102 protein-coding genes and 12 tRNA genes (2 of these 114 cut by a window edge) are annotated in these 114583 nt (G+C 60.6%); 52 read left to right on the top strand and 62 right to left on the bottom strand.

Annotated elements, in window-relative coordinates:
* On the bottom strand, positions 1–11 hold the beginning of the coding sequence (locus tag IE061_RS00855; protein WP_193460704.1) for a D-hexose-6-phosphate mutarotase. The gene continues 859 nt to the left of window position 1, outside the view; 11 of the gene's 870 nt are visible here — the first part of the coding sequence; it begins with the start codon at positions 9–11; its stop codon lies beyond the left edge, outside the window.
* A 129-nt stretch (positions 12–140) separates the two neighbouring features.
* Here IE061_RS00855 and IE061_RS00850 point away from each other — a divergent pair, with 129 nt between their 5' ends.
* From IE061_RS00850 to IE061_RS00835, 4 genes are all read left to right on the top strand, one after another.
* On the top strand, positions 141–383 hold the full coding sequence (locus tag IE061_RS00850) for a GlsB/YeaQ/YmgE family stress response membrane protein (RefSeq protein WP_009098790.1): 243 nt from the start codon (positions 141–143) through the stop codon (positions 381–383).
* Between the two features lie 172 nt (positions 384–555).
* On the top strand, positions 556–3021 hold the full coding sequence (locus IE061_RS00845) for a DUF1266 domain-containing protein (RefSeq protein ID WP_193460703.1): 2466 nt from the start codon (positions 556–558) through the stop codon (positions 3019–3021).
* A gap of 211 nt (positions 3022–3232) precedes the next feature.
* Positions 3233–3775 (top strand): C40 family peptidase, encoded by a 543-nt coding sequence (locus IE061_RS00840; RefSeq protein ID WP_039176298.1) that lies wholly within the window; start codon positions 3233–3235, stop codon positions 3773–3775.
* A 54-nt stretch (positions 3776–3829) separates the two neighbouring features.
* A complete protein-coding gene (locus IE061_RS00835; protein ID WP_039176294.1) occupies positions 3830–5020 on the top strand; it encodes an MFS transporter in 1191 nt (396 codons plus the stop codon).
* Here IE061_RS00835 and IE061_RS00830 read toward each other — a convergent pair.
* From IE061_RS00830 to IE061_RS00810, 5 genes are read right to left on the bottom strand one after another with little or no spacing between them, the layout of a single operon-like run.
* Entirely contained in the window at positions 5017–5631 is a 615-nt protein-coding gene (locus IE061_RS00830) for an ATP-binding cassette domain-containing protein (RefSeq protein WP_193460702.1), read from the bottom strand. The two genes, IE061_RS00835 and IE061_RS00830, sit on opposite strands and share 4 nt — an antisense overlap.
* The gene (locus IE061_RS00825) at positions 5624–6445 is read right to left on the bottom strand and encodes an ATP-binding cassette domain-containing protein (RefSeq protein WP_193460701.1); all 822 of its coding nucleotides are present in this window, start codon (positions 6443–6445) and stop codon (positions 5624–5626) included. Before IE061_RS00825 ends, IE061_RS00830 begins: the two co-directional genes overlap by 8 nt.
* 33 nt (positions 6446–6478) lie before the next feature.
* Entirely contained in the window at positions 6479–7276 is a 798-nt protein-coding gene (locus IE061_RS00820; RefSeq protein WP_193460700.1) for an ABC transporter permease, read from the bottom strand.
* A complete protein-coding gene (locus IE061_RS00815) occupies positions 7273–8268 on the bottom strand; it encodes an ABC transporter permease (RefSeq protein ID WP_096922587.1) in 996 nt (331 codons plus the stop codon). The genes IE061_RS00820 and IE061_RS00815 overlap by 4 nt, the downstream gene beginning before the upstream one ends.
* On the bottom strand, positions 8247–9824 hold the full coding sequence (locus IE061_RS00810; protein ID WP_193460699.1) for an ABC transporter substrate-binding protein: 1578 nt from the start codon (positions 9822–9824) through the stop codon (positions 8247–8249). The genes IE061_RS00815 and IE061_RS00810 overlap by 22 nt, the downstream gene beginning before the upstream one ends.
* Before the next feature lie 106 nt (positions 9825–9930).
* On the opposite strand from IE061_RS00810, the gene nikR reads away from it, so the two are divergent.
* Positions 9931–10332: a nickel-responsive transcriptional regulator NikR gene (nikR, locus tag IE061_RS00805; protein WP_016914504.1), complete on the top strand. Its 402-nt coding sequence runs from the start codon at positions 9931–9933 to the stop codon at positions 10330–10332.
* 63 nt (positions 10333–10395) lie between these two features.
* Here the strand turns inward: nikR and IE061_RS00800 are convergent, their stop codons facing one another.
* A complete protein-coding gene (locus IE061_RS00800) occupies positions 10396–10878 on the bottom strand; it encodes an FKBP-type peptidyl-prolyl cis-trans isomerase (protein WP_081195595.1) in 483 nt (160 codons plus the stop codon).
* A gap of 178 nt (positions 10879–11056) precedes the next feature.
* Between IE061_RS00800 and IE061_RS00795 the strand changes: the two genes are divergently transcribed.
* Positions 11057–11338: a hypothetical protein gene (locus IE061_RS00795; RefSeq protein ID WP_039176271.1), complete on the top strand. Its 282-nt coding sequence runs from the start codon at positions 11057–11059 to the stop codon at positions 11336–11338.
* Between the two features lie 174 nt (positions 11339–11512).
* Here IE061_RS00795 and IE061_RS00790 read toward each other — a convergent pair whose 3' ends face one another.
* The 9 genes from IE061_RS00790 to IE061_RS00750 form a co-directional block, all read right to left on the bottom strand.
* A complete protein-coding gene (locus tag IE061_RS00790; RefSeq protein ID WP_039176269.1) occupies positions 11513–11980 on the bottom strand; it encodes an outer membrane lipoprotein in 468 nt (155 codons plus the stop codon).
* Positions 11981–12239: 259 nt separating this feature from the next.
* Complete coding sequence (locus IE061_RS00785; RefSeq protein WP_193460698.1) at positions 12240–13838, bottom strand: isocitrate lyase; 1599 nt, start codon at positions 13836–13838, stop codon at positions 12240–12242.
* Between the two features lie 381 nt (positions 13839–14219).
* Positions 14220–14645 carry a GNAT family N-acetyltransferase gene (locus IE061_RS00780; protein WP_193460697.1) on the bottom strand — a complete coding sequence of 142 codons (426 nt, stop codon included), beginning with the start codon at positions 14643–14645 and terminating at the stop codon, positions 14220–14222.
* A gap of 3 nt (positions 14646–14648) precedes the next feature.
* Positions 14649–15827, bottom strand: a complete 1179-nt coding sequence (locus IE061_RS00775) for a cupin domain-containing protein (protein ID WP_193460696.1) — start codon at positions 15825–15827, stop codon at positions 14649–14651.
* Between the two features lie 48 nt (positions 15828–15875).
* Entirely contained in the window at positions 15876–17261 is a 1386-nt protein-coding gene (purB, locus tag IE061_RS00770) for an adenylosuccinate lyase (RefSeq protein ID WP_016914497.1), read from the bottom strand.
* A gap of 94 nt (positions 17262–17355) precedes the next feature.
* Complete coding sequence (gene hflD / locus IE061_RS00765) at positions 17356–17994, bottom strand: high frequency lysogenization protein HflD (protein WP_193460695.1); 639 nt, start codon at positions 17992–17994, stop codon at positions 17356–17358.
* On the bottom strand, positions 17991–19148 hold the full coding sequence (mnmA, locus tag IE061_RS00760; protein ID WP_189463729.1) for a tRNA 2-thiouridine(34) synthase MnmA: 1158 nt from the start codon (positions 19146–19148) through the stop codon (positions 17991–17993). Before mnmA ends, hflD begins: the two co-directional genes overlap by 4 nt.
* A 73-nt stretch (positions 19149–19221) precedes the next feature.
* Positions 19222–19668, bottom strand: coding sequence for an NUDIX domain-containing protein (locus IE061_RS00755; protein ID WP_193460694.1), 447 nt, complete (start codon positions 19666–19668; stop codon positions 19222–19224).
* On the bottom strand, positions 19665–20267 hold the full coding sequence (locus tag IE061_RS00750; RefSeq protein WP_039176244.1) for a pseudouridine synthase: 603 nt from the start codon (positions 20265–20267) through the stop codon (positions 19665–19667). Before IE061_RS00750 ends, IE061_RS00755 begins: the two co-directional genes overlap by 4 nt.
* 239 nt (positions 20268–20506) lie before the next feature.
* Here IE061_RS00750 and IE061_RS00745 point away from each other — a divergent pair, with 239 nt between their 5' ends.
* The 3 genes from IE061_RS00745 (at position 20507) to clpA (ending at position 25778) form a co-directional block, all read left to right on the top strand.
* Complete coding sequence (locus IE061_RS00745) at positions 20507–22741, top strand: NADP-dependent isocitrate dehydrogenase (RefSeq protein ID WP_193460693.1); 2235 nt, start codon at positions 20507–20509, stop codon at positions 22739–22741.
* A 281-nt stretch (positions 22742–23022) separates the two neighbouring features.
* Positions 23023–23346, top strand: coding sequence for an ATP-dependent Clp protease adapter ClpS (gene clpS, locus IE061_RS00740; RefSeq protein WP_371317426.1), 324 nt, complete (start codon positions 23023–23025; stop codon positions 23344–23346).
* Between the two features lie 155 nt (positions 23347–23501).
* Positions 23502–25778: an ATP-dependent Clp protease ATP-binding subunit ClpA gene (gene clpA, locus IE061_RS00735; RefSeq protein ID WP_039176236.1), complete on the top strand. Its 2277-nt coding sequence runs from the start codon at positions 23502–23504 to the stop codon at positions 25776–25778.
* Positions 25779–25976: 198 nt separating this feature from the next.
* Here clpA and infA read toward each other — a convergent pair whose 3' ends face one another.
* The 3 genes from infA to aat form a co-directional block, all read right to left on the bottom strand.
* Positions 25977–26195, bottom strand: coding sequence for a translation initiation factor IF-1 (infA, locus tag IE061_RS00730; protein ID WP_007111068.1), 219 nt, complete (start codon positions 26193–26195; stop codon positions 25977–25979).
* Between the two features lie 136 nt (positions 26196–26331).
* On the bottom strand, positions 26332–27066 hold the full coding sequence (locus IE061_RS00725; protein WP_039176223.1) for an arginyltransferase: 735 nt from the start codon (positions 27064–27066) through the stop codon (positions 26332–26334).
* Positions 27067–27097: 31 nt separating this feature from the next.
* Positions 27098–27847: a leucyl/phenylalanyl-tRNA--protein transferase gene (aat, locus tag IE061_RS00720; protein WP_193460692.1), complete on the bottom strand. Its 750-nt coding sequence runs from the start codon at positions 27845–27847 to the stop codon at positions 27098–27100.
* Between the two features lie 118 nt (positions 27848–27965).
* Here aat and IE061_RS00715 point away from each other — a divergent pair, with 118 nt between their 5' ends.
* Both IE061_RS00715 and lolA read left to right on the top strand, forming a co-directional pair.
* Positions 27966–31256 (top strand): DNA translocase FtsK, encoded by a 3291-nt coding sequence (locus IE061_RS00715; RefSeq protein ID WP_193460691.1) that lies wholly within the window; start codon positions 27966–27968, stop codon positions 31254–31256.
* 149 nt (positions 31257–31405) lie between these two features.
* On the top strand, positions 31406–32059 hold the full coding sequence (lolA, locus tag IE061_RS00710) for an outer membrane lipoprotein chaperone LolA (protein ID WP_016914486.1): 654 nt from the start codon (positions 31406–31408) through the stop codon (positions 32057–32059).
* 62 nt (positions 32060–32121) lie between these two features.
* On the opposite strand, the gene IE061_RS00705 is transcribed toward lolA, so the two are convergent.
* Positions 32122–33456 carry a replication-associated recombination protein A gene (locus IE061_RS00705; protein ID WP_189463726.1) on the bottom strand — a complete coding sequence of 445 codons (1335 nt, stop codon included), beginning with the start codon at positions 33454–33456 and terminating at the stop codon, positions 32122–32124.
* A gap of 237 nt (positions 33457–33693) precedes the next feature.
* On the opposite strand from IE061_RS00705, the gene IE061_RS00700 reads away from it, so the two are divergent.
* The 5 genes from IE061_RS00700 to IE061_RS00680 all read left to right on the top strand — a co-directional run bounded on the left by IE061_RS00700 (position 33694) and on the right by IE061_RS00680 (position 42512).
* Positions 33694–34239: a hemerythrin domain-containing protein gene (locus IE061_RS00700; protein WP_039176212.1), complete on the top strand. Its 546-nt coding sequence runs from the start codon at positions 33694–33696 to the stop codon at positions 34237–34239.
* Between the two features lie 145 nt (positions 34240–34384).
* On the top strand, positions 34385–35182 hold the full coding sequence (murI, locus tag IE061_RS00695) for a glutamate racemase (protein ID WP_189463725.1): 798 nt from the start codon (positions 34385–34387) through the stop codon (positions 35180–35182).
* 49 nt (positions 35183–35231) lie between these two features.
* Complete coding sequence (trmA, locus tag IE061_RS00690; RefSeq protein ID WP_189463724.1) at positions 35232–36341, top strand: tRNA (uridine(54)-C5)-methyltransferase TrmA; 1110 nt, start codon at positions 35232–35234, stop codon at positions 36339–36341.
* 187 nt (positions 36342–36528) lie between these two features.
* Positions 36529–41352 carry an NAD-glutamate dehydrogenase gene (locus IE061_RS00685; protein WP_193460690.1) on the top strand — a complete coding sequence of 1608 codons (4824 nt, stop codon included), beginning with the start codon at positions 36529–36531 and terminating at the stop codon, positions 41350–41352.
* Between the two features lie 134 nt (positions 41353–41486).
* Complete coding sequence (locus IE061_RS00680; RefSeq protein ID WP_193460689.1) at positions 41487–42512, top strand: quinone-dependent dihydroorotate dehydrogenase; 1026 nt, start codon at positions 41487–41489, stop codon at positions 42510–42512.
* Positions 42513–42616: 104 nt separating this feature from the next.
* Here IE061_RS00680 and rmf read toward each other — a convergent pair whose 3' ends face one another.
* Positions 42617–42826: a ribosome modulation factor gene (gene rmf, locus IE061_RS00675; protein ID WP_016914479.1), complete on the bottom strand. Its 210-nt coding sequence runs from the start codon at positions 42824–42826 to the stop codon at positions 42617–42619.
* 410 nt (positions 42827–43236) lie between these two features.
* Between rmf and rlmKL the strand changes: the two genes are divergently transcribed.
* A complete protein-coding gene (gene rlmKL / locus IE061_RS00670) occupies positions 43237–45447 on the top strand; it encodes a bifunctional 23S rRNA (guanine(2069)-N(7))-methyltransferase RlmK/23S rRNA (guanine(2445)-N(2))-methyltransferase RlmL (RefSeq protein ID WP_193460688.1) in 2211 nt (736 codons plus the stop codon).
* Positions 45440–45775 carry a glutaredoxin family protein gene (locus IE061_RS00665; protein WP_193460687.1) on the top strand — a complete coding sequence of 112 codons (336 nt, stop codon included), beginning with the start codon at positions 45440–45442 and terminating at the stop codon, positions 45773–45775. The genes rlmKL and IE061_RS00665 overlap by 8 nt, the downstream gene beginning before the upstream one ends.
* Positions 45776–45781: 6 nt before the next feature.
* Here the strand turns inward: IE061_RS00665 and IE061_RS00660 are convergent, their stop codons facing one another.
* Positions 45782–46063, bottom strand: coding sequence for a hypothetical protein (locus IE061_RS00660; protein WP_039176935.1), 282 nt, complete (start codon positions 46061–46063; stop codon positions 45782–45784).
* Between the two features lie 84 nt (positions 46064–46147).
* Here IE061_RS00660 and pdxB point away from each other — a divergent pair, with 84 nt between their 5' ends.
* Positions 46148–47293: a 4-phosphoerythronate dehydrogenase PdxB gene (pdxB, locus tag IE061_RS00655; protein ID WP_193460686.1), complete on the top strand. Its 1146-nt coding sequence runs from the start codon at positions 46148–46150 to the stop codon at positions 47291–47293.
* A 77-nt stretch (positions 47294–47370) separates the two neighbouring features.
* On the opposite strand, the gene htpX is transcribed toward pdxB, so the two are convergent.
* The 8 genes from htpX to IE061_RS00615 form a co-directional block, all read right to left on the bottom strand.
* Positions 47371–48276 carry a protease HtpX gene (gene htpX / locus IE061_RS00650; RefSeq protein WP_039176182.1) on the bottom strand — a complete coding sequence of 302 codons (906 nt, stop codon included), beginning with the start codon at positions 48274–48276 and terminating at the stop codon, positions 47371–47373.
* 126 nt (positions 48277–48402) lie between these two features.
* Complete coding sequence (locus tag IE061_RS00645; protein ID WP_039176178.1) at positions 48403–49650, bottom strand: pyridoxal phosphate-dependent aminotransferase; 1248 nt, start codon at positions 49648–49650, stop codon at positions 48403–48405.
* Positions 49651–49705: 55 nt separating this feature from the next.
* Positions 49706–50665, bottom strand: a complete 960-nt coding sequence (ylqF, locus tag IE061_RS00640) for a ribosome biogenesis GTPase YlqF (RefSeq protein ID WP_193460685.1) — start codon at positions 50663–50665, stop codon at positions 49706–49708.
* A 94-nt stretch (positions 50666–50759) separates the two neighbouring features.
* On the bottom strand, positions 50760–51158 hold the full coding sequence (msrB, locus tag IE061_RS00635) for a peptide-methionine (R)-S-oxide reductase MsrB (protein ID WP_193460684.1): 399 nt from the start codon (positions 51156–51158) through the stop codon (positions 50760–50762).
* Between the two features lie 149 nt (positions 51159–51307).
* Positions 51308–52894, bottom strand: a complete 1587-nt coding sequence (locus IE061_RS00630; protein ID WP_193460683.1) for a gamma-glutamyltransferase family protein — start codon at positions 52892–52894, stop codon at positions 51308–51310.
* Between the two features lie 72 nt (positions 52895–52966).
* Positions 52967–54292, bottom strand: coding sequence for a TRAP transporter large permease (locus tag IE061_RS00625; RefSeq protein ID WP_039176169.1), 1326 nt, complete (start codon positions 54290–54292; stop codon positions 52967–52969).
* 3 nt (positions 54293–54295) lie between these two features.
* Complete coding sequence (locus tag IE061_RS00620; protein ID WP_026001778.1) at positions 54296–54805, bottom strand: TRAP transporter small permease subunit; 510 nt, start codon at positions 54803–54805, stop codon at positions 54296–54298.
* 1 nt (position 54806) lies between these two features.
* Positions 54807–55910 (bottom strand): TRAP transporter substrate-binding protein, encoded by a 1104-nt coding sequence (locus IE061_RS00615; protein WP_016914467.1) that lies wholly within the window; start codon positions 55908–55910, stop codon positions 54807–54809.
* Positions 55911–56218: 308 nt separating this feature from the next.
* On the opposite strand from IE061_RS00615, the gene IE061_RS00610 reads away from it, so the two are divergent.
* From IE061_RS00610 to IE061_RS00585, 6 genes are all read left to right on the top strand, one after another.
* Positions 56219–56294, top strand: a tRNA-Glu gene (locus IE061_RS00610).
* Between the two features lie 25 nt (positions 56295–56319).
* Positions 56320–56394: transfer RNA gene (locus tag IE061_RS00605), tRNA-Gly, on the top strand.
* Positions 56395–56428: 34 nt separating this feature from the next.
* Positions 56429–56504, top strand: a tRNA-Glu gene (locus IE061_RS00600).
* 22 nt (positions 56505–56526) lie between these two features.
* Positions 56527–56601, top strand: a tRNA-Gly gene (locus IE061_RS00595).
* A gap of 19 nt (positions 56602–56620) precedes the next feature.
* A tRNA-Glu gene (locus IE061_RS00590) sits at positions 56621–56696 on the top strand.
* Between the two features lie 87 nt (positions 56697–56783).
* Positions 56784–56858: transfer RNA gene (locus IE061_RS00585), tRNA-Gly, on the top strand.
* A gap of 187 nt (positions 56859–57045) precedes the next feature.
* On the opposite strand, the gene IE061_RS00580 is transcribed toward IE061_RS00585, so the two are convergent.
* Complete coding sequence (locus tag IE061_RS00580) at positions 57046–58674, bottom strand: methyl-accepting chemotaxis protein (RefSeq protein ID WP_193460682.1); 1629 nt, start codon at positions 58672–58674, stop codon at positions 57046–57048.
* Positions 58675–58944: 270 nt separating this feature from the next.
* Between IE061_RS00580 and IE061_RS00575 the strand changes: the two genes are divergently transcribed.
* From IE061_RS00575 to IE061_RS00550, 6 genes are all read left to right on the top strand, one after another.
* Positions 58945–59907, top strand: a complete 963-nt coding sequence (locus tag IE061_RS00575; RefSeq protein ID WP_016914466.1) for an ABC transporter ATP-binding protein — start codon at positions 58945–58947, stop codon at positions 59905–59907.
* On the top strand, positions 59904–60677 hold the full coding sequence (locus IE061_RS00570; protein ID WP_016914465.1) for an ABC transporter permease: 774 nt from the start codon (positions 59904–59906) through the stop codon (positions 60675–60677). The genes IE061_RS00575 and IE061_RS00570 overlap by 4 nt, the downstream gene beginning before the upstream one ends.
* Before the next feature lie 38 nt (positions 60678–60715).
* Complete coding sequence (gene queF / locus IE061_RS00565; protein ID WP_039181225.1) at positions 60716–61549, top strand: NADPH-dependent 7-cyano-7-deazaguanine reductase QueF; 834 nt, start codon at positions 60716–60718, stop codon at positions 61547–61549.
* A gap of 26 nt (positions 61550–61575) precedes the next feature.
* Positions 61576–62136 carry a nitroreductase family protein gene (locus tag IE061_RS00560; protein WP_039181222.1) on the top strand — a complete coding sequence of 187 codons (561 nt, stop codon included), beginning with the start codon at positions 61576–61578 and terminating at the stop codon, positions 62134–62136.
* A gap of 25 nt (positions 62137–62161) precedes the next feature.
* Entirely contained in the window at positions 62162–62668 is a 507-nt protein-coding gene (locus IE061_RS00555; RefSeq protein ID WP_016914462.1) for a YiiD C-terminal domain-containing protein, read from the top strand.
* A gap of 122 nt (positions 62669–62790) precedes the next feature.
* Positions 62791–62878: transfer RNA gene (locus IE061_RS00550), tRNA-Ser, on the top strand.
* 190 nt (positions 62879–63068) lie between these two features.
* Here IE061_RS00550 and IE061_RS00545 read toward each other — a convergent pair.
* Genes IE061_RS00545 through IE061_RS00535 form a run of 3 tightly spaced genes read right to left on the bottom strand, consistent with a single transcriptional unit; the run spans position 63069 to position 65792 of the window.
* On the bottom strand, positions 63069–64358 hold the full coding sequence (locus IE061_RS00545) for an ISL3-like element ISPpu12 family transposase (RefSeq protein WP_193460681.1): 1290 nt from the start codon (positions 64356–64358) through the stop codon (positions 63069–63071).
* 21 nt (positions 64359–64379) lie between these two features.
* Positions 64380–64892, bottom strand: coding sequence for a signal peptidase II (gene lspA / locus IE061_RS00540; RefSeq protein ID WP_004863699.1), 513 nt, complete (start codon positions 64890–64892; stop codon positions 64380–64382).
* Positions 64893–64895: 3 nt separating this feature from the next.
* On the bottom strand, positions 64896–65792 hold the full coding sequence (locus IE061_RS00535) for a cation transporter (protein ID WP_004574643.1): 897 nt from the start codon (positions 65790–65792) through the stop codon (positions 64896–64898).
* A 95-nt stretch (positions 65793–65887) separates the two neighbouring features.
* Here IE061_RS00535 and cadR point away from each other — a divergent pair, with 95 nt between their 5' ends.
* Both cadR and nadS read left to right on the top strand, forming a co-directional pair.
* Positions 65888–66295 carry a Cd(II)/Pb(II)-responsive transcriptional regulator gene (gene cadR, locus IE061_RS00530; RefSeq protein ID WP_004364961.1) on the top strand — a complete coding sequence of 136 codons (408 nt, stop codon included), beginning with the start codon at positions 65888–65890 and terminating at the stop codon, positions 66293–66295.
* Positions 66296–66602: 307 nt separating this feature from the next.
* A complete protein-coding gene (gene nadS, locus IE061_RS00525) occupies positions 66603–66887 on the top strand; it encodes a NadS family protein (protein ID WP_039181156.1) in 285 nt (94 codons plus the stop codon).
* A gap of 550 nt (positions 66888–67437) precedes the next feature.
* On the opposite strand, the gene cls is transcribed toward nadS, so the two are convergent.
* The 6 genes from cls to IE061_RS00495 all read right to left on the bottom strand — a co-directional run bounded on the left by cls (position 67438) and on the right by IE061_RS00495 (position 74237).
* The gene (gene cls / locus IE061_RS00520) at positions 67438–68916 is read right to left on the bottom strand and encodes a cardiolipin synthase (RefSeq protein ID WP_193460680.1); all 1479 of its coding nucleotides are present in this window, start codon (positions 68914–68916) and stop codon (positions 67438–67440) included.
* A complete protein-coding gene (locus IE061_RS00515) occupies positions 68913–69662 on the bottom strand; it encodes a ferric reductase-like transmembrane domain-containing protein (protein WP_081137392.1) in 750 nt (249 codons plus the stop codon). Before IE061_RS00515 ends, cls begins: the two co-directional genes overlap by 4 nt.
* A 132-nt stretch (positions 69663–69794) precedes the next feature.
* Positions 69795–70835: a L,D-transpeptidase family protein gene (locus IE061_RS00510; protein WP_081195058.1), complete on the bottom strand. Its 1041-nt coding sequence runs from the start codon at positions 70833–70835 to the stop codon at positions 69795–69797.
* On the bottom strand, positions 70832–71662 hold the full coding sequence (lgt, locus tag IE061_RS00505) for a prolipoprotein diacylglyceryl transferase (RefSeq protein WP_081195060.1): 831 nt from the start codon (positions 71660–71662) through the stop codon (positions 70832–70834). Before lgt ends, IE061_RS00510 begins: the two co-directional genes overlap by 4 nt.
* 18 nt (positions 71663–71680) lie before the next feature.
* Positions 71681–72541: a F510_1955 family glycosylhydrolase gene (locus tag IE061_RS00500; protein ID WP_039181150.1), complete on the bottom strand. Its 861-nt coding sequence runs from the start codon at positions 72539–72541 to the stop codon at positions 71681–71683.
* A gap of 91 nt (positions 72542–72632) precedes the next feature.
* The gene (locus IE061_RS00495) at positions 72633–74237 is read right to left on the bottom strand and encodes a multicopper oxidase family protein (protein WP_026001907.1); all 1605 of its coding nucleotides are present in this window, start codon (positions 74235–74237) and stop codon (positions 72633–72635) included.
* Between the two features lie 319 nt (positions 74238–74556).
* On the opposite strand from IE061_RS00495, the gene IE061_RS00490 reads away from it, so the two are divergent.
* The 5 genes from IE061_RS00490 (at position 74557) to IE061_RS00470 (ending at position 78885) form a co-directional block, all read left to right on the top strand.
* Positions 74557–74754 (top strand): hypothetical protein, encoded by a 198-nt coding sequence (locus tag IE061_RS00490; protein WP_144983648.1) that lies wholly within the window; start codon positions 74557–74559, stop codon positions 74752–74754.
* 165 nt (positions 74755–74919) lie between these two features.
* Positions 74920–75489, top strand: a complete 570-nt coding sequence (locus IE061_RS00485) for a Spy/CpxP family protein refolding chaperone (protein WP_096921764.1) — start codon at positions 74920–74922, stop codon at positions 75487–75489.
* A gap of 79 nt (positions 75490–75568) precedes the next feature.
* Positions 75569–77848 (top strand): heavy metal translocating P-type ATPase, encoded by a 2280-nt coding sequence (locus tag IE061_RS00480; protein WP_193460679.1) that lies wholly within the window; start codon positions 75569–75571, stop codon positions 77846–77848.
* The gene (locus IE061_RS00475) at positions 77845–78039 is read left to right on the top strand and encodes a DUF2933 domain-containing protein (protein ID WP_016915536.1); all 195 of its coding nucleotides are present in this window, start codon (positions 77845–77847) and stop codon (positions 78037–78039) included. Before IE061_RS00480 ends, IE061_RS00475 begins: the two co-directional genes overlap by 4 nt.
* Positions 78040–78603: 564 nt before the next feature.
* The gene (locus tag IE061_RS00470) at positions 78604–78885 is read left to right on the top strand and encodes an addiction module antidote protein (RefSeq protein ID WP_039181142.1); all 282 of its coding nucleotides are present in this window, start codon (positions 78604–78606) and stop codon (positions 78883–78885) included.
* 319 nt (positions 78886–79204) lie between these two features.
* Here IE061_RS00470 and IE061_RS00465 read toward each other — a convergent pair whose 3' ends face one another.
* From IE061_RS00465 to IE061_RS00440, 6 genes are all read right to left on the bottom strand, one after another.
* Positions 79205–79357 carry a metallothionein gene (locus tag IE061_RS00465; protein WP_081195643.1) on the bottom strand — a complete coding sequence of 51 codons (153 nt, stop codon included), beginning with the start codon at positions 79355–79357 and terminating at the stop codon, positions 79205–79207.
* A gap of 95 nt (positions 79358–79452) precedes the next feature.
* Complete coding sequence (locus IE061_RS00460; RefSeq protein WP_230478337.1) at positions 79453–80259, bottom strand: CLCA_X family protein; 807 nt, start codon at positions 80257–80259, stop codon at positions 79453–79455.
* Positions 80260–80646: 387 nt separating this feature from the next.
* Complete coding sequence (locus tag IE061_RS00455) at positions 80647–82299, bottom strand: alpha/beta hydrolase (protein ID WP_189463362.1); 1653 nt, start codon at positions 82297–82299, stop codon at positions 80647–80649.
* 64 nt (positions 82300–82363) lie between these two features.
* Positions 82364–83161, bottom strand: coding sequence for a MipA/OmpV family protein (locus IE061_RS00450; RefSeq protein WP_230478336.1), 798 nt, complete (start codon positions 83159–83161; stop codon positions 82364–82366).
* Positions 83162–83666: 505 nt separating this feature from the next.
* Entirely contained in the window at positions 83667–85118 is a 1452-nt protein-coding gene (locus IE061_RS00445; RefSeq protein WP_193460678.1) for an SLC13 family permease, read from the bottom strand.
* Between the two features lie 224 nt (positions 85119–85342).
* Positions 85343–86602: a M20/M25/M40 family metallo-hydrolase gene (locus tag IE061_RS00440; protein WP_193460677.1), complete on the bottom strand. Its 1260-nt coding sequence runs from the start codon at positions 86600–86602 to the stop codon at positions 85343–85345.
* Positions 86603–86793: 191 nt separating this feature from the next.
* Between IE061_RS00440 and IE061_RS00435 the strand changes: the two genes are divergently transcribed.
* Together IE061_RS00435 and IE061_RS00430 are read left to right on the top strand one after the other, a co-directional pair.
* A complete protein-coding gene (locus IE061_RS00435) occupies positions 86794–88020 on the top strand; it encodes a YbfB/YjiJ family MFS transporter (protein ID WP_193460676.1) in 1227 nt (408 codons plus the stop codon).
* A gap of 63 nt (positions 88021–88083) precedes the next feature.
* Complete coding sequence (locus IE061_RS00430; RefSeq protein WP_016914456.1) at positions 88084–89547, top strand: sodium-dependent transporter; 1464 nt, start codon at positions 88084–88086, stop codon at positions 89545–89547.
* 146 nt (positions 89548–89693) lie between these two features.
* On the opposite strand, the gene IE061_RS00425 is transcribed toward IE061_RS00430, so the two are convergent.
* Together IE061_RS00425 and IE061_RS00420 are read right to left on the bottom strand one after the other, a co-directional pair.
* Complete coding sequence (locus tag IE061_RS00425) at positions 89694–90992, bottom strand: Y-family DNA polymerase (RefSeq protein WP_016914454.1); 1299 nt, start codon at positions 90990–90992, stop codon at positions 89694–89696.
* On the bottom strand, positions 90989–91432 hold the full coding sequence (locus IE061_RS00420; protein WP_016914453.1) for a LexA family protein: 444 nt from the start codon (positions 91430–91432) through the stop codon (positions 90989–90991). The genes IE061_RS00425 and IE061_RS00420 overlap by 4 nt, the downstream gene beginning before the upstream one ends.
* A 343-nt stretch (positions 91433–91775) precedes the next feature.
* On the opposite strand from IE061_RS00420, the gene IE061_RS00415 reads away from it, so the two are divergent.
* Positions 91776–92660 (top strand): alpha/beta fold hydrolase, encoded by an 885-nt coding sequence (locus tag IE061_RS00415; RefSeq protein WP_016914451.1) that lies wholly within the window; start codon positions 91776–91778, stop codon positions 92658–92660.
* Positions 92661–92710: 50 nt separating this feature from the next.
* Positions 92711–93727: a patatin-like phospholipase family protein gene (locus IE061_RS00410; protein WP_016914450.1), complete on the top strand. Its 1017-nt coding sequence runs from the start codon at positions 92711–92713 to the stop codon at positions 93725–93727.
* A gap of 1 nt (position 93728) precedes the next feature.
* Here IE061_RS00410 and IE061_RS00405 read toward each other — a convergent pair whose 3' ends face one another.
* Positions 93729–94292: a Smr/MutS family protein gene (locus tag IE061_RS00405; RefSeq protein ID WP_016914449.1), complete on the bottom strand. Its 564-nt coding sequence runs from the start codon at positions 94290–94292 to the stop codon at positions 93729–93731.
* 124 nt (positions 94293–94416) lie between these two features.
* Here IE061_RS00405 and prmB point away from each other — a divergent pair, with 124 nt between their 5' ends.
* The 5 genes from prmB to phaC all read left to right on the top strand — a co-directional run bounded on the left by prmB (position 94417) and on the right by phaC (position 99416).
* Positions 94417–95394, top strand: a complete 978-nt coding sequence (gene prmB / locus IE061_RS00400) for a 50S ribosomal protein L3 N(5)-glutamine methyltransferase (RefSeq protein ID WP_176212910.1) — start codon at positions 94417–94419, stop codon at positions 95392–95394.
* A gap of 13 nt (positions 95395–95407) precedes the next feature.
* On the top strand, positions 95408–96499 hold the full coding sequence (aroC, locus tag IE061_RS00395; RefSeq protein WP_081137533.1) for a chorismate synthase: 1092 nt from the start codon (positions 95408–95410) through the stop codon (positions 96497–96499).
* A 60-nt stretch (positions 96500–96559) separates the two neighbouring features.
* Positions 96560–96931, top strand: a complete 372-nt coding sequence (locus IE061_RS00390) for a DUF6489 family protein (RefSeq protein WP_081137535.1) — start codon at positions 96560–96562, stop codon at positions 96929–96931.
* A 127-nt stretch (positions 96932–97058) separates the two neighbouring features.
* A complete protein-coding gene (locus tag IE061_RS00385) occupies positions 97059–97469 on the top strand; it encodes a phasin family protein (protein ID WP_081137536.1) in 411 nt (136 codons plus the stop codon).
* Positions 97470–97562: 93 nt separating this feature from the next.
* The gene (gene phaC, locus IE061_RS00380; protein WP_193460675.1) at positions 97563–99416 is read left to right on the top strand and encodes a class I poly(R)-hydroxyalkanoic acid synthase; all 1854 of its coding nucleotides are present in this window, start codon (positions 97563–97565) and stop codon (positions 99414–99416) included.
* Between the two features lie 73 nt (positions 99417–99489).
* On the opposite strand, the gene lnt is transcribed toward phaC, so the two are convergent.
* From lnt to miaB, 5 genes are all read right to left on the bottom strand, one after another.
* Positions 99490–100953 carry an apolipoprotein N-acyltransferase gene (lnt, locus tag IE061_RS00375; RefSeq protein WP_016914443.1) on the bottom strand — a complete coding sequence of 488 codons (1464 nt, stop codon included), beginning with the start codon at positions 100951–100953 and terminating at the stop codon, positions 99490–99492.
* Between the two features lie 49 nt (positions 100954–101002).
* Positions 101003–101884 carry an HlyC/CorC family transporter gene (locus tag IE061_RS00370; RefSeq protein WP_039181098.1) on the bottom strand — a complete coding sequence of 294 codons (882 nt, stop codon included), beginning with the start codon at positions 101882–101884 and terminating at the stop codon, positions 101003–101005.
* Positions 101885–102006: 122 nt separating this feature from the next.
* A complete protein-coding gene (ybeY, locus tag IE061_RS00365; RefSeq protein ID WP_193460674.1) occupies positions 102007–102468 on the bottom strand; it encodes an rRNA maturation RNase YbeY in 462 nt (153 codons plus the stop codon).
* A complete protein-coding gene (locus IE061_RS00360) occupies positions 102465–103556 on the bottom strand; it encodes a PhoH family protein (protein WP_081137552.1) in 1092 nt (363 codons plus the stop codon). The genes ybeY and IE061_RS00360 overlap by 4 nt, the downstream gene beginning before the upstream one ends.
* Positions 103557–103642: 86 nt before the next feature.
* Positions 103643–104986 (bottom strand): tRNA (N6-isopentenyl adenosine(37)-C2)-methylthiotransferase MiaB, encoded by a 1344-nt coding sequence (gene miaB, locus IE061_RS00355; RefSeq protein ID WP_081195650.1) that lies wholly within the window; start codon positions 104984–104986, stop codon positions 103643–103645.
* A 188-nt stretch (positions 104987–105174) separates the two neighbouring features.
* On the opposite strand from miaB, the gene IE061_RS00350 reads away from it, so the two are divergent.
* From IE061_RS00350 to IE061_RS00335, 4 genes are all read left to right on the top strand, one after another.
* Positions 105175–105250: transfer RNA gene (locus tag IE061_RS00350), tRNA-Asn, on the top strand.
* Between the two features lie 86 nt (positions 105251–105336).
* A tRNA-Asn gene (locus tag IE061_RS00345) sits at positions 105337–105412 on the top strand.
* 55 nt (positions 105413–105467) lie between these two features.
* A tRNA-Asn gene (locus tag IE061_RS00340) sits at positions 105468–105543 on the top strand.
* A 302-nt stretch (positions 105544–105845) separates the two neighbouring features.
* Entirely contained in the window at positions 105846–106142 is a 297-nt protein-coding gene (locus tag IE061_RS00335; RefSeq protein ID WP_229800785.1) for a metalloregulator ArsR/SmtB family transcription factor, read from the top strand.
* A gap of 143 nt (positions 106143–106285) precedes the next feature.
* On the opposite strand, the gene IE061_RS00330 is transcribed toward IE061_RS00335, so the two are convergent.
* Positions 106286–108367: a carboxy terminal-processing peptidase gene (locus tag IE061_RS00330; RefSeq protein WP_193460673.1), complete on the bottom strand. Its 2082-nt coding sequence runs from the start codon at positions 108365–108367 to the stop codon at positions 106286–106288.
* Between the two features lie 138 nt (positions 108368–108505).
* On the opposite strand from IE061_RS00330, the gene IE061_RS00325 reads away from it, so the two are divergent.
* A complete protein-coding gene (locus tag IE061_RS00325) occupies positions 108506–109810 on the top strand; it encodes a M18 family aminopeptidase (RefSeq protein ID WP_193460672.1) in 1305 nt (434 codons plus the stop codon).
* A gap of 81 nt (positions 109811–109891) precedes the next feature.
* Here IE061_RS00325 and IE061_RS00320 read toward each other — a convergent pair.
* From IE061_RS00320 to ispE, 7 genes are all read right to left on the bottom strand, one after another.
* A tRNA-Met gene (locus IE061_RS00320) sits at positions 109892–109968 on the bottom strand.
* 63 nt (positions 109969–110031) lie between these two features.
* The gene (ychF, locus tag IE061_RS00315) at positions 110032–111123 is read right to left on the bottom strand and encodes a redox-regulated ATPase YchF (protein WP_016914435.1); all 1092 of its coding nucleotides are present in this window, start codon (positions 111121–111123) and stop codon (positions 110032–110034) included.
* A gap of 95 nt (positions 111124–111218) precedes the next feature.
* Positions 111219–111800 (bottom strand): aminoacyl-tRNA hydrolase, encoded by a 582-nt coding sequence (gene pth, locus IE061_RS00310; RefSeq protein ID WP_016914434.1) that lies wholly within the window; start codon positions 111798–111800, stop codon positions 111219–111221.
* A gap of 146 nt (positions 111801–111946) precedes the next feature.
* Entirely contained in the window at positions 111947–112576 is a 630-nt protein-coding gene (locus IE061_RS00305) for a 50S ribosomal protein L25/general stress protein Ctc (protein ID WP_193460671.1), read from the bottom strand.
* Positions 112577–112673: 97 nt separating this feature from the next.
* A complete protein-coding gene (locus IE061_RS00300) occupies positions 112674–113615 on the bottom strand; it encodes a ribose-phosphate pyrophosphokinase (RefSeq protein ID WP_172416021.1) in 942 nt (313 codons plus the stop codon).
* A 59-nt stretch (positions 113616–113674) separates the two neighbouring features.
* Positions 113675–113749: transfer RNA gene (locus IE061_RS00295), tRNA-Gln, on the bottom strand.
* A 31-nt stretch (positions 113750–113780) separates the two neighbouring features.
* Positions 113781–114583, bottom strand: partial view of a 4-(cytidine 5'-diphospho)-2-C-methyl-D-erythritol kinase gene (ispE, locus tag IE061_RS00290; protein WP_193460670.1) — the 3' portion only. 58 nt of this gene lie beyond the right edge of the window; the window shows 803 of its 861 coding nt (coding positions 59–861); the start codon falls outside the window, past its right edge; it ends in the stop codon at positions 113781–113783.

Raw genomic sequence — 114583 nt, 5'->3', positions numbered from 1 at the left:
TCGGGAATCATGGGAAGTCCTTGTAAGAAGGCCTTGTGAGTAAAGGCAACAAATGGGCAGCACCCTGGCGCTGTATGCTATGGTAGAACAACCATAGGCGAAAGTTAAAACCCCAGGCTAGGTAAAACCAAGGAGGATGTATGGGCTTTATTGCGTGGTTGATCATTGGTGGTTTGGCTGGCTGGATTGCTGGCAACATCATGCGCGGCGGCGGTTTTGGCGTGCTGGGCAATATCGGGGTAGGTATCATTGGTGCCTTGGTCGGGGGCTTCTTGTTCAGTCTTCTGGGCCTTCAGGCGGGCGGTTTCATTGGTTCTCTGGTGACGGCGACCGTGGGGGCCGTGGTGTTGTTGTGGGTCATCAGTAAAGTCAAAAGCGCTTAGCGCTTCTCTCGGCTGTTCCCTACGCTGCCCGGCCCTTGTGCCGGGCAGCGTTGTTTTGTGCGCGGGCTATCGGTCTTGGCGTTAGTTTCCGTTACACTATGGCGCTTTTGGCAGCCCTGCCTCCGCGCGGTATTGCTTTCATGGATCGCTTTCTGTTTCTTCGAGGTGTCTTTTGGCCGATGCACTAAATGCCTGGTGGGCTCAACAGCTGGTGCTGTGTGATTGGGCTTTCACACCGCACCCCTTGGCGGTAGATGCAGTGGCGGCCGAACAGCGCCTGCTGCAGCTGGGCATCACGGACCGCGGGACGTTGGCGGATCAGCTGTTTTTTGCACTGGGCGCGCCTGCCGGACACGCAGACCGACTGCTGAGCGCCCTCGAGTGGGCCGCATTGGGTGGTGCCGCTGGCTGGCTGGTACCGGATCAGGCTCAGCGCTGGGCGCATCACGTGGCGCGGCGTATCACCACGGATTACAGCGACCTGCGCGGCTGGCTGGCCGACCTGCGCCGGGCCATGGGTGCCAAGGGCTGGGAAACCGGTGCCGATGACCGATTCATCGACGCCTGCCAGGCGCTGGCCGACCTTGAAAGCGACGGTGAGGGCATCACCTGGCCTGCGCTGGAGGCGGCTTTGGCTAAGTTGCCGCCGCCCGCCTCGCTGTGGCCCGATGCGCCGGAGGCGCGGCCCTGGCGGCTGGGAGCCCTGTTCCGGCCGGTGATGTGCTATCCCGCCAGCGCCGCCGACTGGCCCGAGGCCCGCGCCTGGATGGAGCGTGTCTGGCAGGTCTACGACCGCGAGCAACTGCTCGAAGTGATGCTATGGCTGAGCGCTCAGGGCGAGCGTCAGCGCTGGGACATCGAGGCCCGAGAGCTGTTGAGCATGGATCATGCCCAGCGTCAGGAGTGGCAGCGCGGTGTCGAGCAGGAGTCTGCCCATGCGCCCGTATTGACCACCTTCGTACATCAGGGGGAGCCCCTGGAGTGGGCGGCCTGGGACTGGCTTCGGCTGGTCGAACTGGCCTGGGCGGGCGTTTGCAGCGGCTGGCTGAGCCAAGCCGAAGCAGACGATCTGGCGGCCCATGCGGCTGACCTGATTGGCCGTCGTTACCATGACTGGCATGCCATGCTGAAGGCTTACCTGCGTGGTCTGAGCCTGTTCGAGGGTGTCGATCGCCGGGGCATGACGCCTTCGCTACGCCACAAGCTGTTGATGCACGCCCCGTTCAGCCCATGGAAACAGGCGCCCAGCGCCCTGCTGGACGATGCCACCCGCGACGCTTCACGTCAGCGCATCCGCAGCTGGCGCAATACCCCTCATCATTGGCTGCTGGCGCTGGCAGGGGTGCGTGAACCCGATGTAATGCTGCGCCAACTGAACCCTGCGGCACCGATCAGCGAGCAGCGCCGCACCGACGCAGCGGTGTATCTGCAAGAGTCGTTGGGGCTGCATGCCGACGAAGGGCATCAAGTGCTGGCGCGCTACTGGTTGCCCGCTCAGGCACACCACCTGAATCAGCTGGCGGCAGATGCCGTCCATGGGGTGATGCCGCCTTCGCAGACCCATTTCGGCCAGCCTACCCCCGACGAGCTGAAGCAGCGCAATGCGGTGAAAGGCGTCAGCCGCCACGCCGCCACCATTCACATGGCCGAGAAGTTCGCGTTCTATCTCCACATGGCGCTGGACAGTGGGCTGTTCGAGCGCGAACCGCTCATGGAGCATGCCAGTGCATTGCGCAGCTGCCTGTGCCGTTTCTATGCCTCGCCCAAGCGCTTGCTGGACGCATGGTTTGCCTGGGAAAGCTGCCTGCCGGAGCCCGAGCACGACTCCTTGATCAGTGAAATTGCCTGGCACCTGGAGGATCCCGGTAGCCTGTTTCACTGGCTGAACTGGCAGCCAGACGCCTGGTGCGAGCCGGGTGAGCGGCCTACGCTGAGCCACTTTACGGCGATGTCTCTGGTGGGGCCATTGAATAGCGCCGTATGGAGCGAGCCGCAGCTGGAGAGCCCGCGCGAGTGTGCGGATATTCGCGAGTGGGTCGAAAGCCACTACCACCTGACCAGCGCCGACGACATGCAAGAGTTCCTCAGCTTCATGCTGGAAGCCGGTGACCGTCAGGAGTACCAGATCAATTACGCGCCCTACACGTTGAACCCGGAGCGGCTGGCGGCAGAAATCGCCATTCTCGAATCGGGCGACTGCGGCGAAGAGGAGCGCCACCACCTGCTACGGTTGCGGCGAGTGAGTGCCAACGAGGACGGGTGTAACGACGTCGACATGGCCGCGTGGGATATTGCTCAGCTCGTGGATCTGGCCATCGCTGCCCGGCAGTTGGGCTGGCTGGACAAGCAGGCCTTTGCCGACGTGCTGGACCGCGCCTATCAGCTGGCCGCAGACCATTATGCCGGTTGGCAAGAGTATGCGGCGGGGATGTACGCCGGGTTCTCGTTCTTCATGGGGGAAACTCCCGAGCGTGAGAGCTTTCTGGCGGGCTTTCGGCAAGCGCTGGTGGCCTGGCTATGCGGCGCCCCCATTCTGGCGGGGCCTTGGGCCAGCCTGGATTTTCCGGGCAACAAACCGCGCCATTTTGCGCCGCTGCATATCGATACGTTGCCGGGAGATCAACGTATTTTGCATTGAGACTCGCCAAGCATAGGAGAACTGGCTTATAGTCCAGGCTTTGTGTAAATGAGTTTTCTCATGCTCGGCCCACTTTTTCTTATACATTTGTCACGAGGTTAATCGCATGGTTGCGTTGCCACACCCCGCTGTGACCGCTGTCCGTGTTGTAAGTGTTTGTGTTTTCGTAGCGTTGTTGGCTGGTTGTGCAGGCTCCGGCACACGGCAGAACATGGAGCCCCCCGAGGATTACTTCTCGATGGTGCTGCCAGGCATGGGCGGCGCCACGCCGCAAATGTCGCCAGCCGATCCGATCATGGCGCAATTGCGCAGCATGCAGACCCCACCACCTACGGTGATTCGCCAAGCCCTCCTCGAACAGCACCAGCGTTGGGCAGGCACTCCCTACCGAGTCGGGGGAACCACCGAAAGGGGTATCGACTGCTCCGCACTGGTTAGACATGTTTTCCGCGATACGTTCAATATGGAGCTTCCTCGCTCCACCCAAGATCAGGTGCATGAGGGACGCTCGATCGACCGCCAAGAGCTGCAGGCGGGCGATCTGGTCTTCTTCCGCCCCCCAGGACGCTACAACCATGTCGGGATCTACGTCGGTGACGGCTACTTCTTGCATGCTTCCACCTCGCAAGGGGTGATCATCTCGAGCCTGGATAACAGCTATTGGCAGCGCTACTACTGGCAGTCACGCCGAGCGCTGGAACCGACCAATCTTGCTCAGCTGAATGGTCGTTTCGAACAATCCTATCTTCCGTAGCCTTGGGCCCCTTGTATATCGGGGGCCGTCGCGCCAATTGACCATGGACATGGCATGATTGAAGCGAAAACGCGCGCCTGGTGGCGCGCGACGGCAGCACTCTGCCTCGGCTCTTTTCTGGTATTCATCAACCTGTATGCCCCGCAGCCGTTGCTGCCCGAGTTGAAAGAGGCATACGGCGTTTCTACCCTGGGCATCAGCCTGCTGATGTCGGCTTCCACCTTGTCGTTGGCACTGGCGCTGCTGGTCTTTGGGCCGCTTTCCGATGCCATTGGCCGTGAAGCGATCATGCGCTTCACGCTGCTGTTGGCGGGTGGCCTGTCCCTGGCGCTGGCCTTCGCGCCCACCTTTGAAAGTCTGCTGCTGTTGCGCTTGCTGCAGGGCTTCGTGCTGGGCGGGCTGCCCGCCGTGGCCATTGCCTGGATGGGCGATGAGTTCGACAAGCCCGCCCTGCTGAGCGCCGTGGGGCTCTATATCGGGGCCAATTCGCTGGGGGGGATCAGCGGCCGTATCGTTGGCGGGGGAGCGTCGGCAGTGGGTGGCCCAGGCGCTGCGTTTCTGGCCGTGGGCGCCATGACGATCATCGGCTGCGTGCTGTTCTGGCGGCTGCTGCCCAACAGCCGGGCCTTCCAGCCCAAGCGGTTCGAACTACGCCAGGCGCTGAGTGATCTGGCAGGCCACCTGCGTACGCCCGTACTGCTGGCGGCTTACTGTCTGGGCGGCATCAATTTTCTCATTTTTATCAATCAGTACAGCTACATCACTTTTCGCTTGGCAGAGGCGCCTTATCATTTGGCGGCCAGCGGGTTGGGGCTGATCTTCCTCACTTACCTGGGCGGCACCCTGGGTTCGACGGTCTCCGGCAAACTGGCCGGACGTTTTTCTCCCGCCAGCTGTATTGGCATGGGCATCGTCATCCTGATGCTGGGGACGGCCATTACCTTGGCGGAGTCGCTGGTGGGGATTCTGGTGGGATTGACCATCAATGCGTTTGGCTTCTTTCTGGCGCACTCGCTGGCTTCCAGCTGGGTGGGGCGCTACGCCCAGGGCGCCAGGGGCAGTGCGTCGGCGCTGTATCTGGTGTTTTACTACCTTGGAGCGAGTATCGGGGGCTTCTGGCTGGAGCCGTTCTGGCGTTGGGCGCAGTGGCAGGGGGTGGCCGTAGGGTCCTGGCTACTGCTGGCCGTGACCTTGATGATTGCGCTGGGTATGCGGCGCGTCGAGCGTCGTCTGGCCAGCGCTTAGCGGCTCCTTAGCTGCCCATCCGCCAGGTGCAGGTGCCGGGTACAAAGCCGGTTCAATAGCGCCGTGTCGTGGCTGATGACCAGCACGCCCAGCGCCTGGCGTTCGGCGTGGGCCTTCACGGCTTGCCACAGGCTGAGTTGGGTCAGTGGATCCAGCATCGTCGAAATCTCATCGGCGATCAGATAGCGCACACCCGGGGCCAGGGCGCGTAGCACGCACACCCGCTGCAGCTCGCCCCCGGACAGCTCGCCCGGAAAACGCTTCAGCCACGCGGGCTGAATACCGAACGCTTCCCTCAGCGCCTCTGGCGGTGTCCAGGCCTCTTCCAACAGTCGTGCCACCCGCCAGCGCGGATTGACCGCCCGTTCCGGCGATTGAGGCAGCCACTGCACGGGGCGCAGGCCTCGTGATGGCAAGGGCACTCCGTCGATGTGCAAAAAGCCGTGGCGTGGTGCCCAGTGGCCCGCCAGCACTCTGCCCAGCGTCGACTTGCCTGCCCCGGAAGCACCGCTCAAACCGACCCACTCGCCCCGTGCCAGCGCCATCGACAGTGCCTGGAACAGCGGTGGCTCGCGGCCAAACCCGAAGGTGAGCTGGTGGGCTTCAAGCAAGGCTGGGCTCCTGAACATGAGGCTGGATGGGTAAGGTGCCGAAGGTGTTGTCGGGCAGCGCTTGCCACAGTGCTTTGGCATAGGCGCTGTGCAACTGCTCCCCTTGGCCATGAAAGGCCCGGGCCGAGGTCGTTTCCACGGCGCGTCCCTGGCGCATGATGGTCACCCGGTGGGCAATGGGCAAGGCATGGCGCAGGTCATGGGTGATCAGCAGGACAGCTTTGCCCTCTTTGGCCAGTGCCTGCAGGGTAGCCAGCACGCGGTCTCGCTGGGCCGGGTCCAGCCCGACGCTGGGCTCGTCGGCAATCACCACGCGGGCATGGCCGGCCTGGGCCATGGCCACCAGCACCCGCCTGGCCATGCCGCCGGAAAGCTCATGGGGGTAGCGCCGCGCTGCATGGGCGAGCTGGTAGTGCTGCAACAGGTCGTGGCTGCGTGCTTGAGCGCTGACGCGGGAAAGGCCTGCGCGGCGAGCAGCCCAGCGTATCTGGTGCTGGCTGCGTGCCAAGGGGTCCAGGGCGTTCAGGGTCTGTGGAATCAGCGCCAGTTCACGGCCACGCAGCTGGTGCTGGCGCTCGGGCGTCAAGAGGTTGCCCTGGAAGGTCAGGGTGCCGTGCTGCCGTGCTGCGGGCGGCAGCAGCCCCAGCAGGGCGTGGGCCAGCAGGCTTTTGCCGGACCCGGACGCGCCGACCAGGGCGTGTACTTCACCCGCCTGAATGTTCAGCGAAAGCGACTCGATCACGGGTGACCACTCGCGCTTCCACCAGCGGGGGTAGTGGGGCAGGCTCAGGCTCCAGTCGGTGATCTCCAGCATGTTTGGCTCCCTTGATGGTTGAAAACGCTGGCCTTACAGGGCCTGGCGCAGCTGTGTGGCCAGCCGCTGGATGGCCAGCACCATCAGCAGCAGCCCTAGCCCGGGAAACACGCCCAGCCACCAATAGCCGCCGCTGAGATAGCGCATGGCGTCGGCCAGCAGTACGCCGATGGCGGGCTGGTTGGGGTCCAGACCGACGCCGAGAAAGGTCAGAGCCGCTTCGTGCAGAATGGCGTGGGGAAACAGCAGTAACGCACCCACCACGCAGTGGGGCCAGAGATGGGGCACGAAGTGGCGGGCGACGATGTACCCCGGCCCTTTGCCAAAGCCTTTCGAGAGCGCCACGTACTCGGCCTCGCGCAGGCTGAACAGCTCGGCGCGAAACACTCGCGCCAGGCTAGGCCAGTGGGTAATGGCCACGGCGATGATCACGGCTTGGGTGCCCCCGCCCAACGCAAAGGCAATGAGCAGCAGTAAAATGAGGTGGGGCACGCTGAGCAGCGTATCGATCAGCAGCGACACCAGCGCATCCAGGGTGTTCGATAGCGCCGCCAGGCTGGCCAGCAGCAGGGCGATGGCCGTGCCCAGCAGGGCCGCGCTCAAACCGACCCAAAAACTCAGCGCCAGCCCCGCCAGGGTTCGCGCCCATAGCTCACGGCCCAAGGCATCGGTGCCGAACCAGTGGAGCAGGCTGGGCGGCTGTAAACGTACCTCGAACTGCATCTGCTGGGGGCTGTCACCCAGCCACAAACGGCTGCTCAGCAGCAGCATCAGCAGGACACTGAAGAGCACCAGGTAAACGGCGGCGGCCAGGCGTGGCTGTGTGTTCATGGGCTGTGTGCCAGACGGATGCGCGGGTCGGTGACCCGTGCCAGGGCATCGGCGGTCAGGTTGCCGATACTCACGAACAGCGCGGTGAACAGGGCGATGGCCAGCAGCAGGGGAACATCGCTGCGCAGTCCCGCCGCCACGGTGGCCTGGCCCAGCCCCGGGTAGGCGAAGACCTGCTCCACGAGAATGGAGCCGCCAAACAGCTCGCCCAGCGAGGCAAAGGCCAGGGTGATGGCCGGGAGGCTGGCGTGGCGCAGCCCGTGCCGCCAGGCGATATCGGTGCGGCTAGCGCCCTGGGCAAAGGCGTGTAGCGCCGTGTCGGAGCGCATGAAGGCCACCATTCTGGCGCGGGTGTGCAGGGTGATGGTGGCCATGCTCAATAGCGCCAGGGTCGTCACCGGCAGCACCAGGTGGTGCAGACGAGTGGCGAACGTGACATCGCGGCTGACCACCCCCGTGGGGCCTGCGCAGCAGGTGGGGGTCCAGCCCAAGGTCACCGAAAACAGCAGCAGTGCCAGAATGGCCAGCCAGAAAGTGGGCGTCGAGGCGGTCACGAAGGCGTAACCGCTGATCAAGCGGTCGAGCAGCGAGCCTTCCCGGCTGCCTGCCACGATACCCAATGCCACGCCCAGCACCAGTGACAGCAGCCAGGCACTGAACAGCAGCCAGAACGAGCGCTGAAAGCGCAGGCTGATGACGTCACCTACTGGCTGTTGGTATACATGGCTCCAGCCCAGCTCGCCGCTGGCCAGTTGACGCAGCCACTGGCCGAACTGCACGGCTGCCGGTTCATCGAAGCCCCATTGTGCGGCGATCAGGGCACGCTGCTCGGGGCTTACCTGGGCCATCTGCGGGCCCAGGTAGGCGTCGATGGGGTCGATGGGCGAGAGCATCATCAGGCCGAAGGCGAGACCGGCCACGCACAGCATGACCAGCCCCAGCCGCAGGCTTCTCAATAGCAGCCAGCGGGCTAGTGGCACGTCCAGCGCCACTCGAGCAGGTTGGCGGTAATCGGCCAGCCGTGTCCATGGGGGGCCACGCCCAGCTCGCCAACGTCCAGACACGGGTCAGTGGCATAGACATGGGTCAGGTTGACCATCCAGGCCCAGCTGGCATCGCCCTGCAGGCCATAGCCGGTGCTGCCATCCCACTGGGCTGCTTGCCAGTGTGGGTTGGCTTCTTCGGCGCTGGCGGCGGCCTGGGCGGCCTCCAGGTGCTGGTCGACGCGCTCATTGGTGTAAAAGCCGCTGTTGTAGAAGCCAAACCCGGCGTGTTCGCTGTGGAAGAGATAGTAGATCTCTTGCGGGCTATGGCTGCCAAAGCCAAACACGATGGCATCCTGGTGCAGGGCTTCCCGCTGAATTTCATCCCAATGGCGGCCGGTGGGCTGCATCTCGATGCCCAGCGGGCGCACCATCTCCGTGCTGATTTGCGCGAGCTGCTGGCGAGTCGTATCACTGACCGGGTAGGTGAGCCGGAAGCGAGCAGGCTGCCCTTCCTTGTAGCGCAGGCCATCGTCTGCGCGCAGCCAGCCTGCTTCCTCCAGCAGCGCATTGGCCTGCTCCAGGTCGAAATCGATGGTTTCCTCGGGGTGCCCCCAGGGCAGGCCATCGGCAGGGCCATACGCCGGGCGGCCAAACCCGTTCAGGGCCACGTCCACCAGCGTGTCGCGAGATAGCGCCAGGTTGATGGCCTGGCGAATGGCCGGGTCGGACGTGACATCGTTGCCAATCGGGGCACCGTTGGCCGCGCGCTCCCCGCTGTCGGGCTGCATGGGAAACAGAATCCCGCGATTATCGACGCTCTCCATCAGCACCCGCTGCATCTGGCCCGGCATGGTGCTGGCCAGCGCCTGGGGAATGACGGCCAGGTCGAGCTGACCTGCCTGGGCAGCGCTTAGCGTGCCTGCCTCATCGGTAAACAGAAATACCAGGCGCTCGAAGGCCGGAGCGGGGCCGTAAAAATAGGGGTTACGCTCGACGATCAGCTGCTCACCTTCCTGCCACTCCACCATGCGGTAGGGGCCAGAACCCAGCGGCTGGCGGCCGTAACCCGCATGATGGCCATTTTCCCGCTCGGCATCAGGTACAATGCCCAGGGTCATCAGCTGGTCGATGAAGGTGATGCGAGGGGATTTCAGGGTAAGCGTGACGGTGTGGTCATTCACGGCGTCGGCATGTGCCAGCGCGCTGAGGTCGGCTCGGCCCCCCGCCGTGGCGGCGGCATTGAAGGTATATGCCACATCCCGAGCGGTGAGCGGCGTGTCATCGGCAAACCGCACGTCCTCGCGCAGATGCAGTGTCCAGGTCAACTGGTCGTCCGACAGGGACCATTCGGTGGCCAACCCCGCTTGAGGGGTAAAATCCTGGCCACGGGTGAGCAGCGTGGACTGAAACAGCGGGCTACCGTATTGCCCCCAGCCCAGCAGCGGGTCGAAGCCCTGGTCTGGCTCGCCGCCGATGGCAAGCACCAACTGCTCTTTGGCCAGCGCGGGAGCGCTGAGCGCCAGGCATGTGCTGGCAATGGTCAGTAGTATCGAACGACGCATGGAGCACCCTGTGATGAATGAGTATGATGTTTTTACAATAACATCATACTTATCCGGCGGGTAGTCAACAGGCCCATTCTACGCTCGGGTGAGCAAAGGAGAACGTATGCAACGTATTACCGTGACGCTGGATGAAGAGCTGCTGCGCGAGGTGGATGCCTTGATGCAGCAGCGTGGCTATCAGAACCGTTCCGAGGCCATTCGAGACCTGACCCGCAGCGGGTTGACTCAGGCCAAGGAAGAGGTCGCGCCGGATGCCCCGTGCATGGGGGCTTTGGTATATGTCTACGACCATGCGGCACGGGAGCTTTCCAAACGGCTGACCCGGCACTCCCACGACCACCACGACCTCACGCTGTCGACGCTGCATGTGCATATCAATCATGACAGCTGCCTGGAAGTGGCGCTGCTCAAAGGGCAGGGGAGTGCCCTGAAGCAGTTTGCCGACGAAGTGACCTCGTCACGCAGCGTACGCCATGGGCAGCTGGTACTGATTCCTGGCGAATAAGGGGCAGGGAAACGGCCACAAAAAAGGCGGCCCGCAGGCCGCCTGGATGACGATGGCTTACGCTCAGTGGTGAACGCCGCCTTCGCCGTGCACGTGTCCGTGCTGAACTTCTTCTTCGCTTGCTTCACGAACGGTAGCAATCTCAACGTCGAAGTTCAGGTGCTGACCTGCCAGCGGATGGTTGCCATCCACGACGACGGTGTCACCTTCCACTTTCGTGACGGTGACCATCAGCGGACCACCTTGGGTCTGGGCCTGGAACTGCATGCCCGGCTCGATGCTCTCGACGCCCTGGAAGGCATCGCGAGGAACTTCCTGCATCAGCTGCTCCTGAACTTCACCGTAACCCTCGGCAGGGGCTACCTTGACGTTCAGTTTGTCGCCTGCGGCGCGGCCTTCCAGCTCTTTTTCCAGGCCCGGGATGATGTTACCGGCACCGTGGAGGTAGGTAAGCGGCTCACGGCCTTCGGAACTGTCCAGCACTTCACCTGCATCGTTGGTCAGAGTGTAGTGAAACGCGACAACCGAGTTTTGCGCAATTTGCATTGAATAACCTTTCGGTGAGTGCATGTCCCAACATGGTAACGCGTGTGGGCTGGCTTGTCAGGGGGTAAGCCGGGTTTTTAACCCCCACGCCTTTGGCACTATTGCGCCCGGCAGTGACCAGCGATACCCTACCTTTACCCTTTTTCCATAAGCTAACGAAGTGTGATCGGAGCTTGATATGACTGTTTTCCTGATTTGGGTGGTAGCCTTCGTGCTGATCGCCTACTTTGCCAACAAGCGTTGGGACAATGGCTTTAGCCAAGGGCTGGACAAGCTGTTGCCCGGTGTCTTGAAGACCCATGGCGAGAATCGCCACTTGTGGGTAGCGGCCATTGCGATCCTGGGGGCCACCACACTGGTGCGTCCGGTCGATATTCTGCTGGTGGCTCTGCTGCTGGCGTTAATCGGATTCATCGTGTTCAAGCTGGCCAACTGGGCCAGCAACAAGGTGACTCACTAACCCTGCCCAATGGGTGGCATGTGCTGTACCTCGCCACCCGTTGTTCACGAATGGCCTGAAATGGCTTGAAGCAGACATGAAAAAGCCCGTCCACTCTGGTGGACGGGCTTTTTTTTCGAGACCGCACTTTTGCAGGCGCTGGTCAGCCATGACCCGCGCGGGTGCGAGGGGCGATCAGTAGGGGGCAACGCTCAGATTGGCGCCGCTACCAATCAGGCGCACACGCTGGCCAGCCTGGAACTGACGGTCGGCACGTTGAACGACGACCACATCGGTACCGTCGTCACGACGCACTTCCATTTCCAGTGCATTGACGCGGTTGACGCGGTCTTCTGCCGCCGTGCCTGCTACGGCACCGCCCAGCGCGCCTGCCACGGTGGCCAGTTGGCGACCTGTGCCACCGCCCACCTGGTTGCCCAGAATGCCGCCAATCACGGCGCCACCGCCACCGCCCAGCAGGTTGCCGGTACGGCTATCGGCTTGAATCTGTACCGGACGAACGGCCACGATGGTGCCATAGCTGACGCTCTGGCCCGTCTGCGCCTGGTTGCCGCGGTACACATCGCCCGAGTAGGTGGATGTGTTGGCACAGCCAGCCAGTGTCAGGATGCTCAACGCTGCAACGGGTAGTAAACGTTTCATTCAAACCTCCAGTAAGAATCAGCCCATATGGCTGTGAACGTCCGCAGATCAATGCGTGCGTATCATTATAGAACGGCGTTCGCTAAAAGATAACCAAAGCGTACGCTTTTGACCAGCCGTTTGGAAAAAAGGTCACAAAGTAGAGTGTAGACAGGCATTAAGAAAGCAGTGTGCAAAAAATCGACAGGCCATGAAGCACGCCGCAAAAAACACCACGGGGAGCCGTGGCTCCCCGTGGTGTGTTGCAGTGGCTGTGTGTTTAGCCAAACTGGTTCATGGTGTTGTCCTTGCCGCCAGCTTTCAGCGCAGCCTCACCATGGAAGAACTCCTTGTGATCGTCGCCGATGTTGGAGCCTGCCATGTCCTGGTGCTTGACCGTGGCGATCCCCTGGCGAATTTCCTGACGCTGAACGCCTGCCACGTAGGCCAGCATGCCTTCGTCGCCGAAGTAGCCCTTGGCCAGGTTGTCGGTAGACAGCGCCGCCGTGTGGTAGGTGGGCAGGGTGATCAGATGGTGGAAGATACCCGCTTCGCGCGCCCCGTCACGCTGGAAGTTGCGCGTCCACTCATCGGCCAGCTGCCCCAGCTCGGTGTTGTCGTATTCGACGCTCATCAGCTTGTCGCGCTGGTAGGCCGATACGTCCTTGCCCTCTTTCTCCCAGGAATCGAAGACCTGCTGGCGGAAGTTCAGCGTCCAGTTGAAGGAGGGCGAGTTGTTGTACACCAGCTTGGCGTCCGGCACGACTTCGCGGATGCGGTTCACCATGCTGGCGATCTGGCCCACATGGGGCTTCTCGGTTTCGATCCATAGCAGGTCGGCACCGTTTTGCAGGCTGGTGATACAATCCAGGATCACGCGGTCTTCGCCGGTGCCTGGCTTGAACTGGTAGAGGCCAGAAGCCAAACGCTTGGGCTTGACCAGCTTGCCGTTCTGCTTGATGACCACATCGCCGTTGTTGATGTCCGAGGCGTTCTCGATGACATCGCCATCCAGGAAGCTGTTGTACTGGTCGCCCAGGTCGCCTGGCTCATTGGTGACGGCGATCTTCTGGGTCAAACCAGCGCCCAGCGAGTCGGTACGAGCCACGATGACGCCATCTTCGACGCCCAGCTCCAGAAAGGCGTAACGTACGGCGTTGATCTTGGCCAGGAAGTCTTCATGGGGCACGGTGACCTTGCCATCTTGGTGACCGCACTGCTTCTCGTCGGATACCTGGTTTTCGAGCTGAATGCAGCAGGCGCCCGCCTGGATGAATTTCTTGGCCAGCAGGTACGTGGCTTCGGCGTTACCAAACCCGGCATCGATGTCGGCAATGATCGGCACGATATGGGTTTCGTAGTTGTCGATCTTGCTGATCAGCTCTTTTTCTTTGGCGTTGTCGCCTGCGGCCTTGGCGTCGTCCAGCGCACGGAACAGGTGGTTGAGTTCCCAGGCATCGGCCTGCTTGAGGAAGGTGTAGAGTTCCTCGATCAGGTTGGCCACCGAGGTTTTCTCATGCATGGACTGGTCGGGCAGTGGGCCAAACTCGGAGCGCAGGGCTGCCACCATCCAGCCTGAAAGGTACAGGTAGCGACGCTTGGTGGTGCCAAAATGCTTCTTGATGGAAATCAGCTTCTGCTGGCCGATGAAGCCGTGCCAGCAACCCAGCGATTGGGTGTACTGGGAGGTGTCGGCATCGTAGGCGGCCATGTCGTCACGCATGATCTTGGCGGTGTAACGAGCAATGTCCAGGCCGGTATGGAAGCGGTTCTGGGCACGCATGCGAGCGGCGTATTCAGGTTTGATCGCTGACCACTTGCCGCCTTGGGCTTCGCGCAGTTGGGCCATGGCTTTGATATCGTCGAGCAGTCCTGACATGAGCTGATTCCTCCAGGGTTATCGTCGTTCGCAGGCTAGCTTGTTGTTATGCTGCACCTGCGAGATAGCGTTCAGCATTGTGCAATTTTGCGGCGCTGTCTCTAGGCCAATCGTCTCTCAGTAAAACGTCGTGCCTCGGCGCTTGGCGTCACACAGCGACATGGCGTAAGAGCTGAGAGCCAATGTCGCTGCAGTGCAATAACTATCGGTCAGGCAGCTGCATTCAACAATTGTCACTTCGGGGCAGGGGGCGTTGTAGTCCGACGACATCGACTACGTCGAACGCCCTGTTTGTGTAGTCGTTTTTCGCCTGTTGGACGCAAAAAAAAGCGCCGCTGTCTCAGCGGCGCTATAACGCGTGTTCGATGGTCTGGTGGCGGGTTACAGCACCAGAGTCATCTCACGGTGGGGGATGCCGGCATCCATGAAGACCTCGCCATGGGCTACGAAACCTAAACGCTCATAGAAGGCGAGGGCATGTAGCTGGGCGCTGAGGGCCGCGTGGCGATGGCCTGCCTCGCGGGCAGCGGCGATGGCAGCCTCCATGAGTCGATAGCCAATGCCCGTGCCTCGTGCACTGCTCAACACCGCTACGCGACCAATATGGCCGTCGGGCAGCAGGCGCGCCGTACCGACCGGCTCGTCATTCAGCGTGGCCAGGAAGTGCAGGCATTCGCCATCCCGGCCATCCCACTCCTCTTCCTGAGGAACCTGCTGCTCATCGATGAAGACCACGCGGCGAATCAACGACGCCGCGTCGCCCAGCGCATGCCAGTCGCCTTGTTGCACGGTGGTGGTTGTGTTCACGCCTTACTCCTCGTCGTCTTCACCCATGAAGCCCAGGCTGCCGCTGTTGATCAGCTGCGTGAGCAGCGCTGCCGCACCGTCCAGTTCCAGCACCTCGTCGTACATGGGCTCCGGGTCGGCGACCCGCTTGGCCAGTGCTTCCGAGCAGGCGTGTCCGTCGCCATCCACGAACAGTGTGGTGCCGGAGGCATCGCTGCGCCAGGCAAAGCGCGAGCCCGGCATATGGAACAGCGGCTCGCCCTGTTGTAGCTGAGCAACAAGCGCGGCTTCGTCCAGTGGCTCGTCCAGCGGCATCAGCTGGTCGACGTACTTGGGCTGAGTCATGACACGGCCAAACCACTGGGCCATCTGCTCCGGTTTGTCCAGCGTCGAGAGGATGAACTGACGCATACGCTCGATGGCGGCGTCGTCCAGCTCGCCCTGATGCTGGGCCGGCGCCATGCCCGCGTCGCTGTAACGCTGGGATTCCGACATCTGCTCGCCCACGTAGTCGGCGTAGGAGGTGATCGCTTCGTCGGCCGAAGGCGCGCGAAAACCCACTGAAATGGTCATGCAGTCGTCGGTCTGGCTGACCCCGTGATGCGCCCAGCCCGGCGGCAGGTAGAGCATGTCCCCCGGTGCCAGGGTCCAGTCGGAGTCGGGTTCGATCTCGAAGGTTTCCAGAATACGCAGGTCGATGCCCTGCACGATCGGCGCGTTGTCCGGCTGCTTGCCGCCCAGCTGCCAGCGGCGATGGCCGCGGGCCTGCAGCAGGAACACATCGTACTGGTCGATGTGCGGGCCGACGCTGCCGCCGGGAGGCGCGTAGCTCACCATGATATCGTCCAGACGCCAGCGGGGCAGGAAGTCGAACTCGTCCATCAGCGCAGCAATGGAGGGCACGTAGTGGTCGACGGCTTGCACCAGCAGGCTCCAGTGGCCTTCGGGGAGGCGCTCGAAGGTAGCGTCATCGAAGGGGCCGTGGGATACCTGCCAGGGGCCGTCAGGGCCGTTCTCTTCCACCAACCGCGCTTCCACGCCCGGCTCGCAGGCCAGGCCTGCCAGCTCATCCGGGTCGATGGGGCTGACGAAGTCCGGGATAGCGCCACGAATCAGCAGGGGCTTCTGCTGCCAGTAGTGGGCCAAGAAGTCGGCGGGTGTTAAATCACCCAGCAGGGTGAGTGGCTTATCGTGATGACTCATGGCGTTATCCTGAAGTGAGTGAGCGGCACGGAACGAAACGGCGTGCGTTTATAGGGCCGCAAGCCGTTGCGGAAGGGCTTCGGCCTGCGCCTTCGCATTACCAATATAGCTGGCTGGCGAAAGAGATTTCAGCTCCTGTTTCACGTCGTCGGGCAGTGCCAGGGTGTCGATGAAGGCTGCAAAGCCTGCCTGGTCGATCTGCTTGCCGCGGGTCAGCTCCTTGAGCTTCTCGTAGGGCTTCTCGATGCCGTAACGACGCATGACGGTCTGAATGGGTTCGGCCAGCACTTCCCAGCTGTTGTCCAGGTCTTCGGCGAGTCTGGCCGGGTTGGCTTCCAGCTTGCTGATGCCTTTCAGGCTGGCGTGGTAGCCAATCAAGCCGTAAGCCAGGCCGACGCCGAGGTTGCGCAGCACCGTGGAGTCGGTCAGGTCGCGCTGCCAGCGGGAGATCGGCAGCTTCTGGGCCAGATGGCTGAGGATGGCGTTGGCCAGGCCCAGGTTGCCTTCGGAGTTTTCGAAGTCGATGGGGTTGACCTTGTGCGGCATGGTGGAGGAGCCGATTTCGCCCTCGACGGTGCGCTGCTTGAAGTAGCCCAACGAAATGTAGCCCCACACGTCACGATCGAAATCGATCAGGATGGTGTTGTAGCGGCACAGGGAGTCGAACAGCTCGGCAATGTAGTCGTGGGGTTCGATCTGTGTGGTGTAGGGGTTGAAGCTCAGTCCCAGCCCTTCCACGAACGTGCGCGCATTGGCTTCCCAGTCGATATCCGGGTAGGTGGTCAGGTGAGCGTTGTAGTTGCCCACGGCGCCGTTGATCTTGCCTAGAATCTCGACGCTTTCGATCTGCTTGAGCTGGCGCTTGAGGCGGTAGGCCACGTTGGCCATTTCCTTGCCCAGGGTGGTGGGGCTCGCCGTCTGACCGTGGGTGCGCGACAACATGGGCTGGCCAGCGTGGGCGATGGCCAGCTTGCCGATTTCATCGGCCACTTCATGCAGGGTAGGCAGCATGGCTTTCAGGCCATCGGCCAGCATGACCCCGTAGGAGAGGTTGTTGATGTCCTCGGAGGTGCAGGCAAAGTGGATGAATTCGGTGACCGCATGCAGCTCGGCCTGATCGGCAATCTTCTCCTTGAGGAAGTATTCGACCGCCTTGACGTCGTGATTGGTGGTGCGCTCGATCTCTTTGATGCGTTCGGCATCGGCCACTGAAAACTCACGAATCAACTGCTCCAGGAAGGCCGTGGCGGCTGCCGAAAGCGGCGGTACTTCGACGATCTGGCTGTGCTCTGCAAGGCGCTGCAGCCAGCGCACTTCCACGATCACGCGGGCACGGATCAAACCGAATTCGCTGAAGTGTTCACGCAGCGCTGCGGCTTTGGCGCCGTAGCGGCCGTCAACAGGGGAAAGAGCGGTCAAGGCTGAGAGTTGCATGGCTTGGTTTCCAGGTTGGTCGAGAGTCAGTGATCGAGAGTCGGTGGTCGAACATCAGTGGTCGGGGGCGTCAGGCTGGCGAGGCAGCGTGCGTCTACCCCAGCTCATCCAGAGCGCGGCGCAAGGCCTTGCGCTGAAACACCAGTTTCCAGCGCCGGCCACCCTGCTGGTGCCACAGCAGCGCAAAGCGGATACCGGCCATGAGACAGGCGCGTACGCGTTCGGGCATCATGCGGGTCTGCAAGAGCGAGGGGTCACCCTGCACCACGATGCGGGTCTTTAGCGTGGAGAGGGTTTCCTGATAGGTTTCCCCCAGGCTTGCAATCACGTTTTCGTGGGTCGTGCCGAAGTGCTCTGCCTGCCCCTGCACGTGGGAGAGTTTCTGGCCCAGCAGGTCCATCATGGCCGTGTCGTTACGCAACTTGTTCATCAGCAGCAGCAGCGAAAAGCCGTAGCGCAGCACCACCGGATTGGCCTGCTTGCGGCCTACCAGAGCTTCCAGCGTGTCGAGCCCCCGGCGCAGGTTATTGGGATGGCCGCCGTAAATGGCTTCGAAGCTTTCGGGATTGGTATCCACCGTGGCATGGATTAGCGTGTCCCAGGCGCGGGTGTCTACCCGCCCGGTGCGGGCCAGTTCGTCCACCAGGCTGGCGGCCTGAAAGACCCCTGCCAGGGCCAGGGCCTGGCGCGCTGCCGGAGAGTCGGGAGCACGATGAATGGGGGTGGCGCTCATGCCGCGGCCTCCGTGGTGTTCCAGGTGGCACGAATCACGCCGCCGCCCAGACAGATGTCGTTGTCGTAGAGCACCAGCGATTGGCCGGGCGTCACGGCCCACTGCGGGTCATCGAAGATGACTTCGACGCTGCCGTCGGCCTGAGCGCGGATCTCGCAGGGGCAGTCACTCTGGCGGTAGCGCGTCTTGGCGGTAAACCGGCCCTGCTGCGCAGGTGGCTCGCCCGCTACCCAGTCCATCGCTTCGGTGGCCAGGGCATTGGTATACAACAGGGCGTGCTGCTTGCCTTGCACGGCGATCAGCACGTTGCGTGTCAGGTCCTTGCCTGCCACGTACCAGGGGTCTTCGGGGTAGTTGGCTAGCCCGCCAATTCCGAGGCCCTGGCGCTGGCCGAGGGTGTAGTACATCAACCCCATGTGCTGGCCAATCACATCGCCTTCCGGTGTTTCGATGGTGCCCGGTTGAGCGGGCAGGTACTGCTGCAGGAAATCACGAAAGCGACGCTCACCGATGAAGCAGATGCCGGTGGAGTCCTTTTTCTTGGCCGTCACCAGGTCGTGTTGTTCGGCCAGGGCGCGCACGGCGGGTTTCTCCAGCTCGCCGACGGGAAACAGCGTACGCGCAATGGCCGCTTCCGGTACGGCATGCAGGAAATAGCTCTGATCCTTGTTGGCATCCAACCCCTTGAGCAGCCGTGGTCGACCTGCGCGCTCGCCCTGGCGCACGTAGTGGCCGGTCGCGATCTTGTCGGCGCCGAGCATTTCGGCGTACTCCAGGAACACCTTGAACTTGATTTCCCGGTTACACAGGATGTCCGGATTGGGAGTGCGCCCCGCCTTGTATTCGGCCAGGAAATGCTCGAACACGTTGTCCCAATATTCAGCGGCGAAGTTGGCCGTATGCAGTTTGATGCCCAGCTTGGCACAGACCGCTTCTGCGTCGGCCAGGTCTTCCTTGGCAGTGCAGTATTCGGTGCCGTCGTCTTCATCCCAGTTCTTCATGAACAGGCCTTCGACTTCGTACCCCTGCTGAAGCAGCAGCAGAGCCGAGACGGATGAATCGACGCCTCCCGACATGCCCACGATGACCTTGCCAGTGGCGTGAGCGGCGGTGTCGGGGGTGGCCTGGGTAGCGGTGCCATGGGTGGATGTCATGGGCATCCTCTGTTGAAGTGGTATGCAAGTGGGCGGCGATTATACACGATGGGAGCCGGATGCTTCGAGTGCTTCACTCGCGGATCACGTCCAGCGAGTAGTGGCGACCTGCCAGGGCATCGTCGATACGCTGGAGCACCAGCGGGCTGCGTAGCCGACGCTCGCTGGCCAGCGTGGCGATCTCGGCGCGGGTCAACCAGTGGGTGGCCAGTATGTCGTTATCCAGCGGTGTGCCGAGCGAGTGGCGCGGCGTGGCCACGAAGCCGTGGCTGTGAAAGGTATCGCCCTGTTCGGTATGCAGCACGTAGAGGCCCAGGTAGCCGGTGAGTGAAACGTGCCAGGCGGTCTCTTCCCGAACTTCGCGAAGCATGGCGGCCATCGGGCCTTCACCCAGTTCGATATGGCCCGCGGGCTGGTTGAACAGCGTCAGCGGGCCACCCTTGTCCTCTTCGACCATCAGGAAGTGCTCCCCTTCGCGAATCACGCAGGCCACCGTGCTGCGAATGATCGGGCGGCTCATCGCGGCTTTCTCCGAGTTGGGCGGGTGCGTGCCGTTTTGGCCGGTGCCTGACGCGGCGCGTGGAGGGTTTCCTTGCGCCACTCGCCGGGCGCCAGCCCCTCCAGCCGCCAAGGCCCAATGGCCGCGCGTATCAGGCGCAGGGTAGGGAAGCCTACCTCCGCCGTCATGCGGCGTACCTGGCGGTTGCGGCCTTCACTGATGGTCAGCTCCAGCCAGCTGGTCACCGGGTGCCGTTTGGGGTCGACGGCGGGGGTTCGCTCAGGCAGGTCGGGGGGCGCCATGCGCCGCGCCTTGGCGGGCAGCGTCGGGCCATCCTTGAGCATCAGCCCGGAGCGCAACCCGTGAAGGGCGTCGTCGGTGAGCTGGCCTTCCAGCTGTACCCAGTAGGTCTTGGGCTGCTTGTGGCGAGGGTGGGCAATGCGGTGAATCAAGGCACCATCATCGCTGAGCAGCAGCAGGCCTTCGGAGTCGTAATCCAGCCGACCTGCGGCGTAGACCCCGGGCACGCTGATCACGTCGGCCAGGGTGGCGCGGCCTTCCCGGTCGGTAAACTGGGAAAGCATTCGGTAGGGCTTGTGCAGTAAATATAGCGTGCTCATGGTCTCGAATAGCAGGTCAGTTGATTTGTCGACAATCGCTCATGCGATTAAAGTGCAGCGCTGGTATACTCCGGCGCAGCCGTTTGAGATGTACCGGCGTCGTTTTACCACCGAGTGACCATAGGGGCAGCGCATACAGGATGCTCCACCCGCTTCGCGGCAAGGCTATTCGTTGTATGAGCCGCGTAGCTCAGGATTTTTTATAATCACAGCGACTGAAAAGAAGAGGTTAACGCAAAATGTCTAAAACGCCGAAGATCATTTATACGCTCACCGATGAAGCTCCTGCGCTCGCTACCTACTCCTTGTTACCGATTATTGATGCCTTCACCGACTCGGCCGGTGTCGAAGTGGAAACCCGCGATATCTCTCTGGCGGCGCGTGTCCTGGCGCAGTTCCCGGACGTATTGAGCGACGAACAGCGGGTCAGCGATGACCTGGCAGAGCTGGGCCAACTGGCCACCACGCCGGAAGCCAACATCATCAAGCTGCCCAACATCAGTGCGTCTGGCCCGCAGCTGAAAGCGACCATCAAAGAGCTGCAGAGCCAGGGTTACCCGCTGCCCGAGTATCCTGAAGAGCCCAAGAACGACGAAGAAGCCTCCATCAAGGCACGTTACGACAAGGCCAAGGGCAGTGCCGTCAACCCGGTTCTGCGTGAAGGCAACTCTGACCGCCGTGCGCCGAAGTCGGTCAAGAACTACGCCCGCAAGTACCCGCATCGCATGGGTGCCTGGAGCGCCGACTCCAAATCCCACGTCGCTCACATGAGCGAAGGCGATTTCTACGGCAGCGAACAGTCGGCGGTCATGGAAAAAGCGGGCACGTTGAAGATCGAACTGCAGCAGAAAGATGGCGGCAGCGTCGTGCTGAAAGAGGGCCTGGCGGTAAAAGCAGGCGAAGTCATCGACGCTGCCAGCATGAGCAGCCGTCGTCTGCGCAGCTTCATCGCCAGCCAGATCAGCGATGCCCAGCAAAGCGGTGTGCTGTTCTCGCTGCACCTGAAGGCCACCATGATGAAGGTGTCCGACCCGATCATGTTCGGCATCGTGGTCGAAGAGTTCTACAAGGACGTGCTGGAGAAGCATGCCGAAGCGCTGAAGAGCGCAGGCTTCAACCCGAACAGCGGTATCGGTGACCTGTACAGCGCCATCGAGAAGCTGCCCGGCGACCAGCAGGATGCCATCAAGGCCGACGTGGATGCGCTCTACCAGCAGCGTCCCGCCATGGCCATGGTCAACTCCCACAAAGGCATCACCAACCTGCACGTGCCCAGCGATGTCATCATCGATGCTTCCATGCCAGCGATGATCCGCGATTCCGGCAAGATGTGGAACGCCAACGACGAGCTGCAGGATACCAAGGCAGTGATCCCGGACCGCTGCTACGCCACCATCTACCAGGCGGTGATCGAGGACTGCAAGCAGCACGGCGCCTTCGACCCCACCACCATGGGCAGCGTGCCCAACGTGGGTCTGATGGCCCAGAAAGCCGAAGAGTACGGTTCTCACGACAAGACCTTCCAGATGCCGGCCGATGGCACCGTAGTGGTGACCGACGACGCAGGCCAGACGCTGTTCAGCCACAGCGTGGAAGCCGGCGATATCTGGCGCATGTGCCAGACCAAAGACGCGCCGATCCAGGACTGGGTCAAGCTGGCCGTTACCCGTGCCCGCGCCAGCGGTGCTCCGGCACTGTTCTGGCTGGACGCCAACCGCGCTCACGATGCGCAGCTGATCAAGAAGGTCGAGGCCTACCTGAAAGAGCACGACACGGCGGGTCTGGATATCCGTATCCTGGCGCCGGTCGATGCCATGAAGGTTTCCCTGGAGCGTATCCGCAAGGGCGAAGACACCATCTCCGTCACCGGTAACGTGCTGCGCGACTACCTCACCGACCTGTTCCCGATCATGGAGCTGGGCACCAGCGCCAAGATGCTCTCTATCGTGCCGCTGATGAACGGCGGCGGTCTGTTCGAGACCGGCGCGGGCGGCTCTGCACCGAAGCACGTTCAGCAGTTCCTGGAAGAGAACCACCTGCGTTGGGACTCGCTGGGCGAGTTCCTGGCGCTGGCTGCCTCGCTGGAGCACCTGGGCAGCACCTTCGGCAACGCCCGTGCATCTCTGCTGGCCAAGGCGCTGGACGAGGCCAACGGCAAGTTCCTCGACAGCAACAAGTCGCCATCGCGTAAAGTGGGCGAGCTGGATAACCGTGGCAGCCACTTCTACCTGGCAATGTACTGGGCAGAAGCACTGGCCTCTCAGGACCAGGACGCCGAACTGAAATCCCTGTTTGGACGTCTGGCCGAGACGCTGCAAGCCAACGAGAGCGCCATCGTTGATGAGCTGAACAGCGTGCAGGGGCAGCCGGTGGATATCCAGGGATACTTCCACCCCAACGGTGAGCTGGCCAGCCAGGCCATGCGCCCGAGCAAGACCCTCAACGACGCGCTGGCCATGGTGTCCAAGGGCTGATCATGCGCTGAGCCGTCGCGCTTCAACGGCTGATCGATCCCTCGCCCGCCTTGCGGGCGAGGGTTTTTTATTCTCTCCTGTGTGATAATTTTTTACCTTTCATGAACCCTTGTTGATGGCAGGCGTCTTATACATAGGTGTACAGTCTGTAGAAGCCTGGACTGTAAAAGCCTCGTCTTTGAATTGATCCAAGGCCCTGACTGTCAGCAGCAAGAAGATGATGCACGTGACTTATGCCTAATACACACCCTCTGGACGTGACAGCGACTCTGCATGCAGGCATGACGCGTCCTGGTATGCCCGAGTACGAAGATGACCTGGCCGTACAGCCCGCCGAGCCTGCGCTGGCCCAGCCGCCTCTGTACAAGGTAGTGCTGCATAATGACGACTACACGCCGATGGAATTCGTCGTCGAAATACTGCAGGGCTTTTTCAATATGGATAATGAAAAAGCCGTACAAGTGATGTTGGCGGTGCATACCCAGGGGAAGGCAACCTGCGGCATCTTTACCCGCGACATTGCAGAAACGAAGAGTTATCAGGTGAATGAGTATGCCCGTGAGTGCGAGCACCCGCTGATGAGCGACATCGAGGCTGCGGATTGATCATGCTGCACCGCATGCAGCGTTGAAAAAAAGTAGCCTTGGGGCTTGCAACCACACCATTTGTACCCGATGTTGAAAGTGCCGGTCGATTAAACTGATCCGACGCAAGCCCTAGGTGGCGACATGCCCTAGGTAGTAGCGAAAAGGGGACTGCCATGCTGAGCAAAGAACTTGAACTGACCCTGAACACGGCCTTCACCGTGGCTCGCTCGAAGCGCCACGAATTCATGACCGTCGAACATCTGCTCCTGGCGCTGCTGGACAATGCCTCGGCGGTCGATGTACTGAAGGCGTGCGGGGCAAACCTCGACAAGCTGCGGTCCGATCTGCAGGATTTCATCAACTCGACCACGCCGCTGATCCCGGAAGGGCAGGGCGACCGCGAAACGCAGCCTACGCTTGGTTTCCAGCGTGTGCTGCAGCGTGCCGTATTCCACGTCCAATCCTCGGGCAAGAGCGAAGTGACCGGCGCCAACGTGCTGGTGGCGATCTTCTCCGAGCAGGAGAGCCAGGCGGTCTATTTCCTCAAGCAGCAGAGCGTTGCGCGGGTAGATGCCGTCAATTACATCGCTCACGGCATTTCCAAAGTGTCGGGTCACGGTCCATCGCCATCACCTTCTTCACAAGAGAGCGATGATGCCGAGGAGGGCAGTGCCGAAGGGGCGGCCCATCCGCTGACCGGCTATGCCACCAACCTCAACGAGCAGGCGCGCCAGGGCAAGATCGATCCGCTGATCGGTCGTGACCACGAGCTCGAGCGCGTCGTGCAGATTCTGGCCCGTCGTCGCAAGAACAACCCGCTGCTGGTGGGTGAGGCGGGCGTGGGCAAGACGGCCATTGCCGAAGGGCTGGCCAAGCGTATCGTCGAAGAAGACGTACCGGACGTGATTGCCGATGCCGTCGTCTACTCCCTCGACATGGGCGCGCTGCTGGCCGGCACCAAATACCGCGGCGACTTCGAAAAACGCTTGAAGAGCCTGCTGGGCGAGCTGCGCAAGCAGCCCAATGCCATTCTGTTCATCGATGAGATTCATACGGTGATCGGCGCAGGGGCAGCGTCCGGTGGCGTCATGGATGCCTCCAACTTGTTGAAGCCGCTGCTCTCGTCGGGCGAACTGCGCTGCATCGGTTCGACCACCTTCCAGGAGTTCCGCGGCATCTTCGAAAAAGACCGTGCCCTGGCGCGTCGCTTCCAGAAGGTCGATGTGCTGGCGCCCTCGGTGGAAGATACCATCAAGATTCTCAAGGGGCTGCGTTCGCGCTTCGAAGAGCATCACGAGCTGAAGTACACCGACGGTGCGCTGGAGAGTGCCGCTCGTCTGGCGGATCGCTACATCAATGATCGTCATCTGCCCGACAAGGCCATCGATGTCATCGACGAGGCTGGTGCGCATCAGCGCATGCTGCCGCCGGAAGTGCGTGCCAAAACCATCGATGTGGAGCAGGTCGAAGCCGTGGTGGCGTCAATTGCCCGCATACCGCCCAAGAGCGTGTCGAGTTCGGATCGTAAACTGCTCGAGAAGCTGGATCGCGACCTGAAAATGCTGGTATTCGGCCAGGACGAAGCCATCGACACGCTGTCGGCCGCCATCAAGCTGTCGCGCGCCGGGCTGAAATCTCCTGACAAACCAGTGGGCAGCTTCCTGTTCGCTGGCCCGACCGGCGTGGGCAAGACGGAAGTGGCCAAGCAGCTGGCGCACATCATGGGGATCGAGCTGGTACGCTTCGACATGTCCGAGTACATGGAGCGTCATACGGTGTCGCGTCTGATTGGCGCACCTCCCGGCTACGTGGGATATGACCAGGGTGGCTTGTTGACCGAGGCCGTCACCAAACAGCCGCACTGCGTGCTGCTGCTCGATGAGATCGAAAAGGCGCATCCTGAAGTCTTCAACCTGCTGCTGCAGGTCATGGATCACGGTCGCCTCACCGACAACAACGGGCGCGAAGCCGATTTCCGCCATGTCATCCTGATCATGACGTCCAACGCAGGGGCCGAGCAGGCGTCACGGCGCTCCATTGGCTTCCAGAGTCAGGATCACTCCACCGATGCCATGGAGGTCATCCGCCGTACTTTCTCACCCGAGTTCCGCAACCGCCTGGACGGCATCATTCAGTTCCATGCTTTGCCGACCTCGGTGGTACGCAACGTCGTCGACAAGTTCCTGATCGAGCTACAGGCGCAGTTGGACGAGAAGCGTGTGCAGCTGGACGTGGACGATATCGCCCGCGACTGGCTGGCAGAGAAAGGCTATGACCCGGACATGGGCGCCCGTCCTATGGCTCGCTTGATTCAGGAGAAGCTCAAGAAGCCGTTGGCCGAGATGATCCTGTTTGGCGAGTTGGCCGAGCAGGGAGGCATCGTACATGTCAGTCTGGAGGAGGGGGAACTGCATCTCTCCACCGAGACGGAGATGGCGGACGCGCCCTGACGGGCGCGGTTCCTACGACACGCAGCGCCCTGTCTTCGACGGGGCGTTGTCGTTTTTAGCGAGCGGCGCATTACGGTAAAGCGCGATGCAGTACGGCACTATACGGCGCTACCGTGGCAGTACGGCAAGTGCGGTACAGCCTGCAGAGAAAGGCAGGGGGGTAAAGCGCAGGCAAGAAACTGCGTTGCCTGCAGGCGATTAGCGCGAGCGATAAACGATGCGGCCTTTGGAGAGGTCGTAGGGCGTCAGTTCGACCTTGACCTTGTCGCCGGTCAGGATGCGGATGTAGTTTTTACGCATCTTGCCAGAGATGTGGGCAGTGACCACATGGCCGTTTTCCAGCTCTACACGGAACATGGTGTTGGGAAGGGTATCGACAATAACGCCTTCCATTTCAATATGATCTTCGCGTGCCATATTAGGCAGATCCTCACTTTTTTACGTCGTGGTTGGTCAGAAATTCACTCATCGCGCATCGGCAAACGCCGAGGCGCTCAGGAACAGCGCTATATTGTGCCGTAAGCCTGGCGTCAAGGCAAAAAAGCTGGCCTGTTTAGCGAATTAAAGGCCGCCAATGACGCCCGTCCAGTACCTCGATGGGTGAGAATGCCTGCTTGTAGCGCATTTTGCGGCACTCCTCGATCCAGTAGCCCAGGTAAAGGTGCGGCAACTGTCTGCTTTCACAAAGCGCGATGAGCTGCAGGATGGCGTAGGTGCCCAGCGAGCGTTTCTCCAGTGCGTCGTCCACTTTGAAAAACGTATAAATGGCCGACAAGCCGTGCTCCAGCTGATCGAACGCGGCCACGGCCACCAGCTCATCCTCGAGGCGCAGCTCCATCAGATGGGCGTAGGGCTCCTGCAGCGTCAGGAAAGTACGGTACTGGTCACGACTGGGCGGGTACATGTCGCCGTCGGCATGGCGCAACCGAATGTAATCGGCGTACAGCGCGTAGTGGCCGGGGTCGAAGTGGGCGGGCATGACGCGCACCGTGATATCCGTATTACGTTGCCAAACCTTGCGCTGGGTGCGGTTGGGCTTGAAGCCGTTGACGGGAATGCGCACCGAACGACATGCATTGCAGCCTTCGCAGTGTGGGCGGTACAAGTGTCGCCCGCTGCGACGAAACCCTAGCAGAGATAGCGAGTCGTATACCCCGGGTACAGGCGACTCCTGTGGGTCGAGAAACAGCGTGGTCGCTTCCTTGTCGGGAAGGTAGCTGCAGGCATGAGGAACGGTCAGGAAGAAGCGCAGATCCCGCACGGGGCGGCGAGGAGCGTTACTACTCACGGCTTGCCTCCTTGAGTGGACAGTGACGCCATCATCTCGCCTCGATGGCATTCGGCAGCGCATCAAGCCAGGGCGAGGCGGGCACGACAGGCGTCTGATCAGGGGTTGAGGGTAAGCAGAATGTTTTTTCCGGTAACCACTGTTCAAGATAGTTGATGAACGTGCGGCGAGCGACTGTTGTTGCGCCCAGGCTGGCCAAGTGGGGGGTGTGCATCTGGCAATCGATCAGCTGGCCGCCATGGGACTGCATGGCATATGCCAGGTGGGCGAGAGCGATCTTGGAGCCATCGGGCGCGCGCGAGAACATGGATTCGCCGAAGAACACCGGCCCCATGGCCAGGCCATACAGGCCACCCACCAAGTGCCCGTCCTGATGTACCTCGATGCTATGGGCGATGCCCAGAGTATGCAGGGTGTGATACGCGTGGCGCATCTCGGCGTTGATCCAGGTGCCGGGTTCGCCCCGGCGCGGCGCCGCGCAGGCATCCAGCACGGCTAAAAAGTGTTGATCCCGCGTCACACTGAAGCCACCATGGCGCAGGCGTTTAGCTAAGCTGCGACGTAGCTTAAACTGTGCAGGCAACAGCACCATGCGTGGGTCCGGGCTCCACCACAAAATGGGGTCGTCATCGCTGTACCAGGGAAAAATACCCTTTCGGTAAGCCTCGACCAGCCACGCTGGTGTAAGCTCTCCACCGGCAGCCAGCAGGCCGTTGGGTGACGCCAATGCCTGCTCGGTCGACGGGAAAAAGGGGGTTGGCGAGGAGAGCCAGGGTAGCATCGCTTGCTCCTGTGACGAGTAGCTTGATTAGAAGCGCTGTGACGGCGGAAGGATGCTCGGTATGATGCAAACTCGCAAGTGGATTAAAGACACCAATGTGGTGTAAAGGGAGAATCGCTTGAAAGTAAATAAGGCGGTAGACAAGCGAACGCAGCGTAACGCGCGCCAGTCACCATCTCGTTCATCGACGCGTGTCACGGCTGCAAAGGATAAGGCGCGCCGGTTCGGCTTGCGTCTGCAGGGCTCGGTACGCGAAGGCGTGGTGGTGGTGATGCTGGCCATCTGCGTCTTCTTGCTGTTATCACTGTTTAGCTATCACCCGGCCGATCCGGGTTGGTCCTACCAGGGCCCTGAAACACAGGTGCGTAACTGGATGGGCCCGGTCGGCGCCTGGCTGGCCGATGTGCTCTATTCACTGTTGGGGGCCAGCGCTCTGTGGTGGCCAGGCATGTTCGGTTATTCGGCCTGGTGGTTGATGCGCTCGCGCCAAGTGCGTTTCGAGCTGGATCCGGTGGCCATTGCCGTGCGCGCGGGTGGCCTCGTGTTGCTGATGTTTGGCACCACCACGCTGGGCGCACTGCATTTTTATCACCCGAACAGCATTTTGCCCTACGCCTCTGGTGGCATTCTGGGAGAAGGGCTGGTGGGTACGCTGAAACCGCTGGTGGGCAGCGGTGGCGTGGGCTTGATTGCTGCGGCGTTGATTCTGATCGGCTTTCCGCTGTTCAGCGGTACTTCCTGGCTGCAGGTGGCCGATGAAGTAGGGCGCAGGCTTTGTCGAGTAGGTGGCTGGTTCGGTGCGCGTCGTGCCAAAAGCCGCGAAAAGCGTGCCGAGCGTGCTGCCGTTCGCGCGGCAGGAAAAGCCGCGGCCAGCAAAGTGAAACAGCGCTCCTGGGTCGAGCCTAGCGATACCAGTACCGACCCAGAACCCGACCCGGACGATGCCTTCTATGCCACGCCTGAACCACAGGGCAGCAGTGCACCCATTTCAGCCCGCCGTGGCGATGATGAAGTAAGCGAGCGCTCACCTGCTCCGCGTCGTGAGCGCCGCGAACCCAGTTTTACGGCAACGGCTCCCGATAGCGATACCTCCATTCCTTGGGAAGCAGCGGCCGTGTTGAGCGAGCGCCATGCTGCACCGTCGAGCGCCTCATCGGCACCGAGCCCCGAGCCTGCTTCCCAGGCGCCTGTTGCGCCCGTGCAGGAAGAGGCCGCTCCCGAGGCCGCAGTGCCTGCCAAGGAGCTCGTCAAGGAGCCGGTCGAGCCGCCTCGTGAACCAATGATGTCGTTTTCCGCCACGGAGACGCCGTCTGCCGCGTCGCAGCCGACAGCGCCCGCTCAGCAGCCATCCGCTTCTTCCGAGCCCGTCAAGGCGCCGCGAGAGCCGAGTTTGCGCTTTGCAGAGCCGGAAGAGGCTGACACCTCAGCGCCCGACTCAAAGATTGACGAGCCGACAGTCGATGAGCCAGCTCTCGCTGAATCCGTGGCCGATGAGCCAGTGTCTGAGGAGGCGCCGCTGAGGGCCTCCCGAGAAGACGATGCCGCGCTGGCCGCGCCCACGTCGCTGAGCGCCCGCGACCCGGACGATGAGACACACCAGGAGGCGCCGCTGGCCGTCGTTCCCGAACATCTGGCTGCATCGACACCGGCTGAACCGACCCCGGTGCGCTTGGCGGCAGAGCCACGCCGCGAGCGGGTGCCCGAGGTCGTGCCCGAGCCGGTATGGGACGAGGATGACGAAGAGCTGCCCGTCAGCCCAGCACCGGTGGCGGCAGGGCCACGCCATGAGCCAACCTTGGCGGCAGATACGTCGCCGCAGGCAGAGCCCGATAACGGCCCTACGCTGTGGACCGTCGAGCATCTGCAGAGCCAGCGGCCCAGTTTCGAGACCCACGCCGAGCCCGAGGGGGAGGTGCCCAGCCTGCAACTGCTGACCCCGCCCGAGCCCCATCAGCCCAACTATACCGACGAGCAGCTGGCGGACATGGCCGAGCTGCTGGAAGTCCGGCTGCGTGAATACGGGGTCAAGGCAGAAGTGGTGGACACTTGGCCTGGGCCTGTCATCACGCGTTTCGAAATCAAGCCAGCCGCCGGGGTGAAGGTCTCCAAGATCAGTAACCTGGCCAAGGACCTAGCGCGTTCGCTGATGGTGAAAAGCGTGCGCGTGGTCGAGGTCATTCCGGGCCGTCCTACGGTCGGTATCGAAATACCCAACCCTCATCGGGCCATGATTCGGCTGCGCGAAGTGATCGACTCCGATCGCTACCAGCAGGAGAGCTCACCGCTGACCATGGCCTTGGGCCAGGACATCGGTGGCGGGCCCGTGGTCGCCAACCTGGGCAAGATGCCGCATCTGCTGGTGGCCGGTACCACGGGGTCGGGTAAGTCAGTCGGGGTCAATGCGATGCTGATCTCGATGCTGCTGAAGGCCAAGCCTGACGAGCTGAAGCTGATCATGGTCGACCCCAAGATGCTGGAGCTGTCGGTGTACGATGGCATACCGCATCTGCTGGCCCCCGTGGTGACGGACATGAAAGAGGCCGCCAACAGCCTGCGCTGGTGCGTGGCGGAAATGGAGCGTCGTTACAAGCTGATGGCTGCCATGGGGGTGCGCAACATTGCGGGCTTCAATGGTCGGCTGGAGGAGGCCGCTCGTGCCGGTGCCCAGGTGGCGGACCCCCTGTGGGAGCCGGAGCCCTGGGAGATGCACCAGACGCCCCCGATACTGGAAAAACTGCCCTATATCGTGGTGGTCATCGACGAATTCGCCGACATGTTCATGATCGTGGGCAAGAAGGTGGAGGAGCTGATTGCCCGGCTGGCCCAGAAAGCACGGGCGGCCGGTATCCACCTGATTCTGGCCACCCAGCGCCCCTCGGTGGATGTGGTGACGGGCTTGATCAAGGCCAATATTCCCTCGCGGATGGCGTTCCAGGTATCGTCACGGATCGACTCGCGCACCATTCTCGACCAGGGCGGTGCAGAGAGCCTGCTGGGGCATGGCGACATGCTCTACCTGCCGGCCGGGTCTGGCCCGCCCAATCGTGTCCATGGCGCGTTCGTGGATGACGACGAGGTGCACCGGGTCGTCGATGACTGGAAGCGACGCGGTGAGCCGGAGTACATCGACGAGATTCTCTCGGGCGGTGTCTCTGCCGACGCGCTGACGGGGCTCGAAGCCGAAGGCGTGGAGGGCGACGATGCCGAGCAGGATGCGCTGTACGATGAGGCGGTCCAGTTCGTCACGGAAACGCGCAAGGCGTCCATCTCGGCGGTTCAGCGCCGTTTCAAGATTGGCTACAACCGCGCGGCACGCCTGGTGGAAGCCATGGAAGGGGCGGGCGTGGTCTCCTCCATGGGGGGTAACGGTTCCCGCGAGGTGCTGGCGCCGCCGCCGGTGGGCCATTGAGCCATCGGTATTCGTCAATCATGCAACAAGCGTGAAAGTCGCGCCGCAGGTGCAACCCTGCGGCGTCTTTCGCGTCTGAATGGCATCAGGAGCAGCGCTTGCTCCGTGCCTCATCCGCTTTTGGCAATGACTGCCTAGGGAGAATCACTATGCGCGAACCTACTCAACGTCGCTCGCCTGCATTGGCATTGGCTGCTAGCGCACTGGGGCTTACCTTTGCCGCACCCATGGCTTGGGCCAACGAAGCGGCCGAGCGCCTCACCGAGCGTCTCGACCCTCTCGAGAACTACCATGCCAGCTTCGAGCAGCGGATTCTCGATGGCAGCGGCCAGCGCCTGCAAAGTGCTCATGGCGAAATGTGGCTGTCACGTCCTGGCTTGCTGCGCTGGGAAGTCGACGCTCCCTATTCGCAAACCGTCGTGTCCGATGGGGAAGACGTTTACCTGTACGACCCGGACCTGGAGCAGGTCACCGTTCAGGCCATGGATGACCGTGTCACGCACACGCCGGCGCTACTGCTTTCCGGAAGTGCCACCGAGCTGACGGCCAGCTACGACGTGTTCTACGAGCAGCAGGATGGCGATGACGTCTTTACGCTGATTCCCACCTCTGCCGATACGCTGTTCGAAGAGCTCAGCATGGTGTTTGACCAGCAAACCCTGACCGAGCTGTGGATGATGGACAGCACCGGGCAGCGTACTTCGATCACCTTCAGCGATATCACCCGCAATGGCAGCATCGACCGCAGCCTGTTCGATTTCGACATCCCGGACGGCACCGACGTCATCCGTGAAGAGTGGTAGGCAGCGTGCTTGCTGTTTAAAACGCTCTTTCCGCTCAGCGTATCTCGCTGAGCGTATCTTGATCAGGCACCTTCGGGTGCCTGATCTGCTTGTTGGTCCTGCTGTGCTCGCCACGCCATGATCTCGGCAAAGCGCTTCTCCTGACCCAGCTCACTGGGTTCGTAAAAGCGGGCGGCCGGTATCTCGTCTGGCCAGCAGTCGTGTGCGCTACCGGCCGGGTAGCCGTGGGGCTCGTGATGGGCGTAACGGTAGCCTTGCCCATGGCCCAATTGCTCCATGAGCTTGGTCGGGGCGTTACGCAGATAGCCGGGGACTTCCAGCTGAGGCTGCTGTGCCACGAACTGTCGAGCACTTTTCCAGGCCTGGTCGATCCGGTTGCTCTTGGGGGCCACCGCCAGGTGAATGGCGGCATGGGCAATGGCGCGCTGGCCTTCGTAATCACCCAGCCGCAGGTAGGCATCCCAGGCGGCGATCACCAGTGGCAGTGCCCGCGGGTCGGCATTGCCCACATCTTCCGAGGCAATGGCCGTCAAACGGCGCACGATATCCAGCGGGTCACCGCCTCCCTGAAGAAAGCGTGCCATGTACAGCAGGGCGGCGTCCGGGCGCGATGAGCGAACCGACTTGTGAATGGCCGAGAGCAGGTCGTAGTAGGCATCCCCCTGTTTGTCGAAGGCGCTGGCCTGATGGCCCACCACGTCGGCCAGTACCGCTTTACGCAGCACTTCATGGCCTTCGACGGTGTCGGTGAAGTCGCAGGCCGTCTCCAGTAGCCCCAGAGCCCGCCGGGCATCGCCAGCGCTGGCGTGGGCCAGTGCTTCCAGCACCCCCGATTCCACCTGAATGCGCCGTTTGCCGAGCCCTCGGCTGTCGCTGTCGAGAGCCTGCTGCATCACCTGTATCAGCTCTTGCTGAGAGAGCGATTTGAGCACGTAGACCCGAGCACGAGAAAGCAGCGCCGAATTCACCTCGAAGGAGGGGTTTTCCGTGGTCGCGCCGATCAGGGTCAGCAGCCCTGACTCCACGTGGGGCAGCAGCGCGTCCTGCTGGCTCTTGTTGAGCCGATGAATTTCGTCCAGAAACAGCAACGTGGGTGTCTGCTGCTGGCGGGCGCCGTCGACCACCAGCCGAATCTCCTTGACCCCGGCCATCACGGCACTCAAATGCTCCAGGTGCGTGTCGGAGGCGCGGGCCAGCAGTTCGGCCAGGGTGGTCTTGCCCACGCCGGGTGGCCCCCAAAGAATCATCGAGCGAACGACACCCGATTCGGCCATGCGGCGCAGCGGCTTGCCTGGCCCCACCAATGCCTGCTGGCCAACGTATTCGTCCAGCGTCAGGGGGCGCATGCGGTAAGCAAGCGGTGCCTCTTCGGTGGAGTGAGTATCAAAAAGATCCATGGCAACTTCCGTTGTAAATCGTTACGTTGAACATTCAACGCTTAACAAGTGTCTGTGGTAAATAGCGCTGCGTCAGGCTACCTTTTGGCGTGACTGGGACGTTCGGCGTTGGTTGGTCAAACCCCCAGGCGCAAGACAAGGATTAACGCTAGTGTAGTAGAACCCTGCTCATGGTCGCGTACCTTGGCTTCTGTAGGGGAGGCATGAGGTATGACACTTATCAAAGGAGACGGCACGATGTTAAACCAACTGCGTCTGGATCATGCCAATATGGCGCGCATGCTGCATGTGCTTCAGCTCAGGCATAAAACGCTGGCTGACGGAGAGCGCCCGGATTTTCAACTGATGCGTGAAGTAGTCGACTACATCTTGTCTTACATGGATGGTTTTGCCGCACCTCTGGAGCGGATCTGTGTCGAGCGGCTACAGGTTCAAGCGCCGGAGCATCAGCCGCTGATGACCCAAATGGCCGATGACTACCGTGAGCTCAAGCCTCGGTTGATGCGCCTGTCCCATGATATCGACATGATCCTCATGGACAACATTCTACCCATGGACCGTTTCGCAGACGACCTGAAGGCGTATCTGGAAGCGCACCGCGCCTATCTGCGCCACGAGCGGGAAGGGCTGTTCCCGCTGATCGACCAGCACTTCACCTCCGACGAGCTGGAAGAGCTGCGCCAGGCACTGCCGGATGGCGCGGAGCAGGAGCTGGAACGTCTCCAATTGGCCTACCCTGACCTTTACGCCGAGTTGCGCGGTGCCGAGGTGCCCTCGCTGTAATTCCTGCGTTGCCCCCTTCAGCGCTGGACGGGGCGTGTTAAACTAGCGCCCCGTTTTGATTATCTATGCAAACGTTCATGCAAAGAGGGTAGCGCAAGGTGGGCAACGTATCCCCAATATCGATTGATCGGCCGGATAACCGCTGATGCCAGGCCCCGTACTGGTATTCGACTCTGGTGTGGGCGGGCTGTCCGTGGCTCAGTCGCTGCGTCAGCACTATCCCCATGCCTCGCTGTGTTACGCCTGCGATAATGCCTGGCTTCCTTACGGTCTGCGCGATGACGCCGTGCTGGCCAAACGCATCGTGACCGTTTGCCAGGCCGCCGTGGCCGCCTGCCAGGCCAGCGTGCTGGTGGTGGCGTGTAACACGGCCAGCACGCTGGCGCTGGAAGCGCTGCGTCAGGCGCTGTCGGTGCCGGTCATTGGTACGGTGCCTGCCATCAAACCCGCCGCGCAGGTCAGCACGACGCGCCATATTGGCCTGCTGGCCACCTCGGCCACGGTCAACCGCCCCTACACCCAAGGATTGATCGAAAGCTTCGCCAGCGATTGCCGCGTCACGCGGCTGGCAGCAGACCCGCTGGTAGTGGAAGCCGAAGCCTGGTTGGCGGGAAAGCCGCTGAACGCCGCTCATATTCAGCAGGCGTTAGCCCCGCTTTGGGAGGCAATCCAGGCGACCCCTGCCCTCGATACCGTGGTATTGGGGTGCACGCACTTTCCGTTGCTGCAGCCGCTGCTGGTGTCACTCTCCCCCGTACCGCTGGCCTGGGTGGACTCTGGAGACGCCATCGCGCGGCGCGTTGGACAGGTAGCCGCCACGCTGATCAGCAGCGTGCCGGATGGCCGTTGTTTTACCACGGCGCCCGCCGCTGCCCTGGCCGATGGCATGGCGCGGTACGGTTTCAGTGCCCCCCAGCTGCTCGCGCTGCCCGACGCTGATTAACGGTGAGCCGCTGCCGCTAAGTTCAATTTTCCAGTCAACAGGAGCCACCTTGGCCATCCCTACCGTCGATCCGGCACGCTACGCCGAACAGCTGGCTGACAAACAAGCCTACGTGGAACAGATGTTCGCGGACTTTGCGCCGCCTGGGCTCGAAGTATATCCCTCGCCCGCCAGCCATTACCGGCAGCGCTGCGAGTTTCGTATCTGGCATGAAGACGATGATCTGTTCTATGCCATGTTCGAGGTCGATCCTGACAACCCCAAACAGAAGCGGGTCATTCGTCTGGACCAGTTTGCCGTGGCCAGCGAACGCATCAATGAGCTGATGCCGCAGTTGCGGGATGCCTTTCTGGCCAGCGATGTGCTGCGCCGCCGGCTGTTTCAGGTGGAATTTCTGACCACGCTGTCGGGAGAAGCGCTGGTCACGCTGATTTACCATCGTCCGCTGGACGACGCCTGGGAAGAGCAGGCGCGCGCCCTGGAAGCCGAGCTGGACATCATGATCATTGGCCGTTCGCGCAAACAGCGCCTGGTGCTCAGCCGTGACCACGTCTGGGAGCGCCTGGAGGTGGATGGTCGTACGCTGCACTATCAGCAGGTCGAAAACAGTTTTACCCAGCCCAATGCGCATATCTGCCAAACGATGTTGAGCTGGGCCCGTGAGGTGACGGCCGGACGTCAGCAGGAAGACCTGGTCGAGCTTTATTGCGGAAACGGCAACTTCACCATTGCGCTGGCGGAGAATTTCCGCCGCGTGCTGGCCACGGAAATTTCGCGTACCTCGGTGGCCAGCGCCAATGTCAACCTGGAAGCCAACGGGATCAACAACGCGCACGTGGCGCGCATGTCGGCGGAGGAGTTTGCGCTGGCGCTGAAAGGCGAAAAAGCCGGACGGCGAGTGGCGGAGATGGGGCTGGACGATTACCGTTTCACCACCGTGCTGGTCGACCCGCCCAGAGCCGGGTTGGACGAGCAGAGCTGCGAACAGCTCAGCGAGTACGCGCAAATCGTCTATATTTCATGCAACCCGGTCACGCTTGCCGACAATTTGGCGCAGCTCACCAAAACCCATCAGATCGAGCGTTTTGCCTTGTTCGACCAGTTTCCGTTTACCCATCACTGTGAGTGCGGGGTGCTGTTGACACGGCGTAGCGCTTGAACGCAAGTGTCATGGGCCGCTTGTCAATAGTGCTTATGATGCACAAGCGGCATACACCATGAATAACATGCCAGATGGTTAGGGGGCTGGACGAGGGTAGCGTAAGCTATCTGGTAGCGTGGCCTAAAGGCCTATTGTCCTTCGTTTTTTTGGCCCAGGTTGTGGCCCCAGGCAGTCGAGGTGATGGATGCATTACGTTGCGATTGAAGAGAGTCGGCGGGATCTTTTGAAGCAGCTACAAGAGCGCCTGGAAGCGCGACTGGAGCCTGCGCGAGCGGCGGATGTCGAAGCCTTCGCGCGCCATTTCTACGCGACGGTGCCGGTCGAGGACCTGATCGACCGTCGTCTTGATGACCTCTATGGGGCCACGCTCTCGATCTGGCAGTTTCTCCAGCATCATGACCGTCAACACCCTAAAGTGCGTATCTTCAACCCCGATTTCGAAGAGCACGGCTGGCAGTCCAACCACACCTTCGTGGCCGTGCTGCATGAAGACATGCCGTTTCTGGTCGACTCGGTACGTATCGAGCTCAATCGGCGCGGATTGACCGTACATGCCATTCAGAACGCAGTATTTGCGGTTGCCCGCGATGGCCAGCACCAGCTCAAGGTACTAACCTCGCCCAAGGATGAGCATGCCCCCGAGGCCCGCGAATCCTTGATCGTCATCGAGGTGGATCGTCATACCGATCCTGAATCTTTGGCCAATATCGAGCGCAACCTGCACGAAGTGCTGCGCGACGTGCGCACGGCAGTGGGTGATTACGACGCCATGTGCGGGCAGATCACCTCCGCCATCCAGGAGCTGGAAAAGAACTGTCCGCCGCAGATCGACCCCGACGACCACGAAGAAGCGATTGCGTTTCTCGAGTGGTTGCTGAAGGACAACTTCACGTTCCTGGGGTATGACGAGTATTTGCTGGAAGGCAGCGAGCTGCAGCGTGATCCCAACAGCGTGTTGGGCGTGTTCCGCCTGGACCAGCCCCGCTACCGGGAGCGCATTCGCACCGAAGAGGGGGTGGATGAGCACAATGACTACGTGCTGGTGCCGCAGCTGCTCTCGTTTGCCAAGAGCGCCCATCACTCTCGCGTGCATCGTCCTACGTACCCCGACTACATCACCGTGGACCGCTACGATGATGATGGCAACGTGATCGGCGAGCGTCGCTTCTTTGGTCTGTTCACTGCGACCGTCTATAACGAGTCGCCGCGCAACATTCCGCTACTGCGTCGCAAGCTGAAAGCCGTGACCGACATCGCCGGGTTCAACCCTCAGGGCCACAATGGCAAGCAGCTGCTGCAGGTGCTGGAAGTGTACCCGCGGGATGATCTGTTCCAGATCGGCACCGACGAGCTGGCCACTACCTCACTGGGCATCTTGAACATCCGTGAGCGCCGTCAGGTACGCCTGTTCATCCGCGCCGATGTCAGCGGCAAGTTCTACTCCTGCCTGGTCTTCGTGCCCCGCGACGTGTTCTCGACCGACCTGCGCCAGCGTATTCAGAACATGCTGTGCGACGAGCTGGATGCGCACTTTGGCGACTTCAACACTTACCTCTCCGAGTCGGTGCTGGCGCGTATTCAGCTGATCCTGCGCTTCAATGGCGACACGCCCAGCCAGTACGACCTGAAGCGTCTGGAGGGGAAAGTGGCACGGCTGTCGCGCAGCTGGCGTGACGACCTGCACGCGGCCATGATCGAAGGGTTTGGAGAAGAGCGCGCCAACCACCTGCTGGACAATTTTCACGATGCCTTCTCGGCCAGCTACCGCGAAGACTTCAACGCCCGCACGGCGGTATTCGACATTCAGCACCTGCTGAATCTGGACAATGGAGACACGCTTTCGCTCTCCCTGTATCGTCCGCTGGAAGAGCAGGCAGGGGGCATGAACCTGAAGCTGTTCCATCGCGAATCGCAGATCCCGCTCTCGGACGTGCTGCCGATGATGGAGAATCTCGGCCTGCGGGTGATCGGCGAGCGCCCCTACGATATCAACGCGCCTCAGCAGCGCTACTGGATACACGACTTCGAGCTGGAGCATAGTCAGGGCGCCAATCTGGGCGACATGCGCGACACGTTCAGCGAAGCGTTCAAGCGTATCTGGGCCGGCGAAGCCGATAACGATGCCTTCAATCGCCTGATCGTCGGGGCCGGTCTGGACTGGCGGGAAGTGGCCATGCTGCGTGGCTACGCGCGTTACCTGAAGCAGATTCGCTTTGGCATGTCCCAGGATTACATTGCCGCCACGTTGGCCAACTACCCGGTGATCACCCAGACGCTGGTAGAGCTGTTCCGCCTGCGCTTCGACCCGGCCCAACAGCAGCCCGGCCAGACCGACGACTGTCTGGCGCGTCTGAACGAGCACCTGGAAGGCGTTGCCAGCCTCAATGACGACCAGCTGCTGCGCCGTTTCATGGAGCTGATCCAGGCCACGCTGCGCACCAACTATTACCAGAAGACCGACGCGGGCCGCTTCAAGGATTACATTGCCTACAAGCTGGAACCGTCGAAAGTGACCGGTATGCCCAAGCCGCGTCCGGCCTACGAGATTTTCGTCTGCTCGCCCCGTGTCGAAGGCGTGCACCTGCGGGGTGGCAAGGTGGCGCGCGGTGGCCTGCGCTGGTCGGATCGTCTGGAAGATTTCCGTACCGAAGTGCTGGGGCTGGTCAAGGCGCAGCAGGTGAAGAACGCGGTCATCGTGCCGGTAGGCGCCAAGGGCGGCTTCGTGTGCAAACGCATGCCTGAAAATGCCGACCGTGAAACCCAGCAGAAAGAGGGCATTGCCTGCTACCAGATCTTCATTCGGGCGCTGCTGGACGTCACCGATAATCTGGTCGGGGGAGAGGTCGTGCCGCCGAAGAACGTGGTGCGCCACGATGACGACGACACCTACCTGGTGGTGGCTGCCGACAAGGGCACCGCAACGTTCTCGGATATCGCCAACGCCATTTCCGTCGAGTATGGCCACTGGCTGGGGGATGCGTTCGCCTCTGGTGGCGCCAATGGCTACGACCACAAGAAAATGGCGATCACCGCACGGGGCGCCTGGGAGTCGGTCAAGCGCCACTTCCGCAACCTGGGCGTGAACACCCAGCAGGACCTGTTTACCGTGGTAGGTATCGGTGACATGGCTGGGGACGTGTTCGGCAACGGCATGCTGCTGTCGGACAAGATCCAGCTGGTGGGGGCGTTCAACCACCTGCATATCTTCGTCGACCCCAACCCTGATGCGGCAGCGGCGTTTGCCGAGCGCCAGCGGCTGTTCGACCTGCCGCGCTCCAGTTGGGAAGATTACAGCGCCGAGCTGATCTCTCAAGGAGGCGGGGTGTTCAGCCGCAGCGCCAAATCCATCGCCATCAGCCCGGAAATGCAGCAGGTGTTCGGAATCACCGAGGCGCGTCTGTCGCCCAATGATCTGATTCGCGCCATGCTCAAGGCCCAGGTCGACCTGATCTGGAACGGCGGTATCGGCACCTACGTGAAAAGCTCCGAAGAAACCGATGCCGACGTGGGCGACAAGGCCAACGATGCGCTGCGTATCAATGGCAAGGAGCTGAACTGCCGAGTTGTGGGGGAGGGCGGTAACCTGGGTCTCACCCAGCGTGGCCGAATGGAGGCAGCCGCCAACGGCGTGCGGGTGTACACCGACTTCATCGACAATGCCGGGGGCGTCAACTGCTCCGACCATGAGGTCAATATCAAGATATTGATCGACGAAGTGGTCAAGCGTGGCGACATGACCGACAAGCAGCGCAATCAGCTGCTGGCCGACATGACCGACGAAGTGGCCAACCTGGTCATTCTGGACAACTATCGCCAGACCCAGGCGCTGGACCTGTCGGAAATTCTTTCCCATCAGGGCATGGGGCCGTATCGCCGCTTCATCAGCGAACTGGAAGCCGCTGGTCAGATCGACCGCGAGCTGGAGTTCCTGCCCACCGACGAGGTGCTCAAGGAGCGTGCCAGCAGCGACCAGGGCATGCGTTTGCCGGAACTCTCGGTGCTGATCTCCTACGCCAAGAGCACCTTGAAGGGGGATTTGATCAATTCCGAGGTGCCCGACGACCCCTACATCCATCGCCATCTCGAGCGGCTCTTCCCGGCGGTGCTCACCGAGCGCTACCAGGGCGAGATGTACGAGCACCGTTTGAAGCGTGAAATCGTGGCCACTCAGGTCGCCAACGACCTGGTCGACCACATGGGCATCGTCTTCGTGCGCCGCTTGATGGACTCCACCGGCGCCGGCCGGGCCGATATTGCCCGGGCCTACGTGGTCGCCCGCGATGCCTTCAACCTGGCGGACCTGTGGGCGCAAATCGAAGCGCTGGACAATCAGGTCTCCAGCCGGGTGCAGTACTCCATGATGCTGGACCTGATGCGTCTGGTGCGTCGTGCCACTCGCTGGTTCCTGCGTCAGCACCTGGGGCTGTCGACTCAGGACACCATCGAGTACTTCGGGCCGCGTCTGGCCCAGCTGCAGGAGAGCATCGGTGAGCTGCTCAGCGGTGAAGAGCAGCAGGAGTGGCAGGCACGCTGCGACGAACTTCAGCAAGCCGGCGTGCCGGAGTCCCTGGCCGCCACGGTGGCTGCGGCACCGCGCCTGTACGCCAGCCTGGGGATCATTCAGGCGGCTCGCTTGACCAACGAGAAGCCCCAGCGGGTGGCGGAAGTCTTCCACGAGATTGGCAGCCGTCTGGAGCTACCGTGGATGATCCAGCAGGTCACTCAACTGGAAGTGCGCGATGCCTGGCAGGCACAGGCCCGTGAAACCTTCCGTGACGACATTGATCGCCAGCAGCTGGCGCTGACCACCAGCGTATTGAAGCTGGAAGCGGGCAGCCGCGACACCCAGGAGCGCGTGGCCCAGTGGCTGGAGCAGCACGCCGAGCTGCACCGTCGCTGGTGCCGCTTGATCGAAGAGGTGCGTAGCGGCAGCGAAGGCGGTTTTGCCCTGTTTGCGGTCGCCGTCCGTGAGCTGGTGGACCTGGCCGAGAGCGACAGCGAAGCCTGACGCCTGACGAAAGGCCCACTCAAGGCCGCGCCCTGGTTCACCAGGGCGCGGCCTTTTCATTCTGCCTCGCTGGGCCAAGTGCGTTATACTGCGGCCGCCTCGCCAACAGCCCATCGCCCAGGAGTGTCTCGCTGATGTATACCCTTGCCCGCTCGCTCATGTTCCGCCTGGATGCGGAAACGTCCCACGGTCTGGCGCTTGGCGCGCTGGATACGCTGCACCGAGTCGGTGGCGTGAAGCGGCTGTATGGCGAGCCGATCAGCGACCCGGTCGAGCTGATGGGGCTGCGCTTTGCCAATCGCGTCGGCCTGGCAGCCGGGCTGGACAAGAATGCCGATCACCTGGATGCCCTGGGTGAGCTGGGCTTTGGTTTCGTGGAAGTGGGCACTGTCACGCCGAAAGCGCAGCCGGGAAACCCCAGGCCGCGTCTGTTTCGCCTGGCCGAACACGGGGCCATCATCAACCGCTTCGGCTTCAACAACAAAGGCGTCGAGCACCTGGTGGCACAGGTCAAGAAGCGCCACTACGGCGGTATCGTAGGCATCAACATCGGCAAGAATTTGACCACCTCGGTGGAGCAGGCGCTGGATGACTACCTGCTGTGTCTCGACGCCGTGCATGGGGTGGCCGATTATATCGCGGTCAATATCTCGTCGCCCAACACGCCGGGGCTGCGCACGCTGCAGTTCGGCGAGCAGTTGGATGCCCTGCTGGGGCCGATTCGTGCCTGCAGCCAATCGCTGGATGACGCGCTGGGCCGCAAGGTGCCGCTGCTGGTGAAGATTGCCCCCGACATGAACGCAGAGGAAGTGGCGCTGGTGGCGGGCAGTATTTCTCGCAATGGGTTGGATGGCGTGATCGCCACCAATACCACGGTGTCTCGTGAGGCTGTTCAGCAGGACCCCCAGGCGCAGGAAGCCGGTGGGTTATCGGGCCGACCGGTGTTCGAGGCTTCCAATACGGTCATCCGGCTGCTGCGTGCCGAACTGCCTGACCTGCCGATCATCGGCGTGGGCGGCATCGACAGCGCGGCGGCAGCGCAAGCGAAAATCGAGGCAGGTGCCGACCTGGTGCAACTCTATTCAGGCTTGATTTATCAGGGGCCGACGCTGGTGAAACAGTGTGCCGAGGCGCTCAAGAAGCAGGCTTCTGCCCACTAATAGGGAAGGCGCGGGGGATAGGTGGGCAATAAAGGGGTGGGCAATAAAAAGCCCGCTGGCGAGCGGGCTCCGTACTCCAAATGTCCGTGTAAAAGGTAAATAAATCAGGTCATGACCATGGGGTTTTTATGGATGCCGGAAACGCCGACCATGCCATCCCACTGGTCTCCGCGACCTTCACGCCAACCGCTCATCCAGTATTCGCGTAAATTGACATCTTGACTGGGGCAATCATCACGGGAGCGACCCGTAACACCCGCTTTGTAGCCGTGAACATAAGCCCGCTGGAAGCGATCACGTTTTTGTCGTTTCATTGGCTAACCTCTTTTCACGAAAACCTTTGATAAGAAGCAAATGGCCAGCAAACGGGCAGCTCATTGTCTACCGAGCTCCTTTCAAGCGTCATCACGACGCCGACCATTGCTGCCAACTCTGCTTCGAGAGGTGACTTCAAGTCCAAGAGTGAGTCTTCGCCAGTACCTTGGTGTCTAGCACTCACGTGCTGAACAGGTAAAGCCTCCGACTCGACAAGCCGTGGGTCGTTACAGGAGTCTCCTTGCGGAAGTGCACAGTAATGACCCAGACAAGCAACGCATGCGTTTTTAGTAGCTACCCTTTTATTGATAGACCATCATGGGGTCACTTGTCGACCATCAAATTGTCATAAGACGTAAACTCATTTGACATATACAGGAATATCGCGCGGTGACGCGCGGCGAAGAACATGACCGAGCTGAGCCAAACACCCTCTTTGAATCTGCTGGCCACCTGCCCCAAAGGCATCGAAGGCCTGCTGGCAGACGAGCTGCAAGCGCTGGGCGCCGAGCCTGGTAAAACCACCGTGGCCGGTGTCTATTTCACTGCCGACCAGACCACGGCCTACCGGGTCTGCCTGTGGTCGCGACTAGCCAACCGCGTCATTCTGCTGCTGGCCCGGGAAAGCATGATCGAGACCGCCGAGCAGGTGCGCGATGTGGTGGCACGCATTGCCTGGCGTCAGCATTTGGCACCAGGACGCACCCTGGCGGTGGATTTTCATGGCCGCAGTGAGCACATTCGCCACACCCGGTTTGGCGCGCAAACCGTCAAGGACGGAGTGGTGGACTCGCTGCAGCTCTCGGGGCAGGAGCGCCCCAATGTGGATACCAAAACGCCAGACCTGCGCCTTTATGCGCACCTGCATCGCGCCAACCTGAGCCTGGGTATCGACCTCTCCGGCGAGAGCCTTCATCGGCGCGGCTACCGGCGTGACGTCGGGCATGCGCCGCTCAAGGAGAACCTGGCCGCTGCCTTGCTGGTACGTGCAGGTTGGCCCGAGCGCGCCAAGGCTGGCGAGCCTTTGCTGGACCCTTTGTGCGGGGCTGGCACCCTGCTGATCGAGGCCGCATTGATGGCCGCCGACCAGGCCCCCAACCTCAACCGTGAGCGTTTCGGCTTTCATGGCTGGGCGGGGCATGAGCCTGCGCTCTGGAGTGAGCTCAAGCGCGAAGCCGAAGCGCGGGCGTCGATTGGCCGCAAGCGCTGCAGGAACCCACTGATCGGCTTTGACCAAAGCCCTGCAGCGCTGAGTGCCGCCAAGTCGAACGCTATGCGCGCGGGCATTCCTGCGCTGATCAGCCTGCATGGCCAAAGTCTGGCTCAGCTCACTCGCCCCGTCGACCTCACCGCCGAGCAGGGCCTGTTGATCACCAACCCGCCCTACGGCGAGCGTTTGGGCGAATTGCCGGAACTGGTCAGGCTCTATGCCCAGCTTGGGGAAAAGGCCAAGGCGTTGTTCCCCGGCTGGATGCTGGCGCTGTTCACCGGCAATCCCGACCTGGGGCATCGCCTGGGGCTGCGCGCCCATAAGCAGTATGCGCTGAAGAATGGTGCGCTGGATGCCAAGCTGCTGATGATGCAGATCGGCGCAGCCAGGGAGTCTGCCGTGCCCAGCGATTCCGCCACGACAGAGGCCCTGGCGCCGGAACGGCCTGCCAAGCCAGCGGTGTCGGAAAATGCCCAGATGTTTGCCAATCGCTTGGCAAAGAATCAGAAACGCCTGAAAAAGTGGCTCAAGCAGAGCGGTGAAACCTGCTATCGCCTCTACGATGCCGATATGCCGGAGTATGCGCTGGCCATCGACCGCTATGGCGATCGCGTTCACGTGCAGGAGTATGCCGCGCCGGGCTCCGTGAACCCTGCTCAGGCACAAAAGCGGCTGTTCGACGCGCTGGAAGTGCTGCCTGAGGCGCTGGACGTGGACCCCAGCAAGATTTATGTGAAGCGTCGTGAGCGGCAAACCGGCGCCGCCCAGTACCAGAAGCGCGATGCCAGCGGTGAGCGTTTCGAAGTGCGTGAGGGGAGTGCGCGGCTGTGGGTCAACCTGCGCGACTACCTGGACACCGGGCTGTTTCTCGACCACCGCCCCGTGCGGCGTATGCTGGGCGACATGGCCAGCGGCAAGCGCTTCCTGAACCTGTTCTGCTACACGGCCACGGCTACCGTACAGGCGGCGCTAGGCGGGGCCAGCGACAGCGTCAGCGTCGACATGTCCAACACCTACCTGGAGTGGGCCAGAGACAACTTCAGCCTGAACCAGCTGGATCACCGGCGGCACCGGGTGGTCAGGGACGACTGCTTCCGCTGGCTGGAAACGGCCAATGCCGATTTCGACCTGATCTTCATGGACCCGCCGACGTTCTCGAACTCCAAGAAGATGCGCGATACGCTGGATATCCAGCGGGATCACCCAAGGCTGGTCGAGCTGGCCATGGCGCGTCTGGCGCTGGGTGGCGTGCTGGTGTTCTCGAACAACCAGCGGCGTTTCAAACTGGACGATGCGCTGGTGCAGCGCTACGCAGTGGAGGAGATCACCGCGCGCACCTTCGACCCGGATTTCCAGCGTCGTACCAACCTGCATCACGTCTTTTTGATCAAGAGCCGAGCCGATGATTAAACTCTCCATCTACACCACTCTGGGCTGCCATCTGTGCGCTCAACTCGAAGCGCTGGTGACCAGCCTGGCCAACCAGCCAGTGGACTTGCGGCGCATCGAAATCAGCGAAGACGACGCGCTGGTCGAGCGCTACGGCGTGCGTATACCGGTGTTGCTGGATGAGCAGGGCGAAGAGCTGGACCGGGGCTTCGACCTGGCGCGGCTGAGCCAATGGCTGGAGCAGCGAGGCTGGCTGGACGAAGCGGCGCTGGCGACCCTGACCAACCCGCCAGCCCCGACGCCCCCAGTGGGGGCGCACCAGCGTAATGGGCGTCGGTTTCTGGGGTAGGCGTGCCTACAGCACGTCCAGCAGCGACAGCTGGCGCATGGCCTCCTGGCCTTCGGGGGTGTGGTCGGCGGCTTCCAGTACCTTGCGAAAGCCTCGCGAGGTCTGGATGGTGGACTCGTCCTCCAGCCACATCTGTGCCTGCGCCAAGGTGTCGGCCAACTGATGTTTCAGCCCGCCAAACTGGGTGCCGATCTGCCCCCAGGCGCGGCTGAAAATCCAGTCGCCGAACATATCCTGGTGAATGTGCACCAACACATAGTCATGGTCGGTTTCCCAGCGTACGATCACACCCATCTCCTTAACGCCATCATGTTCACGCCTGCACAGCAAGCCGTTGCGGGCGTATTGTAAAGCCCGGAAATCAAAACGCCTATGAAACTTGTCATCGATGCCAACATCCCCGCCGCCGACGCGTGCTTTGGCGGGCTGGGCACCTTGCACCGCCTGCCCGGGCGCGAGATTCGCACGGCCGACGTGGCCGATGCCGACGCGCTCATCGTGCGCTCCATCACCCGGGTCGATGAGGCCTTGCTGGCCAACAGCCGTGTTGCTTTCGTCGGCACCTGCACCATCGGCACCGATCATATCGACTTGAACTACCTCTCAGCCCAGGGCACCGGGTTTGCCAGTGCGCCTGGCTGCAATGCCGACGCTGTGGTGGACTATGTGCTGAGCAGCCTGTTAACCGTGAGCGAGCGGGAAGGGTGGCCGCTGCTGTCGCGCCGTGTGGGAGTCGTCGGGGCCGGTAACGTCGGCAGCCGCTTGCTGACGCGGCTGAGTGCGCTGGGCATGGAAGTGCTGGTATGTGACCCGCCCCGCGCCGAGCAGGAAGGGCCTGAGGGCTTCGTGGACCTGGATACCCTGATCGAGCAATGCGATGTCATTTGCCTGCATACACCGCTGGTCAAGCACGGCCCCCACGCGACGCACCATTTGTTGAACGCCGAGCGGCTCCAGGAACTGGCCCCGCAAACGGTACTGGTCAACGCCGGGCGCGGGGACTGCATCGATGGGCTGGCACTGCGCAGCCGCCTGGCAGGCAAGGGCGACATCACCGCCATTCTCGATGTGTGGGAAGACGAGCCGGGCATCGATGCCGGCCTGAGGGATCTGGTGGCCCTGGCAACCCCGCACATTGCCGGCCACAGCCTGGACGGCAAGCTGCGCGGCACCTGGATGATTCAGCAGGCGCTGGCCGCGCACTGGGGCCACCCCTTGGATCTGGCATTCAGTGACTTGTGTCCGCCCCCGGTGCTGGCCTCGCTGACCCTCTCACAGGCACTGCCCGTTGAAGAGGCGCTGCGGCTATGTACCCGAGCGGTGTATGACGTGCGCCGTGACCACGACACGCTGCAGCGTAACGTGATGCAGCAAGGGGTTGCCAAGGGGTTCGACCACTGCCGTGCCCATTACCCGCTGCGTCGCGAGTTTGCCACGCTGAGTGTGCTGTTGAAAGAAGATGCTCGGCCACTGTGTGCGCCTTTGGAAGCTGCCGGTTTTCAAGTGCAGCTCGGCTGAAAAGAGCTGGACACAAAACGCATAAGGCCCGCGATGCGGGCCTTATGGTGGCGTCTGCCGTTAAGCGACGGTTAGCATCACTGACGGTAGGCGGCTTCTTTCAGGGCGCGAATGCGGTCGTCCAGCGGTGGGTGGCTGGCGAACATGCGCTCCATCAGCGAGCGGGTCTGGCCTTTGGTGATGGCCATGGCGCGCATCTGGTCGGGCATCTGGTCGGGCATTTCGGTTTCGGCCTTCAGGCGTGCCAGGGCGTTGACCATGGCGCCGGTGCCCGCCAGGCGTGCACCCGCTTCGTCGGCGCGGTATTCGCGGTAGCGCGAGAACCACGCCACGATGGCCGACGCAATGATGCCAAACACTATCTCGGCAATCATGACCACTGCAAAATAACCCATGAAGCCCAGACCGCCTTCACCGTCGCTGCGGCTTTTCAGGAAGGTGTCGATCAGGTGGGCGACGGCACGGGCAAAGAACATCACGAAGGTGTTCACCACGCCCTGGATCAGCGCCAGGGTGACCATGTCACCGTTGGCCACGTGGCCAATCTCGTGGGCCAGTACCGCGCGGACCTCTTCGGGGCGCATGCGGTTGAGCAGGCCCGCCGAGACGGCTACCAGCGAGTCGTTCTTGTTCCAGCCGGTAGCAAACGCATTGGACTGCTGGGCCGGGAAAATGCCCACTTCGGGGGTCTTGATCCCGGCTTCACGGGAAAGCTCGGCCACGGTGTCCACCAGCCACTTTTCGGTGGCATTGGAGGGCGTTTCGATGATCACCGTGCCCGTGGAGCGCTTGGCCAGCCATTTGGACATGAACAGCGAGATGATCGAGCCCGCCATGCCGACGATGAAGCAGAACAGCAGCAGGCCAGTGAAGTTGATTCCCTGGCTGCGCAGATAGCCCTCGACGCCGAACAGGCGCAGCGTAAAGCTGGCCACCAGTACGACGGCGAGGTTGGTCGCCAGAAACAGCATAATTCGCATCATGGGTGGGTTTCTCCCTTCAGGTTTATAACGGGGTCTTGCTGGAATATGGCTTAGATGCGTGCCCGTCGCTACAGTTTCAAGTAGCTGTTTTTAATGCTGTAGCGACGGACATGAAGACTGAAATAACTACTGCCGATAGCGTGACAGGAAATTGGCAAAGCGATCCAGCGCGTCGCCCAGCTGGTCGGCCCAGGGCAGCGTCACGATGCGCACGTGGTCCGGGTCTGGCCAGTTGAAGGCCGTGCCTTGCACCAGCAGGATCTTTTCTTGCAATAACAGGTCCAGCACCAGCTGCTGGTCATCCTTGATATTGAAGACCTTGGGGTCCAGGCGCGGAAACGCGTAGAGCGCCCCTTTGGGTGTCACGCAGGAGACACCGGGAATGGCGTTGAGCTTCTCGATGGTGATGTCCCGCTGCGCCAGCAGTCGCCCGCCAGGCAGGATCAGGTCATTGATGGACTGGTAGCCGCCCAGCGCCGTTTGAATCGCGTGCTGGGCAGGTACGTTGGCGCACAGCCGCATGGAGGCCAGCATGGTCAGGCCCTGAATGAAGTCCTTGGCCCGCTGTTTGGCCAGCGTGCCGGAAATGGTCATCCAGCCGGAGCGAAAGCCAGCGCAGCGGTAGCTCTTGGAAAGCCCGTTCATGGTGATGACCAGCTGATCGTCGTCGGCCAGCGCGCCCGTGGCGGTGTGCTCGACCCCGTCGTAGAGAATCTTGTCGTAGATCTCGTCGGAGAACACCACCAGGTTGTGCTGTCTGGCGATCTCGAGGACTTCCCGCACCACTTCCGGAGAGTACACCGCCCCGGTGGGGTTGTTGGGGTTGATGATGACGATGGCCCGGGTACGGCTGGTGACCTTGGCACGAATGTCGGCCATGTCCGGCGCCCAGTCGGCCTGCTCGTCACACAGATAGTGAACGCCGTGGCCGCCCGACAGGTGGGCAGCGGCGGTCCAGAGCGGGTAGTCCGGTGCCGGGATCAGTACTTCATCGCCATCGTTGAGCAGCGCCTGCATGGCCATGACGATCAGCTCGGACACGCCGTTGCCGATATAGATATCCTCGATACCGACGCCGGGGATCTGCTTGCGCTGGCACTCCTGCATGATGGCCTTGCGCGCAGAGTAGAGCCCTTTCGAATCACAGTAGCCCTGGGCGGTGGGCAGGTTGCGCATGACGTCCTGGAGAATCTCTTCCGGTGCCTCGAAACCAAAGGGGGCCGGATTGCCAATGTTCAGCTTGAGAATCCGCTGGCCTTCCTCTTCCAGGCGCTTGGCATGGTCGAGAACCGGGCCACGAATGTCGTAGCAGACATTGTGCAGTTTATGGGACTTCTTGAGCGTGTGTGATTCGTTAGGCTGCGCGGTGTCCATGGGGTGCGTTATCCAAAAGTGTCCATTGCCGTGGGAGTGACTGATTACTCGCCCATTATGCGTTGCTTGATGGCGAGCTGTCTTGGTCGATTTGCTCCACGGGCGGTGGAATGTCCTCGGGGGTTTCCAGCGTCAGCCTGCCCACCTTGCCGTCGCGCAGTTCATGCAGCAGCACTTCGGCGCCCCGGTGCAGATCCACGGCGCCGCCAGGGCGCAAACCACCGCGCTTGCTGGCAATCTCGGTGAGGATGGCGTGGCCATCGAACCCGGCAATGGCCATAAAGTCGGGCTTCTGGGGGCCATCGGCATCGACTTCTGTTTGAGGGGTGGAAGGGGCTTCATAGCGGGGCAGCGCCGTGAGCTTGTAGCGGGCCGTCAGCTCGTCGGGGTAGCGTCTGGCGAGTTCGGCACAGGCCACCATGGCCACATCGGTATACTCGATGGCCGTGTCGCGAATGGCGCCGCTGGCCGCTAGCCGGTAGGCACTGGCCTGATCCTCGATTTTGGGCCACAGCACGCCTGGGGTGTCGATCAGCGCCACGCGGCCATCGATGCGTACCTTTTGCTGGCGCTTGGTCACGGCGGGCTCGTTACCGGTCTTGGCGATCTTGCGTCCTGCCAGGCCGTTGATCAGCGTCGACTTGCCGACGTTGGGAATCCCCATGACCATCACGCGAACATCACGGTCTGCACGCACCGCACCGGCCAGCTCATGGCAAAGCCGGGGAATGCGCTTCAGTTCCCGGGTGTTGGTGGTGGTGATGGCCAGCGCCCGTGTGTCGGCCTGGGCATCGAAAAACGCGACCCACTCGTCGGTACGCGCGGGGTCGGCCAGGTCGGCACGCGACAGAATCTTGAGGACCGGCTTGTGGCGGGTCAGCTCGGCCAGCATCGGGTTGGCGCTGGAGTAGGGGAGCCGCGCATCGAGCACTTCGATCACGACGTCGATTTCCGGCAGCGCGTCCTTGATCTGGCGGCGGGCCTTGTTCATATGTCCTGGGAACCAGCCGAGCATGGGGATCTCCTGCAAGCACTAACATTCGGCATAAAAAAGCGGGCCGCCATTCTAACAGATGGTGCCCGCCTTGCTGCGCTTCGTTTGGGATCAATTATTCGTCGGGGTGAAACTCCAAAGAGACCGAGTTGATGCAGTAGCGCAGACCCGTCGTTTGCGGGGGGCCGTCGGGAAACACGTGCCCCAGGTGGGCATCGCAGTGGGAACACACTACTTCGGTGCGAATCATGCCGTGGGAAGTATCGCGATGCTCTTCCACGCAGCGGATGCCCAGTGGCCTGTCGAAACTTGGCCAGCCACAGCCTGCATCGAACTTGTGTTCGTTCTCGAACAGCGGCGCATGACAGCAGACGCAGTGGTAGATGCCTTGGGCATCGCTCACTTGATAGTCACCGGTAAACGGACGCTCGGTACCCTTCTCCCGGGCGACGTGGTACTGCTCCGGGGTCAACTGTTGGCGCCACTCTTCAGGGGATTTCGCTATTTTCGCCATGGGGCTCTCCTCTCCCTCCGGTTGCTGATAAGCAGAGGCTTATTGGGCAGGCAGGATACCACCGTTGTGCCTGACGCTATGCCAGTGACAACGGTAGCCCTGCTCAGGTTCAGCATGTGCGAAAGTGGGCGATAGCGCCAGTACCGGGCCTAAACGCTGGCGGCGCCGCCGTTGCTGCGGGGGTCATGGGCGCTTTCGATCAGGCCATCCGGGTGGCGTACGATGCCACCGGCATGGCCCATGGTGTCGCTGAAGGCCTCGGGCAGTACTTCTACATCGTGGCCCGCCGTGGCGAGGGCGGTCACCAGGGCATCGTCGAAACGCGCTTCCAGCTTCAAGTTGGTGCTGGTCTCGCCCCAGGTGCGCCCCAATAGCCAGCGTGGCGCGGTGACCGCCTGCTGCAGTGGCATGCCATGTAATGCGTAGCGGGAGAACACCGCGGCCTGGGTTTGTGGCTGGCCTTCGCCGCCCATGGTGCCGTACACCATGGTGCGCCCGTCGTCGAACAGGGCCAGTGCCGGATTGAGGGTGTGAAACGGCTTGCGCCCCGGGGCCAGGCCGCGCAGATGATTGGGGTCGAGTGAAAAACTGATGCCTCGGTTTTGCCAGAGCACGCCGCTTTCCGGCAGCACGACGCCACTGCCGAACTCCCAGTAGATGCTCTGAATGAAGCTCACCGAGCGGCCCTGGCTATCCACGGTGCCCATCCAGATGGTGTCGCCCGGCGCGGGCTCATGGGGCCAGGGCAGGGCGCTGGCCGGGTCAATGGCGGCAGCTTCTTCGGCCAGGCGTTCGGCGCTTAGCAGCGACTGGAGGGGGGCAGGCACCCGCTGGGGGTCGGTGACGTGGCTATCGCGCAGCATGAAGGCGCGTTTGGTGGCCTCGATCAAGCCGTGCAGATGCTCGAAGCCGTTGGGCTCGGCAGCCTTGAGGCGTTCGTAGATGCCCAGAATCATCAGCGAGGCCATGCCCTGGGTTGGGGCGGGCAGGTTGTAGAGTGTCGCGTCCTGCAGCTGTACCTGCAGCGGCGTGACCTGCTGGGCGCGATAGGCGTGGAAATCCTCCAACCGCAGCGGGCTGCCCAGCGCGGCCAGGTCCTGGGCCATGCTGGCGGCCAGTTCGCCACGGTAGAAGTCATCCAGCCCTGCACTGGCCAGACGTTCGAGGGTTCGGGCCAGGCGCGGCTGGCGCAGCCGCTCGCCTTCCCGGGGGACCTTGCCATCGAGCAGGAAGGCTTCGTTGAAGCCGGGGCTTTGGCCAAGCCGCGCAAGGTGCTTGGCGGTCAGCGCCTCTTGGCTTTGGGAAACCGCCACGCCGTCGTCGGCATGGTGAATGGCATCGGCCAGCAGGGTCGTCAGCGGTAGCGCCGTGCCCCACTGGGAGGCCACGTTGAGTGCTTCCTGCCAACCGCCGATGGTGCCCGCCATGGTCAGGGCTGCCTGGGGGCCGCGTTCCGGGATGTGTGATTCGCCAGCGTAAAAATCGGCGCTGGCCAGCGCGGCGGCTGGCCCGCAGGCATCGATGGCAATGGGCGGCTTGCCTGGTTCGTGAATCAGCCAGAAACCGTCGCCACCCAGCGCGTTCATGTGCGGGTAGACCACGGCGATAGCCGCTGCGGCGGCCACCATGGCTTCTACCGCATTGCCGCCTTGTTTGAGCACATCGCGACCGGCACTGGCGGCCAGGTGGTGGGGGGCAACACAGCTGCCGCCGTAACTACGTTGTGTATGAAGCATGACGTTATCCTTTGTTATTAAGGACTACTGTTATCAAGGGCTACTGTTATCAAGGGCTACTGTTATCAAGGGCTACCAGCCAATGGCGTCGGGTAGCCAGGTGGCAATGGCCGGGAAGGCGAAGACCAGCGCCACGGCCAGGAATTGCAGGCCAATGAAGGGCAGCGCGCCTTTGTAGATATCGAGGGTCGAAACCTCCTTGGGGGCCACGCCCTTGAGGAAAAACAGCGACCAGCCAAACGGTGGCGTGAGAAACGAGGTTTGCAACACCAGGCCCACCAGAATGCCCAGCCATACCATATCGATGCCCATTTGTACGAAGAAGGGCAAAAACAGCGGCAGGGCAATATAGGTAATTTCTATCCATTCCAGGAAGAAACCAAGCACGAACATCAGCAGCAGCATGAACAGCAGCGCGCCGAGCTCGCCCCCGGGGACCCAGTCGAACATGCGGCCCACGAGATGCTCGCCACCCAGCCCACGGAAGGCCAGGCCAAAGACCTGAGCGCTGATCAGAATGAAGAAGACCATGGCAGAAATGACCAGCGTGGCCTTGGCGACCTCGCTCAGCAGAGCCACCGTGAGCCGCCCAGAGCACGCGACGAAGACCAGCGCCCCGAGTGCCCCCATGGCAGCGGCTTCGGTGGGGGCGGCAATTCCGCCGATGATCGAACCCAGCACGGCAAACACCAGCCCCACCGGCGGCCCCACCACGGTAGCCACCTTGAACAATAGCTGCTTTTTGCTGAGCAGCGCACGCTCTTCGGCGGGAATGGGCGGCATCATGTTGGGGTAGAGCCTGGCCAGCACCAGAATCGCCAGAATATAGATCCCGGCCAGGGCCAGCCCCGGCACCATGGCCGCTGCGAACATGGTGCCCACGGATTCACCGAGGATCTCCGCCAGCAGAATCAGCACCAGGCTCGGGGGGATGATTTGACCCAGCGTGCCCGACGCACAAATCATGCCGGTGGCCAGGGTTTTAGGGTAGCCACGGCGCAGCAGGGTGGGGAGTGTCAACAGGCCCAGCGTGACGATGGTCGCCCCGACGATACCCGTGGCAGCGCCCAGCAGTACGCCCACGAAGATGATGGCCACCCCCATGCCGCCGGAGAGTCCCCCGAACAGGTGACCGACCACGTCGATCAGCTCTTCGGCCAGCTTCGACTTCTCCAGCATGACCCCCATGAATACGAAGAGGGGGATGGCCATGAAGGTGTAGTTGGTGACCACGCCGTAGATGCGCGAGGGCAGCAGGTTGAACAGCATTGGGCCAAACCCCAGGTAGCCAAACACGAAGGCCGTGACGGCGATGCTGATGGCCACCGGAATACCGATCAGCAGCAGTACGAAAAAGGCGACGATCATGCCGATCGCTAGCCACTCATTAGGAGACATGCGTTATTCACCTCGGCTTGGAAGGGCCAACCCCTGGCGCAGTGCGTGGGCCAGGCCTTGCAGTGCCAACAGAAGAAACCCCAGAGGGATGAGCGATTTGAGCAGCCAGCGGAAGGGCAGGCCGCCTGGGTTGGGTGAGGTTTCGTTACGCAGATATGATTGCTCTACCCAAGGCAGGGTCAGCCAGGCGATGTAGAGCCCCATGACCAATAGCAGCAGGCCGCCGATCACTTCGATGGTGCGCTGTACCGCGACCGGGAAGCGCTCGTAAAACACATCCACCCGCACCTGCTCGCCCACGAACAGCAGGTACGACATGCCGAACAGGGCGATGGGGGAAATCAAGTGCCACTGCAGCTCCTGGAGCCAGACGGCGCCAATGCTGAACAGGTAGCGCATGACCACATCGCCCGCGACCAGGGCAACCAGCACCACGCAAATCCAGGCAGCGATCAAGCCAAACAGCCGGACCACCGCCTCGATTCCGTGGACAAGACGTTCCACGGCTTGCATATCACACCCCGATGATGTCGTTTAACCAGGCGCGTTCGCTGGGGCCTGCCCAGCGGTCATGGTTGGCCTTGAAGGCCATGTAGCTGTCGTGGACCTTGCGTACCAGCGGGTCGGCGTTGGCTTCGGTGGCCAGGGTATCCATCGTGGCTTCACGCAGCGCTTCGACCACCGGGGCTGGCAGGGGGCTTGCGGTAACGCCGTGGTTGTCCACCAGGTCGGCCATCGCCTCGCCGTTGACGGCTTCCGACCAGGTGACGCTTTCCAGACACGCCGCCATGCAGGCACTTTTCACGATCATCTTGAGGTCGTCGGGCAGGGCATCCCAATGCTGTTTGGAAATCAGCAGCTCACCGGTAGTGGCAGGCTCGTGCCAGCCGGTGGTGTGATAAAACTTCGCGGCATTCTGCAGCCCCATGCGGCGATCCTGGTAAGGGCCCACGAACTCTGCTGCATCGATGACGCCCCGCTCCAGCGCCGGGAAGATTTCACCGCCGGGCAGTACACGGGCATCGACCCCCAGCGCGGCATAGACTTTCCCGGCCAGGCCCGGAATACGCATGCGCAGTCCGTTCAACTGGCCGATGTCCTCGATGGGCTCACGGAACCAGCCGGTCATCTGCACGCCTGTATTGTTCAGCGGCAGGGCGATCATGCCGTAAGGCTCATACACTTCTTCCCATAGCTCCAGGCCACCGCCGTGATACAGCCAGGCCATATGGCCCATGAAGCTCATGCCGAAGGGCACGGTGGTGAAGTATTGCGCGGCGAACGTGGTGCCCGACCAGAAGTAGCTGTTGGCGGCGTTCATTTCGATGGTGCCGCTCTGCACCGCCTCGAAGCCTTCGAAGGCCGGGATCAGTTCTCCTGCTGCAAAGTGTTGAATATTGAGCCGTCCGCCCGACATGGCGTTGATCTTGGCAATCACGTCCCGCGGGCTGCCGGGCCCTTCTACATAGAACGGAGAGCCGGGGCTGTAGGCATTGGTCATTCGCCAGTTGAACTGTTCGCTCGACTGCGCCTTGGCCAAGGAAGGGGCGCCCAACACCAGCCCCGCAGTGGATGTCAGAGCAGCGCTGGTAAGAAACTTGCGACGGGTAAAGGACATACAGCACCTCATGCAGTAAGGAAAGACGGCAGTGGTAGGGGAGCACCAATCGCCGAGAGACGCTGTGTACAAAGCAAGGGATATGCCAAAAAATCGATTTTATTTTAAATAAAAGATTTTTAGGGCTTTGTAGGATGCGCTGAACGGGTGGCGTGGTGTGCATGGGCAAGTTTCGTGCACCGTTATCGCGCAGGTTATCGCCGTCAGGCACCTTCGTTGCGCAGGCATAAAACGTTTCGATATCAGAGGGCTTGACAGTAAGAGGTGCGCTGATTAATATACGCGCCACCTCGACGAGGCAATGAAACGTCCCATTCGTCTAGTGGTCTAGGACACCGCCCTTTCACGGCGGGAACAGGGGTTCGAACCCCCTATGGGACGCCATCGTATCGTTTAGGTCATCGGAGTTGCGGGAATAGCTCAGTGGTAGAGCATCGCCTTGCCAAGGCGAGGGTCGGGAGTTCGAATCTCCTTTCCCGCTCCATAACGCGTATGTAATGAATCATACGTGTTTATACGTCCCATTCGTCTAGTGGTCTAGGACACCGCCCTTTCACGGCGGGAACAGGGGTTCGAACCCCCTATGGGACGCCAATCCGATTTTTAGCGACATCAAGCGGGAATAGCTCAGTGGTAGAGCATCGCCTTGCCAAGGCGAGGGTCGGGAGTTCGAATCTCCTTTCCCGCTCCAGTCGTCTGCGTGTACATGTGTCCCATTCGTCTAGTGGTCCAGGACACCGCCCTTTCACGGCGGGAACAGGGGTTCGAACCCCCTATGGGACGCCACTCGCATGACGCTGACGCTTGGTTGTCGTCATCGGTTGTTTTAATCGGTTTCTGTAACCGGTTCTCTTAAGTAATGCCGTTCATGTTGCGGGAATAGCTCAGTGGTAGAGCATCGCCTTGCCAAGGCGAGGGTCGGGAGTTCGAATCTCCTTTCCCGCTCCAGTTCAACGGTCCTCCCTCCTGTGTCTTCGTCTTTGCTTTTCCATCGCTTTTTCTGATTCTGCTTTGCCAGATCCTCTTCGTTTCTGTTGTCCGTTCGATAACTGCCCTTGAGCAGCGCTTTTTCGTGGGCGCCGTTCGGGAATAAAGTATGCGGAATGCCCAGGCGCATGCGCCCGGGCCAAGTGGTTCAATCCACCAGAGTGAAGTGGCCGACCACGCTGTTGAGCGACTGTGAGCGCTGTTTGAGGTCCTGGGCAGAGGTGGCGGTCTGCTGCACCATGGAGGCATTGTCCTGGGTGGCCTGGTCTAGCTGGGCGATGGCCACGTTGATCTGTTCGATACCGCGGGTCTGCTCGTAGGTGGCGGCGGTGATCTCCTCGAACAGGTCGTTGACCTTCTGAATTTGCAGGTCGATGTCCTGCATCCGTTGTTTGGCCGTATCGACCAGCCCGGCGCCGTTGCTGACCTGGGCGTTGGAGGCGTTGATCAGCCCTTTGATTTCGTGGGCGGCCGTGGCGGAGCGGTTGGCCAGTTGGCGAACTTCGCCGGCCACGACGGCAAAACCACGGCCATGTTCGCCGGCGCGGGCCGCTTCCACCGAGGCGTTGAGCGCCAGAATATTGGTCTGGAAGGCAATGCTGTCGATCAGTGTGACGATATCGGTGATCTTGTCGGCCTCGGCGCTGATCTCCTGCATCGAGTTGACGGCATTGCCGATGGCCTGTTGGCCTGCCTGCGAGGTTTCGCCTGCGCTGCGTACCAGCTCTTTGGCCTGGGCCACGCTGTCGGCGGTTTGGCGAACGGTCGCCGTGACTTCTTCCATGCTGGATGAGGTCTGCTGAAGGGCGGCGGCCTGCTGCTCGGTGCGTGATGACAGCTCCTGGTTGCCCGCAGCAATATCACCGGCATTGCCATCCACCGCCTCGCTGGTGGTGTAGATGTCGGTCATGGCTTCACGCAGCTTGTCGCGCATCGAGCGGATGTCGTAGAGCAGGCTGCTGGTGTCGTTGGCATGCAGGGCCACGGGGGCGGTCAAATCGCCCTGGGCAATGCGTGACACCACGCCAGCGGCGTAGTTGGGCTCCCCGCCCAGGCGGCGCAGGATCAGCGTTATCATGCCCCAGAAAGCCAGGGTCACCAGCGCACCGGCCACGATGCCCACCACGATGGTTTCAATGAGTTGGCTGACGATGGTGCTGTTGACGTCACCTACAAAGACGCCGCTGGCCACGTACACATCCCAAGGCGCAAAGGCTTCGGAGTAAGTTCGTACTAGCGGGCTGCCATCGTTGCCGCGCGCGAAGTTGGAGTAATATTCGGTGAAGCCGCTGCCATTGGCCCGTGTGTTATCCAGCATGCTCTGGAAAATCAGCGTGCCTTCGGGGTCGCTCACCTGAGAGATGTCTTCGCCTACTTCTCTGCGCGGATGAGCAAGCATACGCAGGCTGCCGTTGAAGGCGAAAAGGTAGTTGTCATCTTCGCCAAAGCGTATGTCGCGCAGCATGTTGAAGGCGAGGCGCTGGGCATCGGGAACGGACAGCTGACCTTGCTCGGCCAGGTGGTGGTAGTGTTCCAGCGTGGAAATGCCGATGTCGACTGCCGTCACCATGCGCTGTTCGCGTTCGCTATAGAGCAAGTTACGGCTTTGCCAGGCATTGATGGCGATCATGACGGCCAGGATCAGCCACAGTACGCCGACGCCGATCAGGCGCTGACGACGCAGGGGCAGCGTGGAGAGTCGATAGCGCGCAGGTGAGGTCGTCGCGTGCTCCGTCGATGGCGGCGCAACGCTGGAAGAGGTAGTGGCAGTGCTCATTATCAGGCAAGCTCTCTGTTATGTTCGATTGTTCCCTTGGCACCGGTGCTGACGCAGCGCCCGGTGCGCGCGTCATACTAAAGTATTAATTGCCTGAGTTCTGCTGCAATAGCGTGGCAAAGTGTCGCCTAATGTAGCCTTAACCTTTGTAAAACAGTCATCTGGCTCGCCGTGAGGGCATCGAGTTCGTTAGCTTGAAAAAATATGCGTTCGCCCCGATATCTTCCCATCTAGCTTCATAAGCTCTCATTTTGCTGACAGGACATGTTCATGGCCGAACCGGCATTGTCGATCCGTGGCCTTACCAAGGTGTACGGCAACGGCTTTCAAGCGTTAAAAGGGATTGATCTGGACGTTCAGCAGGGCGACTTCTTTGCACTGCTGGGCCCCAATGGGGCAGGTAAATCCACCACTCTGGGCGTGGTATGTTCCCTGGTGCAGAAAACCGCGGGCAAGGTGTCGATTTTTGGTATCGACATCGACAAGGATTTTGCCAAAGCGAAGTACCAGTTGGGCGTGGTGCCGCAGGAGTTCAACTTCAACCAGTTCGAGAAAGTGCTGGATATCGTATTGGCCCAGGCGGGCTATTACGGCATGCGGCGTAGTGAAGCGCTGCCCCGTGCCCAGCAGCTGCTGACCGACCTGGGGTTGTGGGAAAAACGCAACGGCAGCGCGCGGATGCTCTCCGGCGGCATGAAGCGCCGCCTGATGATTGCGCGTGCGCTGATGCATCGCCCCAAGCTGCTGATTCTCGATGAGCCCACGGCGGGGGTGGATATCGAGCTGCGTCGCAGCATGTGGGAGTACATGCGGCGCATCAACCGCGACGAAGGCACGACGATCATTCTGACGACCCACTATCTGGAAGAAGCCGAAAGCCTGTGCCGCAATATCGCCATCATTAATCACGGCGAGATCGTGCGTAACACCAGCGTGCGCGAGCTGCTGGCCGAGCTGGACACGGAAACCTTCCTGCTGGACCTGGCGGCTCCCGTCGCGCAAGCGCCGCAGGTGCCGGGTTTCGAGGTCCACCAGGTGGAGCCTTCCCAGCTTTCGGTGGCCATTCACCGAGGCCAGCAGCTGAACGACGTGTTCTCATCGCTCAGTGAGCAGGGCATTCAAGTGGTTTCCATGCGCAACCGCGCCAATCGTCTGGAAGAGATGTTCGTTTCCATGGTAGAGAGCAGCCAGGCGGCTCTGGATCAACGTGAGCAGCAGGAGGCCAACGCATGAATGCCACACAAACCCTGGTCGCGCTGTGGACACTGGTGCTCAAGGAGATCAAGCGGTTTACCCGTATCTGGCCGCAAACCCTGCTGCCACCGTCGATCACCATGGCCATGTACTTCATCATTTTCGGCAGCCTGATCGGCTCGCGCATTGGTGAGATGGATGGCTTCAGCTATATGGATTTCATCGTGCCCGGGTTGATCATGATGTCGGTGATCACCAACAGCTACTCCAACGTGGCCTCCAGCTTCTTTTCCAACAAGTTTCAGCGCTCGGTGGAAGAGATGATGGTCTCGCCCATGCCCAATAGCGTGATTCTTTCTGGCTTCATTCTGGGCGGCATGGCCCGAGGCCTGGGCGTTGGGCTCATCGTGACGCTGGTATCGCTGTTCTTCACCCGCTTGACGGTGGAGCATCCGCTGCTCACGATACTGGTCGTGGTGCTGACCTCGGCGCTGTTCTCCATAGGTGGCTTCATCAATGCCCTGCTGGCGAACAAGTTCGATGACATTTCCATCGTGCCGACGTTCATCCTGACCCCGCTGACCTACCTGGGCGGCGTGTTCTACTCGATTTCGATGCTGCCGGACTTCTGGCAGGGCGTCTCGATGCTCAACCCGATTCTGTACATGGTCAACGTCTTCCGCTATGGCTTTCTGGGGGTGTCTGACATTCCCGTCGGCTGGGCGCTGACGGCGATCATGGCGTTCATCGTGGTGCTGTTCATGGTGGCGCTGACCATGCTGGAGCGTGGCAAAGGTATTCGCAGTTAAGTGCCCCAAGGGCCCCTGGTTTGATGGAGACGTTTTGCATGGCACACCGCCCTGATACTCTGGAACACGCGCCGCTGGGGCGCGATTCTGCCTACCCCGAGCAGTACGATGCGGCACTGCTGTACCCCATTCCTCGGGCGGCCAATCGCGCGCCGCTGGGGATCGAAGAAAGCGCGTTGCCCTTCGTGGGTGAAGACGAGTGGCACGCCTTCGAAGTCTCCTGGCTGAATGGACGCGGCAAGCCGGTGGTGGCGGTGGCGCGCTTTCGGCTGCCGGCAAGCTCGCCGCAGTTGATCGAGTCCAAATCCTGGAAGCTCTACCTCAACAGCCTCAACCAGACGCGCTTTGCCAGCCAGGCCGAGGTAGAAGCCATCCTGGTGCGCGACCTGAGCGGTGCGGCGGGTGCCCCGGTCAGCGTCGAGCTGTTGCCGGTGGATGACGAAGCGCTGGCCCCGCGACGCTTGCCAGGGGAGTGCCTGGACGACCTGGATATCGAGGTCAGCCACTACACCCCCAGCGCCGAGCACCTGACCACCCACGATGATATCGTGGAAGAGACGCTGCATTCGCATCTGCTCAAATCGAACTGCCCCGTGACCGGGCAGCCCGACTGGGGGAGTGTGCTGATTCGCTATAAAGGCCCGCGCCTCGACCGCGAAGGACTGCTGCGCTACCTGATTGGCTACCGCCAGCATCAGGATTTTCACGAGCACTGCGTCGAGCATATCTTCACGGACCTAATGCAGTACGCCCAGCCAGAATCACTGCTGGTGCTGGCGCGTTACGTGCGCCGTGGTGGGCTGGACATTAGCCCCTGGCGTGCCACGCCGGGCATGGCGCCGCCCAGCCCGCTACGCCTGGCGCGCCAGTGATACCGACCCAGGACAAGGAGACACCAATGGACGCTCTTACGCTGCTGCATGAACGTAGCTCCATGGGCAAGCTCACCGAGCCTGCCCCCAGCCCGGAACAGCTCAGCGCCATCTACCGCGCCGCCCTGCGTGCCCCCGACCACAAGGAGCTACGCCCGTGGCGGTTTATCGAGTTCGTCGGAGAAGGGCGCGAGCGACTGGGAGAACTGTTCGCAGAAGCGGAGTTCCAGGAAGACCCGCACGCCAGCGATGACACCCTGAACGCTGCCCGCAAAAAGCCCCTGCGCGCGCCCATGGTGATCGCCGTGATTGCCAAGGTGACGCCAGATATTGCCAAGGTGCCCAAGGTCGAACAGGTCATTTCAGCGGGCTGTGCTGCCCACGGGATTCTGTTGGCCGCACACGCCCTGGGCTTGGGCGCCATGTGGCGCAGCGGCAAGTATGCCTTCGACCCGGTGGTGCGCAAGGGCATGGGGCTGGACAAGGAGGATGAAGTGGTCGCGTTCATCTACCTGGGCAGCCTGGCCGGTCGTCACAAGCCGGTACCCGAGCATAACGCCGCCGATTTCGTCGAACGCTGGGATTGAGCGCTTAACCGCCGAGGAGCCCACCATGAGCCCGTCACGCCAGCCAGGCCTACCGCACCCGCGACTACCGCTGCCAGAAGGCAAAGAAGACCTGCACGCCTTCCACCGCTGGCTGGGCGAGGCGATTCCCATGGTGGGAGCCTTGGGCATCAGTGACGTGAGCCACGCCAACGACGCGTTGACCTGGCACCTGGCGCTGGCGCCTAACCTCAATGATAAAGGCACCGGCTTCGGCGGTGCCCTGGCGGCACAAGCCACACTGCAAGGATGGTGCTGGGTGACCCTGTGGCTGCGCCAGCAGGGAAGGGCACAAGACGTGGTCGTGGCGGAGGCCAGCCAGCGCTTCGTTGCCCCGGTGACCGGCGACTACCGTCTTATCTGCACGCCCAGCAGCAGCGACGGCCCCGCAACGCTGGCAGAACGGCTGCGCGAACGCGGCAAAGGCAGCATCGCGCTCAGCCAGCAGCTCTACTGCGGCGACACGCTATGTCTGGAAGCCAGCAGCCGCTATGCCGTGCTGCCCAGCCCTTGATGTGAAAAAGCTCTGACGAAAAAGCCCTGACGTGAAAAAGGCTTGCTATTTCACAGCTTAACGCATAGTATATGCGCCGTTCTGTTGAGAAAGGCAACGCCCTGCAGCAGAGCACACAATGTGGAGAGGTGTCCGAGTGGTCGAAGGAGCACGCCTGGAAAGTGTGTAAGTCGAAAGGCTTCGAGGGTTCGAATCCCTCCCTCTCCGCCAAGAATATAGATTAAGCCGCTGATTTCAGCGGCTTTTTTGTGTTTGTAATTTACTTAGCCCATACTACAGCCCATACTTTGGTTTTGGCTCTTACTGAACGGTATCAAGCTTCTCTGGACGCTAAATCTCTTCGGGTATACGGATTTAATGGTTGATGGGGCACCTTCACCCCATCAATCTGATACCACCCTCAGATGGTTGATAGATCGACTCCGTAGTTGAGTTCCTCTGCGACGTCCGGCAGTCCGTAACCGATGGTTTTCTTGTAGAAAGGAGAGACCTTCGCAGTCGGTGCCTTCTTCTTGTGCTTCGTGGTGTAGAGCATTCGTGCCCGCATCACCTCGAAGGAGTAACCGCGCCCTTCACGGTTCTTGTCCTTGGCCAGTCGGTTGATGGACTCCGTGTAAGCGTTGGTGACGGGCATGTCCGTCTCGAAGTAGGTCATGGTCTCTTCGCGCCAGTTTCCCACTGCCCTGACCAGATCGCTCCAGACTTCCTTTTGGCCCTTCGGGATGGTGGCTATCCACTCGTCCAGGGCGGCTTCTGCCTGGAGCCGTGTGGTGGCGTCCCAGATGCCGTAGAAGCGCTCCTTGTGCTCGTAGGCGGCCAGCAGTTGCGGGAACGCGCCTGTCCAGGTCTCCATGATGAGGCGCTCCCGGTCTGAGACTTCGTGAGCGCGTTTCAGCAGGATTTTCCGGTCTCCCTTGAGAGTCCGGCTCTGGGACGGTTTCAGCTCCTTTCTGAGGCCCTTGCGCACTCTCTCTAGGGCATCGTTGGCCATGCGCACCACATGGAACTTATCGACCACGATACGGGCCTGGGGCAGCACAGCCTTGACCGCTGCCCGGTAGGGGTTCCACATGTCCATGCTGACGATCTCGACCTTCTGCCGGTCTTTCAGCTTCATCAGGTAGTTGGTCACCACGTTCTGGCGGCGGGTGGCCAGCAGGTCGAGCAGGGTTCGCTCCTCAATGTTGGTCAGAATGCAGCGGTAGCGCTTGTTCAGGTATAGCTCGTCAATGCCCAGGATGCGGGGCGTCTCGAAGCGGTGCCAGCGCCCCAGGAACTCGGCGCGGGCGTTGAAGATGTCGCGCACCGTCTTCTCGTCCAGGCCGGTCTGTGCCGCCACAAAGGTGTAGGGGTGGTTGAAGGATTCCTTCTCCACGTACTCATGCAGCCGCAGTGTCATACGGAATCCGTCCACCATCTCCGGTAGCTGGGGCCTGAATGTTGTCTTGCAGGCCCGGCAGGTGTATCGGCGGCGGACCACCCAGAGAGTGACCCGCTTGCCGTGGATGGGCAGATCACGATAGGGAACGTCACGCTTGCCGAACCGTACGAACTCACCCTGCACGCCGCATTCCTCGCAGGCGATGGGATCGGGCACGTCCACCTGGAAGTGCATTTCGTCGTCGGTTGATTTGCAGCCCAGTACTTGGTATTGCGGCAGGTGAAGGATGTTGTCGGGAAGTTCGGTCATGGTGTTGTATAGGCGTAGGTGTCAGTCAGATCCATCCGGCTCGGCATTGGTGTTTGCTTTTTTACCCAACAAGCTGCTGGAAACGAAAAGTAAGGCACCGAGGACAATTGCAATATCAGCCAGGTTGAAGGCCGGCCAATGCCAGTCTCGCCAATAGAAATCAAAGGAATCCACAACATAGCCGCGAAAGACCCGGTCAATCAGGTTGCCCATGGCGCCACCGAGGATAAGACTGTAAGCGATGGCTTCTCCTTTATGACGATTTTCAAGGATCAGCTTGATCAGAAAAATCGAGACCACTACCGCGATTCCGATAAAAAAGTAGCGCTGCCAGCCTCCACCATTCGCAAAAAGACTGAATGCGGCACCGGTGTTCCATAGGTGCACCCAGTTAAAGAACGGGGTCACCGAAACATACTCGCCATAGGCCATTGATTGCTGCACCAGCCACTTTACAGCCTGATCAGACGCTGCCAGCAGGCCCGATATGGACAATAGGGCATATGGCGAGAGCTTTTTGCCAATAATGAGCATTATTTAACCCTTCAACGCCAAAATGCGTCTGGCACCGTTAAGTACAATGCCCCCCGCGATGGTGCCGATAATCAGATCCGGATAATTGGAACCGGTCCACGCGACCAGGGCGCCGGCGGTGATGACCCCCAGGTTGATCACCACGTCGTTGGCCGAGAATATCCAGCTTGCCTTCATGTGCGCCCCGCCTTCCCGATGTTTGGATATGAGCAGCAGACAACTGGTATTGGCAATCAATGCGACGAATGCGATAGCCATCATCACCAGCGATTCAGGCTCACTACCGAATACAAAGCGTCTCACCACCTCTACGAGCACGCCCACAGCCAAGATCAGTTGCAGTACACCAGCAAGATGCGCGGCACGTACCTGCATTTTCACGCTATGTCCAACCGCATAAAGGGCAAGCCCGTACACCGCCGCATCGGCAAAATTGTCCAGGGATTCTCCAATCAGGCCGGTGGACTGGGCGATCAGACCGGCAGTCATTTCCACCACGAACAGAAGTGCATTGATGCCGAGCAACCAGCGCAGGGTCCCGGATTCTTGCTTAGCAGAAGCTGCCGAAAACTCGGCGGCCTTGATGGTCTCCGGATTTGCAGCGACGGTTTCCTGAAGCGAGGCGCCTAGCCCCAAGGTCTTCAGTTTCGAGGTGACGGGCTCGACCTCGCCGTCATGCACGACCTTCAGCCGGCGGTTCGACAAGTCGAAGGACAGCGCCCGAATCTCCTCAAAGCCGTTCAGGGCTAGGCGAATCATTCGTTCTTCTGATGGACAGTCCATCTTCGGCACGGCATAAACACTGACCCATCTCCCTGGCGCCTCGGAGGAGGCCTGTATATCGGTATCCGCTGCGGACGTTGCATCACCGCCACAGGCGCCACCACAGGATTTGCTCATGATACGACTCCACTTGAACAATGTTGTGGTACCATTTAAAACTATAAAGCTACTATAAGGTCAATAGAGTAAAGAATCCGTTGGGGAGGAGGCTGATGCGCATTGGTCAGTTGGCGCAGTTGGTAGGGGTCGAAACACAGACGATCCGCTTCTATGAACAGCAGGGCTTGTTGCCGCCGCCTGATCGGCAGGACAACGGTTACCGTGTCTATACCGAGAAGCATGGTGAGGGGCTGGCCTTCATCCGTCGCTGCAGAATCCTGGGCCTGTCACTGGCTGAGATTCACGAACTACAGAGCTATCAGGACGACCCTCATCAGCCTTGTACCGCCGTCAACGCCTTGCTCGATGATCACATCTCTCATGTGCGGTCGCAGATAACCGCTCTGCAAGCGCTTGAGAAACAACTCGTTTCACTGAGAGCGAGTTGCAACGATGACCGGGAAGTTGAGGCGTGTGGGGTTCTTGCTGGAATTAGCGAAGGAAACATGCACCAGCAGTAGGTGAAGCATCAACCAGATAATCCGATGAGATGCCGGTCTGTCTCACTCTCATGCAAAGGTAAGATCAACCATTTAATCCGCTTACCCGCGCCTGCAATGCGGAAACCAAGAATTATCAATACGTTATCTTTTCCAGGGATTACATTACTCACATGTCTTTCATCCTGTTAGCAGCCAGATGACAACCAGGCGGCGACCATATATCTGTGATATTGGCCTACCCTAAGAACATGAAGGACAACATAACACTTGCTGAAAAGGCCGCATTGAAAACACTGACCCACCAATTAAAGGAGGAAGTTTCTGGATGAGCATTTTTGACGAACTCCAAACATCGCTGCAGGAAGCCGTTGAGATTAATCAGGGCAACACTGAGGCTAGCCGCACAGCACGCCATGAAGTAGCCGATGTAAAAGCCATTCGTACCAAGCTCAATGTTTCTCAGGCGGAATTTGCCAGCGCAATGGGAACCAGCGTGGATACGATCAAAAGCTGGGAAGGCAAACGTAATAATCCTACGGGGCTAGCCGCTAAGGTACTGGCGACGATTCGGAATAACCCAGACTTTTTCAATGAAATTGCTTCACACTAACACCTACTTTCCTGACATAAGAATAATGGTAATTTGACGTGAGTGTGAAAAGCGCATTCTTAGACGCGCACTCCCGGAAAAATTGCGCCATCACCTGAAGCCCTTGAATCCGCATGCGAATGCAATGGCCTTGTTCAGCCAGCTACATACTACTGTCAACCACCGTAAGGTTGTCTTGGTCTGCGCAACAATATCTTCTTCATTAACTAAGACCCTCTCCTAGGGAATCTGCGCAGTCAACGAATCGGAGGCGTCCAATAGCCTGCTCGTCACAGAGTCAACAGCCGTTGCACAGATCTCGTTACGGTTGTACCAGACCCTAACGAGTTTAATGGCGTACAGTTACCACACCAGCCCGAGCCAACTCGGTGAATCGCATTACCTTTTCTTCAACTGTTCATTTTATTTCAGCTTAAAACCGAGAGGTTGCCTGAAGTTTACTATCTGGATTGAGTATTGCACGAGGGGCTTTCATCATGGCCTGAAACTCCAAAGCGAAGACTTGAATGCAAAATCACAGGCCAGCGGGCAATAGAGTGATCAAGCACACTCATAAGACCGGCGCAAACAAATAGGCCGCTCGAGCCGCCACCCGATGCCAAAGCGGCTTATCGCTGATCTCTTCTGGCTGCATCTGCCGTGCCCGCGCGAAATCCGCCTTGAACATCGCATCAACCTCGGCGGCAAAGTCGGCGTCCATCACCATCGCCGTCACCTCGAAGTTGAGTCGAAAGGAGCGGTTGTCGAGGTTAACGGTACCCACTGCCGCACCGATTTCGTCAACCAAAAAGGCTTTGCCATGTAAGAAGCCCCCCTCGTAGCGATAGACCTCGACCCCCGCCTCGAGAAGCGAATCGAGAAAGGCATAGGCCGCAAAGTAGGTTAGAAGGTTATCTGGACGTTCGGGAATCAGGATTTTCACCTCTACTCCGCTTAACGAGGCTAGTTTAAGCATCGCCAGCACCCCCTCATCTGGCACAAAGTAGGGACTGGATATCCAGATACGCTCTTGCGCGGCGTGAATTGCCTGTTGAATCATCAGACTAGCCGTCTCAAATCGGTCTGCGGGCCCACTCGGAAGAATGAGCACCGGTGTACCATGGCCGCTTGGAATTAGCGGTGACCAGGGAAGCTCGGGGATTTCCTCAGTCGCCCAGTGCCAATCTTCAAGAAACACCAGCTGCAGCGCCAAGGCCGCAGGCCCCTCAATCATTAGGTGGGTATCACGCCACGGGCCAATTCGTGGGTGGCCTTCCAAGTATTCATCGCCAACATTGAATCCACCGACCCAAGCTCTTTCCCCATCGGCCACCATTATCTTGCGATGGTTGCGAAAGTTGAGCTGGAAGCGATTACCTGTCCCCCGCGTAGAATGAAAGCGATGTACTCGAACACCCGCCTCTTCCAGCGTCTGGAGATAGTGGCTCGGCAACGCATAACTTCCAATTTCATCGTATAGAAAGAAGACCTCCACGCCCTGCCTAGCCTTCTCAATCAGCCGTGCCTGCAGCGCCAATCCCACTGCATCAGCCCGAACGATATAAAACTGCACAAGCAGATAGCGCTCAGCAGCATCAATACCGGCAAACAAGCTCTCGAAGGTCTGCTCACCGTCGATCAGCAGTTCCACCCGGTTGCCACCTAGAAACGGCAGCTTGGCCAGCTGTTCGACACCCACCAGATGCTTGTCAGCGTGTTCATCCGAAACCCCATGAGCCCGCAGCTCGGCCAGTTTTTCAGCAAGCGCCTGCCCCAACACCGAGTTCTCGTCGCGTCGTGCAGAGACATAGCCCTGGAATTTCGTGCGGCCGAACACCCAGTAGGCTGGCACCGCCACATAGGGCAATGTGTTTAGTGAAACGATCCAGGCCACAGCTCCCTGAGAGGTACGGCTCGACATCATCGCATCCAGTGACGACACAAACCCAACCAGATGAGCAACTCCCACCACGAGCAGTAAACGACGCCCGAATCGACGTCGCCTGGAGGGCAGCGTTACTGCCCCCGGCTTTTCCCTTTCATCGCTCATGCTCCCCCTAAACCACCTTTTCTTCGCTGTAAAATCAGTTTTATCATTGCCGCAACCTGAACGGTAAAGACAATACTCACGAGCCCTACAAACCAGAACCGAAACCAATTGGGCCCAGACACCCCACTCTGGAAAACTAGATTCCTGAGACTCAGCTCATAATGTAGGAAGAGAAAGTAGATTCCATGAAGAGCAACTAGATAGAAAACCACATAGGCATAATTTTGAAGATGCTTCCATGTTGAGCTTCCCAGGAAGCGCATGGCCTTGTCGGATGATATGGCAAACAGGACGAGCCCAAAAAAGAGGGCGACTAACCCGACCATATTCGCAAGCCCGAACCCCGGATCCACAAGAACCGGGCCTGAAAGCCCCGCCAAAGGCAGCTCCTGATAGCCTAAAAATCCACGAATCGACCACCGTGCCCAGCCATCCCACACTAGAAAAGCATGCACAGAGGCAAAGATCGCAAACCAGATCCCGAAGGCTCGCCGCCAATTGACAAGAAAGCTCAATTGCCTAGGCCATATTTTCACCACAGGGCCTATCACCATGGTGACAAATAACAGGATAAAAGCAGCATCGCCTAAAGCACGCCAAGTGCGCATCTCAGCGTCCCACTCCATTCGGCTCAACCAAAAAAGATAAGCTGTCATGGCACCAATCAGTACAACAACGAAATGTCTTCCAATTCTATGACGCCTAGTCGACATACTGACTTTTTTAGCTATAACGTGATGGTTCATATTTTTTCATACCTAGACACCACTTCATCGCAAGGCTAACCCTATTTCACATATGATTAATATCGACTTTATTCGGGTGCCTGGGAAGCTTGGCTGACTTTTCTCAGCATCCCAAACACCCTTATGAAAGCGTTAAAGACCCACCTCATAAAGCAATATCAAGGGTTGTGCTTGTTCTTCTAGAAGCTCATCCTGAGTTGGCGTATCGATGGGCACTACTTGACCGTCGGATCTCTCCAGCAGTTCTTGGAGTTGTGCATAATTTACCGATTGATCCAAGATGTACTGATTGAGCTTCGGCTGCATCTCAAGCAGTGCTTGTCTGCCGTGGTTCTGATTTTCAAGAAACTGATATACCTGCACGAACGCAGTGCCATCGTCCCAGCCGATCTTGACGGGCTGATCGACGATATTAACCTGAGTGCCTAAAGGCACAGCACCGAATATTGCTTTAACATCTTCCGGAAACATGCGTATGCAGCCACGGCTGGCGCGCATGCCAATGCCGTCCGGATCATTGGTACCGTGAATTAGATAACCAGGAATATCGAGCAGGATGGCATGCTTGCCGAGCGGGTTATCGGGACCCGGCGGCACCACTGAGGGTGCCGGTTCGCCTCGCGCCGCCGCTTCTTCACGCATGGAACGTGGCGGATACCAGGCAGGATCCTCAAGCCGCATGGTAGTGGTGGTAATTCCCAGTGGGGTGTTATAGCCATCTCGACCGATACCGATCGGATAGGTCTCGACTCGCGGCACCTCACCTTCGCCTATCTCCGGAAAATAGTAGAGACGTAACTCGGCGATGTTAATTACAATGCCAGTCCTCTCGGCATCGGGCAGGATATACTGGGCTGGCACGAGCACTTCTGTTCCGACGCCCGGCACCCAAAGACTGACGTTCGGATTAGCCCGACGGATTTCCTCGTAGCCCAGGTTATGGGTACGGGCGATATCGAGGAGCGTATCCGCCTCGTTGTCTACCACTACCTTATAGGCCTCACCAATCAGGTCACCGTACTCAGGCAACCTGTAGTGGCCCTGCGGCCACTCCCCCACGTCTTCAGCAAGCACAGGCGAAGTGCTCAGCAGCGTAGCGATAAGCAACGCCCCTAGCCCCGTTTTAATAATAATGGCAGTAATGGTGTTGGAGTGCCCAAGCGATAGTATCATTGTGTCCTCCTCTCTCGGCGGCGCAGATATAAACCGGGTTGGCTATGATTATCCACCGGTTGTTGGCGCGACCAGGTGATCAGCGCCATGCCGACCAGTATCATAGGGGCAGTCAGCAGCATTCCCATGGTGACCCAGCCAAACGCGAGGAAGCCGATGTGTTCATCCGGCAACCTCACGAATTCAACTGTGAAGCGAAACACGCCGTACAGCAGCAAAAAAAGACCAGAGATCAGACCTCGCCGCCTCGGTTCAGCGGAAAGCCACCACAGCAGCACGAACAGCACCACCCCTTCCAGGGCGAATTCATAAAGCGCAGAGGGGTGTCGTGGCTCTGGGCCCATGTGGGGAAACGGCATCGCCCAGGGCAGGTTGCTGACGCGCCCCGGCAGCTCGTGATTGATGAAATTGCCGATTCGCCCTGCACCAAGACCGATCGGCACCAGTGGTGCGATGAAGTCGGTTAGGGCAAAGAAGCCGAGCCGATGCTTTCGCGCAAACCATAGCGTCGCCGCCAGCACCCCGAGCAGTCCACCATGAAAGCTCATACCGCCTTCCCAAACTTTGAACAGCCATAAGGGGTTGGCCATAAACTGTTCTATTCCATAGAACAGGACATAGCCCAACCGGCCACCAACCACTACGCCTACCGCGGAGTAAAAGATCAGGTCGCTAATGTCATCGTGGGTTAGCTTAAGCCGATTAGCTCTAAGGCGCCCAAGCCACCAGGCGGCGCCGAAGCCCACCACATACATCAGGCCATACCAGTGAATCGCGAACGGGCCGAGGCTGATGGCCACTGGATCAATCTGGGGATATTGCAACATGTGGTATCTCCCAATTCATTAGAGGTGCGACCAATCGCGCCCACCGTTATTACTGATCAGCAGTTGATTGAGGTCATCAACCGCCACCAAACGCTGGGAGTCGTGCGGATCCAGCGCCAGATGCATCAGATAGCGCTCTTCCCAGCCACGCTTGACTACCTCCCAATCCCGGCTGCCCTCCCCAACTCTCAGCAAGCCTACCCCTATCATGAAGGCGTAAAGCTCTCCTTGGCTGGCCACCACCAGGCTCGTAGGGCGACGCTCAGGGTATACTTGTCGCCATCGTTCGCCTCCGTCAGGACTCATCAATAGCCCGGTTTGGGTGGCGGCATAGAGTTGTTCGGGATCACGGCTCGAGGCAGCCAGTGAAATCAGCCCGGCCGGCGCCTGGGCGCGAATCTGCCAATTGGCTCCACCATCCTGGCTGACTTGGAGCTGGCCACCATTAGCCCCATAGAGCACGTCGGGACTGGCCTCACTGATGGTCATCTGATGAAAGTCCACCGGGCCATCAACGCCGATAGCTAATTGTGACCAGCTGCGGCCTGAATCCCGGGACTTAACCACGCCGAGGTTGCCTCCCCTGGCCGGGTGGCCGCTGGCAAAGAAGGTCTCGGCTTCTTCCGGGTGAGGAGCAAAACCCATGAAGTCATGGGTCTCCTCCGAGACCCGGCGGGCCATTCCATCACTACCAACGGCATAGAAGCCATGATGGGTGGCCAACCATAGTCGTTCGCTATCCGCTCGATCGACGGCCAGGCCGTGAATATGGGTCTGCTCTCGCAGTTGCTCAAGACTGATACTACTCGGCTCTCGGGAGCAACCTGAAAGCAAGGTAAGCAGGAAGGCCACGGCGAGTGGCCAGCGATAATAGGTCATGACATCACGTCCTTATCAGTCGTCAGGTGGACAAGCACCACGCAAAGCCAACGCGCAACGCCAAAGCAAAACAAGGCAAGGCAAGGCAAGCTCAACTCACACGGATCGTTGCCATCATGCCTAGCTCTTCGTGTTCGATGATGTGGCAGTGGAACAGCCAATCGCCGGGCTTGAGGAACACCATGCGCAGCCTGAGACGCTGATAAGGAGCCAGGTTGACGGTGTCCTTCCAGGCCAGCCAGGGCGCGTCTCGCCATTCCCTGTCAGCATCGCGGGTAGCGATCACCTGAAAGTGGGTGCCATGCACATGGAAGGGGTGATCCATATGGGAGTTATTGAAGACTTCCCACTCCTCTACCTCGCCAACCTGCCCCTCAAACAGGACGTCGTTCATGGCAAAGGCACGGCCGTTGATCAGAAAATCCACCTTGGGTCGAACCGCTCTATCATCGTCGCTAGCGTGACTCGCCCCATGCCCCGGCCCATGGGTTCCGTGATGGCTGTCACTGCCGCCGTGGCCGGCATGCGGATCGCCATTCACCGCACCGTGATTGTCATGGTCTGGCATCACCTCGGTCAGTTCCACTTGACGTCTCACCACTGGTTCGCCTAGGGGTTCGATATGGGACAAGGGGTCAGGTAACGCGACGGCGGGGTATACGCCAGTATTTAGGGTATGAATCGATAATAGCGAAGCAATCTCGTCCAGATGTGCCGGCTTAGCCCCCATCCAACCACGTGTATAGGGATGACTCGCCAGCTCAAAACTCCTTTCAGATTTCTCGCTGATGCGTACTAGCAGATCGACCCGCTCACCCGGGGTGAGCAGCAACTCTTCGAGTGGTTGTGGTCGCTCGATCAGCCCGCCATCGGTACCGATCAGGGTCAACTCGTGATCTTCCAAGCGTAAACGCAAGTACCGGCCAGCACAGGCGTTGACCAGCCGCAGCCGCAGAGTAGTGCCCGGCGCCACATCAAGACGTGGCTCGCGTTGGCCGTTGACCAACAGAAGCTCCCCCTCGCGTCCATTCATCCAATCTTCGCTGGTATGGGGCGCCACTTCGCCATTCATATTCAGGCGCAGGTCGCTGACCACTAGCAAATGCTCTTCCACCTCCGCGGGCAACACGCCTAATCGGGGCCTGACCAACAATGCACCCGCTAAACCATGAGCTACCTGACGCGCAGTACCTTCATGTGGGTGGGGGTGAAACCAGTGTAACCCTGCACTCCCCCTATGAAAAACATAACGATAATGTCGTGACTCTCCTGGTAATACGGCTTCCCAGGGTGCCCCATCTTGCGACTGGGGCACCGGTACCCCATGCCAGTGCAGCGTCGTTTCCTGCTCAAGCTCATTTATCAGCGTAATGTCTAACTCATCCCCCTCGCGCACCTCAATCAATGGCAACACTTTACCGTTGTAGAGCCACAACTTTGCCTCCAGCCCATCGCTCACTGGCAGCGCATGGGCAGCGGGGGTTAACACACTTTGAAAGCGCCCAACCTGATCACTCAAGTTTGCAATCCGAGGCAATGGTTGAAGGGGTTGTCCTGCAGGGATGCTAGCGTTATCTAGCAGAGCTGTTGGTGACGCCTGTGTATGCCGTCCGGCCAAAGCGTGAACCAATAGGCCAGACCCAGATAGGGCAATACCACCCAGGGTGGTGTAGCGAAGAAATTCGCGACGTTTCATGGCTATTCCTCGTGATTAAAATCATCATCTTGGCCCGCCATAGGCGAGCTGAACGTTCAGCGATGAAGGTTTAAACGCGAGGAGGGCGATCAAAGAGCGCGCGCGGAGCTGGCGACCAGTTGACCAGATAACGAGGCAAGGTCGACGTGGCGGAGGTTGCGTCTTCGATAAGCAACGCGAGATTTACCGCACACTGAGCACAGGGCATACAGCACTCTGCCATATGGGAGGCATCGTGGTCGCCAATGCTGACCGACCCAACAACTTCGATCGCTCCACTGGCTAGATCAATGTCAGTGAACAGACAAGGTTCATCTTCATGATGATCCATCGCCACGACTATCAATGGCTGCGCCAAGGCAAGGCTTATCAGCAAACAAAGCAGCCATTTAAAAGTGGAGCAATTCATGACAAAGAAGTAATCACTATCGAGTGGAGGATATTAAGAGTATTTCATGGCTTCACAGACACACGCAACCCAAGTGCAGCAGGCAGGTTGCCGAATTACCAAAATTGATACAGGTCAACAAACTGCCTACTTTCACGCCCTGAGATGCCTTAGGCATGCCTGAATGCCATATTGAGAATTGACCTAGGTGCTACACATAGCCTCAATACTTCAGGCATCGGCCTTTGATATAGGCCTGTCGCTGATATAGGCCTGTCGCTAAGGAGAACGACCATGGATATTCGCAAGCACACTCTCGCCTTCGGACTCACCCTGGCCCTCGCAGCCAGTGGTACCGGCATTGCTTTCGCCCAGGGAATGATGGGTGACCAAGCGGGCCAGGGACGCTCCATGATGGAGGGCGGCATGGGTTCCGGCATGATGGGCGGCGGCCAAGGCGGAATGGGGCCCGGCATGATGGGGGAAATGATGGGCGGCGGCATGATGCCCTGCCCGATGATGGGCGGCGCCGGCATGGACATGATGTTGATGCTCGATGATGATCAACGCAGCGAGATGCGTGAGCTGATGCAGGAGCACCGACCTGCCCAGTTCGAACGCATGGGGCGGATGATGAACCTACGCGACGACCTGATGGCGGAGATGCACGGCGATCGCCCAGACCCTGATGAGGTTCAGGCGCTACACGGACAGATGGCCGAGTTGCACGGTGAGATGATGGCCGAGATGGTGCGCATGCGAAATGCCATGCATGACCTGATGAGCGACGAGCAGCGCCAACAGCTTGAGCAGGCCACACCCGAGGGCGGCGTCGATCCTGACGACCATGACGCCCACCACTGACCGAGATGTCACTGCGTAGGCATTAGGACGGACGGCCAACCCTGGCCGTTCTCTCATCAACGCCAGCAGGAGGTACACGATGTCCGATTCGACCCCGAACACAATCACCCTGACGGTGCCCGGCATGGGCAGCGACCACTGCGCCGGCATTGTGCGCAAAACGCTCGAACGCCTTGATGGCGTGGGCGTGATTCAGACCAATATTGCCAATCACCATGTCAGTGTGACCATCAAGGCAAGCGGGCCCGACGGCGACACCTTGAAGAAAGCCGTCGAAGGAGCAGGCTATGACGTGGCTGCCGTGCAGAGTGATCAGGAGGACGCCGAGAGCGACTCCGAGATCGAGGAGGCCTATCTAAGTCAGGCTCGCAGGCGACTGATCATCGCCGCGATACCCACCACCCTGATCATGCTGCTAATGATTCCGCACATGTTCTGGCAGCCAATTCCCGGCTATCTGGCCATCGTGGCACTGCTAGCCTTCCCGGTGGTATTCCTCTATGGCGGGGCAGCCACCCACAAGTCGACCTGGCGCTCGTTGAAAAACGGAACCTTTAATATGGATGTGCTGATCTCCATGGGCAGCCTGCCGCCCTACCTGATTGGCCTGGTCGGCTTTTTCTACACCATGACCTCGTTCATTGAGATGGCTGCCACCATCATGACCTTCCACTTGCTGGGCCGTTATTTGGAGGCACTAGCCAAAGGGCGCGCCTCCCAGGCTATTCGTCGCCTGATGACGCTGGGCGCCAAGACAGCGCGGGTGGAGCGCGACGGCGAGGAAATTGAAGTGCCGGTGAAAGAGCTCACGCCCGGTGACATCATGATCGTGCGCCCCGGCGATAAAATCCCCACCGACGGCGAAGTGGTCGAGGGTGAGAGCCATCTCGACGAGTCCCTCGCTACCGGCGAGTCGATACCGGTCTACAAGAGCACCGGCGACAGCGTGATCGGCGCCACCATCAACAAGGAGGGCCGATTGCGGGTCAAGGCGACCCGCGTCGGCGCCGATACTTTTCTCTCCCAAGTGGTGCGTCTGATCGACCAGGCTCAGGGCTCACGGGTGCCAATCCAAGAATTCGCCGACCGTATGACCGGCCGCTTCGTGCCAGCGGTACTGGCTATTTCACTGGCTAGCCTGATTGCATGGGCGCTGTTTCCAGACGTCCTGCGGCCGATTCTGGACTGGGGCGCGACCTTCCTGCCTTGGGTGAATCCAGATGCCAGCACACCAACGCTAGCCCTGATTGCCGCCGTCGCCGTGCTTGTCATCGCCTGTCCCTGCGCCCTCGGCCTAGCCACCCCCACCGCGCTGATGGTGGGCTCCGGTATCGGTGCCGAGCGCGGCATCCTGATCCGCTCCGGCGAAGCGATCCAGACCTTCAAGGACGTCAAAGTGATGGTGCTCGACAAGACCGGCACCATTACCCGCGGCGAGCCGAAGCTCACCGATGCCGTCACCGCCGAAGGAGTCGAGGAAACGCGCCTGCTGACCCTCGCCGCGAGCGTGGAGAACGCCTCGGAGCACCCCATCGCCCGGGCCATCGTGGATGGTGCCAAGGAACGCGATGTGAAGCCCGGTGAAGTCAGCGATTTTCGCTCCACCGGAGCGCGGGGCGTCTCGGGCAAGGTGGGCGATGAAACCGTGCTGATCGGCAATCGTCGACTGCTGGAAGAGGAAGGCGTGACAGGCCTTGAGGCTCTTGATGACGCCATGGCAGAGCTCGAGGGCAAGGGACGCACCGTGGTGATCGTCGCCGCCGACGGCCAGGCGCTGGGCCTCGTGGCCGTGGCCGATACCCTCAAGGAGGAATCGAAGGAGGCCATCCGCGGTATGCATGAACTGGGCCTGCACGTGGTGATGATCACCGGCGATAACGAGCGCGCCGCCCGTGCCGTAGCAGACGAGGTAGGCATCGACGAGGTTCAGGCCGGGGTGTTGCCGGAAGGCAAGGTCGATGCCATCCGCGCGCTACAGGAAAAGCACGGCAACCACGTAGCTATGGTTGGCGATGGCATCAATGATGCCGCGGCGTTGAAGCAAGCCAACGTTGGTATAGCTATCGGCGCGGGGGCAGATGTGGCCATTGAGGCCGCCGATGTGACCCTGGTGCGTGGCGAACTGACCGCCGTGGTGGACGCCATGCACCTATCTCGCGCCACCTTCGGCAAAATCGTCCAAAACCTGATCTGGGCCAGCGCTTATAACGTGGCAGCCATTCCCATCGCCGCGATTGGTCTGCTGCACCCGATGATCGGCGTCATCGCCATGACCGCAAGCTCTCTCTCCGTCATTGGCAACTCGCTGCTACTCAAGCGGCGCTTCGCCACAAACAACCCACAAGGAGACGCCAAATGAACCGCATTCACCACTGGATGATGACTGCTTGCTTAGTAATTATGGGCGTGGCCATGTTCTTTCTAATGTGGCGCGGCCAGTCACTGGGCACTGGGGCCTGGCTGTTGCTTCCCCTGACACTCTGTCTTGGCATGCATTTCCTCATGCATCGCCATTTCGGTCATCATCAAAGAAATAAGGATGAGAAGTGAGCCAGCGTCATTGCGTTCATGAAATCGATGTCTTCGGCATCAAATATAGCCAGTACTAGCTTCAGTCTTCCTTAAAGAGACAGGTGGCCAAGTAGTGACCACCTACTATTTAAATATTTAGATTTTGCTGGACTAGCATAGGTACTACTCAATATCCTGGATTTGAATATAGATATAAAAAATAAAAACAAATAAAAACAAATACTTAATTTAACAAGAAGGAAATAATCATTGCCCTACTACCCAAACTGCATGGGCATAAGCTAGCAAGCAACCGGCCAGTTACTAAATCATGATCGCCAAAATATTCAGGTTTCTCGCTCTGTTCCTCCTGGCAATCATGGCTGGTTCTTCCGTAACCGCAATGACAACGATGTGACCATTGTCTTGCGCGTGGACGGAGATTATGGCGAGTTAGTGAAGGCCCTTTAACGGACTAGCCCCTAGTGCTCTCTAGAGTGCTAGGTATGAGCTGATTATTTTGTTGGCGGGCGGTGATAAATCCAGCCAGGCAAAAGATATTGATATCGCGAAGCAATTGGCACGCGATTTGAAGGAGGCACCATGAGCACACTGCGTAAATGGGATGTCGTTGACCACTTGAATACCGAAGAGGAAATGGTGTTGTACTTTGAAGCCTGCCTTGAAGAGGGCGACGCTGCCCTGGTGGCGGCAGCGCTTGGCGATATTGCCCGCGCCCGTGGTATGGCACAGCTTGCTCGTGATACGGGGTTGACTCGCGAAGGGTTGTACAAAGCGCTTTCTGCTGATGGAAACCCAAGTTTTGCAACGATTATGAAGGTGACAAAAGCCTTGGGCTTTACGTTACATGCTGAATCATCGTAAGACGATCAACGATTCCATGATACGCCCCGCCTTTCACGGCGGGGCGTTTTCGTTGGTGAGGCGTAGACCGGGCAGGGCCATCACACACCACTGTTGAGACGTGCCGCTATCCTAGAAACGCAGGCCGCCGCTGAATCCGAAAATCGCTACGATGACGACGACAATGACGACGATGGTAGTAGTAGAGGGCATGATCTCTTCCTTTGAGAATGGTTGAAAGGTAAGCCTAGTCGGTGATGGGCGGTTTCGCACGCTTTGATAGGCCGATGCCCTGTGTTTGGCCGGGCATCGCAGTGGGGTGGGCGGTTATCGGGTGGGTTCAACCGCACTTGCAGTCATGGCCACAATCGGTAGAGCCATCGGCATGGCCCGTCGCGCAGGCCGTCGAGCAGAAGAGTTGCCCCTCTTTTTCGATGGAGTGGCTGTCCACCTTGCAATGACACTTCGGGCATGCGCACTGTTGCTGAGACATGGTAGAACCTCCTGTGGGTTGTCTCTTCAAGCGTAGTGCGCACCCTGGGTGTTATGTAATTGCGTTGTGAGGTTTTTTGCTGGTAATGGCTGCTGTCATGGCGTCGAGCGCGCCAGGGCGCTGCCTAGCGCAAGGAAGTAGTCATGAAAGCGCTGGTTGATGCGTTCGCGCTGTTCGCCTTGCGGGTACAGGCCGCGTGCGGCTTCCGGAGAGCGGCGTGTGCCTTTGACCAGAAAGTGGTTCTTGATGGGGGCATCTTGTACAAAGGCTTCGAAGGCTCGTGCGCATAGCTCTTCTGGCTTGCTGTAGTAGAGCTGGCCCATGGCGCGGTCGACCTCGGCCGAGTGGCGGAACAGCTCGCTGGGCTGCTGGCCATTCGGTTGCAGCAGGATGGCCTGAAAACAGGCCAGCAGGCGCTGGTTGAGCGGGTGCGCGATGGGCACGGCGTTTTGCAGCCAGGCGCTGGAGGCAAAGGCACTGGCAGGTAACTGCTGAAAACATTTGCGGGCGATGTAGTGGTCGAAGGCGTGAAACCATTCATGGGCAATGCTGCCAGGCCCAGCGTTCTTGGCCAGGGCAAAGCTTCGCTCAGTGGGGCTGTAATGCGCCGATACGCCGGGTCTTCCGCCGGTACCGTATTGCAGAGCAAGCGTGCCACGCAGGGAAATGAGCGCTTCATTGCCGTGCAGGATCAACATGAGATCGCAGAGCGCATCATGAAACAGCGTAGCGGCGTGGTCGCGCTCGGCGGGGGTGACCCAGCGGCCAATTTCGATGGCGCGAAAGTCGAACTGGCGGCGGATCGCGACAAAGTCGCTGCTACCTTCGGGCCGGTGCACGGGCCCTTGGCGAAAAAACTGCCTGGTATCGAGCATCACCCGGGTACCTGCTGAAAGGGGCATGGGGAGGATACATAAAAAAAAGCGCCCTCACGAATGAGGACGCTTTTTTCATCGCGGTACAGAGCGTCCTGAATGATCAGTCCGTGTACTGCGGTACTTCTTCTTCCCTGATTGACGAAAGCTCGTCCTGAGCTTGCTCGGTCCTTGAATCGTCTTCGCTCATCCTAAGCGCACATTCCCTTGTCACGCGGTATCCCTGCCGCGAACGCTTTGAACTATAGGTGAGTGACAATTAATGTACAAGATAAAATTGTATTTTTATTGTACTTGAATAGTACAGAAATGCTGCTGCACGATCATAAAGTGTATATTTAACAAATGTTTATAATTTTACAGTTGGCACAAAAAATAGCAGGCTAAATAGCCTGCCGGTGAAATGGGTTATCGTCAGCGCGTCAGATGATCGCGCAGGCGCTGCAATTGCTCAGCATCCCAGCCGTCGGGTTCGGTGAGGGCTGCCCAGGCATCGATGTAGTGTTCGGCGGCGATTTCATGCCCATAGCCGTCGGGGGCGCTGCCCACGGTCAGGTCGACCAGCAGCTGTAGCATGGTCACCACGGGGTACCAGCGTAGCGCTGGAGAAACATCTGGCCCACGAGGTGCACGCATCCACTCGGGTTCTCGCCAGAACGCCGCCGGCTCGAAAAAGGTGATGGGGTCGCTGGCATATTGTAGAAACGCAATGCGGAAATCTCCCCATGGGGCAGCGGCTTCCTCCAGCCCTTGGGTCTGGTTCATGAACCTTACAACCGCGCCCTCGCGAAACGTGGGTAGCCATGCGGGGGAGCCCGGATCGCGGTCGGCGGTCACGGCGCGCCAGGTGTCGCTGCGAAAGGGAGGGCCGCTCCACAGCACGCCTTGAAAGGGGTCGTCGATGATATCGTAAAGATCGAAGGATAGATCCGAGTTGAGCGCGCCCAGGCTCAGGCCAAAGAGGTAGAGCTGCGGTCGCTCATCGCTGGGCAGCTGGCTCCAGTAGCGGTAAATGGCCGAAAACAGCGCGCGGGCACTCTCGACGCCGTACTCTGCTTCGGAGATCAGCGACAGGTGGCTGGGTAGATACGAGTACTGGGCGGCCACCGTGGCAATATCGCCGCGATGAAGATACTCCACGCTGTGCTGGGAGCGAGGGTCGATCCAGCCGCGGCCAGTGGGGGTCGCGATGACCATGACCGAGCGTTCGAACCCGCCGGTTCTGATCAGCTCTTCGAGGGCCAGCTCGGCGCGCTGAGTGGCGGTTTCGGCGGCGTTCAGCCCGACATAGACGCGAATGGGGTCGAGCGCGGGCTCACCCAGAAACGCCTCCATGTCCTCGGCCGTAGGGCCTTGGGTGACGAAGCGCCTGCCCCGGCTGCCCAGCGCTTCCCAACTGATCAGCGACTCGGCGCTGCCGGGCACATTGGCCGCTTGCGGGGGGCTCAGGTCATCCTGCATCAGCTCGTCCACCTGCTGGTAGGAGCGGTCAGCCACCTGTAGTGCGTAAGAAAAGATGACGCCCTCGATGATCAGCCAGAACAGCGCCACGGCGGAGACGATGCCCAGCACCTGGGCAGTGCGATGGGGCAGTACATGGGCAAGCTTGTACGAGAGCAGCTTGAAGGTGCGCTTGAACAGCCGCGCGACCAGCAGCAGGCTCAGAAAGACCCCCATGGTGATCAGCGCCACGGCCAGCGGGCGTGTGCCGCTGGTGGGGTCCATCTCCATCAGTTCGCGAATGCTGTTTTGCCACTCGGCCGCGCGCCATAGAAAAATCACCGACACCACCAACGCGACCAGGGCGGCCAGCTGCTTGAGCGTGCGCTCCAGGGCGGCTTTGGGCTCTGGCAGGTGCAGGTAGTGCCACAGCGTGCGCGCAATGACGCCCAGGGCATACCCCGCCGTGACGCTGAGCCCGGAGACGATGCCCTGAGCCAGCAAGGGGCGGGGCACCAGGCTTGGGGTGAGTGAAAAGGCAAAAAAGAGCGTGGCAAGCAGTAGGCCCGTGCCCGACAAGCGGTTCAGCAAGGGCCTCATGCGAAAGTGCTCGAGACGGTTTTCCATAACGTTTTTCATGGCCTGGTTCGAGGGCAATCCATTTGGCGAGTGGGTTCCAGACGCTACCGTATTAGAAACGGTAGGTCAGTGATACCCCACTCAGCGCCTGCCAGGGGCTTCCCAGCTCATCGACGATCGGGCTGTCGGCGGCGTTGCCGGTCAGTCGGTTAGCGCCGACGAAGCCGGTGGCTGTCCACTCAGGGGTCAAGGCGTAACTCAGGCTGGCGTTTGCGCCCAGCCGCCAATAGCCGCCATCCGGTGCGTAGGTGGCCACTCCGCTGCGGGCGCTATCCTGGTCGGAAACTCCATACAGAGATTGAGTCCAGCGCTCGTTGGAGTAGTTGACGCTGGGGGATAGTACCAGCAGCAAACGCTCGCTGAGCGGGGTGCGCAGGGTGGCGCTCGCCGAGAACGTGGCGCCTTCCATGTCGCCGGTCACTGCGCGGCTGCCAGCCACGCTGTAGCGCCAGAGCCCATCCTGGTAACTGACTCGCAAGCCCAGCGTGGCGCCACCATCGATTGTTTCGAAGGCGCCAAGGTCACCCTTGTTATCGCGGCCGAAGGTGTAGCCGATAAAGGGCGAGGCGCTCCAGTTGCCCTGGCGCAAGGCGTGCCACTCGATGCCGTCGCGCAGATTGATGGAAAGCTGGTCGCCATAGGCCAGGTTCAGTACGGGCAGTGCGCGGGCTTCGTAGTCGTCGCTACCGGCATAATCAGGGGCGTAAGCAACTCCCGCGCCCACGCTGCCGCTCCATTGGTCGGCCAGCGCCATGGGGGCCAGGGCCATGCAGGCGAGCGTTACCAGGTAGCCCAGGGGGCGTGAGTGGGAGCGAGAGTAACGGCTTGAAATCAGGGAGCGAGTCGGCATGGGAGCATCCAGAATGTGAGAGAAACGTGCATGATTGTATGTTTGGTTTAAAACCAATCGCAAGCCAGCGCTTGATATTTATCACGGCCCGCCCATAAAAACTTTTTGACCTTTCATATCCCAGGTTAGATAACTCGACGTCTATAAGGCGCACTGTGTGCCCATGACGCAGGGACAGCGTTACAAGGAAGTGCAAGCAGGGAGTGCTTGCGGCGCACAAGGATGCATGGACAGGACGTTCGTGAAGTGGGATCAGGGAGGACCTGATAAAGCCTCGGCCAGCGATGGTCGGGGTTTTTTTATCTCAGATTAATGCAGTTGTCATATAGAAGCGGCAGAGTAGGCAGTGGCATAAGGAAATGTGCCTTCAGGGAGTACTATCAGGCAGGAGCGCTTGAGCACCAGGGATGCATGAACAGGACGTTCATGAAGAAGGATCAGGGAGGAGTCAGTACAACCCCGGCCAGTCATGGCCGGGTTTTTTTGCCTATTCGCCCATCGTGGCTCAAGGCGTGGGCAGCAACAGCGGCATGATGAAATAGACGAACAGAGTAATCACGAGGGCGCTGACCAGGTTCATGGCAATCCCCGCCTTGGCCATCTGCTTGATCGTGATACGCCCGCTGGAGAACACGGCCGCGTTGGGCGGCGTCGAAATGGGCAGCATGAAGGCACACGTGGTGGCGAGTGCCACGGCCACCATCAGGCCCAGCGGGTTACCCGTGGTGATGGCAGCTGCCAGGCCTGCGGTAATCGGCAGGGCCATGTTGGCCGTGGCCGTATTGGAGATGATTTCGGTCAGGAACAGCATCAGCAGGACCATGAACAGCAGCAGCAAGAAGTAATTGACGCCATCCAGCAACTGCAACTGCTGGCTGATCCAGCCCGTCAGGTCACTGGCGCTGAACGCTGCGGCCAGCGACATGCCGCCGCCCCACAGGATGAATAGCCCCCAGGGCAGATTTTTCATGTCGTCCCAGATCAGCAGGCTGCGTTTTTCACTGTGGGCCGGGATGATGAACAGCGATACCGCCGCGATCACGGCAATCAGCGTGTCGTTGATCGGCAGGTCGAAAAAGGGGGCCAGCCAGCCCCGCAGCGCCCAGGCCAGAGCGGTCAAGACGAAGACGGTGAGGACGCGCTTCTCGTCCTTGGTGATGGGGCCGAGCTTCTCCAGCTCCTGAGCCACGAAGTTGACTTCCAGGCGCGTATTAGGCACCCGGGAATAGATACGGGTGAGATAGACATACAGCGCGACCAGCAGCAGCAGGGTCAGCGGTAGGGCAAAGATCATCCACTGCAAAAAGCTGATTTCGATGTCGAAGAACTGCGGAATCATGGCGACCACGATGGCGTTGGGCACCGAGCCGATAATCGTCGCCAGACCGCCGATGGACGCGGCATAAGCCACGGTGAGCAGCAGCGTACGGGCAAAGGCCTCGCGCTCCTGGGGGCCAAACTGATCGCGCTCATCCAGCTCGCCCAGCAGGGCCACGGCGATGGGCAGCATCATCAGCGCGGTGGCCGCATTGGAAATCCACATCGAGAGAAAGGCCGAAGCAATCAGAACCCCCAGCACGATGCTGCGCAGGCTGTTGCCGATCCGGTTGACGATGGAGAGCGCGATACGGCGGTGCAGGTTCCAGCGCTCGATGGCGATGGCCAGAATGAAGCCCCCCATGTACATATAGATGACCGGGTTGGCATACCCTACCACTGCATCGTTCATGGGCATCACCCCTGTCAGCGGGAGAACGATCATGGGCAGGAACGAGGTCACGGGAATGGGCACCGGCTCGGTCACCCACCATACCGCCATCCAGGCCGTCAGCCCCAGAACGATGCGCGGCATGGGGTCGATCAGCGTCGTGGGCATGGCCAATTGAATGAGCACGAACAGTAGCGGTCCAGCGAACAGCGGCGTCCAGCGTCGCCACTCTTGCGTTAGTGCAACCATCATGATCTCCTGGTTTCAAAATTTACTTAATTAGAAAGGAAAAATTTAGGGCTGCATCCTACCACTTAGGTTTATTAATCGTTGGTTGTAAGAGTAAGACTTTGGTCGAGAATAAAAAACATTAGCCACGGGGGAGGTTTGAAAACCGAGTGCCAGCAGAAGGCCGGAGAGAGGAGAGAGGAGAGAGGACCCCCGGCCAGTGCAGGCCGGGGGAAGTGCCGGGGTCAGTCGGTGCTGTCAGCATCGCTTTCCGGTTTGCTGCTGCCCTGGTGGGCAAGCGGGCTGGCTTCGTCCAGGCGCGGGTGGTTGTCCTTGAAAGCCTGATGCAGGTCGGGCATGGCATCCATGGCCTGGATGGTGTGCGTCAGGGCGTGCACGGCTGCCAATACGTCCTGAGTATTGCCGGTTTCCGAAATGGTGTGCATGTTGCGGATGGGGAAGCCCATGGAGGTGGCCGCGCTGTCGATGGAGGCCAGTACGCCTGCCATGCCGTCGGTGCCGGTATCTACCCCGACGATATCCCGCTGCATGGGAATGTCGTGCTCCCTGGCGGCGGTGGCAATGATGCGATTCAACTGCTCACTGGCAATCGAGCCCACCGACAGCGTGAACCCCTTGCCCATTTCCAGCGGCTGCATGCGCTTGTCGCCAATGCCGGGTGCGCCCACGTAATCGTGGTTGACGTCCACGCCGATGATGGCATCGGGCTTCAGCTCGCCCGCCATCACGCGGCTGCCTAAGCGGCCGATCTCTTCGTAGCTGGCAATCGCAAACATGACGCGAACCTTGTCGGTGCCACCGGCTTCGGCAACGAGCCGAGCGGCTTCGGCGGCGACAAAGCAGCCCAGTCCGTTATCCAGGTAGGCGCCGTAAAAGGTATTCGGGCTGAACCCCGGACGGATGGGACGATTGAAGATGATCGAGTCGCCGGGGCGCACGCCCAGGTTGAGGACCTGCTGCTTCTTGTTCTCTCCGTGAATTTGCAGGTCCAGGTAAATCTGCTCTTTCTTGATGCCCTTGCTGCCATCACGCTGGGCTGGGTCGGAGAAGTGAATTGCGCCCAGGGCTTCCACCGTGCCGCCGTCGATGCGACGGTAGCTGCCTGGGGCCTCTGGGTCTTCACTGAACAGGGTGACTTCATGGCCGATCAGCACGCCCGGCAGGAAAGAGTCGGTATTGATCCAGATCTTGCCGTCCTCCCCAATCGAGCGAACCTGCATGCGGATCTTGTCCGCATGGCCGATGATCATCAGCTTGAACATGTCATCGCGGCCTGGGTGGGTATCCAGCACCACGCCCGCATTGCCTTTAAACTGGTGCAAATGCCAGTCGCTGGGAGCGAAGCTCTCGAAGTAGGGCTTCAGCACGCCGTAGGTCATCGCGCCTTCCAGGCCAACAGGGCTGGGGGCCGCCAAAATATCGCGCATCAGTTTGAACTGCGCGTCGGGCATCGGTTGCGTCCAGGGTTTTGCAGTATCGCTCATCGTGCTTACTCGCTTATGACGGTGGTGAAACGTGAGCGTTAGTCTGCCAGATTCCGAGCACTAATGCGCTGCTTCCACATGCCACGTTTAGCCGATAGTACGGCGCTGGTTTCCGCGTATGATGGAAGATAGCTGGCTATCCATTGAAGCCACACTACCACAACAAAAATAGTGACGACGAGGGAGTGTCCATGCCTACTGCAAGCGTTCAGGCCCAGCGCTTTAAAGTGCTGTTGGCGGGGGTATTTAGCCAAATTTTATGTATCGGCATTGCGCGGTTTGCCTATACGCCGCTACTGCCGGTGATGCAGCAACAGAGCTGGGTTAGCGACGCCGATGGCGGCTGGCTAGCGGCGTTGAACTACGCAGGCTATATGCTAGGAGCGGTGCTGGCGGCCTCTATTCGCACGATTTATCTCAAAGACACGCTGTTTCGCATTGGCTTAGTGCTGGCCGTATTAACCACCGCCGGTATGGCGCTGACCGAACACTTTTGGGTATGGGCGGGGCTGCGCTTTTTGGCGGGGCTCTCCAGCAGTGGCTCGATGCTGTTGGCGTCAGGGCTGATTTTGCACTGGCTGATTCAGCACCGTCAGCGAGGCGAGCTGGGCATCCACTTTGCAGGTGTCGGCATCGGCATTGTGGTGGCGGCTTTAGCCGTAGAATTGATGCTGGCGCTGGCAATGAACTGGCAAGCCCAGTGGTGGGGCTTTAGCGCGTTGGGGGCGGTACTGCTGGTGCCTGCCTGGTGCTGGTTACCGCGCCCGGTAAAACCGGTGGTAGGCAGCGCTGCCAGTCATCAAGCACCTGCAACGCCGCCTAGCCGCACCTTTATGCGTCTTATGCTGCCCGCCTACTTTTGTGCGGGCTATGGCTATGTGATCAGCGCAACGTTTTTGGTCGCGATTGTGGAGCGCGAACCGCTGCTGGCCGGGGCCGGGAACTGGGCCTTTGCATTGGTGGGGCTGGCCGCAGCACCCGCCGTGATGCTGTGGGATTTAATCGCGCGGCGGATTGGTTACTTAGGCGCGCTGATTGTGGCCATGCTGGTGCAGGTAGTAGGCATTGTGCTGCCTGCGATCAGCCCAACGTTACCGGGCGTGTTGATTAGCGCAGTGCTCTACGGCGGCACGTTCCTGGGTTGCGTCAGTTTAGTGCTGACCATGGCGGGTAGGCTGTACCCCGCCAGCCCCGCCCGCTTGATGGGACAAATGACGTTGGCCTACGGCGCAGCGCAGATTGTGGCCCCTGCGCTCACCGGCATGCTCGCGGAAGCCTCTGGTCATTATTATGTGGGCCTATGGCTGGCTGGTGGCTTTGTAGGGGCCGGGGCGCTGCTGTTGGCGTGGTTGCGCAGAGTGGATCAAACCGCCCAGCGGCTAGATGCCGAGGCAAAAGCAAGCTATGCCAAGCCGTGATACGTGGGCTTTCGCAGCAAAATCCTCTAGGATAGGCGCTTTTTTCTGACAGGGTAGAAGGGCATGGCGTCTTCTGGACAACCGCGTATTCAGTGGCTGGGCCGCTGGGGCTTTGTGTTGGCAGCTACCGGCTCGGCGGTAGGCTTGGGCAATATCTGGAAATTCCCCTATATCACCGGGGAGTACGGTGGCGGCGCTTTCGTGCTGGTCTATCTGGCCTGCATCCTGGCCGTCGGGGTGCCCGTGATGATGACCGAGATCGCTTTTGGTCGTCGTGGTCGCGGTAGCCCCATCGATGCCATCCGCCGGGTGGTCAGCGAATCGGGGCGCTCCTCCGGCTGGTCGTTGATCGGCTGGATGGCCATGCTTTGCGGGTTCATGGTTCTGTCGTTCTATGTGGTGGTGGCCGGGTGGTCCTTCTCCTACTTGTGGAAGATGCTCTCCGGTGGTCTGGCGGGCAGCAGCGTCGATGACATGGCGGCGATCTTTGCGGCCAACAACGCCAACCCGTGGGTGCTGGGCGGCTGGAGCACGCTGGTGACGCTGTTGACCATGCTGATCGTGGGCAAGGGCGTACAGGAGGGGATCGAGAAGAGCGTCAGCTGGATGATGCCGGGCCTGGTGCTGATGCTGGTGCTGCTGATCGTGTTTGGCGTGTTTTCCGGTGGCTTTGGTGACGCCGTCCGCTTCCTGTTCTCGTTCAATGCGGGCAGCCTGTCCAGTGCCGGTATGCTGGCGGCGCTGGGGCACGCCTTCTTTACGCTGTCGCTGGCCTCGGGGGCCATTCTCACCTACGGCAGCTATCTCCCCAAAGGGGCCTCCATCGGGCGTACCACGGTCAGCGTGGCGCTGGCCGATACCGTGGTGGCGCTGATGGCCGGGCTGGCAATCTTCCCGGTGATCTTTGCCAACGGCATGAATCCTGGCGAAGGGCCAGGGCTGATTTTCATGAGCCTGCCGCTGGCTTTCCAGGCTATGCCCTTGGGCACCCTGTTCGGTATTCTGTTCTTTTTGATGCTCTCCATGGCGGCACTAACCTCATCCATCTCGATGGTCGAAGCCACCGTCTCCTGGCTGTGCGACAACAAGGGCATCACGCGCCCGGTGGCCGCCTGGTCCACCGGGATCGTGCTGTGGCTGGTCAGCACGCTGGCGATGCTGTCGTTCAATCTGGGCGCTGACTGGACGCTGGCGGGCAGGCACTTCTTTGACTGGTTGGACTACCTGACGTCCCGTTGGATGATGCCGCTGGGCGGGTTGGGCATGGTGCTGCTGGCCGGGTTCGTGCTCAAGAACGAGACGTTCCGCGACGAGCTGGGGCTGGCTCCGCTGCCCTATACGCTGTGGCTGACCATGGTGCGCTACGTCAGCCCGCTGGGCATCCTGGTCATCTTCGTCGATGCCCTGGGCCTCTATCAGGTCTCGTTTGCCCAGCACTGGCCGTGGCTGCTGGCGATCCTGGTGGCCATGATGGCAGCGGGTGAAACCTTGAGCCCACGCTTGCGCAAGGCCCTGAAAGCTGCCTAGGAGGGCCAATCCTGCCCGGTGTTCAGGCGGCGCTGAAGGTCGTTGAGCTGGCGATGGGCCACGTCCGGGCTGGGCGCATACTCGTCATCAGATCGTTGATAGGACATAAGGCAAACTTTTGGCGTGCGGAATCACTAGCCTAGCGGCTATCGGTGAGAAGTAAACGCCGCGATGGCTCCCGGGTGGGTGCCGGCTTCCAGCAACTCGTTCCAACGCGTGGTGTAGCGGCGCGAACGGTGCCCGCAGCGCAGCTGCCAAGCGGCGTCCGGGTCGCGCATGCCAAAGTGGATGGTGCCTTGCCCCATCCGCTGGTTGATGGCATCCACCGCCCGCATCACGTGGGGGTGCGCTTTGGCAGGCGGTGCCAGCAGCGAGAGCTGGTACTGCTGGGCGTCTACCAGGTCCACCAGCATGACGCCTGCTTTCATGAACACGTATCCGGGGCGGTACATCTGCTCCATCCCTTCCTTGACGGCCTGCAGAATGAGCCGCGTGTCGTCGGTGGGAGCATCGAGGGGAATCATGGCACGGGGGGCCAGCTGGGGCAGGTCCCTGCGATGGCGGCTGGTGGTCAGAAACATCAGCACCGCACGGGCCAGACTACCCTGCTGGCGCAGTTTCTCGGCGCTGCGCTGGGCGTGCTGGCGCAATGCATCGTGCAGTTCCTCCTTGCGCCCCGTGGCACGCCCGAAAGAGCGTGAGGTCATGATGCGCTGGCGGGGCTGTTCGACGGCGTTCATCTCCAGGCAAGGCGTGCCGCGCAGCTCGAGGGCGGTGCGCGCCAACACTACCGAAAAGCGCTTGCGCAACTGCCTGGGGTCGCTATCACGCAGCTGCCAGGCGGTACGAATACCGCTCACGGCGAGCTGCTCGGCAAGCCGTCGGCCGACTCCCCATACCTCGCTCACCGGAAGCTGTTTGAGCAGTGCCTGGGTGGTGGCAGTGTGGGCAGCCAGCAGACATACCCCTTGATAGTGGGGCTGCTGCTTGGCCACGTGATTGGCCAGCTTGGCCAGCGTATGCGTGGCCGCCAGCCCAACGCAGACGGGCAACCCCAGGTAACGGCGAACACGGCGGCGTAGCGCCACGCCCATGGCCTGGCACTGGGCGTCATCGAAGCCATCCAGGTAAATGAACATCTCATCAATGGAGTAGGGGGCGACCTCTGGGCAGGCTTCACGCAGCAGCTGTGCCAACCGCGCCGACATGTCGCCGTACAGCTCGTAGTTGGAAGAGCACAAATGGATCTGGCCCCGACGCCGCAGCCCTTCCAGCTGGAACGCTGGCGTCCCCATGGCAATGCCCATGGCTTTCAGCTCGGCAGAGCGCGCAATCACGCAGCCATCGTTGTTGGACATGACGCCCACGGCCTTGCCTTCCAGCGTGGGCTGGAATACCCGCTCGCAGGAAACGTAAAAGTTGTTGGCATCCACCAGACCGATCATGGCAAATACTCATGAATGACGGCGCGCACTACCCCCCATAGCTGGCACTCGGCCTCTTCCAGCGGCAGCGGAGGGTAGTGCGGATGAGACGAGCACAAATGCGGCGTACCGCGATACAGCGCGTAGCGCTTGATCAACAGCTCCTGGTCGAACAGGGCGACCACAATGTGGCCCAGCCGAGGCGGCACGCTGCGGTCTACCACCAGCAGGTCGCCGTCGAAGATGCCCCACCCCTCCATGCTGTCGCCGCGGGCAGTCAGGTAGAACGTCTGTGTCGGGTGCTTGATCAGCCGCGTGTTGAGATCCAGCGTGCGTGGCTCGTAATCCTGCGCGGGGGAAGGAAAGCCGCTAAAACCCGCGCGACCACTCAGCGAGGCAAACGGAAGAGGCAAGGGCGTTGACGGCAAGGCGGTCGCAACGGCAGTGGGTTGAGACGGCATCGTCGGGCTCCTCACGAATGAATAGTGTGTTTATATACAGTATTTGTGGCCAGTATTCATTCCTGCGGAAAAAAATGCAAGGTGCCGGGGCGAAGGTAAGGGTACGAGGAGGCTAACGGGCCAGCCAGAGGCCAACCACCAGCGCACTGATGACCGTGATCCAGAACACGAGATTGCGGGCGCGGGTGTCGCGACGAGGTTTCATCGGGTTGTCTCCAGCAGACAGGAAAGGGTGGCCCACCATGGGCCGCTCGAAATCAGCGCATAGGCTATGCCAGGCATGGTAACGTTTGGTGCTCGAAGCGTCATCCGGCGCAGGGTTTTTTGTGAAGAGAGAGGGCTGATGAAAGGTTCCGAGTTTAGCGGCAGTACGCCGCTGTCGTTGGCCAATGGGCGCCTGGCGGCCCTGAGCTGGGGGCGCCACGATGCCCCGGTGTGGGTCGCCCTGCACGGCTGGCTGGATAACGCGGCGAGCTTCTCGCGGCTGGCCCCCTTGCTGGTAAAGCGACTCAACATTCGTATCGTTGCCCTCGATTTTCGCGGGCACGGCCACTCGGCCCATGCGCCCTTCGGCAGCGACTATGCGCTGTGGGACTACCTTCACGATGTGCTGGATGCCATGGAGGCGCTGGAGATCGAGCAGGCCACGTTGCTGGCGCACTCGATGGGGGCGGCAGTCTCCTGCCTGCTGGCAGCGGCGCTGCCCGAGCGTGTCGCACGGTTGGTGCTGCTGGATGGCCTGGGGGCACTGAATACGCCCGCAGAGGAGACGGCCAGCCAGCTGCGCAAGGGCCTCACCGCCCACCGCCGCGTCGCTTCGCGCACGCCCCGGTATGCGGATATCGAACAGGCCGTTGCCGCCCGGGTGGCAGGCGGCGTGACGCCGCTGGATGCTATCACGGCCAGGCCGCTGGTCGAGCGTAACACCCAGGCCACGGCGGATGGCAAGGTCGCCATGCGCACCGACAGCCGCCTGCTGAAGCCTTCCCTGGTCCGCCTGACGCCGCAGCAGGTGCTGGCCATACTGGCAGAGATTCAAGCCCCCGTGCTATTGATAGAAGGAGAGCGCGGTATTCTCGGTGAGCGCCAGTGGGCGGTGGCCGCTCGGCAGGCGGTTCCCCGCCTCACCCGCCATGTGCTGGCGGGGGGGCACCATCTTCATCTGGAGCCGCAGGCCGTGGCCCAGGTCGCCGAGGTGATTTGCTGTAGTCCCAGTGGTGAAGAGTAGAGCGGTGAAGAGAAGAATAGAGCGGTGAAAAATAAGAAGGAGGGTGTGCCGTGGTGAGTCTGTTGGCAGGGAGAGCGCTGGGTGAGGGAAACAAGGTGGCTCTGGTGCTGGGCAGCGGCGGGGCCAGAGGCTACGCGCATATCGGCGTGATCGAGGCGCTGGAAGCGCGGGGCTTCGAGATCATCTCGATAGCGGGCTGCTCCATGGGCGCGCTGATTGGCGGTATCTACGCATCGGGCAAGCTGCCCCAGTATCGGGATTGGGTGTGCCATCTCGACTATCTGGACGTGCTGAAGCTGGTCGATGTGACCTGGAGCCCCATGGGGGCCATGCGGGCCAACAAGGTCATGAGCAAGCTGGAAGAGCTGGTGGGTGACGTACTGATCGAGGATCTGCCGATCCCCGTGACCACGGTGGCCACCGATCTGGTACGCCAGCGCGAAGTGTGGTTTCAAAATGGCCCGCTGCTACGCGCCATACGCGCCTCCATTGCGGTGCCTGGCGTGATTACTCCGGTGAACCTGGGCGAGCAGGTGCTGGTGGATGGCGGGCTGCTCAACCCGCTGCCGATGATGCCCATTCTGGCCGCCCATGAAGCGGATTTTGTGGTGGCGGTGAACGCGACGGCCCATAGCCCGCAGCCGGTGACCCTGGAAGAGCTGCTGCCCCGTGACGAGCCTGCCCCGCCGCAGACCCCCTCGGAGCGCGAGCGAGAGGCCAACATTGGCGGTTGGATGAGCGAAGTGCGCGCCACCACGCGCCGACTGTGGGGCGGCCTGGGCGGCGGTGAAGAAGAGAACGATGACGATGAAACCGTCGACCTGCGCGGCAAGCGTGAGTGGGGCAAGCTGGACATGATTCTGGAGTCGTTCGATATCACCCAGGCGGCGCTGGCCAAGTACAAGGTGGCCGGGTATCCGCCGGATGTGCTGATCGAAGTGCCCAAAACCGTTTGCAGTACCTATGAGTTCCATCGCGCCAACGAGTTGATTCGCCTGGGGCGCCATCTGGCGGATCAGGCGCTGGAGCGGCGCATGCCCAGTATTGCCTCGGACGCTACCGAGTGAGCTACTGGCCGCGTTTGCGCAGCAGAATATAGACCGCCCCTGTGCCGCCATCCACGTCGGTGGCGGAGCAAAACGCCAGCACGCCAGGCCACTCTCGCAACCAGGCGTTGGTGTGACTCTTCAAGACAGGGAAATCCGCGCTGCTGCCCCACGCCTTGCCGTGTACCACCAGCACGCAGCGCAGCCCCTGGGCTGCGGCATCGCCCAGAAAGCTCTCCAGCTCCAGGCGGGCCTCTTCCAGCGTGTAGCCATGCAGGTCGAGCCCTGCTTGCCAGGCGGTTTGCCCCCGTTTGAGCTGGCTGAAGGTGCGCCAGGGCAGGTCCGGCACGCTGAACTCCAGGTACTCGGAGGGGCGCACGGCTTCGACACGGCCGTCGGAGGTGCGGCCGCTGCCCTGCAGCGTGCTGCCTTCCACGGCGGCGCGGCGGCGGGCCTCGCGATTGTCGGGTTGCCGTTTGGGTTTGCCGGGGTCCGCCTGGTTGGTGGCAATACGGCGTACGCCTGCTTCCTGCAGTGCCTGGCGAAAGGCACTGATATCGTCGTCGTTGGGCAGGTGTCGCGTCATGGTCGGCTCGGCATCGGTGAAAGTACACGGTGATAAAGATGCATAGTATAGCGAGCCCGGTGTCGCTGTGAACCTCGTGGCTGTGAACCGAGTGGCGTCAAAGGTACAATCCTCTCATGATGTCATGTTGCCAGGAGCCCCTGTGACCACGCACTCCCCTGAAGAGCTGTCCACTTCTACGCTTTCACTGCCCGATTCGACGCTGGCACACGAGCTGATAACGCTGCGCGATTACCTGCGCTGGGTCTCCAGCGAGTTCTACCTGGCGGGCCTGCATTATGGCCACGGCACGCAGTCCCCCTGGGACGAAGCGGTCGCCCTGAGCCTGGGCGCGCTGCACTTGCCCTGGAACGTCGACCCCGCTGTGCTCGATGCGCGGCTGCTCCCCATGGAGCGTTCGCGCATCATCAAGCTCGCCCGCGAGCGCATCACCACTCGTCGTCCGTTGCCCTACCTGCTGGGTGAGGCCTTCTTCGCAGGCTACCCTTTCTCGGTAGACGAGCGCGTGCTGATTCCGCGCTCGCCCATTGCCGAGCTGATCGAAGATGGCTTTGCCGCCTGGTTCCCCGAAGAGCCCCCCGCTCGGGTGCTGGACCTGTGTACCGGCTCCGGCTGTATCGGCATCGCCACGGCGCTGGTGCTGCCCACCTGTGATGTCGCGCTGGCGGATATCAGCCAGGACGCCCTGGCCGTGGCGCGCCAGAACATCACCCGTCACGGTGTCGGTGACCGAGTGCGCGCCTGGGAGTCGGACGTGTTCAGCGGCCTTCAGGGGCAGACATTTGACCTGATCGTCTCGAACCCGCCCTACGTGGACGCCCGCGACCTGGCGACCATGCCCGCCGAGTTCCGCCACGAGCCGGACCTTGCGCTGGGCGCTGGCAGCGATGGGCTGGATATCGTCCGGCGTATTCTGCGTGACGCGCGCCGCCATTTGAGCGACGACGGCTGGCTGATCGTCGAGGTGGGCAACTCCGACCGTCATGTAGAGGCCGCTTTCCCCGACGTGCCCTTTATGTGGCTTGACTTCGAGCGTGGCGGCCAGGGCGTGTTTGCCCTGAGCGCCGCTGAACTCGACGCCCATGCGGCGTCTTTTGCGTGAGGAAATAACGCCCATGTCTGGCAACACCTTTGGCAAACTGTTTACCGTCACCACCTTTGGCGAAAGCCACGGCCCTGCGCTGGGGGCCATCGTCGATGGCTGCCCGCCCGGTATCGAGATTAGCGAAGCCGATCTGCAGGGTGACCTGGATCGCCGCCGCCCCGGCAGCTCCCGGCATACTACCCAGCGCAAGGAGCCGGATCAGGTCCGCATTCTCTCTGGCGTGTTCGAAGGCAAGACCACGGGGACCTCCATTGGCCTGCTGATCGAGAATACCGACCAGCGCTCCAAGGACTACTCGAAGATCAAGGATCAGTTCCGGCCCGCCCATGCCGACTACACCTACCATCACAAGTATGGGCATCGTGACTACCGGGGCGGTGGGCGCTCCAGCGCTCGGGAAACCGCCATGCGCGTGGCGGCCGGAGCCATTGCCAAGAAAGTACTGGCGGCACAGGGCATTCAGATTCGTGGCTACATGAGCCAGCTGGGGCCGATCAAGATCGACTTCAAAGACTGGGACAGCGTCGAGCAGAATGCCTTCTTCTGCCCCGATCCGGACAAAGTGCCTGAGCTGGAAAGCTACATGGATCAGCTGCGCCGTGACCAGGACTCGGTGGGGGCAGAGATCACCGTGGTGGCGGAAGGCGTGCCGGTAGGCCTGGGCGAGCCGGTATTCGATCGTCTGGATGCTGATCTGGCGCATGGTCTGATGAGCATCAATGCGGTAAAAGGCATCGAGATTGGTGCCGGTTTTGGCTGCGTGGCGCAGCGGGGCAGCGAGCACCGCGATGAGCTGACCCCTGACGGGTTCCTCTCCAACCATGCCGGGGGCGTGCTGGGCGGTATTTCCAGTGGCCAGCCCATCGTGGCACGGCTGGCGCTGAAACCGACCTCCAGCATCACCACGCCGGGCCGCTCGATCGACGTGCACGGCGAGCCGGTGGAGGTGATTACCAAGGGGCGTCATGACCCCTGTGTGGGCATTCGTGCCACACCGATTGCCGAAGCCATGATGGCCATGACCCTGCTGGACCACTGGCTGCGCCACCGTGGGCAGAATGCCGATGTCAGCGTTGATACACCGGCCATCGGCCAGCGATAACGCCACGGTACGCTTCGGGGTTCGCTGCTACACTCAAGCATGACGGTCAAGGAGTCGCCTATGAAGATCAACGTTGAGTTTGACCTGACGCCGGACGAGTTTCGGCGTTCGCTGGGGCTACCGGATGTCGAGGCGTTTCAGCAAAGCCTGCTGGACAACATCCAGCGCCAGATGGAGTCTGGGGTGGAGGGTTACGACCCCATGAGCCTGATGCGCCCGTTCCTGCAGCAGCCGATGATGCAACAAGGGCTATCGCAGGGGCTGGCCAACTTCGGTACCTACCAGCAGATGATGCTGGACATGCTGCGGCAGGCGGGTTCCAGTGCCACCAGCAGCAGCCAGTCCCGCGAGGAGCAAGAGGCACCCAGCACGGCCAGCAGTCGAGGCACCAAGGCGAAAGCCGCCTCGTCACGAACCCGCGCTAAAGGGTAGGGCTGCCGCCAAAGCAGAGTTGTCAAGTGGCAAGCCAGCGATTACTCTTTGTGCGATGCACAATAATTGCGATGTGAATGAGCCACTCCAGGCTCATGCCAGGGAATGAGAGACAGGAGCTACCACAATGCAAGACAAGATGATGGAGGCGTTCAGCGCCCAGACCCGCCAGATGTTCGAGCCGATGCGCAAGATGAACTCGCTGATGCTCAACAACATGGAAAAGATGACCCAGTACCAGCTGGAAGCCATGAAGCGCTACAGCCAGATGGGGACCGAGCGTATTCGCAGCGCCACCGAAATCAACGATGCCGAAAGCCTGCGTGATTTCGGCACCCGGCAAGCGGAAATGATGAACGAGCTTTCCCAGCAGATGCAGGAAGATGCCCGCGCCATGGGCGAGATGACCCTGCAGTTCAAGACAGAAATGGAGAAGCTGTTCAGCGAAGCCGGGCAAAAAATGAGCGAACAGGCCACGGCAACCGCGAAGGGCGAGTCCTCGGCCAAGGCCACCAGCCAGTCGTCACGCAAGAGCTGATATCACATACTGTTCGCGGCGCCGATGAGGCGCCGCGTTCTTTTGGATGAGCTGTCAGAGCGAACAATGCTCGGCACGCGAGGGGGAACTCGTATGCAGTCAGGGTGGAAAATACCGTCTCAACCGCTAACCCAGTCGGAAATGGAGGCCTGGAAAGCTCAATTGGACGACGTCGCCGAGCAGTACAAGGGGCTGCTCGAAGACCTGCTACAGCGCATCGTGCCCAGTGAAGCCGCAGACTCGGTCTACCGTGACATGCGTGAAAGCTTCGAGGCGGCAGCCCAGTCGCTGATGAGCAACCCCAACCTGCTGTGGCAAACCCAATCGCGGCTGATCCAGGACCAGTGGCTGCTGTGGCAGCAGGGCCTTCGCGCCATGGCGGGCGAGCAGGTCACGCCGCTGATCACGCCCCCCAAGCATGACCGCCGCTTCAGCGACGAGGCCTGGCGCCAGGACCCCTACTACATGGCGATCATGCAGCAGTACCTGCTGTTTTCGCAGATGGTCGAGGAGCTGATCGACGGCCTGAACGGGCTGGACCCCACCCACAAGCGCAACCTGGCGTTCTATGCGCGTCAGCTGGTCAGCGCCATGTCGCCCACCAACTTCGTATCCACCAACCCGGAAGTCATGCGGCGTACGCTGGAGACCAAGGGGCAGAACCTGGTGGACGGCCTGACCCGCCTGCGCGAAGACCTGGCCAACTCGGCCGAAGGGATCAACGTACGCATGACCGACCGTAGCGCCTTCGGGGTCGGCGACAACATCGCCGTGACGCCGGGCTCTGTGGTATACGAAAACGAGCTGATTCAGCTGATTCAGTACGCCCCGACCACCGAGAAAACCTTCAAGACGCCGCTGTTGATCGTGCCGCCATGGATCAACAAGTATTACATTCTCGACCTGCGCGATGACAACTCGCTGGTCAAGTGGCTGGTAGAGCAGGGGCACACGGTGTTTCTGATCTCCTGGCGCAACCCTGGCCCTGCTCAACGCGACATCACCTGGGCCGACTACATGCAGCTGGGGCCGATCAGTGCCATGGAGGCCATCGAGCAGGCCTGCGGCGAAAAGTCGGTCAACCTGGTCAGCTACTGCGTGGGAGGAACGCTCACGGCGTCCACGGTGGCCTACCTGACCAGCACGCGTCGTGGCCGCAAGGTCAAGTCGGTGACCTACATGGCGACGCTGCAGGACTTCCGCGACCCGGGCGACATTGGCGTCTTTCTCAGCGAGCGCGTCATTCAAGGGCTGGAGCAGAGCATGCAGCTCAAGGGCTACCTGGACGGTCGCTCCATGGCGTACACCTTCAACCTGCTGCGGGAAAACGACCTGTTCTGGTCGTTCTACATCAACAACTACCTGAAAGGTGACGAGCCTGCGGCGTTCGATCTGCTCTACTGGAACACCGATGGCACCAACCTGACCGCAGGTACCCACGCCTGGTACCTGCGCCACATGTATCTGGAAAATCGCCTGGTAGAGCCCGGTGGCATCGAGCTGGATGACGTCAAGATCGACCTGCGCAAGATCTCGGCGCCCAGCTATTTCGTCTCGACCAAGGAAGACCACATTGCCAAGTGGAACAGTACTTACTACGGTGCGCTGCTGCCCAAGGGGCCAGTGACCTTCGTGTTAGGGGGCTCCGGGCATATCGCCGGGATCGTCAACCCGCCGCACAAGAACAAGTACGGCTACTGGACGAACGACGAGCTGCCGGACTCCCACGATGCATGGCAGCAAGGGGCGACCTTCAACGAAGGCTCCTGGTGGCCGCACTGGCAGGCCTGGGTGACGGAAAACGGCTACGCGGATGCCGACCCGAAGAAAATGGTGCCAGCCCGTCAGCCCGGAGAGGGGCAGTTAAAGGTGATCGAGCCCGCCCCAGGCCGCTATGTGAAAATGACCATTCCAGAAGTGCTGGGGGAAACCCCCTCGGCCCGCTAAAAGCAAGGCCCCCGCTCGCCGGTCAACGGCGTCAATGCGGGGGCCCGGCAGCAGGCAGGGCTAGCAAGGTGCGTTATCCTGCGCGGCGACGTACAACCCCAGGCAGCAACAGCAGGCCTGCCAGCAGCCAGGTGGGCCAGCTACCCATGCGGGTGAAGGGCGTGAGCCCCTGCATGGCGTGGAACTCGCCGGTCAGGTAGGTGGTTTCGAACTGCGGTGCACGGTCGACGAGCCTGCCGCGGGGGTCGATGATGGCGGTAATGCCGTTGCTGGTGGCACGCACCACGTAGCGGCCATTTTCCAACGCACGCAGGCGCGCCATTTGCAGGTGTTGGTGTGGGCCGATGGAGGCGCCGAACCAGGTGTCGTTGGAGATCGTGACGATGACATCGCTATCCATGGCGCGGCGTGCCACCAGTTGCGGATAGATGATTTCGTAACAGATCGCGTTACCGATGGTGACCCCGGCGGCCTGCATGGGCACCTGATGAGATGCTCCCTTGCTAAAGCTGGACATGGGCAGGTCGAAGAAGTTGATCGCCCCGCGCAGCACGCTTTCCAGCGGCAAGTACTCACCGAACGGTACCAGATGCTCTTTCTGGTAGCTGCCTTCCACGTTGCCGATACCAATCACACTGTTGAAGTAGCGATTGGCCTCGTCCAGTTGCACGATACCGGTGAGCAGCGCCGTTTCAGGTGGCAGGTTGCTCTGCACGCGCTCCAGTACCGGGCGCGCCTGACTGTCGATCATAGGCAGCGCGGTCTCTGGCCACAGGATCAGGTCAGCATCGTCTGCGACCTGACGGGTCAGGTCGCTGTAGATGTTGGCAGCGCTGCGCTGGCCTTCCGGTGTCCATTTCAGTAGCTGCGGAAGGTTGCCCTGAAGCAGGGCCACGCGAGTGGGTTCGTCCACCGGCGTGGTCCAGTGCTGGGGCAGTGCCAGAGGCGTGAGCCAGATGGCCGCCAGCGGCAGCGCTGCCCACCACTGACGGCACAGGAAGGCCACACCCAGGGTGCCGCTCAAAACGACCAGCAATGAGAGCCAATAGACACCGCCGACCGGAGCCCAGCTGGCCAAGGGCGAGTCGACGTAGCTCGACCCCACCAGTAGCCAGGGAAACCCGGTAAACAGATAGGTGCGCAGTACCTCACCCAGTACCCAGGCACCGGCGAAGGTCACTACTGCCCAACGGGGGCCGACGAAGCGTCGATAGAGCCAGAACGTACCCGCGAAAAACAGCGCCAGTACGGTCACGAACAGCGCGGTGAGAAAGACCGCCAAGGGCATGCCGGTATAGCCGTAATCATGGATCGAGACGTATACCCAGGAGGTGCCGCTGGCAAACAGCGCGACCCCGTACAGCCAGCCCTTCAGCGCGGCCTGAGCCGGGCTCAGCTGATGCAGGCCCAGAAAGAGCAGGCCAATGGCGACAGGCCCCAGCCACCAGAGTTCGAAAGGGGAGGCGGTGAGCGTGGTAAAACCACCGGCCACCAGGGCGGCCAGCAGTTGAAGTGGTAACGTGGGAGTCAACCTCATAGCAATATCCTGTCAGCAGGGTGCAACGGTAACGCAGCGCCAGTGGTGGCTAGTCGGTGTCGGTCTCGTCGTCGGCATCGCGTTCACGATAGGCCTCGAGCAGGCGGATGCGCCGGTTATCGGCATTCAGAATGATAAAGCGCCAACCGCCTAGCGTAGTGTGCTCGCCACGGCCGGGCAGGTGGCCGAATTGCTGCATGACCAGCCCCCCCACGGTGTCGAACTCATCATCGGAAAAGGCCGTGCCAAAGCGTTCATTGAAGTCTTCGATGGGCGTCAAGGCACGGATGGCGAAGTGGCCGTTTTCCAGCGTGCGGATATCGTCCTCTTCGTCGGTATCGTGCTCGTCCTCGATATCCCCGACGATCTGTTCGAGGATATCTTCGATGGTGATGATGCCCGCGGTGCCGCCATACTCGTCCACGACGATGGCCATGTGGTTATGGGTGTCGCGGAACTCCTTGAGCAGGCTGTTGAGGCGCTTGGATTCGGGAATGAACATGGCCGGACGCAGCACGTCTTCCAGCTTGAAGGCGTCGCGCTGTGCCTGGGTCTGGGAGAGCAGCGGCAGCAGGTCCTTGACCAGCAGAATGCCTTTGACGTCGTCGAGATTTTCACCCACCACCGGGTAGCGGGAGTGGCCGGTCTCCTGGATCAGCGGCAGGTAGTCGTCACTGGTCTGGTCCAGGGCGATGGCGGTGACCTGAGAGCGCGGGATGAGGATTTCGCGAACCTGCTGGGCACTGATGTCGAGGGCGCCTTCAATGATCATGATAGCGTCCTGATCCAGTTTCAGCTTGCCGGCCGTGTGGCGTAGAAACGTCATTAGCTCATCTCGTGAGCTGGGTTCGTCGCTGTCTCCGGAAAGGGCGCCAAAGAGTTTCTCGAGCCATGATTTTTGATTGGGATTGCTCGATCGGTCTTCGCTCATTGCGTCAGTTCTCTCAGTTACGGGCAAGGTAGTTCGATAAAGGGGATGATGACCGCTCATCGTTGTATCACTGAGTGGCGGCAGACACCACCGCTAGCGGCAGCTTTCTGCAACAAAACCGCTCACGCCTGATAAGGGTCATCGATCTTCAGGGTCGCCAGCAGCTCCCGCTCGAGCTGCTCCATCTCTTCGGCTTCCTGCTCTTCGATATGGTCATAGCCCATCAGGTGCAGGGTGCCGTGAACCACCATGTGTGCGTAATGGTGCTCCAGCAGTTTGTGCTGCTCCTGGGCTTCTCGGGCCACCACCGCATGGCAGATGACCAGATCGCCCAGCAGAGGCAGCGTGATGCCAGGCGGGTTCTCGAAAGGGAACGACAGCACGTTGGTAGGCTTGTCCTTGCCTCGGTAGTCGCGGTTCAGCGCCTGGCTCTCGGCTTCATCCACGAACCGGATGGTCAGCTCCTGGCGGTCGTCGTCTGGATGGCGAGCAAACACGCAGCTCACCCATTGAGTGAGCTGGTCGAGAGAGGGCAGCAGCGGTTCGTCGATGGCCGCTTGCCGATCGATCATCGGCTCGTTCATGAGTCGCCGTCTCCAGTGCGATGACCCTGACGTTCGAGGGCCAGCATGCGCGCTTCGCGCTCTTGCTGACGCGCCTCGCGGCGGGCGCGTTCGGCCACTTCCTGCTGCGACTCGAACTCGTCATAGGCTTCGATGATGCGCTGCACCAGCGGGTGACGCACCACGTCCTTGGCGGCAAAGTGGGTCACGCCGATGCCGGGGGTCTCCTTGAGCACGTCCAGCACCTGGGAAAGCCCCGAGCGCTGGCCGCGCGGCAGGTCCACCTGGGTGATGTCGCCGGTAATCACCGCCGTCGAGCCAAAGCCGATCCGCGTCAGGAACATTTTCATCTGCTCCGGCGTGGTGTTCTGGCTCTCATCGAGAATGATGTAGGAGTTGTTCAGCGTACGGCCACGCATGTACGCCAGCGGCGCGATTTCGATCACCTGACGCTCGATCAGCTTGGCCACCTGCTCGAAGCCGATCATCTCATAGAGTGCGTCGTACAGCGGGCGCAGGTAAGGGTCGATCTTCTGGGCCAGGTCGCCGGGCAAGAAGCCCAGCTTCTCGCCTGCTTCGACGGCCGGGCGTACCAGCAGGATGCGGCGCACTTCCTGCTGGTTGAGCGCCTCGACTGCAGCGGCCACTGCCAGGTAGGTCTTGCCAGTACCCGCAGGCCCAATGCCGAAGTTGATGTCGTGTTCGCGGATGCTCTGCACGTAGCGCTGCTGGTTCAGGCCGCGGGGTTTGATCATGGCACGGGGGGTGCGCATGATCACCTCGTCGCTGCCGCCTTCACCGTCCTCCTCTTCCTCCAGAGCCTCTAGCCCGGACTCCTGCAAGAACAGGTGGACGGTATCTGCCGATAGCTCGGCGGCCGCCGTTTCGCGGTACAGGTGCTCGAGGACATTGGCAGCCGCCTTGATGCGGTTGGCTGCACCGGCCAGCTGAAAAACGTTGCCACGGTTGCGCAACGTCACGTCCAGGCGGCTCTCGATCAGCTTTAGGTGCTCGTCCTGCTGGCCGCAGAGGCTAGCAAGGCGCTGCGGGTCATTGGGTTCAAGGCTTAGGGTAATGATGCGATTGGCCTGAGGTGATGGCTGGCTCAAGAGTAGGAAACCCTTTCGTTGGTGTGTGTACGTTTCAGCTTAATGCCCCGACGGGGTCGGGGCAATTACCCAGGATAAGAGAAGGCTCAATAACGCTCGGCGGAGGCCAGTTCACCACGCAGCGAGTTGGGCAGCGCTTCGGTGATCTCGACATCGACGAAGTAGCCGATCAGCTCGGTGGGGTTGGCGGCACGGAAATTGACGACTCGGTTGTTCTCGGTGCGCCCGGAGAGCTGGCCGGGGTCCTTGGGCGAGAACCCGGTTACCAGAATGCGCTGGGTAGAGCCCACCATGCGGCGGCTGATTTGCGCCGCCTGCTGCAGGATGCGCTCCTGCAGAATGGCCAGGCGCTGCTTCTTGACGCTTTCCGGGGTGTCGTCGGGCAGGCCCGAGGCGGGGGTGCCCGGACGCGCCGAGTAGACAAAGCTGAAAGAGTGGTCGAAGCCGATGCGATGGATCAAGTCCATGGTGGCTTCAAAATCCTCTTCGGTCTCGCCGGGGAAGCCGATGATGAAGTCGGAGGAAAAGCTGATGTCCGGGCGGTTGGCGCGGATGCGCTCCATTTTCTCGATGTACTCTTCCGCCGTATGGCCGCGCTTCATGGCGCTCAGGATACGGTCGGAACCAGACTGTACCGGCAGGTGCAGGTGGCTCACCAGCTCCGGGATATCGGCAAAGGCATCGACCAGGCTATCGGTGAACTCCACCGGGTGCGAGGTGGTGAAGCGGATACGGTCGATACCGTCCACGGCGGCAATGCAGGCGATCAGTTCGGCCAGGTCGATCTCGTCGCCATCCTCATTGTCGCCGCGGTAGGCGTTGACGTTTTGGCCCAGCAGGTTGATTTCCCGTACGCCCTGGTCGGCCAGGTGGATCACCTCATCCATCACGGCTTCGAAGGGGCGCGAGACCTCTTCACCGCGGGTGTAGGGCACCACGCAGAAGGTGCAGTACTTGGAGCAGCCTTCCATCACCGACACGAACGCTGTGGCGCCATCCGACTTGGGCTGGGGCAGGTGGTCGAACTTCTCGATCTCAGGGAAGGTGACATCCACTGCCGCAATCTGGTTGTTCTTGCGGGCGTCGAGCATCTGGGGAACGCGATGCAGGGTTTGCGGCCCGAAGATCATGTCCACGTAAGGTGCGCGTTTGCGCAGCGCTTCGCCTTCCTGGCTGGCCACGCAGCCACCTACGCCAATGACCAGTTCCGGGTTGGCGTCCTTGAGCTTCTTCCAACGGCCCAGTTGATGGTAGACCTTGTCCTGTGCCTTTTCACGAATCGAGCAGGTGTTCAGCAGAATGACGTCCGCTTCCTTCTCGTTGTCGGTGAGTTCCAGCTGATGGGATTCGCCGAGTAGGTCTGCCATCCGAGAGGAGTCGTACTCGTTCATTTGGCAGCCGTGCGTTTTGATGAAGAGCTTCTTCGCCATCGGTACCTGTCGTCTATGGGTCGTCTTTCTGAAGAGACGAGGGATGAATGAAAAAATCGTTGGGCAGTCGCCTGCCGCTGAATGGCTGCATTATACGGACACACCGAACCAGCGGCTAGCACTCCACTTGTAATCGAGACTTGACCCGCGCGTTTCTATCAGTATACTACGCACCGTGTTTGAGCAGTTCCTCGATAGCTCAGTTGGTAGAGCAAATGACTGTTAATCATTGGGTCGCAGGTTCGAGTCCTGCTCGAGGAGCCAAACACCAACCCGAACTCTCGGCAAATGACTGAAAAGTTAACAGGTTGGCAAGGGTTCTCGCTCAAGCGCAATAGCGATGCAGATGTTCCTCGATAGCTCAGTTGGTAGAGCAAATGACTGTTAATCATTGGGTCGCAGGTTCGAGTCCTGCTCGAGGAGCCAATTCGCTATTCTGCTTTTATTGCCGAAGCATGTTTCGTTGCTGACGCACAGATGTTCCTCGATAGCTCAGTTGGTAGAGCAAATGACTGTTAATCATTGGGTCGCAGGTTCGAGTCCTGCTCGAGGAGCCATTTCACTGCTTCACGTATTATCGATCTAGCCGCTCAATTCTCCTCCCTTTCGTAGTTCGCCATATTTCCTTTTTCTCTATCTCTAGTGCTTATCAAGCTCTAATGCATATCAAACTCTGGTGCATGGCAAGGCTTTGTTGTGTCCGTTGCGTTTGCTCGAGGCGTTTAATGATGCCCTGTCGCCAGCTTTTTCGGTAGCATGAGCATCAGAACGGTAACGAACGTTGGAGAAGCGCGTGAAGGATGCAACTGGCTTGCAGGCGCTGCAGGTCTTTAAATGTTTGAGCGACGAGACGCGCTTGATGCTGGTACTGCTGATCGCCCAGGAGCGGTCGCTGTGCGTATGTGAAATGACGTATGCGCTCGAGGAGTCGCAGCCCAAGGTGTCGCGTCACTTGGCGCAGTTGCGCCAGTGTGGTCTGCTGATCGACCAGCGTGAAGGGCAGTGGGTATACTATCATCTTGCGCCGCAGCTGCCTGCATGGGCCATGGCCATTATCGAGGCGGGGGCAAAAGGCAGCGAAGTGCAGCTGGCTGGCTTGACGAAGCGCCTGTTGAAGATGGGAGATCGGCCAGCTCGGCGTGCGGCCTTGTGCTGACGGGGTAAGTGGTTCCATCAGTCGATTCGTTCATATGGCAAAACGCCAGCCCAAGGGCTGGCGTTTTGCATGGAGCGTTCTGCGCGGGTCGTTTTGCCTGGACAGGCTGCCCCGTCGCCGTCAGGCGTCGGGGCAGGGGCTGCTCAGCGGCGTGCCATGCGCTGGGCTTTCTCCAGGTGTGCGAAATCGAGCAGGATTTCGGCGGCTTCCAGCACATGAGCGCGGTCGACGGGAGCGGCTTCGTCGCGCTCGGTGTCGGTCTCGTCATCCTGGGTGCCGTCGCTGCGGGCATCCATCCACTCTTCCAGTTCTGGGAGACCCAGTGCGCGGCGGCGCTGGTTTTCCAGTGACAGCTGCTCGGCTTCCTGAGCTTCCAGCTCACGTTGGCGCTGTTCGCGGTTCAGGCTGACGCTGGTGTGCTGTTCGCGCAACTGGCGGGCCAGGGTGGATTGGCGCTCCAGGTAGCGGAAATTGGGGTTACCCTTGGCGCGCTCCTCATGTAGCGAGATGAGGGTGGGCAGGAGCGTTTCCGGCGAGCCGTAGCGACGATACTGAACGTTCTGGACGGTGTCCCAAGGCAGGGCGTTGTCCAGGCTGCTCTCCCCAATGCGCTCGGGATCGATCAGGCTGGGGAAGGCGATGTCCGGCTCTACGCCGCGATTCTGGGTGCTGTCGCCAGAGATGCGGTAGAACTTGGCGCGTGTCAGCTTGATCTGGCCATGGCTCAGGTCGTTGAGGGTCTGTACCGTGCCTTTGCCAAAGGTCGAGGCGCCCACCACGATGCCGCGGCCATAGTCCTGAATGGCGCCCGCGAAAATCTCGGAGGCCGAGGCCGACAGGCGGTTCACCAGGACGGTAAGCGGGCCGTCGTAGAGCGTGCCTGCTTCGGTGTCGCCGTAGAGCTGGATACGGCCCTGGGCGTCACGCACTTGTACCGTGGGGCCGCGATCGATGAACAGGCCGATCAGTGAGTTGGCCTCCTGCAGGGCGCCGCCGCCGTTATTGCGCAGGTCCAGCACGATGCCCTCGACGCCCTCTTGCTTGAGGTTCTCGATCTCACGAGCCACGTCGCGGGTGGTACTGCGATACTCGTCTTCTCCTGCCTGCCAGGCGTCGAAGTCAACGTAAAAAGTCGGCACGGTGATGACGCCGATACGGTGCGGCTCGCCATCGCGCATGACTTCAATAACTTCGCCCTTGGCGGCCTGGTCTTCCAGGCTAACGGTGTCGCGGGTGATTTCCACGATTTGCGAGCGGGTCATGTCCACCGCCTGAGCAGGCACGACGTCCAGGCGTACTACCGAGCCTTTGGGGCCGCGAATCAGGTCGACCACGTTGTCCAGGCGCATGCCCACGACGTTGACCATCTCGCCATCTTCTTGGCCTACCGCAATGATGCGGTCAGCGGGTTCGAGCACTCCAGCGCGGTCGGCGGGGCCGCCGGGTACCAGGCTGGAGACCTTGACGTATTCACCGTCGGCTTGCAGCAGGGCACCAATGCCTTCCAGCGAAAGGCTCATCTGAATGTCGAAGGATTCGCCCTGGCGGGGCGACAGGTAGCCTGTGTGCGGGTCGATGGTGCTGGACACTGCGGCCATCAGCAGGCCGAAAACGTCTTCCGATTCGGTCTGGCGCAGGCGGGTCAATTGGCCTTCGTAGCGCTGGCGCAGGTTATTCTCGATCTGCTCGTCGTCTTGACCGGTGAGTGCCAGGGTCAAGGCGTCGTTCTTGAGACGCTTGCGCCACAGTTCATCGAGTTCACTTTCACGACTGGCCCAGGGAGCGCTCTCACGATCCACCTCCAGGCGCTCGTCGCTTTCGAATTCCAGCGAGAGGCCTTCGTCCAGGCGTGCCAGCAGCCACTCCAGGCGAGTGGTGTGGCGCTCGCTCAGGCGGTTGTAGAGTGCAAAGGCATCGTCCAACTCTCCTTCGAAAAGGGCCTCTGCCATATCGTTTTCCAGATGACGATAGGGTTCAATATCACGGTTGAGCAAATAGGCACGCTGACCATCGAGAATGTCCAGGTAGCGCTGGAAAGCCTCCTCGGACCACTGCTGGTCAAAATTGATGTTCGCGTAGTGGCCATAGCGGAGCGAATCCGCAATTTCTACGGCCGCTTGGCGTTGTTCGTCGGTCGGCGCCAGTTGCGCCATCGCTGCCGGGCTGGTCATCACCAGCATGACAGCAAGGGCGACCGAGCGCGAAAGCGTTGCAAACAAGCTCATCAGTCAAGCTCTCCCGGATTTGTGTACACTCATTCTTCCCTAGACACGCAGTTAGCCCATGAGTTGCGTAGGCCGAGGGAGCATTGTAGCAGGTCATTTAGCCTGTGAGACTCAATCATTACTGTAAAGAGGATTTCCATGTCCGAGGCTTTCAACGCAGAACGTTTAACGCGACTGTGCGATTTCCTGCAGCAGTCGCCCACGCCATGGCACGCTACCCAGAACATGGCGCAGCGTTTGGAGCAGGCGGGCTTTACACGCTTGGAAGAAACCGCCAACTGGCAGCTGTCGCCGGGCAAGCGTTACTACGTGACGCGCAATGACTCGTCGCTGATCGCCTTCCAGCTGCCTGCCGGAAAGTTGTCCAGCCTGCGTATGCTGGGAGCGCATACCGACAGCCCAGGGTTGCGCTTGAAGCCTAATGCCACGCAGTACTCGGCGGGCTGGATGCAGCTGGGGGTGCAGGTGTACGGCGGCGTGCTGTTGGCGCCCTGGTTCGACCGTGAGCTGGGGCTGGCAGGGCGGGTGCATGTACGCCATGCCGATGGGCGCCTGGAGAGCGTGCTGCTGAACGTGGCGCAGCCGGTGGCGATGATTCCGAGCCTGGCCATTCACATGGATCGCGACGTCAACGGCGGTCGTTCGATCAATCCGCAAACCCAGATGGCACCGGTACTGCTGCAGAGCAACGATCTCAAGCTCAACGACCTGTTGGCGCAGTGGCTGGAAGCCCAGCACGGGCTGCGTGCCGTGGATATCGTCGATTTCGAGCTGGGCTTTTACGACGTGCAGCCGCCTGCGCTGGTGGGGTTGCGTCAGGAGCTGCTGGCCAGTGCCCGGCTGGATAATTTGCTGTCGTGCTTCGTTGGGCTGGAGGCGCTGCTGGCGTGCGATGGCGAGCAGGGGGCGTTACTGGTGGCCAACGACCATGAAGAGGTCGGTAGCGCCAGCGCCTGCGGTGCACAGGGGCCGTTTCTGGGAGACGTGCTCAAGCGTTTGAATGGGCAGGTGGGCGGGGGTAGTGAAGAGTCACTGATTCAACTGATTCAGTCGTCACTGATGATCTCCTGCGATAACGCCCATGCGCTGCATCCCAACTTCCGTGACAAGCACGATGAGCGGCATGGGCCGACCATCAACGGCGGGCCGGTGATCAAGGTGAACGCGAGCCAGCGTTATGCCACCAACAGCGTGACCGGCGCACTGTTTCGCGATGTGTGTCGAGAAGCCGATGTGCCTGTGCAGTCATTCGTCACCCGGGCGGATATGGGCTGCGGCAGCACCATCGGTCCGATCACGGCGACCGAAGTGGGCGTGCCGACCATCGATGTGGGCTTGCCGCAGTGGGCCATGCACTCGATTCGTGAAACGTCCGGTACGCGAGATGTGGATTACCTGACGCGGGCGCTGACGGTGTTCCTGAACCGCCCGACGCTCTCCTGAGCTAACCAAGAAAAGTCTAGAAACGAAAAAGCCCGCTGACTGAGTCAGCGGGCTTCTGCTATTGCTAGCGGTATTCGGTGTTGGTGGCTACGCCCTGATTTGAACAGGGGACCCCATCATTATGAGTGATGTGCTCTAACCAGCTGAGCTACGTAGCCGTGCAACGGGGGCGAATATTACCCACCCCTTTGTCATTCGTCAAGCATTGATTGTTTGCTTCGTTACACATTGAAGCGGAAGTGGATCACGTCGCCATCCTTGACGATGTAGTCCTTGCCTTCCAGGCGCCATTTTCCGGCATCCTTGGCACCCTGTTCGCCGCCCAGCGAGACGTAGTCGTCATAGGCAATGACTTCGGCGCGAATGAAGCCTTTCTGGAAGTCGGTGTGAATGACCCCGGCAGCTTCCGGGGCGCTGGCCCCCTGCTTGACGGTCCAGGCACGTACTTCCTTGACGCCTGCGGTGAAGTACGTCTGCAGGCCCAGCAGGGCATAGCCTGCGCGGATGACGCGATCCAGCCCCGGCTCTTCCATGCCCATTTCGGCCAGGAACATGCTGCGCTCATCGTCGTCGAGCTCGGCGATTTCGGCTTCCAGCTGGTTGCACACCGGTACGACCACAGCGCCTTCTTCGGCGGCGATCTCCTTGACGATGTCCAGGTAGGGGTTGTTCTCGAAACCATCTTCATTGACGTTGGCAATGTACATGGTGGGCTTGAGCGTCAGGAAACCAAAGCTTTTGACCTGGCGTTTCTCGTCTTCATCCAGGCCAAAGCTGCGCAGTGGCTGGCCTTCTGCCAGATGTGGCTGAATCTTGTCCAGCACCGCCTTGGTGGCCATGGCGTCCTTGTCGCCACCCTTGACCACGCGCACCAGGCGCTGGCTGGCTTTTTCGACCGTATCCAGATCGGCCAGAGCGAGTTCCAGGTTGATGGTTTCGATGTCGGCGCGGGGGTCTACCTGGTTGGCCACGTGGATCACGTTGTCGTTGTCGAAGCAGCGCACCACGTGGGCAATGGCCTGTGTTTCACGAATGTTGGCGAGAAACTTGTTGCCGAGCCCTTCGCCCTTTGAAGCACCCGCTACCAGGCCGGCGATATCCACGAATTCCATGGTGGTCGGCAGGACTTTTTCGGGCTTGACGATGGCTGCCAGCTTATCCAGGCGTGGGTCTGGCATGGGAACGATGCCGACGTTGGGTTCGATGGTGCAGAACGGGAAGTTCTCGGCATCGATACCTGACTTCGTCAGTGCATTGAACAGGGTGGATTTGCCTACGTTGGGTAGGCCGACAATACCGCAGTTAAAGCCCATACATTACTTCCTGGCCGCTAGGCCAGCGCTATCTCGTGAGGCACTGGCCAACAGTGAATAAACGTGTGCGATCACACGACTGATCAAACGTGGTGCTATTTTACGCTATGAAGGCGGTTCATGGCTTTAGCCCAATCGCCGGAAAGTGCCAGCGGCAGGGTGGCCAGACTCTCCTCCAGGGCGTGCGCGATGGCTTCCTGTTCGGCTTTGCCAGGGCGGCCCAGCACGTAATTGACCACTTGGCGTGCTTCCCCGGGGTGGCCGATGCCGATACGCAGGCGGTGGAACTGCTTCTGGTTGCCCAGTGCACTGATGATGTCGCGCAGGCCGTTGTGGCCGCCGTGCCCGCCACCGGTCTTGTAGCGTGCCTGGCCGGGGGGCAGGTCCAGCTCGTCATGGGCGACCAGCAGGTTCTCTGGAGTGAGCTTGAAGAACTGGGTCAGCGCAGCCACCGCAGCGCCGCTGCGGTTCATGAAGGTCGAGGGGTTCAGCAGGTGCAGTTCGTGCTCGCCCAAGCGTACCTTGGCATAAAGCCCCAGAAACTTCTTTTCCGGGCGCAGTTCACTATGGGCGCTGCGGGCAAGGGCCTCGACCAGCCAAAAACCGGCGTTGTGGCGGGTTGCATCATAGTCAGCGCCGGGGTTGCCCAGCCCGATAATGGCCGTTACCTGGCTCATGTGCTCAGCTCCAGTAGGATGAAAATGGCAGCGTGTCTCGAGTCGCAAAAAAAAATCAAGCGCCGAGGCGCTTGATTTTATCATTTCCGAGCCATGCGGGCATGGCTCGGGGCGCAATACCGCTGCGCCTTGGCTTACTCGGCGGCTTACTCGGCGCTTTCTGCTGCGTCGCCTTCGCCTTCTTCTTCAACACGTACTTTGACAGCAGTGATGCTCAGTACGGCGTTGTCGTGCTCTTCACCGTGGGACAGGTCAACGGAAGTGACGCCCGCCGGGAAGGTCAGGTCAGACAGGTGCAGGGTGGTGCCCAGCTCGACCTTGCTGATGTCCACTTCCAGGAAGTCAGGAAGATCTTTCGGCAAGCAGCTGATGGCAACTTCGTTGGCCAGTACGTGCAGTTCACCGCCCTGGTCCTTGATGCCCACACACTTCTCTTCGTTCACCACGTGCAGCGGCACGTTCATGGTGATGGCGTGAGTCGCGTCGACGCGCATGAAGTCGGCGTGGGTCAGCAGCGGCTTGAAGGGGTGGCGCTGCAGATCACGAACAACGACCTGCTCTTCGCTGCCGTCGACGACCAGCTTGATGACGGAAGAGAAGAACGACTCGTCTTCGATCGCCTTGTAGAAAGCGGTCTTTTCGACAGAGATGGATTGCGCGCCTTTCTCACCGCCGTACACAACGGCCGGTACGAATTGGTTCGCACGACGCAGGCGGCGGCTCGCACCTTTCCCCAGGTCGTTACGAACGCTGGCTTTCAGGATAAAATCAGACATGTTAATTGCCTCTTGGTTTAAGTAAGGAAACGCCGCCGCCCGCGACCAGACGACGACGTTCCCATGGCCCCAGAAGGGGGCTTGTCACATCAGGCGATCAATGGAACATCGCGCTGACGGATTCTTCGTTGCTGACGCGGCGAATGGCTTCCGCAATCAGGCCAGCAACGCTCAACTGGCGAATCTTTCCGCTGCGACGCGCATGGTCGGCCAGCGGAATGGTGTCGGTCACCACGACTTCATCCAGTACGGAGTTGGTAATGTTGTCTACCGCCGGGCCCGACAGGATCGGGTGGGTGGCATAGGCGACGACCCGCGCCGCGCCATGATCTTTCAAGGCTTCACCCGCTTTGCACAAGGTGCCTGCGGTATCGATCATGTCATCGACGACCACGCAGGTGCGGCCTTCGATTTCACCGATGATGTGCATGACCTGGGCCTGGTTGGCCTGGGGGCGGCGCTTGTCGATGATGGCCAGATCGGCATTCAACTGCTTGGCGATGGCGCGAGCACGCACTACGCCGCCGACATCGGGGGATACCACCACCAGATCGTCGTAGTTCTGACGTTCGATGTCGTCGAGCAGGATCGGAGAGCCGTAGACGTTGTCCACCGGCACATCGAAGAAGCCCTGAATCTGGTCGGCATGCAGGTCCATGGTCATGACGCGGTCGACGCCTGCTTTTACCATCATGTCGGCCACTACTTTTGCCGAGATGGGGACGCGGGCGGAGCGTACACGACGATCCTGGCGGGCATAGCCGAAGTAGGGAACCACTGCCGTGATACGAGCAGCCGATGCACGACGCAGGGCGTCGACCATCAGGATGAGTTCCATCAGATTGTCATTCGTCGGCGCGCAGGTGGATTGCAGGATAAAGACATCCTTGCCACGCACGTTCTCATTGATCTCGACCGCGATTTCGCCGTCGCTAAATTGACCCACCGTGGCATTACCCATGCGGCTGTCCAAGCTCTCGGCAATCTTTTGAGCGAGTTCGGGATTGGCATTCCCGGTGAAGACCATCAATTTTGACACGCGCAGCCACCTTTGCAGTGTTGGGGATCAGGGGAGAAAACGCAGATCAACATCAGGATTGGCTGGGGTACCAGGATTCGAACCTGGGAATGCCGATACCAAAAACCGGTGCCTTACCACTTGGCGATACCCCAGCAAACAGCCTGATGCGACGACCGGGCGCTTTCAGCAGCCCAGAGCATCTTGTAGGGGAGAGGTGTTGAGCCCTTTGGCCACCCAGGCTTTCCAGCGCTGGTTGGCTTGCTTGGCCACTGCCTGTGCTGCCTCTTGTGTGTCGAAGGCGGCAAACAGACAAGCGCCCGTACCGGTCAATCGGCACGGTGCATACTGTGCGAGCCAGTCAAGTGCATCCGCAATGAGCGGGTAGCCTTTCCTGACCGTTGCCTCGCAGTCGTTGCGCCATTCGGCCGCTCCCCCCTGCAGTGCGCGCGCCATAGTAATGGGGAGGCTGTCGCGTGTCAATTCCGCATCCTGGAAGATGGCGGGCGTCGAGACGCTCACGCCGGGGTGAATCACCACAAACCAGGGGGTGTCCAGCGTGACAGGAGTGAGCCGTTCGCCAACGCCTTCTGCCCAGGCGCTGTGGCCATGCACGAACACCGGCACATCGGCGCCCAGGCTCAGCCCCAGCGTGGCCAGGGTCTGGCGATCCAGGCCAAGCTGCCACAGCTGATTGAGACCCATCAGCACGGTGGCAGCATTGGAGCTGCCGCCACCGAGGCCGCCGCCCATGGGAAGGCGCTTGTCGATGGAGATCGATACGCCGTTGTGATGGCCGCTTTCCTGCTGGAGCAGGCGTGCGGCACGGACGATCAGATTGTCATCGTCGGCAACGCCTGCCAGCGGCGTGGTCAGCTCGATACGGCTGTCCTGGCGTTGCGTGAGCGTCAGCGTGTCGCACAGGTCGATCAGCTGAAACAGCGTTTGCAGCTCGTGGTAGCCGTCTGGTCGACGGCCCACGATATGCA

The sequence above is a fragment of the Vreelandella hamiltonii genome, from assembly GCF_014651795.1.
GTDB classification, from domain to species: domain Bacteria; phylum Pseudomonadota; class Gammaproteobacteria; order Pseudomonadales; family Halomonadaceae; genus Vreelandella; species Vreelandella hamiltonii.
The sequence above is the reverse complement of the archived record's forward strand: the minus strand, read 5'-3'. Positions and strand labels throughout refer to the sequence as shown.

Bases quoted from the DNA above. Each gene is read 5' to 3' on its own strand.
- IE061_RS00850 (WP_009098790.1), top strand. From the start codon at position 141: ATGGGCTTTATTGCGTGGTTGATCATTGGTGGTTTGGCTGGCTGGATT.
- IE061_RS00840 (WP_039176298.1), top strand. From the start codon at position 3,233: ATGGAGCCCCCCGAGGATTACTTCTCGATGGTGCTGCCAGGCATGGGC.
- IE061_RS00835 (WP_039176294.1), top strand. From the start codon at position 3,830: ATGATTGAAGCGAAAACGCGCGCCTGGTGGCGCGCGACGGCAGCACTC.
- IE061_RS00825 (WP_193460701.1), bottom strand. From the start codon at position 6,445: ATGCTGGAGATCACCGACTGGAGCCTGAGCCTGCCCCACTACCCCCGC.
- IE061_RS00820 (WP_193460700.1), bottom strand. From the start codon at position 7,276: ATGAACACACAGCCACGCCTGGCCGCCGCCGTTTACCTGGTGCTCTTC.
- IE061_RS00810 (WP_193460699.1), bottom strand. From the start codon at position 9,824: ATGCGTCGTTCGATACTACTGACCATTGCCAGCACATGCCTGGCGCTC.
- nikR (WP_016914504.1), top strand. From the start codon at position 9,931: ATGCAACGTATTACCGTGACGCTGGATGAAGAGCTGCTGCGCGAGGTG.
- IE061_RS00800 (WP_081195595.1), bottom strand. From the start codon at position 10,878: ATGCAAATTGCGCAAAACTCGGTTGTCGCGTTTCACTACACTCTGACC.
- IE061_RS00795 (WP_039176271.1), top strand. From the start codon at position 11,057: ATGACTGTTTTCCTGATTTGGGTGGTAGCCTTCGTGCTGATCGCCTAC.
- IE061_RS00790 (WP_039176269.1), bottom strand. From the start codon at position 11,980: ATGAAACGTTTACTACCCGTTGCAGCGTTGAGCATCCTGACACTGGCT.
- IE061_RS00785 (WP_193460698.1), bottom strand. From the start codon at position 13,838: ATGTCAGGACTGCTCGACGATATCAAAGCCATGGCCCAACTGCGCGAA.
- IE061_RS00775 (WP_193460696.1), bottom strand. From the start codon at position 15,827: ATGAGTCATCACGATAAGCCACTCACCCTGCTGGGTGATTTAACACCC.
- purB (WP_016914497.1), bottom strand. From the start codon at position 17,261: ATGCAACTCTCAGCCTTGACCGCTCTTTCCCCTGTTGACGGCCGCTAC.
- hflD (WP_193460695.1), bottom strand. From the start codon at position 17,994: ATGAGCGCCACCCCCATTCATCGTGCTCCCGACTCTCCGGCAGCGCGC.
- mnmA (WP_189463729.1), bottom strand. From the start codon at position 19,148: ATGACATCCACCCATGGCACCGCTACCCAGGCCACCCCCGACACCGCC.
- IE061_RS00755 (WP_193460694.1), bottom strand. From the start codon at position 19,668: ATGAGCCGCCCGATCATTCGCAGCACGGTGGCCTGCGTGATTCGCGAA.
- IE061_RS00750 (WP_039176244.1), bottom strand. From the start codon at position 20,267: ATGAGCACGCTATATTTACTGCACAAGCCCTACCGAATGCTTTCCCAG.
- IE061_RS00745 (WP_193460693.1), top strand. From the start codon at position 20,507: ATGTCTAAAACGCCGAAGATCATTTATACGCTCACCGATGAAGCTCCT.
- clpS (WP_371317426.1), top strand. From the start codon at position 23,023: ATGACGCGTCCTGGTATGCCCGAGTACGAAGATGACCTGGCCGTACAG.
- clpA (WP_039176236.1), top strand. From the start codon at position 23,502: ATGCTGAGCAAAGAACTTGAACTGACCCTGAACACGGCCTTCACCGTG.
- infA (WP_007111068.1), bottom strand. From the start codon at position 26,195: ATGGCACGCGAAGATCATATTGAAATGGAAGGCGTTATTGTCGATACC.
- aat (WP_193460692.1), bottom strand. From the start codon at position 27,847: ATGCTACCCTGGCTCTCCTCGCCAACCCCCTTTTTCCCGTCGACCGAG.
- lolA (WP_016914486.1), top strand. From the start codon at position 31,406: ATGCGCGAACCTACTCAACGTCGCTCGCCTGCATTGGCATTGGCTGCT.
- IE061_RS00705 (WP_189463726.1), bottom strand. From the start codon at position 33,456: ATGGATCTTTTTGATACTCACTCCACCGAAGAGGCACCGCTTGCTTAC.
- IE061_RS00700 (WP_039176212.1), top strand. From the start codon at position 33,694: ATGTTAAACCAACTGCGTCTGGATCATGCCAATATGGCGCGCATGCTG.
- murI (WP_189463725.1), top strand. From the start codon at position 34,385: ATGCCAGGCCCCGTACTGGTATTCGACTCTGGTGTGGGCGGGCTGTCC.
- IE061_RS00685 (WP_193460690.1), top strand. From the start codon at position 36,529: ATGCATTACGTTGCGATTGAAGAGAGTCGGCGGGATCTTTTGAAGCAG.
- IE061_RS00680 (WP_193460689.1), top strand. From the start codon at position 41,487: ATGTATACCCTTGCCCGCTCGCTCATGTTCCGCCTGGATGCGGAAACG.
- rmf (WP_016914479.1), bottom strand. From the start codon at position 42,826: ATGAAACGACAAAAACGTGATCGCTTCCAGCGGGCTTATGTTCACGGC.
- rlmKL (WP_193460688.1), top strand. From the start codon at position 43,237: ATGACCGAGCTGAGCCAAACACCCTCTTTGAATCTGCTGGCCACCTGC.
- IE061_RS00665 (WP_193460687.1), top strand. From the start codon at position 45,440: ATGATTAAACTCTCCATCTACACCACTCTGGGCTGCCATCTGTGCGCT.
- pdxB (WP_193460686.1), top strand. From the start codon at position 46,148: ATGAAACTTGTCATCGATGCCAACATCCCCGCCGCCGACGCGTGCTTT.
- htpX (WP_039176182.1), bottom strand. From the start codon at position 48,276: ATGATGCGAATTATGCTGTTTCTGGCGACCAACCTCGCCGTCGTACTG.
- IE061_RS00645 (WP_039176178.1), bottom strand. From the start codon at position 49,650: ATGGACACCGCGCAGCCTAACGAATCACACACGCTCAAGAAGTCCCAT.
- ylqF (WP_193460685.1), bottom strand. From the start codon at position 50,665: ATGCTCGGCTGGTTCCCAGGACATATGAACAAGGCCCGCCGCCAGATC.
- msrB (WP_193460684.1), bottom strand. From the start codon at position 51,158: ATGGCGAAAATAGCGAAATCCCCTGAAGAGTGGCGCCAACAGTTGACC.
- IE061_RS00630 (WP_193460683.1), bottom strand. From the start codon at position 52,894: ATGCTTCATACACAACGTAGTTACGGCGGCAGCTGTGTTGCCCCCCAC.
- IE061_RS00625 (WP_039176169.1), bottom strand. From the start codon at position 54,292: ATGTCTCCTAATGAGTGGCTAGCGATCGGCATGATCGTCGCCTTTTTC.
- IE061_RS00620 (WP_026001778.1), bottom strand. From the start codon at position 54,805: ATGCAAGCCGTGGAACGTCTTGTCCACGGAATCGAGGCGGTGGTCCGG.
- IE061_RS00615 (WP_016914467.1), bottom strand. From the start codon at position 55,910: ATGTCCTTTACCCGTCGCAAGTTTCTTACCAGCGCTGCTCTGACATCC.
- IE061_RS00580 (WP_193460682.1), bottom strand. From the start codon at position 58,674: ATGAGCACTGCCACTACCTCTTCCAGCGTTGCGCCGCCATCGACGGAG.
- IE061_RS00575 (WP_016914466.1), top strand. From the start codon at position 58,945: ATGGCCGAACCGGCATTGTCGATCCGTGGCCTTACCAAGGTGTACGGC.
- IE061_RS00570 (WP_016914465.1), top strand. From the start codon at position 59,904: ATGAATGCCACACAAACCCTGGTCGCGCTGTGGACACTGGTGCTCAAG.
- queF (WP_039181225.1), top strand. From the start codon at position 60,716: ATGGCACACCGCCCTGATACTCTGGAACACGCGCCGCTGGGGCGCGAT.
- IE061_RS00560 (WP_039181222.1), top strand. From the start codon at position 61,576: ATGGACGCTCTTACGCTGCTGCATGAACGTAGCTCCATGGGCAAGCTC.
- IE061_RS00555 (WP_016914462.1), top strand. From the start codon at position 62,162: ATGAGCCCGTCACGCCAGCCAGGCCTACCGCACCCGCGACTACCGCTG.
- IE061_RS00545 (WP_193460681.1), bottom strand. From the start codon at position 64,358: ATGACCGAACTTCCCGACAACATCCTTCACCTGCCGCAATACCAAGTA.
- lspA (WP_004863699.1), bottom strand. From the start codon at position 64,892: ATGCTCATTATTGGCAAAAAGCTCTCGCCATATGCCCTATTGTCCATA.
- IE061_RS00535 (WP_004574643.1), bottom strand. From the start codon at position 65,792: ATGAGCAAATCCTGTGGTGGCGCCTGTGGCGGTGATGCAACGTCCGCA.
- cadR (WP_004364961.1), top strand. From the start codon at position 65,888: ATGCGCATTGGTCAGTTGGCGCAGTTGGTAGGGGTCGAAACACAGACG.
- nadS (WP_039181156.1), top strand. From the start codon at position 66,603: ATGAGCATTTTTGACGAACTCCAAACATCGCTGCAGGAAGCCGTTGAG.
- cls (WP_193460680.1), bottom strand. From the start codon at position 68,916: ATGAGCGATGAAAGGGAAAAGCCGGGGGCAGTAACGCTGCCCTCCAGG.
- IE061_RS00515 (WP_081137392.1), bottom strand. From the start codon at position 69,662: ATGAACCATCACGTTATAGCTAAAAAAGTCAGTATGTCGACTAGGCGT.
- IE061_RS00510 (WP_081195058.1), bottom strand. From the start codon at position 70,835: ATGATACTATCGCTTGGGCACTCCAACACCATTACTGCCATTATTATT.
- lgt (WP_081195060.1), bottom strand. From the start codon at position 71,662: ATGTTGCAATATCCCCAGATTGATCCAGTGGCCATCAGCCTCGGCCCG.
- IE061_RS00500 (WP_039181150.1), bottom strand. From the start codon at position 72,541: ATGACCTATTATCGCTGGCCACTCGCCGTGGCCTTCCTGCTTACCTTG.
- IE061_RS00495 (WP_026001907.1), bottom strand. From the start codon at position 74,237: ATGAAACGTCGCGAATTTCTTCGCTACACCACCCTGGGTGGTATTGCC.
- IE061_RS00490 (WP_144983648.1), top strand. From the start codon at position 74,557: ATGATGATCCATCGCCACGACTATCAATGGCTGCGCCAAGGCAAGGCT.
- IE061_RS00485 (WP_096921764.1), top strand. From the start codon at position 74,920: ATGGATATTCGCAAGCACACTCTCGCCTTCGGACTCACCCTGGCCCTC.
- IE061_RS00480 (WP_193460679.1), top strand. From the start codon at position 75,569: ATGTCCGATTCGACCCCGAACACAATCACCCTGACGGTGCCCGGCATG.
- IE061_RS00475 (WP_016915536.1), top strand. From the start codon at position 77,845: ATGAACCGCATTCACCACTGGATGATGACTGCTTGCTTAGTAATTATG.
- IE061_RS00470 (WP_039181142.1), top strand. From the start codon at position 78,604: ATGAGCACACTGCGTAAATGGGATGTCGTTGACCACTTGAATACCGAA.
- IE061_RS00465 (WP_081195643.1), bottom strand. From the start codon at position 79,357: ATGTCTCAGCAACAGTGCGCATGCCCGAAGTGTCATTGCAAGGTGGAC.
- IE061_RS00460 (WP_230478337.1), bottom strand. From the start codon at position 80,259: ATGCCCCTTTCAGCAGGTACCCGGGTGATGCTCGATACCAGGCAGTTT.
- IE061_RS00455 (WP_189463362.1), bottom strand. From the start codon at position 82,299: ATGGAAAACCGTCTCGAGCACTTTCGCATGAGGCCCTTGCTGAACCGC.
- IE061_RS00450 (WP_230478336.1), bottom strand. From the start codon at position 83,161: ATGCCGACTCGCTCCCTGATTTCAAGCCGTTACTCTCGCTCCCACTCA.
- IE061_RS00445 (WP_193460678.1), bottom strand. From the start codon at position 85,118: ATGGTTGCACTAACGCAAGAGTGGCGACGCTGGACGCCGCTGTTCGCT.
- IE061_RS00440 (WP_193460677.1), bottom strand. From the start codon at position 86,602: ATGAGCGATACTGCAAAACCCTGGACGCAACCGATGCCCGACGCGCAG.
- IE061_RS00435 (WP_193460676.1), top strand. From the start codon at position 86,794: ATGCCTACTGCAAGCGTTCAGGCCCAGCGCTTTAAAGTGCTGTTGGCG.
- IE061_RS00430 (WP_016914456.1), top strand. From the start codon at position 88,084: ATGGCGTCTTCTGGACAACCGCGTATTCAGTGGCTGGGCCGCTGGGGC.
- IE061_RS00425 (WP_016914454.1), bottom strand. From the start codon at position 90,992: ATGATCGGTCTGGTGGATGCCAACAACTTTTACGTTTCCTGCGAGCGG.
- IE061_RS00420 (WP_016914453.1), bottom strand. From the start codon at position 91,432: ATGCCGTCTCAACCCACTGCCGTTGCGACCGCCTTGCCGTCAACGCCC.
- IE061_RS00415 (WP_016914451.1), top strand. From the start codon at position 91,776: ATGAAAGGTTCCGAGTTTAGCGGCAGTACGCCGCTGTCGTTGGCCAAT.
- IE061_RS00405 (WP_016914449.1), bottom strand. From the start codon at position 94,292: ATGACGCGACACCTGCCCAACGACGACGATATCAGTGCCTTTCGCCAG.
- prmB (WP_176212910.1), top strand. From the start codon at position 94,417: ATGTTGCCAGGAGCCCCTGTGACCACGCACTCCCCTGAAGAGCTGTCC.
- aroC (WP_081137533.1), top strand. From the start codon at position 95,408: ATGTCTGGCAACACCTTTGGCAAACTGTTTACCGTCACCACCTTTGGC.
- IE061_RS00390 (WP_081137535.1), top strand. From the start codon at position 96,560: ATGAAGATCAACGTTGAGTTTGACCTGACGCCGGACGAGTTTCGGCGT.
- IE061_RS00385 (WP_081137536.1), top strand. From the start codon at position 97,059: ATGCAAGACAAGATGATGGAGGCGTTCAGCGCCCAGACCCGCCAGATG.
- phaC (WP_193460675.1), top strand. From the start codon at position 97,563: ATGCAGTCAGGGTGGAAAATACCGTCTCAACCGCTAACCCAGTCGGAA.
- lnt (WP_016914443.1), bottom strand. From the start codon at position 100,953: ATGAGGTTGACTCCCACGTTACCACTTCAACTGCTGGCCGCCCTGGTG.
- IE061_RS00370 (WP_039181098.1), bottom strand. From the start codon at position 101,884: ATGAGCGAAGACCGATCGAGCAATCCCAATCAAAAATCATGGCTCGAG.
- ybeY (WP_193460674.1), bottom strand. From the start codon at position 102,468: ATGAACGAGCCGATGATCGATCGGCAAGCGGCCATCGACGAACCGCTG.
- miaB (WP_081195650.1), bottom strand. From the start codon at position 104,986: ATGGCGAAGAAGCTCTTCATCAAAACGCACGGCTGCCAAATGAACGAG.
- IE061_RS00335 (WP_229800785.1), top strand. From the start codon at position 105,846: ATGCTGGTACTGCTGATCGCCCAGGAGCGGTCGCTGTGCGTATGTGAA.
- IE061_RS00330 (WP_193460673.1), bottom strand. From the start codon at position 108,367: ATGAGCTTGTTTGCAACGCTTTCGCGCTCGGTCGCCCTTGCTGTCATG.
- IE061_RS00325 (WP_193460672.1), top strand. From the start codon at position 108,506: ATGTCCGAGGCTTTCAACGCAGAACGTTTAACGCGACTGTGCGATTTC.
- ychF (WP_016914435.1), bottom strand. From the start codon at position 111,123: ATGGGCTTTAACTGCGGTATTGTCGGCCTACCCAACGTAGGCAAATCC.
- pth (WP_016914434.1), bottom strand. From the start codon at position 111,800: ATGAGCCAGGTAACGGCCATTATCGGGCTGGGCAACCCCGGCGCTGAC.
- IE061_RS00305 (WP_193460671.1), bottom strand. From the start codon at position 112,576: ATGTCTGATTTTATCCTGAAAGCCAGCGTTCGTAACGACCTGGGGAAA.